The organism is Streptomyces sp. NPDC093568, from assembly GCF_044764945.1.
Taxonomy (GTDB): domain Bacteria; phylum Actinomycetota; class Actinomycetes; order Streptomycetales; family Streptomycetaceae; genus Streptomyces.
The window spans coordinates 296,707-412,049 of the sequence record NZ_JBIWJD010000004.1 but is presented as its reverse complement, the minus strand read 5'-3'; the positions used below and the strand labels follow the sequence as shown (position 1 = coordinate 412,049).

The 115,343-nt window shown below is 70.8% G+C and carries 97 protein-coding genes and 1 riboswitch (1 of these 98 running past the window's edge); of the genes, 39 read left to right on the top strand and 58 right to left on the bottom strand.

All coding sequences use genetic code 11. The annotated features are described in order from the left end of the window. The 6 genes from ACIRD7_RS19295 to ACIRD7_RS19270 all read right to left on the bottom strand — a co-directional run. Positions 1 to 913 carry the start of an AAA family ATPase gene (locus ACIRD7_RS19295; protein ID WP_403455101.1) on the bottom strand. 2,138 nt of this gene lie to the left of the window's left edge, so 913 of the gene's 3,051 nt are visible here — the first part of the coding sequence; it begins with the start codon at positions 911 to 913; its stop codon lies beyond the left edge, outside the window. 80 nt (positions 914 to 993) lie between these two features. Beyond that, positions 994 to 1,176, bottom strand: a complete 183-nt coding sequence (locus tag ACIRD7_RS19290; protein WP_403454541.1) for a hypothetical protein — start codon at positions 1,174 to 1,176, stop codon at positions 994 to 996. A 205-nt stretch (positions 1,177 to 1,381) separates the two neighbouring features. After that, positions 1,382 to 1,927: a hypothetical protein gene (locus ACIRD7_RS19285; protein WP_403454538.1), complete on the bottom strand. Its 546-nt coding sequence runs from the start codon at positions 1,925 to 1,927 to the stop codon at positions 1,382 to 1,384. Between the two features lie 35 nt (positions 1,928 to 1,962). Beyond that, positions 1,963 to 2,538, bottom strand: a complete 576-nt coding sequence (locus tag ACIRD7_RS19280; protein WP_403454536.1) for a GNAT family N-acetyltransferase — start codon at positions 2,536 to 2,538, stop codon at positions 1,963 to 1,965. Next, positions 2,516 to 4,744, bottom strand: a complete 2,229-nt coding sequence (locus ACIRD7_RS19275; protein WP_403454534.1) for an MMPL family transporter — start codon at positions 4,742 to 4,744, stop codon at positions 2,516 to 2,518. Before ACIRD7_RS19275 ends, ACIRD7_RS19280 begins: the two co-directional genes overlap by 23 nt. 210 nt (positions 4,745 to 4,954) lie before the next feature. Further along, positions 4,955 to 5,329, bottom strand: coding sequence for a hypothetical protein (locus tag ACIRD7_RS19270; protein WP_403454532.1), 375 nt, complete (start codon positions 5,327 to 5,329; stop codon positions 4,955 to 4,957). A 187-nt stretch (positions 5,330 to 5,516) separates the two neighbouring features. Between ACIRD7_RS19270 and ACIRD7_RS19265 the strand changes: the two genes are divergently transcribed. Beyond that, positions 5,517 to 6,329 (top strand): SAM-dependent methyltransferase, encoded by an 813-nt coding sequence (locus tag ACIRD7_RS19265; RefSeq protein WP_403454529.1) that lies wholly within the window; start codon positions 5,517 to 5,519, stop codon positions 6,327 to 6,329. A 59-nt stretch (positions 6,330 to 6,388) separates the two neighbouring features. Here ACIRD7_RS19265 and gatB read toward each other — a convergent pair whose 3' ends face one another. From gatB to ACIRD7_RS19235, 6 genes are all read right to left on the bottom strand, one after another. After that, entirely contained in the window at positions 6,389 to 7,903 is a 1,515-nt protein-coding gene (gatB, locus tag ACIRD7_RS19260) for an Asp-tRNA(Asn)/Glu-tRNA(Gln) amidotransferase subunit GatB (RefSeq protein ID WP_403454527.1), read from the bottom strand. 15 nt (positions 7,904 to 7,918) lie between these two features. Next, positions 7,919 to 8,158 carry a hypothetical protein gene (locus ACIRD7_RS19255; RefSeq protein WP_403454526.1) on the bottom strand — a complete coding sequence of 80 codons (240 nt, stop codon included), beginning with the start codon at positions 8,156 to 8,158 and terminating at the stop codon, positions 7,919 to 7,921. After that, the gene (gene gatA, locus ACIRD7_RS19250; protein WP_403454524.1) at positions 8,155 to 9,648 is read right to left on the bottom strand and encodes an Asp-tRNA(Asn)/Glu-tRNA(Gln) amidotransferase subunit GatA; all 1,494 of its coding nucleotides are present in this window, start codon (positions 9,646 to 9,648) and stop codon (positions 8,155 to 8,157) included. The genes ACIRD7_RS19255 and gatA overlap by 4 nt, the downstream gene beginning before the upstream one ends. A 5-nt stretch (positions 9,649 to 9,653) precedes the next feature. Next, positions 9,654 to 9,950, bottom strand: a complete 297-nt coding sequence (gene gatC / locus ACIRD7_RS19245; protein ID WP_007384860.1) for an Asp-tRNA(Asn)/Glu-tRNA(Gln) amidotransferase subunit GatC — start codon at positions 9,948 to 9,950, stop codon at positions 9,654 to 9,656. Between the two features lie 199 nt (positions 9,951 to 10,149). After that, positions 10,150 to 10,644 carry a cupin domain-containing protein gene (locus tag ACIRD7_RS19240; protein ID WP_403454522.1) on the bottom strand — a complete coding sequence of 165 codons (495 nt, stop codon included), beginning with the start codon at positions 10,642 to 10,644 and terminating at the stop codon, positions 10,150 to 10,152. A gap of 49 nt (positions 10,645 to 10,693) precedes the next feature. Beyond that, the gene (locus tag ACIRD7_RS19235; RefSeq protein ID WP_403454519.1) at positions 10,694 to 11,065 is read right to left on the bottom strand and encodes a DUF4267 domain-containing protein; all 372 of its coding nucleotides are present in this window, start codon (positions 11,063 to 11,065) and stop codon (positions 10,694 to 10,696) included. Between the two features lie 87 nt (positions 11,066 to 11,152). On the opposite strand from ACIRD7_RS19235, the gene ACIRD7_RS19230 reads away from it, so the two are divergent. Beyond that, positions 11,153 to 11,740: a TetR/AcrR family transcriptional regulator gene (locus ACIRD7_RS19230; RefSeq protein ID WP_403454516.1), complete on the top strand. Its 588-nt coding sequence runs from the start codon at positions 11,153 to 11,155 to the stop codon at positions 11,738 to 11,740. A 144-nt stretch (positions 11,741 to 11,884) separates the two neighbouring features. Here ACIRD7_RS19230 and ACIRD7_RS19225 read toward each other — a convergent pair whose 3' ends face one another. The 5 genes from ACIRD7_RS19225 to ACIRD7_RS19205 all read right to left on the bottom strand — a co-directional run bounded on the left by ACIRD7_RS19225 (position 11,885) and on the right by ACIRD7_RS19205 (position 18,916). Beyond that, entirely contained in the window at positions 11,885 to 14,119 is a 2,235-nt protein-coding gene (locus ACIRD7_RS19225; RefSeq protein WP_403454513.1) for a putative bifunctional diguanylate cyclase/phosphodiesterase, read from the bottom strand. A 273-nt stretch (positions 14,120 to 14,392) separates the two neighbouring features. After that, positions 14,393 to 16,588, bottom strand: a complete 2,196-nt coding sequence (gene ligA / locus ACIRD7_RS19220) for an NAD-dependent DNA ligase LigA (protein WP_403454511.1) — start codon at positions 16,586 to 16,588, stop codon at positions 14,393 to 14,395. Positions 16,589 to 16,602: 14 nt separating this feature from the next. Beyond that, positions 16,603 to 17,610: a methionine synthase gene (locus tag ACIRD7_RS19215; RefSeq protein WP_403454508.1), complete on the bottom strand. Its 1,008-nt coding sequence runs from the start codon at positions 17,608 to 17,610 to the stop codon at positions 16,603 to 16,605. Between the two features lie 49 nt (positions 17,611 to 17,659). Continuing rightward, positions 17,660 to 18,358, bottom strand: coding sequence for an SDR family oxidoreductase (locus tag ACIRD7_RS19210; RefSeq protein WP_403454505.1), 699 nt, complete (start codon positions 18,356 to 18,358; stop codon positions 17,660 to 17,662). Between the two features lie 18 nt (positions 18,359 to 18,376). Beyond that, positions 18,377 to 18,916: a TIGR00730 family Rossman fold protein gene (locus ACIRD7_RS19205; protein ID WP_403454502.1), complete on the bottom strand. Its 540-nt coding sequence runs from the start codon at positions 18,914 to 18,916 to the stop codon at positions 18,377 to 18,379. A gap of 51 nt (positions 18,917 to 18,967) precedes the next feature. Here ACIRD7_RS19205 and ACIRD7_RS19200 point away from each other — a divergent pair, with 51 nt between their 5' ends. After that, a complete protein-coding gene (locus ACIRD7_RS19200) occupies positions 18,968 to 19,291 on the top strand; it encodes a DUF427 domain-containing protein (protein WP_403454500.1) in 324 nt (107 codons plus the stop codon). 37 nt (positions 19,292 to 19,328) lie between these two features. After that, the gene (locus ACIRD7_RS19195; protein WP_403454498.1) at positions 19,329 to 20,108 is read left to right on the top strand and encodes an alpha/beta fold hydrolase; all 780 of its coding nucleotides are present in this window, start codon (positions 19,329 to 19,331) and stop codon (positions 20,106 to 20,108) included. Between the two features lie 47 nt (positions 20,109 to 20,155). Here ACIRD7_RS19195 and mnmA read toward each other — a convergent pair whose 3' ends face one another. Next, positions 20,156 to 21,286: a tRNA 2-thiouridine(34) synthase MnmA gene (gene mnmA, locus ACIRD7_RS19190; RefSeq protein ID WP_403454495.1), complete on the bottom strand. Its 1,131-nt coding sequence runs from the start codon at positions 21,284 to 21,286 to the stop codon at positions 20,156 to 20,158. Between the two features lie 60 nt (positions 21,287 to 21,346). Between mnmA and ACIRD7_RS19185 the strand changes: the two genes are divergently transcribed. Further along, on the top strand, positions 21,347 to 22,012 hold the full coding sequence (locus ACIRD7_RS19185; protein WP_403454493.1) for an N-acetylmuramoyl-L-alanine amidase: 666 nt from the start codon (positions 21,347 to 21,349) through the stop codon (positions 22,010 to 22,012). A gap of 115 nt (positions 22,013 to 22,127) precedes the next feature. Here ACIRD7_RS19185 and ACIRD7_RS19180 read toward each other — a convergent pair whose 3' ends face one another. From ACIRD7_RS19180 to ACIRD7_RS19170, 3 genes are all read right to left on the bottom strand, one after another. Then, positions 22,128 to 23,297, bottom strand: a complete 1,170-nt coding sequence (locus ACIRD7_RS19180) for a cysteine desulfurase family protein (RefSeq protein ID WP_403454491.1) — start codon at positions 23,295 to 23,297, stop codon at positions 22,128 to 22,130. Between the two features lie 124 nt (positions 23,298 to 23,421). Next, positions 23,422 to 23,700 carry a DUF4190 domain-containing protein gene (locus tag ACIRD7_RS19175; protein WP_403454490.1) on the bottom strand — a complete coding sequence of 93 codons (279 nt, stop codon included), beginning with the start codon at positions 23,698 to 23,700 and terminating at the stop codon, positions 23,422 to 23,424. A gap of 43 nt (positions 23,701 to 23,743) precedes the next feature. After that, positions 23,744 to 23,896, bottom strand: coding sequence for a hypothetical protein (locus ACIRD7_RS19170; protein ID WP_403454489.1), 153 nt, complete (start codon positions 23,894 to 23,896; stop codon positions 23,744 to 23,746). 218 nt (positions 23,897 to 24,114) lie between these two features. Between ACIRD7_RS19170 and ACIRD7_RS19165 the strand changes: the two genes are divergently transcribed. Then, complete coding sequence (locus tag ACIRD7_RS19165; RefSeq protein WP_403454488.1) at positions 24,115 to 24,741, top strand: TetR family transcriptional regulator; 627 nt, start codon at positions 24,115 to 24,117, stop codon at positions 24,739 to 24,741. A gap of 116 nt (positions 24,742 to 24,857) precedes the next feature. Here the strand turns inward: ACIRD7_RS19165 and ACIRD7_RS19160 are convergent, their stop codons facing one another. Together ACIRD7_RS19160 and ACIRD7_RS19155 are read right to left on the bottom strand one after the other, a co-directional pair. Further along, on the bottom strand, positions 24,858 to 25,274 hold the full coding sequence (locus ACIRD7_RS19160; protein WP_403454487.1) for a hypothetical protein: 417 nt from the start codon (positions 25,272 to 25,274) through the stop codon (positions 24,858 to 24,860). Positions 25,275 to 25,420: 146 nt separating this feature from the next. Beyond that, positions 25,421 to 26,284 (bottom strand): thioesterase family protein, encoded by an 864-nt coding sequence (locus tag ACIRD7_RS19155; protein ID WP_403454485.1) that lies wholly within the window; start codon positions 26,282 to 26,284, stop codon positions 25,421 to 25,423. Between the two features lie 176 nt (positions 26,285 to 26,460). On the opposite strand from ACIRD7_RS19155, the gene ACIRD7_RS19150 reads away from it, so the two are divergent. After that, positions 26,461 to 27,699 (top strand): alpha/beta hydrolase, encoded by a 1,239-nt coding sequence (locus tag ACIRD7_RS19150; protein ID WP_403454483.1) that lies wholly within the window; start codon positions 26,461 to 26,463, stop codon positions 27,697 to 27,699. Here ACIRD7_RS19150 and ACIRD7_RS19145 read toward each other — a convergent pair. From ACIRD7_RS19145 to ACIRD7_RS19105, 9 genes are all read right to left on the bottom strand, one after another. After that, positions 27,608 to 28,264: a trimeric intracellular cation channel family protein gene (locus ACIRD7_RS19145; protein ID WP_403455099.1), complete on the bottom strand. Its 657-nt coding sequence runs from the start codon at positions 28,262 to 28,264 to the stop codon at positions 27,608 to 27,610. The genes ACIRD7_RS19150 and ACIRD7_RS19145 overlap by 92 nt on opposite strands. Before the next feature lie 63 nt (positions 28,265 to 28,327). Continuing rightward, positions 28,328 to 29,566, bottom strand: coding sequence for an ABC transporter ATP-binding protein (locus tag ACIRD7_RS19140; protein WP_403454482.1), 1,239 nt, complete (start codon positions 29,564 to 29,566; stop codon positions 28,328 to 28,330). Beyond that, positions 29,563 to 30,660, bottom strand: a complete 1,098-nt coding sequence (locus tag ACIRD7_RS19135) for an ABC transporter ATP-binding protein (RefSeq protein WP_403454480.1) — start codon at positions 30,658 to 30,660, stop codon at positions 29,563 to 29,565. The genes ACIRD7_RS19140 and ACIRD7_RS19135 overlap by 4 nt, the downstream gene beginning before the upstream one ends. Continuing rightward, positions 30,657 to 31,664, bottom strand: a complete 1,008-nt coding sequence (locus ACIRD7_RS19130; RefSeq protein ID WP_403454478.1) for an ABC transporter permease — start codon at positions 31,662 to 31,664, stop codon at positions 30,657 to 30,659. Before ACIRD7_RS19130 ends, ACIRD7_RS19135 begins: the two co-directional genes overlap by 4 nt. Positions 31,665 to 31,733: 69 nt before the next feature. Beyond that, the gene (locus tag ACIRD7_RS19125; protein ID WP_403454476.1) at positions 31,734 to 33,506 is read right to left on the bottom strand and encodes an ABC transporter substrate-binding protein; all 1,773 of its coding nucleotides are present in this window, start codon (positions 33,504 to 33,506) and stop codon (positions 31,734 to 31,736) included. Positions 33,507 to 33,543: 37 nt separating this feature from the next. Continuing rightward, entirely contained in the window at positions 33,544 to 34,542 is a 999-nt protein-coding gene (locus ACIRD7_RS19120; protein ID WP_403454475.1) for an ABC transporter permease, read from the bottom strand. A 362-nt stretch (positions 34,543 to 34,904) separates the two neighbouring features. Next, positions 34,905 to 35,699, bottom strand: coding sequence for an enhanced serine sensitivity protein SseB C-terminal domain-containing protein (locus tag ACIRD7_RS19115; protein WP_403454473.1), 795 nt, complete (start codon positions 35,697 to 35,699; stop codon positions 34,905 to 34,907). A gap of 187 nt (positions 35,700 to 35,886) precedes the next feature. Continuing rightward, positions 35,887 to 36,675, bottom strand: coding sequence for an enhanced serine sensitivity protein SseB (locus ACIRD7_RS19110; protein ID WP_403454471.1), 789 nt, complete (start codon positions 36,673 to 36,675; stop codon positions 35,887 to 35,889). 100 nt (positions 36,676 to 36,775) lie between these two features. Further along, positions 36,776 to 37,450: an AAA family ATPase gene (locus ACIRD7_RS19105; protein ID WP_403454468.1), complete on the bottom strand. Its 675-nt coding sequence runs from the start codon at positions 37,448 to 37,450 to the stop codon at positions 36,776 to 36,778. Positions 37,451 to 37,620: 170 nt separating this feature from the next. After that, positions 37,621 to 37,719: riboswitch (glycine riboswitch) on the top strand. A gap of 187 nt (positions 37,720 to 37,906) precedes the next feature. Here ACIRD7_RS19105 and gcvT point away from each other — a divergent pair. From gcvT to ACIRD7_RS19080, 5 genes are all read left to right on the top strand, one after another. Beyond that, positions 37,907 to 39,034, top strand: coding sequence for a glycine cleavage system aminomethyltransferase GcvT (gene gcvT, locus ACIRD7_RS19100; protein ID WP_403454466.1), 1,128 nt, complete (start codon positions 37,907 to 37,909; stop codon positions 39,032 to 39,034). Positions 39,035 to 39,155: 121 nt separating this feature from the next. Continuing rightward, positions 39,156 to 39,533, top strand: a complete 378-nt coding sequence (gene gcvH / locus ACIRD7_RS19095) for a glycine cleavage system protein GcvH (RefSeq protein ID WP_403454464.1) — start codon at positions 39,156 to 39,158, stop codon at positions 39,531 to 39,533. Positions 39,534 to 39,560: 27 nt separating this feature from the next. After that, positions 39,561 to 40,835, top strand: coding sequence for a serine hydroxymethyltransferase (gene glyA, locus ACIRD7_RS19090; protein WP_403454461.1), 1,275 nt, complete (start codon positions 39,561 to 39,563; stop codon positions 40,833 to 40,835). Positions 40,836 to 40,931: 96 nt separating this feature from the next. Further along, on the top strand, positions 40,932 to 42,299 hold the full coding sequence (locus ACIRD7_RS19085) for an L-serine ammonia-lyase (RefSeq protein ID WP_403454458.1): 1,368 nt from the start codon (positions 40,932 to 40,934) through the stop codon (positions 42,297 to 42,299). Positions 42,300 to 42,410: 111 nt separating this feature from the next. Continuing rightward, positions 42,411 to 42,968, top strand: a complete 558-nt coding sequence (locus tag ACIRD7_RS19080; RefSeq protein ID WP_403454456.1) for a glycoside hydrolase family 25 protein — start codon at positions 42,411 to 42,413, stop codon at positions 42,966 to 42,968. A 4-nt stretch (positions 42,969 to 42,972) separates the two neighbouring features. On the opposite strand, the gene ACIRD7_RS19075 is transcribed toward ACIRD7_RS19080, so the two are convergent. Both ACIRD7_RS19075 and ACIRD7_RS19070 read right to left on the bottom strand, forming a co-directional pair. Beyond that, on the bottom strand, positions 42,973 to 43,422 hold the full coding sequence (locus ACIRD7_RS19075) for an endonuclease domain-containing protein (RefSeq protein ID WP_403454453.1): 450 nt from the start codon (positions 43,420 to 43,422) through the stop codon (positions 42,973 to 42,975). Positions 43,423 to 43,905: 483 nt separating this feature from the next. Next, the gene (locus ACIRD7_RS19070) at positions 43,906 to 44,124 is read right to left on the bottom strand and encodes an EF-hand domain-containing protein (protein WP_403454450.1); all 219 of its coding nucleotides are present in this window, start codon (positions 44,122 to 44,124) and stop codon (positions 43,906 to 43,908) included. A 117-nt stretch (positions 44,125 to 44,241) separates the two neighbouring features. Between ACIRD7_RS19070 and ACIRD7_RS19065 the strand changes: the two genes are divergently transcribed. After that, positions 44,242 to 44,889: a GNAT family N-acetyltransferase gene (locus tag ACIRD7_RS19065; RefSeq protein WP_403454447.1), complete on the top strand. Its 648-nt coding sequence runs from the start codon at positions 44,242 to 44,244 to the stop codon at positions 44,887 to 44,889. Positions 44,890 to 44,908: 19 nt separating this feature from the next. Here ACIRD7_RS19065 and ACIRD7_RS19060 read toward each other — a convergent pair whose 3' ends face one another. From ACIRD7_RS19060 to ACIRD7_RS19035, 6 genes are all read right to left on the bottom strand, one after another. Then, positions 44,909 to 45,547 carry an ADP-ribosyltransferase gene (locus ACIRD7_RS19060; protein WP_403454444.1) on the bottom strand — a complete coding sequence of 213 codons (639 nt, stop codon included), beginning with the start codon at positions 45,545 to 45,547 and terminating at the stop codon, positions 44,909 to 44,911. A gap of 90 nt (positions 45,548 to 45,637) precedes the next feature. Next, positions 45,638 to 46,819: a hypothetical protein gene (locus ACIRD7_RS19055; protein ID WP_403454443.1), complete on the bottom strand. Its 1,182-nt coding sequence runs from the start codon at positions 46,817 to 46,819 to the stop codon at positions 45,638 to 45,640. Positions 46,820 to 46,962: 143 nt separating this feature from the next. After that, complete coding sequence (locus tag ACIRD7_RS19050) at positions 46,963 to 47,466, bottom strand: ATP-binding protein (RefSeq protein WP_403454442.1); 504 nt, start codon at positions 47,464 to 47,466, stop codon at positions 46,963 to 46,965. A 309-nt stretch (positions 47,467 to 47,775) separates the two neighbouring features. Beyond that, positions 47,776 to 48,543, bottom strand: coding sequence for an enoyl-CoA hydratase/isomerase family protein (locus ACIRD7_RS19045; protein ID WP_403454439.1), 768 nt, complete (start codon positions 48,541 to 48,543; stop codon positions 47,776 to 47,778). A gap of 93 nt (positions 48,544 to 48,636) precedes the next feature. Beyond that, positions 48,637 to 49,875, bottom strand: a complete 1,239-nt coding sequence (locus ACIRD7_RS19040; RefSeq protein WP_403454437.1) for an Ig-like domain-containing protein — start codon at positions 49,873 to 49,875, stop codon at positions 48,637 to 48,639. Positions 49,876 to 50,055: 180 nt separating this feature from the next. Next, positions 50,056 to 51,294, bottom strand: a complete 1,239-nt coding sequence (locus ACIRD7_RS19035) for an Ig-like domain-containing protein (protein ID WP_403454434.1) — start codon at positions 51,292 to 51,294, stop codon at positions 50,056 to 50,058. 158 nt (positions 51,295 to 51,452) lie between these two features. On the opposite strand from ACIRD7_RS19035, the gene glgX reads away from it, so the two are divergent. Both glgX and ACIRD7_RS19025 read left to right on the top strand, forming a co-directional pair. Next, complete coding sequence (gene glgX, locus ACIRD7_RS19030; RefSeq protein WP_403454432.1) at positions 51,453 to 53,696, top strand: glycogen debranching protein GlgX; 2,244 nt, start codon at positions 51,453 to 51,455, stop codon at positions 53,694 to 53,696. Positions 53,697 to 53,770: 74 nt separating this feature from the next. Then, a complete protein-coding gene (locus tag ACIRD7_RS19025; protein WP_403454430.1) occupies positions 53,771 to 55,183 on the top strand; it encodes a sulfatase in 1,413 nt (470 codons plus the stop codon). On the opposite strand, the gene ACIRD7_RS19020 is transcribed toward ACIRD7_RS19025, so the two are convergent. The 4 genes from ACIRD7_RS19020 to ACIRD7_RS19005 are packed head-to-tail and all read right to left on the bottom strand — an operon-like array spanning position 55,184 to position 58,781. Continuing rightward, a complete protein-coding gene (locus ACIRD7_RS19020; protein ID WP_403454427.1) occupies positions 55,184 to 55,831 on the bottom strand; it encodes a response regulator in 648 nt (215 codons plus the stop codon). Further along, positions 55,824 to 57,077 (bottom strand): sensor histidine kinase, encoded by a 1,254-nt coding sequence (locus ACIRD7_RS19015; RefSeq protein WP_403454426.1) that lies wholly within the window; start codon positions 57,075 to 57,077, stop codon positions 55,824 to 55,826. The genes ACIRD7_RS19020 and ACIRD7_RS19015 overlap by 8 nt, the downstream gene beginning before the upstream one ends. A 25-nt stretch (positions 57,078 to 57,102) precedes the next feature. Next, on the bottom strand, positions 57,103 to 57,837 hold the full coding sequence (locus ACIRD7_RS19010; protein WP_403454423.1) for an ABC transporter permease: 735 nt from the start codon (positions 57,835 to 57,837) through the stop codon (positions 57,103 to 57,105). Beyond that, a complete protein-coding gene (locus ACIRD7_RS19005) occupies positions 57,834 to 58,781 on the bottom strand; it encodes an ATP-binding cassette domain-containing protein (protein ID WP_403454421.1) in 948 nt (315 codons plus the stop codon). The genes ACIRD7_RS19010 and ACIRD7_RS19005 overlap by 4 nt, the downstream gene beginning before the upstream one ends. Positions 58,782 to 58,990: 209 nt before the next feature. Here ACIRD7_RS19005 and ACIRD7_RS19000 point away from each other — a divergent pair, with 209 nt between their 5' ends. The 8 genes from ACIRD7_RS19000 (at position 58,991) to ACIRD7_RS18965 (ending at position 73,205) form a co-directional block, all read left to right on the top strand. Next, complete coding sequence (locus ACIRD7_RS19000; protein ID WP_403454419.1) at positions 58,991 to 60,859, top strand: ABC transporter ATP-binding protein; 1,869 nt, start codon at positions 58,991 to 58,993, stop codon at positions 60,857 to 60,859. Beyond that, on the top strand, positions 60,856 to 62,709 hold the full coding sequence (locus tag ACIRD7_RS18995; RefSeq protein WP_403454417.1) for an ABC transporter ATP-binding protein: 1,854 nt from the start codon (positions 60,856 to 60,858) through the stop codon (positions 62,707 to 62,709). Before ACIRD7_RS19000 ends, ACIRD7_RS18995 begins: the two co-directional genes overlap by 4 nt. A 37-nt stretch (positions 62,710 to 62,746) precedes the next feature. Continuing rightward, positions 62,747 to 64,459 (top strand): ABC transporter transmembrane domain-containing protein, encoded by a 1,713-nt coding sequence (locus tag ACIRD7_RS18990; protein ID WP_403454415.1) that lies wholly within the window; start codon positions 62,747 to 62,749, stop codon positions 64,457 to 64,459. A 113-nt stretch (positions 64,460 to 64,572) separates the two neighbouring features. Next, complete coding sequence (locus ACIRD7_RS18985) at positions 64,573 to 66,303, top strand: ABC transporter ATP-binding protein (RefSeq protein ID WP_403455097.1); 1,731 nt, start codon at positions 64,573 to 64,575, stop codon at positions 66,301 to 66,303. A 75-nt stretch (positions 66,304 to 66,378) separates the two neighbouring features. Then, on the top strand, positions 66,379 to 68,409 hold the full coding sequence (locus ACIRD7_RS18980; protein ID WP_403454414.1) for an NAD(+) synthase: 2,031 nt from the start codon (positions 66,379 to 66,381) through the stop codon (positions 68,407 to 68,409). Positions 68,410 to 68,702: 293 nt separating this feature from the next. Further along, a complete protein-coding gene (locus ACIRD7_RS18975; RefSeq protein WP_403454412.1) occupies positions 68,703 to 70,745 on the top strand; it encodes a M4 family metallopeptidase in 2,043 nt (680 codons plus the stop codon). A 211-nt stretch (positions 70,746 to 70,956) separates the two neighbouring features. Beyond that, positions 70,957 to 72,612: a M4 family metallopeptidase gene (locus tag ACIRD7_RS18970; RefSeq protein ID WP_403454410.1), complete on the top strand. Its 1,656-nt coding sequence runs from the start codon at positions 70,957 to 70,959 to the stop codon at positions 72,610 to 72,612. 68 nt (positions 72,613 to 72,680) lie between these two features. Further along, on the top strand, positions 72,681 to 73,205 hold the full coding sequence (locus ACIRD7_RS18965; protein WP_403454409.1) for a DUF1990 family protein: 525 nt from the start codon (positions 72,681 to 72,683) through the stop codon (positions 73,203 to 73,205). A gap of 42 nt (positions 73,206 to 73,247) precedes the next feature. Here the strand turns inward: ACIRD7_RS18965 and ACIRD7_RS18960 are convergent, their stop codons facing one another. Beyond that, positions 73,248 to 75,875 (bottom strand): glycosyltransferase family 1 protein, encoded by a 2,628-nt coding sequence (locus ACIRD7_RS18960; RefSeq protein WP_403454408.1) that lies wholly within the window; start codon positions 75,873 to 75,875, stop codon positions 73,248 to 73,250. Between the two features lie 341 nt (positions 75,876 to 76,216). Here ACIRD7_RS18960 and ACIRD7_RS18955 point away from each other — a divergent pair, with 341 nt between their 5' ends. The 5 genes from ACIRD7_RS18955 to glgB all read left to right on the top strand — a co-directional run bounded on the left by ACIRD7_RS18955 (position 76,217) and on the right by glgB (position 85,680). Then, positions 76,217 to 77,419 carry a S8 family peptidase gene (locus tag ACIRD7_RS18955; RefSeq protein ID WP_403454407.1) on the top strand — a complete coding sequence of 401 codons (1,203 nt, stop codon included), beginning with the start codon at positions 76,217 to 76,219 and terminating at the stop codon, positions 77,417 to 77,419. A gap of 238 nt (positions 77,420 to 77,657) precedes the next feature. Further along, positions 77,658 to 79,757, top strand: coding sequence for an alpha-1,4-glucan--maltose-1-phosphate maltosyltransferase (locus ACIRD7_RS18950; protein ID WP_403454405.1), 2,100 nt, complete (start codon positions 77,658 to 77,660; stop codon positions 79,755 to 79,757). After that, a complete protein-coding gene (gene treS / locus ACIRD7_RS18945) occupies positions 79,754 to 81,454 on the top strand; it encodes a maltose alpha-D-glucosyltransferase (protein ID WP_403454404.1) in 1,701 nt (566 codons plus the stop codon). Before ACIRD7_RS18950 ends, treS begins: the two co-directional genes overlap by 4 nt. An 84-nt stretch (positions 81,455 to 81,538) precedes the next feature. Then, positions 81,539 to 82,984, top strand: a complete 1,446-nt coding sequence (locus ACIRD7_RS18940; RefSeq protein ID WP_403454402.1) for a maltokinase — start codon at positions 81,539 to 81,541, stop codon at positions 82,982 to 82,984. Then, the gene (gene glgB / locus ACIRD7_RS18935; protein ID WP_403454400.1) at positions 82,981 to 85,680 is read left to right on the top strand and encodes a 1,4-alpha-glucan branching enzyme; all 2,700 of its coding nucleotides are present in this window, start codon (positions 82,981 to 82,983) and stop codon (positions 85,678 to 85,680) included. The genes ACIRD7_RS18940 and glgB overlap by 4 nt, the downstream gene beginning before the upstream one ends. 119 nt (positions 85,681 to 85,799) lie before the next feature. Here the strand turns inward: glgB and ACIRD7_RS18930 are convergent, their stop codons facing one another. From ACIRD7_RS18930 to ACIRD7_RS18915, 4 genes are all read right to left on the bottom strand, one after another. Further along, a complete protein-coding gene (locus ACIRD7_RS18930) occupies positions 85,800 to 88,016 on the bottom strand; it encodes a HelD family protein (RefSeq protein WP_403454399.1) in 2,217 nt (738 codons plus the stop codon). Between the two features lie 166 nt (positions 88,017 to 88,182). Then, positions 88,183 to 88,497 carry a thioredoxin family protein gene (locus ACIRD7_RS18925; protein ID WP_403454397.1) on the bottom strand — a complete coding sequence of 105 codons (315 nt, stop codon included), beginning with the start codon at positions 88,495 to 88,497 and terminating at the stop codon, positions 88,183 to 88,185. A 14-nt stretch (positions 88,498 to 88,511) separates the two neighbouring features. After that, positions 88,512 to 88,898 (bottom strand): MerR family transcriptional regulator, encoded by a 387-nt coding sequence (locus ACIRD7_RS18920; RefSeq protein ID WP_403455094.1) that lies wholly within the window; start codon positions 88,896 to 88,898, stop codon positions 88,512 to 88,514. A gap of 29 nt (positions 88,899 to 88,927) precedes the next feature. Then, positions 88,928 to 89,446, bottom strand: coding sequence for an Lrp/AsnC family transcriptional regulator (locus tag ACIRD7_RS18915; RefSeq protein ID WP_403454396.1), 519 nt, complete (start codon positions 89,444 to 89,446; stop codon positions 88,928 to 88,930). A gap of 45 nt (positions 89,447 to 89,491) precedes the next feature. On the opposite strand from ACIRD7_RS18915, the gene ACIRD7_RS18910 reads away from it, so the two are divergent. Continuing rightward, a complete protein-coding gene (locus tag ACIRD7_RS18910; protein ID WP_403454395.1) occupies positions 89,492 to 90,406 on the top strand; it encodes a reductase in 915 nt (304 codons plus the stop codon). A gap of 1 nt (position 90,407) precedes the next feature. Further along, entirely contained in the window at positions 90,408 to 91,334 is a 927-nt protein-coding gene (locus tag ACIRD7_RS18905; protein ID WP_403454394.1) for an aldo/keto reductase, read from the top strand. A gap of 15 nt (positions 91,335 to 91,349) precedes the next feature. Here the strand turns inward: ACIRD7_RS18905 and ACIRD7_RS18900 are convergent, their stop codons facing one another. The 4 genes from ACIRD7_RS18900 to ACIRD7_RS18885 form a co-directional block, all read right to left on the bottom strand. Then, positions 91,350 to 92,918: an AAA family ATPase gene (locus tag ACIRD7_RS18900; protein WP_403454392.1), complete on the bottom strand. Its 1,569-nt coding sequence runs from the start codon at positions 92,916 to 92,918 to the stop codon at positions 91,350 to 91,352. A gap of 60 nt (positions 92,919 to 92,978) precedes the next feature. Beyond that, positions 92,979 to 93,269: a hypothetical protein gene (locus tag ACIRD7_RS18895; RefSeq protein WP_403454390.1), complete on the bottom strand. Its 291-nt coding sequence runs from the start codon at positions 93,267 to 93,269 to the stop codon at positions 92,979 to 92,981. Between the two features lie 13 nt (positions 93,270 to 93,282). Next, positions 93,283 to 93,750 carry a hypothetical protein gene (locus ACIRD7_RS18890; protein WP_403454388.1) on the bottom strand — a complete coding sequence of 156 codons (468 nt, stop codon included), beginning with the start codon at positions 93,748 to 93,750 and terminating at the stop codon, positions 93,283 to 93,285. 365 nt (positions 93,751 to 94,115) lie between these two features. Next, positions 94,116 to 95,510, bottom strand: coding sequence for a cation:dicarboxylate symporter family transporter (locus ACIRD7_RS18885; protein ID WP_403454386.1), 1,395 nt, complete (start codon positions 95,508 to 95,510; stop codon positions 94,116 to 94,118). A gap of 197 nt (positions 95,511 to 95,707) precedes the next feature. On the opposite strand from ACIRD7_RS18885, the gene ACIRD7_RS18880 reads away from it, so the two are divergent. The 5 genes from ACIRD7_RS18880 (at position 95,708) to ACIRD7_RS18860 (ending at position 101,447) form a co-directional block, all read left to right on the top strand. Beyond that, positions 95,708 to 97,426 (top strand): ATP-binding protein, encoded by a 1,719-nt coding sequence (locus ACIRD7_RS18880; protein WP_403454384.1) that lies wholly within the window; start codon positions 95,708 to 95,710, stop codon positions 97,424 to 97,426. Beyond that, positions 97,423 to 98,127, top strand: a complete 705-nt coding sequence (locus tag ACIRD7_RS18875; protein WP_403454382.1) for a response regulator — start codon at positions 97,423 to 97,425, stop codon at positions 98,125 to 98,127. Before ACIRD7_RS18880 ends, ACIRD7_RS18875 begins: the two co-directional genes overlap by 4 nt. Positions 98,128 to 98,228: 101 nt before the next feature. After that, complete coding sequence (locus ACIRD7_RS18870) at positions 98,229 to 99,605, top strand: extracellular solute-binding protein (RefSeq protein WP_403454381.1); 1,377 nt, start codon at positions 98,229 to 98,231, stop codon at positions 99,603 to 99,605. A gap of 49 nt (positions 99,606 to 99,654) precedes the next feature. Further along, positions 99,655 to 100,602 (top strand): carbohydrate ABC transporter permease, encoded by a 948-nt coding sequence (locus ACIRD7_RS18865; RefSeq protein WP_403454380.1) that lies wholly within the window; start codon positions 99,655 to 99,657, stop codon positions 100,600 to 100,602. A 5-nt stretch (positions 100,603 to 100,607) separates the two neighbouring features. Then, the gene (locus tag ACIRD7_RS18860; protein ID WP_403454377.1) at positions 100,608 to 101,447 is read left to right on the top strand and encodes a carbohydrate ABC transporter permease; all 840 of its coding nucleotides are present in this window, start codon (positions 100,608 to 100,610) and stop codon (positions 101,445 to 101,447) included. Here the strand turns inward: ACIRD7_RS18860 and ACIRD7_RS18855 are convergent. Then, positions 101,437 to 101,883, bottom strand: a complete 447-nt coding sequence (locus ACIRD7_RS18855) for a PPOX class F420-dependent oxidoreductase (protein ID WP_403454375.1) — start codon at positions 101,881 to 101,883, stop codon at positions 101,437 to 101,439. The genes ACIRD7_RS18860 and ACIRD7_RS18855 overlap by 11 nt on opposite strands. Positions 101,884 to 102,061: 178 nt before the next feature. Between ACIRD7_RS18855 and ACIRD7_RS18850 the strand changes: the two genes are divergently transcribed. Next, positions 102,062 to 102,808, top strand: a complete 747-nt coding sequence (locus ACIRD7_RS18850; protein ID WP_403454374.1) for a helix-turn-helix domain-containing protein — start codon at positions 102,062 to 102,064, stop codon at positions 102,806 to 102,808. A 92-nt stretch (positions 102,809 to 102,900) separates the two neighbouring features. On the opposite strand, the gene ACIRD7_RS18845 is transcribed toward ACIRD7_RS18850, so the two are convergent. After that, on the bottom strand, positions 102,901 to 103,926 hold the full coding sequence (locus ACIRD7_RS18845; protein WP_403454373.1) for an ATP-dependent 6-phosphofructokinase: 1,026 nt from the start codon (positions 103,924 to 103,926) through the stop codon (positions 102,901 to 102,903). 206 nt (positions 103,927 to 104,132) lie between these two features. Here ACIRD7_RS18845 and pta point away from each other — a divergent pair, with 206 nt between their 5' ends. From pta to pyk, 3 genes are all read left to right on the top strand, one after another. Then, on the top strand, positions 104,133 to 106,223 hold the full coding sequence (pta, locus tag ACIRD7_RS18840; protein WP_403454372.1) for a phosphate acetyltransferase: 2,091 nt from the start codon (positions 104,133 to 104,135) through the stop codon (positions 106,221 to 106,223). Next, positions 106,220 to 107,428 carry an acetate kinase gene (locus ACIRD7_RS18835; protein ID WP_403454370.1) on the top strand — a complete coding sequence of 403 codons (1,209 nt, stop codon included), beginning with the start codon at positions 106,220 to 106,222 and terminating at the stop codon, positions 107,426 to 107,428. Before pta ends, ACIRD7_RS18835 begins: the two co-directional genes overlap by 4 nt. A 113-nt stretch (positions 107,429 to 107,541) precedes the next feature. Then, positions 107,542 to 108,972 (top strand): pyruvate kinase, encoded by a 1,431-nt coding sequence (gene pyk / locus ACIRD7_RS18830; RefSeq protein ID WP_403454368.1) that lies wholly within the window; start codon positions 107,542 to 107,544, stop codon positions 108,970 to 108,972. Positions 108,973 to 109,060: 88 nt separating this feature from the next. On the opposite strand, the gene ACIRD7_RS18825 is transcribed toward pyk, so the two are convergent. From ACIRD7_RS18825 to ACIRD7_RS18815, 3 genes are all read right to left on the bottom strand, one after another. Then, on the bottom strand, positions 109,061 to 109,609 hold the full coding sequence (locus ACIRD7_RS18825; RefSeq protein ID WP_403454366.1) for a hypothetical protein: 549 nt from the start codon (positions 109,607 to 109,609) through the stop codon (positions 109,061 to 109,063). After that, entirely contained in the window at positions 109,609 to 114,033 is a 4,425-nt protein-coding gene (locus ACIRD7_RS18820; RefSeq protein ID WP_403454364.1) for a polymorphic toxin-type HINT domain-containing protein, read from the bottom strand. Before ACIRD7_RS18820 ends, ACIRD7_RS18825 begins: the two co-directional genes overlap by 1 nt. A gap of 70 nt (positions 114,034 to 114,103) precedes the next feature. Next, positions 114,104 to 115,039 carry an FG-GAP repeat domain-containing protein gene (locus ACIRD7_RS18815; protein WP_403454363.1) on the bottom strand — a complete coding sequence of 312 codons (936 nt, stop codon included), beginning with the start codon at positions 115,037 to 115,039 and terminating at the stop codon, positions 114,104 to 114,106. Positions 115,040 to 115,343: the final 304 nt, after the last annotated feature.

The window sequence follows — 115,343 nt, the reverse complement described above, 5'->3', positions numbered from 1 at the left end:
AACCGCCCTCGGCGACGATCCGGGCGACCCGCTGGGCGCTCTCGGGCAGGCTCTCCACCCGGACCAGGAGCAGATCGCGCAGGGAGTCGGTGAGGCCGGTGCGGCTGCCCTCGTGGGCGGCGACGGCGAGTTCCTCGACGAAGAAGGCGTTGCCGTCGGAGCGTTCGAAGATCGCGTCGACCTGGGCGGGGTCGGGTTCGTGGGCGAGGATCCCGGCGATCTGGCGGCCGACCTCGGCGCGGTTGAACCGGCCGACCTCGATGCGGCGGACCGTGCGCAGCCGGTCGAGTTCGGCGAGGAGGGGGCGCAGCGGGTGGCGGCGGTGGATGTCGTCGGAGCGGTAGGTGGCGAGGAGGACGAGGCGGCCGGTGCGCAGGGTGCGGAAGAGGTAGGCGAGCAGATGGCGGGTGGAGGCGTCGGCCCAGTGCAGGTCCTCCAGGGCGACGACGACCGTACGGCCGGCCGCGACGCGTTCCAGGAGGCGGGCGGTGAGCTCGAAGAGGCGGGCCATGCCCTCCTCGTCGGAGCGGTCCGCTCCGCGGGCGGGCGCCGCTTCGCCCAACTCGGGCAGCAGCCGGGCCAGCTCCTCCTCCTGGCCGGCGGCCGCGGCGGCGAGTTCCCCGGGCAGTTCACGGCGCAGGGCGCGCAGCGCGGTGGAGAACGGGGCGAAGGGCAGCCCGTCGGCGCCGATCTCGACGCAGCCGCCGAGCACGACGACAGCGCCTTGGCGGGCGGCGGCTCCGGCGAACTCCTCGACGAGCCGGGTCTTGCCCACCCCCGCCTCGCCGCCGATCACCAACGCCTGCGGCTCGCCCGCGGATGCGCGGGCGAGCGCGTCGTTCAGCGTCTCCAACTCGGCTGTGCGGCCGACGAACACGGGACTGACGGACCTGCTCTCCACGGGCCTGAGCATGTCACGCGCCGCGGACGGCAGGGCAGCGGTTTTCGCCGCGCCGGGTGCCAGGGCCGCCGGGAGCCGACGGCCGGCGATCATCACGCGGCACGTGGGTGCCGGTGCCTGCGGAGGCGGGAGGTATGCGTCTCCGGCTCCGCGGCGCCTTCGCCGGCGTGCTTCGCGGCACGGCGGACGCGGAGCGCCTCGCGGACCAGACGGTCGTGCTCGGCCTGGCGGATCAGTTCGGCGGTGCGGAGGTTGTGGAGCTCGAACTCGAACATGACGGTTCCTCGTTTTCCCTGGTGAGAGGCGGTTTCAGCGTCGCTTTCCGCGATGCCTCCACCTTCCTCTCCCAGGGCGCTCCGCCACATCGGGAGAGTTCCGCATCTTCGGCCCGGTGCCGGGCCTTAGACGCGCCGAAGGGGCCTCAGTGCGCCGTCTAAGGTGCTTACGGCGGCTCTGAGGCCCCTTGGGAACTGCGGTGACTCAGCCCGCCGAGGGCAGGCCGAGCAGTGCGTCGGTGTACTTGAGCACGGCCAGCAGCAGGCCGATGACGCCGAGCGCGACGCCGCCCCAGGCGACCGACTTGATCCACGCGGTCTGCGGCCTGCCGGGCGTGCCGAACGCGGGACGGGCCAGCACGACGACGCCGACGATCAGCGCGGCCAGCGCGAACACGCCGGCCCACAGCGCGGAGGTCTGCCAGGCATCGCCGTAGACCTCCTTGATCTGCGTGGCGACGCCCGCGTTGGAAGCGGTCTCCAGCTGGCCGATGAGCGTCTCGCGCGCGGCGGCGACCGTGCCGATCCAGCCGCCGGTCAGCGAGACGAGGCCGAGCGCGGCGGAGACGACGGCTCCCGCGCCCTGGCCGACGTCGGAGGGTCCCGCTTCCGTTGCCTCGGCGGTCACCTCATCCTCGTGCTCGCCCCCGTCGGCGTCCGCGGCCTCGGCCTCGGTCGCCTTGGTGACGTCCACGTTCTCGTCGTCGGTCTTGGCCTCGGTCACGGTCTCGTCCACTGTCTTCGTTCCCATGTCTCGCACCGTACGGACGCTTCCTGAGAGGTGTCTTAATGATCGTTGTGTGCGGCACGCGCGCGTACTTCACGCCACTCCGGGGCGAGGATCGACCACACCTCCAGGTCATGCCGCACCCCACGATAGGGGTGGGCCTGCCGGCGTACGCCGTCGCGGGTCATGCCGAGGCGCCGGGCGACGTTCAGGCTGGGCGTGTTGCCGGAGGCGGCGACCCATTCGACGCGGTGGATGCCGCGTTCCTCGACGGCCCAGTCGATGAGCACCCGCATCGCCCGGGTGATGAGCCCGCGTCCGGTCGCGGCGGGCTCCAGCCAGCACCCGACCTCGCAGTTGCCTGCCGCGGCGTCGAAGTTCAGCGTGAGGACGCCGCCGACGAGTTTCCCGTCCAGCCAAATGCCGTGGTACGCGGCCGTGTCCGCCGCGCGCATGTCGGCGTACCGCTGGAGCGTCTCCCGCGCGGACGCCAGGTCGGTGGCGTTCGAGCCGAACGGGATGTACTGCCCGATGAACTCCCGGCCCCGCTCCAGGTTCGCGAGGAACTCCTCGGCGTGCCACGGCTCCAGGGGCCTCAGCTCGGCTCCGTCGTCACCCAGCGGTATCGCGTACATCGCCCCGTTGCTCCTTCTCCAGTTCCGCCACGACGTCGGTGAGCCTCTCATGCGCGGCCCTGGTCTCGGGCGGCTCGATGCTGATGCGGGGCATGCGCCGGTCGAGCCAGCGCGGCAGCCACCAGTTGGCGCCGCCGAGCATGTGCATGAGGGCGGGGACGAGGAGCGTACGCAGGACGAAGGCGTCCAGGGCGACGGCGGCGGCCAGGGCGATGCCGAACATGGCGATCACGCGGTCGCCGCTGAGGACGAAGGCGAGGAAGACGGAGATCATGATGACCGCGGCGGAGTTGATCACCCGGCTGGTCTCGGCGAGGCCGATCCGTACGGCCCGCCGGTTGTCGCCGGTCTCCAGCCACTCCTCGTACATCCGGCTGACCAGGAAGACCTGGTAGTCCATGGAGAGCCCGAACAGCACCGACACCATGATCACGGGGAGGAAGGGCTCGATCGGCCCGGCGCGGCCGAGCCCCAGCAGCTCGCTCCCCCAGCCCCACTGGAAGATCGCGACGACCACACCGAAGGCGGCGGCGACGGCGGCCACGTTCATCACGGCGGCCTTCAGGGGGATGCCGACCGACCGGAAGGCGAGCAGGAGCAGCAGGCAGCCCAGGCCGATGACGACCCCGACGAACAGCGGCAGCTTGCCGACGATGACGTCGGCGAAGTCGTCGTAGCCGGCCGTCATGCCGCCGACCTGCACATCGAGCGAGGTGCCGGTCTCGGCGCGGGGCAGCACCTCGGAGCGCAGCCGGTCCACGAGGTCGCTGGTCTGCCGCGACTGCGGGGAGGACTCCGGTACGACGGTGAGGTACGCGGTGTCGCCGCCGGCGTTGTACGTCACCGGGGTCACCGCCGCGACGCCCTCGGTGCCCCGCAGGGTGGCGTCGAGGTTGTCCAGGGCGAGCTTGTCGTCACCGCCGTCGACCTCGGTGACCAGGGTGAGCGGGCCGTTCACGCCGGGTCCGAAGCCGTCGGCGAGGAGGTCGTAGGCCTGGCGGGTGGTGGAGGTCTCGGGGTCGTTGCCCTGGTCGGAGGTGCCCAGGCGCAGGCCGAGGGTGGGCAGCGCGAGGACCGTGATGACGGCCAGGGCGATGGCGCCGAGCGCCTTGGGGTGGCGCTCCACGAACGCGGACCAGCGGGCGGCGAACCCGGTCGGCACTTCGGGCTCGGGCCCGTGCTCGGCCAGGCGACGCCGCTCGCGCCGGCTGAGGGCGCGCATGCCGATGAAGGACAGCAGGGCCGGCAGCAGGGTCACGGAGGCGGCGACGGTGAGGACCACGGTCAGCGAGGCGGCTATCGCGACGCCGTTGAGGAAGCTGAGCCGCAGGATCAGCATGCCGAGCAGGGCTATGCACACGGTCGCGCCCGCGAACACGACCGCCCGTCCGGTGGTCGCGACGGCGTTGCTGATCGACTCGGTGACGGGCAGCCCGCGTTTCAGCCCGCGCCGGTGCCGGGTGACGATGAACAGGGCATAGTCGATGCCGACGCCGAGTCCGATCAGCATGCCGAGCATGGGCGCGAAGTCCGCCACGGTCATCGCGTGCCCGAGGAGCGCTATCCCGGCGTACGCGGTGCCGACGCTGACCAGGGCGGTGGCGATGGGCAGCAGCGAGGCGGCGAGCGAGCCGAAGGCGAGGAACAGCACAACGGCGGCGACGGCCACTCCGACGACCTCGGCGACATGCCCGCCGGAGGACTCGGTGAGGGCGACGGCGCTGCCGCCCAGCTCCACCTGGAGCCCGTCCGCCTCGGCGTCCTTGGCCGTGTCCACGACGGCCCGCGCCTCGCCGCGGTCGAGGTTCTCGGCGCTGTCGTCGAAGGCGACGGTGGCGTACGCCGTCTTCCCGTCCTCGCTGACCTGGGCGGCGCCCTGCTTGTCGTACGGGCTGCCGACGGCAGCGACGCCGGGCAGTTCGGCGATCTCGTCCAGGGTGCGCGTCATGGTCTGTTCGACGTCGGCGGCCCGGACGGTGCCGGACGCGGTGTGCCAGACAACGGTGTCGCTGTCGCCGCCGAGGCCGGGGAAGCCGTCCTCCAGGAGCTGGGTGGCGCGGCCCGACTCGGTGCCGGGGACCTGGTAGTCGTTCGAGTACGCGGAGCCCGTCACCGCGGCGGCCGCGGTGACCCCGCCGAAGGCGAGCAACCAGAGCAGTACGGCGACGAGGCGACGTTGAACACACCAGCGTGCAAGAGCTGCCACGAACGTGCTCCCGGGGCGATTTGTGGATCTTTGGCCGGGATCAGTCGTTCATGAAGTGAACAGCCCGCAAAGAACGCATGAGCGATGTGAAGCAAACTCTCGCAGGCGCTGGAGATCGTTTGCCCCGTTCGTGGGTTTATTCACAGGAGTGGGAGGCAGATCACAGGACAGTAACGGTCACTCTGTCGTTCCCGCGTGACGTCATTCACATCAGTCGAACTGATCTCCCAGCGCCATCACCATCACGCCGGTGACCAGAAGCCAGAGCGCCCGGCGGGTGCGCCCCCGCGAGCCGAGGAACGCGGCCAGCGCGCAGACGGCGGCGCCGACGGCGTAGGCGGCCGGGACGAGGGCCGGGGCGGAGCCGTTCGCCCGCCCCACCGCCGCGGCCAGCCCGGCGAGGGCGAGGAGCACCCCGGTCACGACCGCCGTCCAGCGGGCCCGGCGCGCCACCTGCGCCGGATCCCCGGCGTCTTCGAGGTCTTCGTCGCGCTCGTCGTCGAAGTCTTCGTCGAGTACGCCTTCGGGCGCCTCGGACCGTTCCTCCCCCGTGTCGGCTATCTCGGAATCACCGCGTCCACTCATGGCGGGCGAGCGTAGCGCGTCGCGCGGGGAAACCAGATGCCGGACCGCCTGGCGGACTGCTAGCTTCCGAGGTTCGACCGTAGTGCGGCACACCGCCGCCGACCTGGGCAGGTGCATTGTTTGAGCGTCCGATCGAGCTCCTCCGTATCCCTTTCCGCTTCCCCGGACTCAAGGAGCCCGTTCACCGATGCCAGACACCATCCCGCCGACGATGGGGCCCTCGGATGAGGATCTCGCCAAGCGGCTGACCCACGCCCGCTACCCGCGCAGCAACAGCTACGACGCCCGCTGGGTCGTCGAGAACCAGATGGGCCCGAACGCACTCTGGCTGCTGGAGTGGCTGGCCCCCGCCCTCGGTCTGGACACCCTGCGCCCGTGCGCCCGCGTCCTCGACCTGGGCTGCGGCCGGGCGATGACCTCCGTCTTCCTGGCCAGGGAGTACGACGCCCAGGTCACCGCCGCCGATCTGTGGATCGAACCCGACGACAACGCCCGCCGTGTCACCGAGGCCGGCTTCGCCGACCGGGTGCTGCCGGTACGCGTGGAGGCGCACGACCTGCCGTTCGCCGAGGGCGGCTTCGACGCGATCGTGAGCGTCGACGCGTACCAGTACTTCGGCACCGACGATCTGTATCTGCCCACGCTCACCCGCCTGTTGAAGCCGGGCGGGCGGATCGGGGTCGTCGTACCGGCCCTGCGCGAGGAGCCGGCCGGCATCGAGCCGCCGGAGCATCTGAAGCCCTACTGGGAGCCCGACTACTGGTGCTTCCACTCCCCCGAGTGGTGGCGGCGGCACTGGACCCGCGGTGGCGCCGTCGAGGTCGAGACCGCCGACTGGCAGCCGGACGGCTGGCGGGACTGGCTGCTGTGGTGCGACGTCGTCGCCGAGGAGAGCCCGGAGGAGTTCCATCGCACGATGGCCCGCCGGGTCGGCGAGATGGTGCGCCGGGACGAGGGGCGCGCGCTGGGCTTCGTACGGCTCGTAGGGCGCCGTAAGTGAGCCCCTGAGCAGCACGACGGCCCCGGAGGACCTGCCTCCGGGGCCGTACTCACTGAGTCTCAGCCCTCGCTGACGCCCAGCTTCTCAAGGATCAGCTCCTTGACGCGGGCCGCGTCGGCCTGGCCCCGGGTCGCCTTCATGACCGCGCCGACCAGGGCGCCGGCCGCGGCGACCTTCCCGGAGCGGATCTTGTCGGCGATGCCCGGGTTGCCGGCGATGGCCTCGTCGACGGCGGCACCCAGGGCGCCCTCGTCGGAGACGACCTTCAGACCGCGCTTGTCGACGACCTCGTCCGGGGTGCCCTCGCCCGCGAGGACGCCCTCGATGACCTGGCGGGCCAGCTTGTCGTTCAGGTCGCCCTTCGAGACCAGCTCGGAGACGCGGGCGACCTCGACCGGCGTGATGGACAGCTCGTCCAGCGACTTGCCCGACTCGTTGGCGCTGCGCGCCAGTTCGCCCATCCACCACTTGCGGGCGGAGGCGGCGTCGGCACCGGCGTCGATCGTGGCGACGATCGGGTCCAGCGCGCCGGCGTTGAGGATCGCCTGCATGTCGAGGGCCGTGATGCCCCACTCCTCGAGGAGCCGGGTACGACGGGCCAGCGGCAGCTCGGGCAGGGCCGCCCGGATCTCCTCGACCCACTCACGGGTGGGGGCCACCGGCACCAGGTCCGGCTCGGGGAAGTACCGGTAGTCCTCGGCCTCTTCCTTCACGCGGCCCGAGGTCGTCGACCCCGTGTCCTCGTGGAAGTGACGGGTCTCCTGGACGATCGTCCCGCCGCCGCTGAGCACGGCCGCGTGCCGCTGGATCTCGAAGCGGGCCGCGCGCTCCACGGACCGCAGCGAGTTGACGTTCTTCGTCTCAGAACGCGTACCGAACTTCTCGGTGCCGTTCGGGCGCAGCGACAGGTTCACGTCGCAGCGCATCTGGCCCATCTCCATGCGGGCCTCGGAGACGCCGAGCGCCCGGATGACCTCGCGCAGCTCACGGACGTACGCCTTCGCCACCTCGGGAGCACGCTCGCCCGCGCCGACGATCGGCTTGGTGACGATCTCGATGAGCGGGATGCCGGCGCGGTTGTAGTCCAGCAGCGAGTGCGAGGCGCCGTGGATACGACCGGTGGCGCCACCGACGTGGGTGGACTTGCCGGTGTCCTCCTCCATGTGGGCGCGCTCGATCTCCACGCGGAAGGTCTCGCCGTCCTCCAGCTGCACGTCGAGGTAGCCGTTGAAGGCGATCGGCTCGTCGTACTGGGAGGTCTGGAAGTTCTTCGGCATGTCCGGATAGAAGTAGTTCTTCCGGGCGAAGCGGCACCACTCGGCGATCTCGCAGTTCAGCGCGAGACCGATCTTGATCGCGGACTCGACTCCGGTCGCGTTGACGACCGGGAGCGCGCCGGGCAGGCCGAGGCAGGTGGGGCAGGTCTGCGAGTTGGGGTCGGAACCCAGCTCCGTGGAGCACCCGCAGAACATCTTGGTCTTGGTGCCGAGTTCGACATGGACCTCGAGGCCCATGACGGGGTCGTACGACGCCAGCGCGTCCTCGTACGACACCAGGTCGGTCGTGGTGGTCACGGTGAAACTTCCCTCTCAGCCCAGCAGGACGTCGTCGTCGCCCAGCCGCTTCAGCTCGCGGTAGAGGATGGCGAGGCCGGTGACGATGGCGGCGGCGGACACGGCGGCGTCGATCAGGCGCAGCGTGTCGCTCTCCACGCGGGCCTTCTTGGCCTGCTTGGCGACGGTGACCGCACCGAACGCGGTGGTGGCCATGGACAGGTACAGACCGGACTTGGACTTCTTGAAGTCCTTCGCCTTGGACAGCTTGCTCACAGCGACGGTGCCTCCTCCAGGAGCGGGTGCCCCCACTTTTCCACGAAGGCCGCCTCGACGGCCGCCCCGACCTTGTAGAGACGGTCGTCCTTCATCGCCGGGGCGATGATCTGGAGGCCGACGGGGAGGTTGTCCTCCGGGGCCAGGCCGCAGGGCAGCGACATGGCGGCGTTGCCCGCGAGGTTGGTCGGGATGGTGCACAGGTCGGCGAGGTACATCGCCATCGGGTCGTCGGCGCGCTCGCCGATCGCGAAGGCGGTGGTCGGCGTCGTCGGGGAGACGATGACGTCGACCTGCTCGAAGGCCTTCTCGAAGTCGCGCGTGATGAGCGTGCGGACCTTCTGGGCGCTGCCGTAGTACGCGTCGTAGTAGCCGCTCGACAGGGCGTACGTGCCGAGCATGATGCGGCGCTTGACCTCGGGGCCGAAGCCCGCCTCGCGGGTGAGCGAGGTGACCTCCTCCGCGGAGTGCGTGCCGTCGTCGCCGGTCCGCAGGCCGTAGCGCAGGCCGTCGAAGCGGGCGAGGTTGGAGGAGCACTCGGAGGGCGCGATCAGGTAGTACGCCGACAGGGCGAGGTCGAAGGACGGGCAGTCCAGCTCGACGATCTCGGCGCCGAGCTCCTTCAGCAGCGCGACGGACTCGTCGAAGCGCTGGATGACGCCGGCCTGGTAGCCCTCGCCGCGGAACTGCTTGACGACGCCGACCCGCATGCCCTGCACACTGCCGTTGCGGGCGGCCTCGACGACCGGCGGGACCGGGGCGTCGATGGAGGTGGAGTCGAGCGGGTCGTGCCCGGCGATGACCTCGTGCAGCAGGGCCGCGTCCAGGACCGTACGGGCACAGGGGCCGCCCTGGTCGAGGGAGGACGAGAAGGCCACCATGCCGAAGCGGGAGACCGCGCCGTACGTCGGCTTCACGCCCACCGTGCCGGTGACGGCGGCCGGCTGGCGGATGGAGCCGCCGGTGTCGGTGCCGATGGCGAGGGGGGCCTGGAAGGAGGCGAGCGCGGCGGAGGAGCCGCCACCGGAGCCGCCGGGGATCTTGGTGAGGTCCCACGGGTTGCCGGTCGGCCCGTAGGCGCTGTTCTCCGTCGACGACCCCATGGCGAACTCGTCCATGTTGGTCTTGCCGAGGATGACCACGTCGGCGGCCTTGAGGCGCTTGGTGAGCGTCGCGTCGTACGGCGGGATCCAGCCCTCGAGGATCTTCGAACCGACGGTCGTCGGAATGCCCTCGGTGGTGAAGATGTCCTTCAGCGCGAGCGGGACGCCGGCCAGCGGGCCGAGCTTCTCGCCCTTGGCGCGCTTGTCGTCGACGGCACGGGCCTGGGCGAGCGCACCCTCGCGGTCGACGTGCAGGAAGGCGTGCACCTTCTCGTCGACGGCCTCGATGCGGGCGAGGTGGGCCTCGGTGACCTGCACGGCCGTGAGCTCGCCGGAGGCGATCTTCTCGGCGGTCTCGGCGGCCGTGAGCTTGATGATGTCCGTCATGGCGATTAGTCCTCCCCCAGGATCTGCGGCACCTTGAAACGCTGCTGCTCCTGGGCCGGGGCGCCGGAGAGCGCCTGCTCGGGGGTGAGCGACGGACGGACCTCGTCCGCCCGCATGACGTTCGTCAGCGGGAGCGGGTGCGAGGTCGGCGGTACGTCTTGGTCGGCGACCTCACTGACGCGTGCGACCGCGCCGATGATGTCGTCCAGCTGTCCCGCGAAGTGCTCGAGCTCTTCGGGCTTCAGCTCCAGACGCGCCAGCCGTGCGAGGTGGGCGACCTCCTCGCGCGTGATGCCAGGCATGCAGCGATCCTCTGGGGTGAGTGTGTGTGGTTTGGGGCTGGGGCTAGTCGTCCCGTTCCCGTCGTCCGCCCGGAGGGCGGGTCGCGCGGCGAGCGTGCGTGCCGGGCGTCGCGCGACAGACGGGAACGGGACGACTAGCCCCAATCCTATGGGGCGGGGAGTGGTGGCCGTGAAACGGTTTCCCCCGCCCCGCTCGTCGTCACCCGCGGCGGCGCTCCCAGACCTCGCTCTTCATGAAGTGGTTGTCGTACAGCTCCTGCACTTCCAGCAGGCTCTCCGCGGTGGCCTCGCCCAGGGCGATGCGCTGGAGGTGGCGGAAGTACTCGAAGCGTTCGACGCCCGGGGTGATGACGATGAGCAGGTCGGCGTCGGCGCCCGGTACGGCGGCGAAGGCGTGCGGTTTGCCGGGCGGCACGACGACCACGTCGCCGGGCCCGGCGGTGACGACTTCGTCGCCCGAGAGGATCTCGGCGGCGCCGTCGAGCAGGAGGAACATCTCGGCGGAGTTGTCGTGCCAGTGCGGTTTGGCGCCGTCGGCGCCGCCGGTGAGCGTGACGCGCTGAGTGGACAGCGCCCCGCCGGTCCGGCTGCTGTCGGCCAGCAGCCGGACGGTGGTGGGCGCCCGGCCGACCGTCTCGGCCTCGGCCGCACGGACGATCACGGTCTCGTCGAACTTCGGAACGAACATCGACATGTCTCGAACCTCCGGTGCGAGATCGGTGTGGTCGGTGGTGTCGAGGCACTCAGACGAGGAAGAGCAGGACGGCGCTGATGAGGACGACGACCGCCGTGGCGAAGTGAACGCCGAAGGCCACCGCCTTCGCTCCGCCGTGCCGCAGCACTATCAGTGTGTCGAAGAGCGGGATGAGTGCCACGGCGAGCATGAACCAGGCCTCGGCGCGGGCGCCGACGAAGAACAGCAGCGCCAGGCCCACCACGCCGAAGGTGCCGTCCCGCAGGCCCTTGACGGAGAGATAGGCGCCGGCGTCGCCCTCCGGCCGGGCCGGGACGCCGTAGCCGGTGGCGGCCGAGGCGGGCTGGAGCAGGAACCGGTAGCCGAGGAACAGGCAGAACAGGTTGAGCACGACGGCCAGGGTGTACGCGGTCACGGTCATGTCTTGACTCCTCGCTAGCACCGCTAGGGACAAGAGCGAAGCTAGCAGAGCATCGACAGTCACGCTAGCGCTGCTAGAATTTCTGGCATGTCGATTCAGACGCGCAAGGAGCGCGAACGAGCGGAACGCGAGCGGCTGATCGTCACGGCCGCACGGGAACTCGCGGAGACGGAGGGCTGGGACGCGGTGACGACCCGCCGGCTCGCGGCCGAGATCGAGTACAGCCAGCCCGTCCTCTACAGCCACTTCAAGGGCAAGGACGCGATCATGGCGGCGGTCGCGGTGCAGGGCTGCGCCGACCTGGCGGACGAACTGCACACGGCCCGTACGGCGGCGAAGGGCACCCGCGCGGCGCTGGCGGCGGTGGGCGAGACCTACACGGCGTTCGGCCGGCGGCGGCCAGCGCTCTACGACGCCATGTTCACCTACCGGGTGGACCTGCCGTTCGCCACGGACGAGGCCCCGGAGCCGCTGAAGCGGGCCTTCGGGGAGATCGCGGCGGCGGTGGAGCCGATCGCCGAGGAGGGCGAGGACCTCGGGGCGCTCACGGAGACGTACTGGGCGGGCCTGCACGGCCTGGTGACGCTGATGCGCAGCGGGCGGCTACCGGAGAGGGATCATGAGCGGAGGCTGGCGCTGCTGATCGGACACTTCACCGCGGGGGCGGATCGCTGAACCCGAATCGGCGCCGGCTTGCGGCTGGACACCGCCCTGAAGGGGGCGCGGGGCTAGACCGATGTGCGGCTCCGCCGCGTGGGCGCGACCGGCCACGGCGGCGCCGCAACCGCCGCACCACCCGTCGCGGCGCCCACAGGAGACCTACTCGGCGGCCGGCAGTGCCGCGCGCGGCCGCTGCCATCCTCGCGACCCTCGCGCCAGCAGCCACGCCGTCGTCTCCTCCGGCGGCATGGCCGCGGCCACCAGCCACCCCTGTACGGCGTCGCAGCCCAGGTCCCGAAGCCGCTCCCACGTCTCGTCGTCCTCGACGCCCTCGGCGACCACGAGCAGCCCCAGCGAGTGCGCCAGGTCCACGGTGCAGCGCACGATCTCGGCGTCCTCGTTGTCCACCGCGAGCCGGGCCACGAACGACCGGTCGATCTTCAGCTCGCTCACCGGCAGCCGTCTGAGGTGCACGAGCGACGAGTAGCCCGTGCCGAAGTCGTCCAGCGACATCTTGACGCCGTGGCCGGTCAGTCCGGCCAGCGTGTCCGCGGCGCGCTGCGGGTCCTCCAGCAGCACGTGTTCCGTTATCTCCAGTTGGAGCGCTCCCGCCGGGACCCCGTGCCGGGCGAGCCGGGCGGCGACGGAGCCAGCGAAGCCGGGTGTGTGCACGTCACGGGGTGAGACGTTGACCGCGACCGGCACATACAGCCCCTGGGCCCGCCAGCGGGCCACCTGCGCCAGCGCCGTCTCCAGCACGTACTCCGTCAGATGCGGCATCAGCCCCGACGACTCGGCGATCGCTATGAACTCGTCCGGCGGCACCTTGCCGCGTTCCGGGTGCACCCACCGGACCAGGGCCTCGAGCCCCGCGACCTGGCCGTCGAAGCGGACCTTGGGCTGGTAGTGCAGTTCGACCTCGTGCGCGTCGAGGGCTCGGCGCAGATCCCCCAGCAGGCCCAGCCGGTCGGGGGTGTTCGAGTCGCGCTTGGACTCGTAGACCTCCACGCCCGTGCGGTCGCGCTTCGCCTGGTACATCGCCACGTCCGCGCGCCGCAGCAGCCCCTCGGCGTCGAGGGCGTGGTCCGGGAAGACGGCGACGCCGGCGCTGGCCTCCAGGACCAGGGTGAGGCCGTCGAGGTCGAGCGGGGAGCTGAGGGCGGTGACCAGGCCGCGGGCGACGCGGGTCGCGGACGTCGTGGAGTCGGCGACCGGTAGTAAGACGGCGAACTCGTCACCGCCGAGCCGCGCGGCCTCCGCTCCGCGCGGCAGGGCGAGCCGCAACCGGTCCGCTATCTGCAACAGCAGCCGGTCACCGGCCAGATGACCGAGGGTGTCGTTCACCGACCGGAACCGGTCGAGGTCGATCAGCATCAGGGCGGACCGGGCGCCGATGCGCTCGGCGTCGTCGAGCGCCGTCCAGATGCGTTCCAGCAGCCACTGCCGGTTGGGCAGCCCGGTCAGCGGGTCGCGCAACTGCTCCTCCGCCCGGGCCCGGGCTATCCACAGCGTGGAGTCGAGGGCGACGAGCGGGATGGCGAACAGCGGCAGCAGCAGGGGCTTGGCGATGGCGACGACACACACCAGCGGCGCGATGCCGAGCAGCGCGACCGCGACCAGGCCCTGGCGCACCAGCGCGGTGCGCTCGACGGTGGGCAGGCCGCCGCGCGGGGCCTGGAGGTACCACAGCAGGACACGGGTGACCGCGAGGTAGGCGGCGGCGACGAGCACCACCCCGGGGGCGGTGTAGAGCGTCCAGGTGTCCGGGTTCCAGGGGGTCTCGACGGTGGGCACCCTGCCGAAGGCCGCCAGCACCAACGCTCCGGCGGCGATGCCGAGGATGTCCACCGCGCCGTGCAGCACACCCTGGCGCCAGCGGTTGCGCCGGGCGACGCCGACCAGGACGACGACGGTGAGGCTGACCATGCCGGCGGGCACCCAGCCGTAGAGCATCAGCACGGCGATGGTCAGGGCGGCGCCGGATCCGGTGCCGCCCCACCAGCGGGCCCGGCCGAGGGCTACCAGGTGGCCGACGATGATGCCGGTCAGCACGGCCAGCGACCAGCCGACGGTGCCGGACGGGAAGAGGGCGTGGTTGTCGGTGAACGCGCGGTAGAACCCGGCGCCCAGGACGAACCCGGCCGCCGCGACGACCGCCGCGGGCAGCGCCGGCCAGGACAGGTGCCGTTCGTGGTCGGAGTCCGGCAGCCCGGCGGTGTGCTCCACGCCGAGCGGCACGACGGTACGCCCGTCCACCACGCCGGGCGGCCCGGCGGCGCTCCCCGCGCCTCTTTCCGCGCGCGAACGCTCCGCGGTCCGCGCCGCCCACCCCCGCCATGCGCCGGCGATCCGGCGCAGCCGTGAGCGCGGGGCGGCGCTCTCGGTCGGTTCCATTCCCGTCCCTCTCACACCCGGCGGTGCCCACGCCACGCGGCCCCGATGCCCGACAACAACCTTCAACGGCACCGCGTTGGAAAACCCTTCCCCTCGCCCTTCAAAGCCCTTCAGAGCCAAGGAGATGCCCCAACCGCAGTTGGGCACGGCAGGCGCATATCTCAACAGTAGGCCGCAGAAGGCTCCTACGGGCAGCGGTCGTCGACGGTTGCCCGAATGCGCCCCAGCCACCCGTATGCATCTGGTATGCGCCGATCAGGGTGCCTTCAACCGCTACTGCTCGTTCGGGAGCGCAACTTCGGCCGCCGCCTCGGGGCCCTGCTCCAGCAGGACGTTGAAGCCGTCCTCGTTCAGAACAGGCACCTTGAGCTGCATGGCCTTGTCGTACTTGGACCCGGGGCTGTCACCCACGACAACGAAGGATGTCTTCTTCGAAACGGAACCGGTTACCTTCGCCCCGCGGCTCTGGAGCGCGTCCTTGGCCCCGTCGCGCGTGAAGTGCTCCAACGTGCCGGTGACGACGACCGTGAGCCCCTCCAGCGGGCGCGGGCCTTCGTCCTCGCCGGTCGACTGCTCCTCCAGCGGGACCCCGGCGGCTTTCCACTTGCGGACGATCTCGCGGTGCCAGTCCTCGGCGAACCACTCCTTGAGCGCGGCGGCGATGATGGGACCGACGCCGTCGGTGGCCGCCAGCTCCTCCTCGGTGGCCTGTTCGATGCGGTCGACCGAGCGGAACTCGCGCGCGAGGGCCTGCGCCGCCACCGGGCCGACATGGCGGATGGACAGGCCGTTGAGGAACCGGGCGAGCGGGCGCTGCTTGGCCGCCTCGATGTGCTCCAGCAGGGCCAGGGTGTTCTTCTTCGGCTCGCCCTTCTGGTTGGCGAAGACCGTGACGACCTTCTCCTCGCCCGTCTTGGGGTCCCGCTTGGGCAGACCGCTGTCCGGGTCGAGGACGTAGGCCTTGATGGGCAGCAGCTTCTCCACCGTCAGGTCGAACAGGTCGCCCTCGTCGACCAGCGGCGGGTCGGCCGGCTCCAGTGGGCGGGTGAGCGCCGCGGCGGCCACTCCGCCGAAGTGCTCGATGTCCAGGCACTCGCGGCCCGCGAGGTAGGAGACGCGCTCGCGCAACTGGGCCGGGCAGGTACGGGCGTTGGGACACCGCAGGTCGATGTCGCCCTCCTTCATGGGCCTGAGCGCGGTGCCGCACTCGGGGCACTCGCTCGGCATCACGAACTCCCGCTCGCTGCCGTCCCGCAGGTCGACGACCGGGCCGAGGATCTCCGGGATGACGTCGCCGGCCTTGCGGATGACCACGGTGTCGCCGATCAGGACGCCCTTGGCCTTGACGACCTCCTGGTTGTGCAGCGTCGCGAACTCGACCTCGCTGCCCGCGACCGTGACCGGCTCCACCTGGGCGTACGGGGTGACCCGGCCGGTGCGGCCGACGCCGACCTTGATGTCGACGAGCTTGGTGTTGACCTCTTCCGGCGCGTACTTGTACGCGATCGCCCAGCGCGGGGCCCGCGCGGTGGAGCCGAGGCGGCCCTGGAGGCGGATCTCGTCGAGCTTGACGACGACTCCGTCGATCTCGTGCTCCACGGAGTGGCGGTTCTCGCCGTAGTAGGCGATGAACTCCCGGACGCCGCCCAGGTCGTCGACGACCTTGTTGTGCACCGAGGTGGGCAGGCCCCAGGTCTTGAGGAGGTCGTAGGCCTGGGAGAGGCGGGTCATGCCGGTGAAGCCCTCCAGGGCGCCGATGCCGTGGACGACCATGTGCAGCGGGCGGGTGGCGGTGATCCGCGGGTCCTTCTGGCGCAGCGAACCGGCGGCGGCGTTGCGCGGGTTGGCGAAGGGCTTGTCGCCCGCGGCGACCAGTCGCTCGTTGAGGTCGAGGAACTTCTCCATCGGGAAGTAGACCTCGCCGCGGATCTCCACCAGGTCGGGGACCTTGTCGCCCCGCAGGCGGTCGGGGATCTCCGCGATCGTGCGGACGTTGGGGGTGATGTCCTCGCCGGTGCGGCCGTCGCCGCGGGTGGCCGCGCGGGTGAGGCGGCCGTGCTCGTAGGTGAGGTTGACGGCGAGGCCGTCGACCTTCAGCTCGCACAGGAAGTGGTACTCCTGCTCGCCCAGTTCACGCGCGATGCGGTCGACCCAGGTGGCCATTTCGTCGTCGTTGAAGGTGTTGTCCAGCGAGAGCATCCGCTCGCGGTGCTCGACCGCCGTGAACTCCGTCTCGTACGCCCCCGCGACCTTCTGCGTCGGCGAGTCCGGTGTGCGCAGCTCCGGATGCTTCTCCTCCAGCGCCTCCAGCGTCTTCAGCAGCTTGTCGAAGTCCGCGTCGCTGATGACCGGAGCGTCCTTCACGTAGTACCGGAAGCGGTGCTCCTCGACCTGCTCCGCCAGCTGCGCGTGCTCTTCGCGGGCCTCGGCGGGCACCGCCGTCGTCTCCGCCTGCTTGTCGCCGGCCACCGTGTGTCCTCCCGTTACTCTGGGTTGTCCGCGAGGGATCTCGCCGCCCGGACGCAGTGGGCGAGAGCCTTGCGCGCGTACTCGGGGGAAGCCCCCGCGAGTCCGCACGACGGCGTGAGCGTGACGGCCTCCGCGAGAAGCCCCGGTGACAGTCCCAGCCTGCGCCACAACGTCCTGACACCCATGACGCTACCGGCAGGGTCTGACAATCGGCCGTCCGTGCCCGGGACGACACCTGCGAAGAGCCGGGTGCCGCCTTCCACCGCCTCGCCGATGGCGTCGTCGTCACGCTCGGTGAGGAGCGAGAAGTCGAAGGAGATCGCCGCCGCGCCCGCCCGGCGCAGCAGGGCGAACGGGACGTCCGGTGCGCACGAGTGGACCACGACCGGGCCGCCGCCGTGAACCCCGACGACGTCGCGCAGGCCGGCCTCGACGATCTGCCGGTCCACCGCCCGGTGGGTCCGGTAGCCGCTGGCCGTCCTGACCTGGCCGCGGAGCACGGCGACGAGGGAGGGCTCGTCGAACTGCAGGACGACCTGGGCGCCGGGGACGCGGCGGCGGACCTCCGCGAGGTGCTGGCGCAGTCCCTCCGCGAGCGAGGCGGTGAGGTCGCGGCAGGCGCCGGCGTCGGAGAGGGCGGCCTCACCGTTCTTCAGCTCCAGCGCGGCCGCGAGCGTCCAGGGCCCCACGGCCTGGACCTTGAGCTGACCCTCGTATCCCTGGGTGAACTCCTCCAGGGCATCGAGGTCCTCCCCCAGCCAGGACCTGGCCCGCCTGGTGTCCCGGCCCGGCCGGTCCCCGATCCGCCATCCGCTGGGCTCCACGCGCGCGTACAGCTCGGCGAGCATCCCGGCGGTCCGGCCGATCATGTCCGCGCCGGGGCCGCGGGCGGGCAGTTCGGCGAGGAACGGGAAGTCCTCGAAGGACCCGGTGGCCGTCTTGGCGGCCTCACGGGCGTCGCCGCCGGGCAGGGAGCCGACGCCGGTGGCGGGGGCGAAGGTGAACTGGCTGTTGTCACTCACCTGGACAGCGTATGTAACCCTTCGGCCCGCGCCGCACCGGACGAGGGGGTCACCGCCCCGGGCGCACCGTCAGGTCGTTGATCTCGGCGTCCCTCGGCAGGTCCAGGGCCGTCAGGATCGTCGTCGCCACCGACTCGGGGTCGATCCACTTCGCGGCGTCGTACTCCTTGCCCTCCTGCTGGTGGACCTTGGCCTGCATGGGGCTGGCGGTGCGGCCCGGGTAGACGGAGGTCACGCGGACCCCGTTGCCGTGCTCCTCGTGGCGCAGGGAGTCCGCGAGGGCCTTCAGGCCGTGCTTGGAGGCGGCGTAGGCGGACCAGTCGGCGTGGGCGTTGAGGCCGGCGCCGGAGTTCACGAAGATCACGTGGCCGCGGGCGGCGCGGAGTTGGGGGAGGAAGTGACGGGTCAGCTCGGCCGGGGAGATCAGGTTGACGTTGAGCTGGTGACGCCAGGACTTCGGGGTCAGGTCGCCCACCGGGCCGAGGTCGACGACGCCGGCGATGTGCAGCAGGGAGTCCACCCGGTCCGGAAGTGACTGGTGCGAGAAGGCCCAGGACAGCTTGTCCGGGTCGGCCAGGTCGCCGACCAGCGTCTTCGCGCCGGGGAACGCCGCCGCCAGCTCCTTCGCGCGGCCCGCGTCGCGCGCGTGGAGGACGAGTTCGTCCCCGCGCGCGTGCAGGCGGCGGGCGACGGCCGCGCCGATGCCGGAACCGGCTCCGGTGATCACATGTGTAGCCATGCCCGCCATGCTCGCATCAACGGGAGGTCATTCGATCCCCCGGCTCTCCTCCAGGTACGCCAGCGCGCCCACCGGCTCCTCCGCGAAGAACACCAGGTCGGTCAGCGGGCGAGGCAGGAAGCCCTCGTCCTCCATGCGGCGGAACTGCTCCTTCAGGCCGTCGTAGAAGCCCGCGGTGTTGAGCAGGACCACCGGCTTGTCCGTGTGGCCGTGCTTCTTCAGCTCCAGGATCTCCGTGGCCTCGTCCAGGGTCCCCGTGCCGCCGACCATGATCACCACGGCGTCGGCCTTCTCCAGCAGCAGCATCTTGCGTTCCGCGAGGTCCCCGGCGATCACCATCTCGTCCGAGCCCTGACGCGCCTTGGCCGCCAGGAAGTCCACCGAGACCCCGCACAGCCGCCCTCCGGCCTCCTGCACGCCGTCGGCGACCACCTTCATCAGCCCGACGTCGGAGCCGCCCCACACGAGCGTGTGCCCGCCCTTGCCCAGCAGTTTCGCGAACTCACGCGCGGGGCGCGTGTAGCGGTCGTCGAGGTCGGCGGCGGAGAGGAAGACGCAGATTCGCATGAGGCCACCGTACGCGGGAAGAACCGGGCGCCCGCGAGCGCTTTCGCTGTCATGGCTGATGGACACACGATCACGATCGAGCAGGGCACGCGGCGCGTGCGGGTGGTGCACGGCGGCCAGGTCCTCGCGGAGAGCGACCGGCCTCTCGTCCTGCGGGAGACGGGCTGTCCCGTGCGCTACTACATCCCGCCCGAGGACGTACGGCTCGACCTGCTGAAGCCCTCCGAGACGCACACCTACTGCCCCTTCAAGGGAACCGCCTCCTACTGGTCGCTGCCGGACGCGGCGGACCTCGTCTGGGCCTATCCGGACCCGAAGCCGGACGTAGCGGAGATCAAGGACCACCTCTGCTTCTACGAAGTCGAAGTGTCGTGAGTGATTAGTTCCGTGCCGTACGGCAATCTCCACAGACATGGATATGAACACCATGTCGGCCGACGGCACCTCCCTCGCGTACGAGATCACCGGCGAGGGCCCGGCGGTGATCCTGATCAGCGGGGCGATGTCCACGGGGGGCACGGTGGCACCACTGGCCGTGCCCCTGTCGGACCGCTTCAAGGTCGTCGTGTACGACAGGCGCGGGCGCGGTGAGAGCGGTGACACGGCGCCGTACGCGGTGGAGCGCGAGGTCGAGGACCTCGCCGCGCTGATCGAGGCGGTGGGCGGGGAGGCCGCGCTGTACGGCACCTCTTCGGGCGGCGCGCTCGCGCTCGAAGCGGCGGCGAGCGGGCTGCCGGTGCGTCAGGTCGCGGTGTACGAGGTGCCGTTCGCGGTCTACGAGGGCGGCGCGAAGGAGCGGGCCGAGTACACCGAGCGCCTGACCGAGGCGCTCGACGAGGGGCGTCCCGGGGACGCGGTCGAGCTGTTCCTGCGGCTGGCCGGGATGGCCGAGCAGATGATCCAGGGCGCCCGCCAGTCCCCCCTGTGGCGCGGCATGGAGACGATCGCGCCGAGCCTGGCCTACGACAACGCCGTGATGGGCGACGGCCTGGTCCCCCGGGAACGGCTCGCGTCCATCACGGTCCCGGTGCTGTCCGTCGCCGGCGACGCGAGCCCCGCGTGGATGCGGGAGGCGGCACGCGTGATCGCCGAGACCGTGCCCGACGGCTCGTACCGGAGTCTTCCGGGACAGACGCACATGGTGGAGCCCGAGGTGCTGGGGCCGGTGCTGGTGGAGTTCTTCGGGGCGTGAGCGGGACCGGCCGCTGACCAGCCCCGTCTGCCCCGTCCTCCCGTCCCTCAGACGGCCGTCGGCGTGGCCCGTACCGTCGACGCGATCGTCGCCGACCCCACCACGCGCGTGCCGTCGTACAGGACGACCGCCTGGCCGGGGGCGACGCCGCGGACCGGCTCGCTGAACGTGACCTCCAGCTCGCCGTCGACGAGCTCCGCGGTCACCTCGGTCTCGCCGCCGTGGGCGCGCAGCTGGGCGGTGTAGGTGCCGGGGCCGGTCGGAGCGGCGCCGCACCAGCGGGGCTTGACGGCGGTGAGGGCGCTGACGTCCAGGGAGGCCGCCGGGCCCACCGTCACGGTGTTGTCGACGGGCGAGATGTCCAGGACGTAGCGCGGCTTGCCGTCCGGCGCCGGGGTGCCGATGCGCAGGCCCTTGCGCTGGCCGATCGTGAAGCCGTACGCGCCCTCGTGCGTGCCGAGCCGGGTGCCCGACTCGTCGACGATGTCGCCCTCCGCCTTGCCGAGGCGCTTCGCGAGGAAGCCCTGGGTGTCGCCGTCGGCGATGAAGCAGATGTCGTGCGAGTCGGGCTTCTTGGCGACCGCGAGGCCCCGGCGCTCGGCCTCCGCGCGGATCTCGTCCTTCGTCGTCACGGTGTCGCCGAGCGGGAACATCGCGTGCGCCAGCTGCCTGTCGTCCAGGACGCCGAGGACGTACGACTGGTCCTTGGCCATGTCGGAGGCGCGGTGCAGCTCGCGCGTGCCGTCCTCGCGCAGGACGACCTGCGCGTAGTGGCCCGTGCAGACCGCGTCGAAGCCGAGGGCGAGGGCCTTGTCGAGCAGAGCGGCGAACTTGATCTTCTCGTTGCAGCGCAGGCACGGGTTCGGGGTGCGGCCGGCCTCGTACTCGGCGACGAAGTCCTCGACGACGTCCTCGCGGAAGCGGTCGGCGAGGTCCCAGACGTAGAACGGGATGCCGATGACGTCGGCGGCGCGGCGGGCGTCGCGGGAGTCCTCGATGGTGCAACAGCCCCGCGCGCCCGTGCGGAAGGATTGCGGGTTCGCGGAGAGCGCGAGGTGGACGCCGGTGACGTCGTGGCCCGCTTCGGCGGCGCGGGCGGCGGCGACGGCGGAGTCGACCCCGCCGGACATGGCGGCGAGGACGCGGAGGGGGCGGGAGGGCTGCGCGGTGTCAGTCATAACCCTTCCAGGGTACGGGGAGGCGGGAACCAGGGCCCGCGAGTATCCGTTGACGATCACATGGGACAGCGGAAGGCTTCGAAGGACGGCGACCGGAAGGTCGGGCGCCGTGCGTTGCTCATCGGCGGGACGGCGGCCGCCGTGGGCACGGCCGTGCTGGCCCGCGACGAGCTGGCGCGCCTGTGGTGGCGGGTGCCGGGCGTGGAGAAGCCGCGCAAGGACGGCGAGGTCGACTTCGCCGGGGCGCGGTGGGTGGCGGCGTCGGACGCGAACTGGCGGCGGGCGGACCGGCCCGACGACTACGGCATAGACATGGTGATCATCCATGTCACCCAGGGCAGCTACGACAGCGCGGTGAAGGTCTTCCAGGACCCTGAACACGGTGCGGCGGCGCACTACATCGTCCGCAAGGACGGCCACGTCACGCAGATGATCCGCGAGCTGGACGTGGCGTACCACGCGGGCAACCGCGACTACAACGAACGCAGCGTCGGCATCGAGCACGAGGGCTTCGTGGACCGGCCGCAGGACCTCACGGACGAGATGTACGAGGCCTCGGCCCGCCTCACGGCCCGGATATGCGCGCGCTACGACATCCCCGTCGACCGCGAGCACATCATCGGGCACGTGGAGGTGCCGGGGACGGACCACACCGATCCCGGGGAGCACTGGGACTGGGACCGGTACATGAAGCTCGTACGGGCGGCGCGTACGGCTCCCGCGTGACGGCCCGGGTCGCGGGCACGGCCCAGGTCGCGGACACGACCCAGATCTCGGGCACGGCCCAGGTCCCGGGACAGCACACCTAGGTCGCGGACACGACCCCGGTCGCGGACACGGCCTAGGTGAGGCCCGCCGCCCGCGCCCGTTCCACCGCCGGTCCGATCGCCTTGGCGAGTGCCTCGACGTCGGCCTCCGTGGAGGTGTGGCCGAGGGAGAAGCGGAGGGTGCCGCGGGCCAGGTCGGGGTCGGTGCCGGTGGCCAGCAGGACGTGACTGGGCTGGGCCACGCCCGCGGTGCAGGCGGATCCGGTGGAGCACTCGATGCCCTGGGCGTCGAGGAGCAGCAGCAGGGAGTCGCCCTCGCAGCCCGGGAACGTGAAGTGGGCGTTGGCCGGGAGGCGGCCCTGCGGTGCCGGGTCGCCGCCGAGGATCGCGTCCGGGACCGCCGTACGGACCGCGTCGACCAGGGCGTCGCGCAGGGCGCCGATCTCCCGGGCGAACCACTCCTGCTGTTCGGCGGCGAGGCGGCCGGCGACCGCGAAGGAGGCGACGGCGGGGACGTCGAGGGTGCCGGAGCGGACGTGGCGCTCCTGGCCGCCGCCGTGCAGGACGGGGACGGGACTCTGGTCGCGGCCGAGGAGCAGGGCGCCGATGCCGTACGGGCCGCCGATCTTGTGACCGGAGACGGTCATCGCGGCGAGGCCGGAGGCGCCGAAGTCGACGGGGACCTGGCCGAAGGCCTGGACGGCGTCGGCGTGCAGGGGGACGCCGAACTCCTTGGCCACGTCGGCCAGTTCGCGGATCGGCATGATCGTGCCGATCTCGTTGTTGGCCCACATCACGGTGGCCAGGGCGACGTCGGCGGGATCGCGGGCGATGGCTTCGCGCAGGGCGTCCGGGTGGACCCGCCCGTGGGAGTCGACGGGGAGGTACTCGACGTCGGCGCCCTCGTGCTCGGCGAGCCAGTGGACGGCGTCGAGGACGGCGTGGTGTTCGACGGGGCTGGCCAGGACGCGGGTGCGGGCCGGGTCGGCGTCGCGGCGGGACCAGTACAGGCCCTTGACCGCGAGGTTGTCGGCCTCGGTGCCGCCGGAGGTGAGGACGACCTCGCTGGGGCGTGCGCCGAGGGCTTCCGCGAGGGTCTCGCGTGCCTCTTCGACAGTGCGCCTCGCGCGGCGGCCGGATGCGTGGAGGGAGGAGGCGTTGCCGGTGACGCCCAGCTGGGCGGTCAGAGCCTCTGCCGCCTCCGGGAGCATGGGGGTCGTCGCGGCGTGGTCGAGGTAAGCCATGGTGGCCACGATTCTAAAGGGCGCCGGTAAGAGGCCCGGTGTCAAGGCCGCCCGGCGATCGAGGCCGTACTGGGCAAGGCGTTGAGCGGCAGCCTCCCGGCGCCGCGGGCCGCGCCTCGGCCCGCTAGAAGCTCCAGGACACCGTGCTGTCCATCTGCACGAACGCCAGCAGGACCAGCAGGTCGGCGACGCCCAGGCCCATGCCCAGGTAGGCCCGGCCCTTGCGGCCGGTTCCCCGCCACAGGGACACGGCGGCCAGGACGATGGCGACGGGGCCGAGGAAGATGTTGAAGACCAGCAGGCCGAGGAGGCCGAGGATGAAGGACGCCACGGCCATGCCGTCCGCGTCACGGGTGCGCGGGCGGTTGCCGGGGCGGGCGGTGGCCGGTGCGGTGAGATGCATGACGGTCAGCTCCTGAGGTGTCGGTGCGGTCGGGTGGGCGAAGTCAGTTGCGGCGGGCGTGCCGCTCGCGGGCGGCGAAGACGCCAAGCCAGACGGCGATCACGGCGGCGGTGACGGCGGTGAAGGCGAGCGGCGCGTGGGCCACGGCGCCGAGCACCACGCCCAGCAGCAGGAGTGCGGCGACGAGGAACAGCATGGGTCGGATCCCCCTCCGAGGTCTGTCTGAGAAACCTCAGCCTTTGAGACCTCAGCCTTGAGACCTCACACTTCGAGATCTCTCACTGCGAGGTCTCTCGCTTCGATCTCTCTCGTTACAGTTCGGTGAACAGTTGTAGTAACACTTGTTCACTGACCACCAAGTCTAGCGCGCCCTACGACTTTTCAATTCCAGAGAACAGTTGTTAACTGCATGGCATGAGTCACACCCTCGGCATCCGGCAGGCCCAGAAGCAGAAGACCCGGCAGTCGCTCCTGGACGCGGCGTTGGGACTGCTGGAGGAGCAGAGCCTGAGCAGTCTGGGCCTGCGCGAGGTCACGCGCGCGGTCGGCGTCGCCCCGACGGCCTTCTACCGGCACTTCCGCTCCACCGCCGACCTCGGGGTCGCCCTCGTCGAGGAGGCGCTCGGCAGCCTGCACCCGATGATCCGCACGATCGTCTCCTCGGCCGGCGACAGCGACCAACGCATCGAGCGGGCCGTCGAGCTGATCGCCCGTCATGTCGAGTCGCATCCGGCCCACGTCCGCTTCATCGCCCGCGAGCGGCACGGCGGAGTGCAGTCGGTGCGCGAGGCGATACAGGACCAACTGGCCCGGTTCGCCGAGGAGGTGAAGGTCGCGCTCGCCAAGGACCCCGTCTCCGAGGGCTGGAACGACGACGACCTCCTCATGCTCGCCAACCTCTACGTCGACCAGATGCTGATGACGGCCTCGCTCTTCCTCGACGCCCTGGAGAAGCCGGAGGAGGAGCGGGGTGGGGTCGTCCAGGTCGCCACCCGTCAGATGCGGCTGATCAGCATCGGCCGCGCGCACTGGCTGGACTGAACACCGGCGCCCGCCGGCCCACTCGGGTGCCGGCGGTACGACGAGGGGCGGCACCCCCGGCGATCGGGAGTGCCGCCCCTGTCGTACTACACGCAAGGCGTCGTGCGACGTCCGCGTCAGCTCTTGGTCGCCGACGCCCGCACGCTCGGAAAGCCGCTCGGGGCGCCGCTCGGCGCGTCACTGGGAGCCGCCCCGCCCTGGCCACCACCCGGTCCGCCACAGCCGCCTCCCTGGCCTCCGGGACCGCCCTGACCGCCGACCTGCCCGCTGCCCTGGCCCCCGCCCGGGGCCCCACTGGGCGCACCGGACGCCCCGGCCGAAGGCGCCCCCGAGGGCACACCGCTCGGCAGACCCGAAGGCGCGCCGCTCGGCGCCCCGCTGGGCGCACCCGACGGCCGCTCACAGGAGGACGACCGCTGTCCCGGGTTGCCGCTGTTCGAGGTCGACGACGAGTCGCCGGACCCGCAGGCCACGAGGGCCAGGGGCGAGAGCGCCAGCAGGGCCGCGGCGGGGAGGAGACGCGCACGCTTCATGAGAGACAGCTCCATGGAGGATGAGGAAAGTCCTGGAGCGGGAACTCGACCAACACCGCTTGGGCCTTCCTTGAGGGCGCGCTGTCGGCGACCTGTGCGCCGGGCAAAGCACCCCTCAAGTCACCTCACCCACCTGCGCTCGGATCTCAGGCGAGCCGCACCCGCGCCAGCTGCCGCGACTGGGCGACCAGTCGGTCGGCGCTGTCCCAGACCTCCGCGTCCTCCTCCAGGAACCCGCCCGCGAGGTTGCGCGTGGTGATCGACACCCGCAGCGGGCCCGGCGCCGGGCGCGAGCGTATGTGCACGGTCAGTTCGACCGTCGGGACCCAGCCCGAGATCCCGATCTCGAAAGCGGTCGGCGGCAGCGCGTCCACCGCCAGCAGCAGCGAGAGCGGGTCGGCGTCGCGCCCGTCGGCCAGGCCGAACCACGCCCGCATCTCGCCCTTGCCGGAGGGCTGTCCGAGCGCCCAGCCAAGGGTGGACGGGTCGAGCTTGAGCATCAGGCGGTCGGCGATGGCCGAGCTGCCGTCGACGGGGGCGGGGCCGTCCTCGGGGCCGAAGCAGTGCTCCATGGGCGGGAACGCCGGCGCCTTGGCCGTCGTACGGACGTCGTCGGGGAGGGAGTCCAGGTCGCCGTAGGAGGCGAGGACGCGGATCCGCTCGACCTCGCGGCCCTGCTCGTCGTACTGGAAGAGCGAGGCCTGGCCGGTGGACAGGGTCCGGCCCGTGCGCACGACGTCCGTGCGGACGACCGCCGGGCCCGGCTGGGACGCGGTCAGGTAGTGCGCGGAGATCGTGAACGGGTCGGCGTGCGGCAGTGCGTCCGCGAGGGCGCGGCCGAGGACGGCCAGCAGATAGCCGCCGTTGACGGCGCTGATGATGGTCCAGCCGGCGGAGAGGTCGATGTCGTAGACGCCGGGCTCGCGTCGGGTGACCGCGGTGTCGCGGTCGAACTCGCTGTCGCCGATCGTGGCCCGGGGGGCCGTCGGGGCAGAGGCTGCTTCTGGCATGGCTGAACGGTACAACAGCTAACTACTAAGCGGTAGCTTTTCTCGACCCCGCCCCGTCTTTGAGGCAGTCCCGGCCCGTCTTTGGCCGTCTGTCAGCTCGACGAGATTCGGGCAACTTTTCGGTAAGTGTCCCGCTCGCCCGAAACCCGGGGCCCGATCTCCCCCTCTATCAGGACATGAGTCTCACCGGGACCCCGTTCCTCTACACGCTCGTCGTGCTGTGCGTCGTCGCCGTCCTGCTGCCGCTCGCCCTCTGGTCGCGGGTGCGCGGCCCCCAGGCGGTGCGGGCCGTCGCCCGGGTGCTGATGGTGCTGTTCGCGCAGGGCACCGCCGTCGCCCTGGTCTTCACGCTGGTCAACAACTCCAACCAGCTCTACGACAACTGGGGCGACCTGCTCGGCACCAGCGACCATGTGCACGAGGCCGCCGACCTCGGGGCGAACGGCACCGGCGGGATCTCCCTGGAGAAGCTCCCGAAGGTCCGCCAGACCTTCAGACCGGGCAAGGGGCCGGGCATGCGCTCGGAGGGCGGAGTGCTCGTCACGCAGCTCAAGGGCCGGGTGTCCGGGGTGCACGCCGAGGTCAACGTCTGGCTGCCGCCGCAGTACCACGAGCCCGCCTACCGCAACCACAGGTTCCCGGTCGTCGAGGTGCTGCCGGGCTATCCGGGCTCGTCGAAGGCCTGGTACGGCACCATGGACGCGCCCCAGCAGCTGGCCCCGCTGATGCGCGGCGGGCAGGTCGAGCCCTTCATCATCGTCTCGCCGCGCACCACCCTGCTGCCCGGCAAGGACACCGGCTGCGCGAACATCCCGGGCAAGGTCAACGCCGACAGCTGGCTCAGCATCGACGTGCCGAAGATGGTCATGGACAACTTCCGGGCCCAGGCGGCGCCGGACGGCTGGGCGGTCGCCGGGTACTCGGCGGGCGCGCACTGCGCGGCGAAGCTGGCGGTCGCCCACCCCGACCGCTACCGGGCCGCGGTCAGCATGTCCGGCTACAACGACCCGATCGCCGTACCCCAGTCGCTGGCCGGCAAGTCCCCCGCCCTGCGGGCCGCGAACAACCCGTACGTGATCCTCAAGGAGTCCCGGGTCCCGCCGCGCGTCGCGCTCTACCTGTCCGGTCAGCCGAAGGACGGCTACGAGGCGGCCATGGCTCTGAAGCGGATCGCGAAGGCGCCCACGACCGTGAACGTGGTGTTCGTCCCGAGCAGCGCCGGCGGGCACACCATGGCGCTGTGGAAGCCGCAGGTCGTCCCGGCGTTCCGCTGGCTGACCGAGGTGATGGGGGGACCGCAGCGCGCCGGTGCGGCGCCGGAGACTACTCCTCTCGCACCGTCGACCGCCGGTTCCAGGCACGCGGAGCTCGCCAGTGGAACCTCATCGCCAGCAACCGCAGCACGAAGGCCGTGACGGCCGCGAGGGTGCTGGTGAGCGGGTTCAGGGCGTCGTAGTGGATGCACAGGACGGTCATCGTGGCGCCGACGATCGCCGGGACCGCGTACAGGTCACGGTCCCAGCGCAGCAGTGACGGCACCTCGTTGGCGAGGACGTCACGCAGCACACCGCCGCCCACGGCGGTCGCGAGGCCCAGGGCGACGGAGGCGGTGAGGTTGAGGCCGTAGTCGTACGCCTTCGTCGTCCCGGCGACGCAGAACAGTCCGAGGCCCGCCGCGTCGAAGACGTTCACTCCGGTCTGGATGCGCTCCACGTGCGGGTGGAGGAAGAAGACGAGCAGCGCGGCGAGCAGCGGGGTGAGGAAGTACCCCAGGTCCGTGAAGGCGGCCGGCGGCACGGCGCCGATGACCACGTCCCGGAACAGCCCGCCGCCGAGGGCGGTGACCTCGGCGAGGACGGCGATGCCGAAGACGTCGAAGTTCTTGCGGACGGCCAGCAGGGCGCCGGAGATCGCGAAGACGAAGATGCCGATCAGGTCGAGCGTGTGCTGGACGGACGGGCTGAACAGTTGCTGGAGCACCCGTACATTCTTGCGCAGCACAAGGCCCCCGCCTTGCAAAGGAAGGCGGGGGCCAGGGCTGGGTTACTTCTTGTCGTCCGAAGTTTCTTCGGGCGTGTCACCGGAGGTTTCGTCGGCCTCCGCCTCGGGAGCCTTCTCGGCCACCGCGGGCTTTTCCGCGGGCTCCTGCTCGGGCTCCGCCGCGGACACCTCCGTGGGCACCAGCTCCGCCGCCTCCTTGGCCACGGACAGCAGGACCGTGTCCTGCGGCTGCTGGTCCTCGAAGTTCTCCGGGTGGTGGCAGGCCACCCGCTGACCGGGGCGCAGCTCGATCAGCGGCGGTTCCGTGGTCCGGCAGACCTCCGTCGCCTTCCAGCACCGGGTGTGGAAGCGGCAGCCGCTCGGCGGGGCGATCGGCGAGGGAACGTCACCGCGGAGCAGGATGCGCTCGCTCTTGGCTCCCCGGCGCTTGGGGTCCGGCACCGGCACGGCCGACATCAGGGCCTTGGTGTACGGGTGCATCGGCGCCTCGTACAGCGAGGTGCGGTCGGCGAGCTCGACGATCTTGCCGAGGTACATCACCGCGATCCGGTCCGAGACGTGCCGGACGACGGACAGGTCGTGCGCGATGATCACGTAGGTGAGGCCGAGCTCCTCCTGGAGGTCGTCCATCAGGTTCACGACCTGCGCCTGGATCGACACGTCCAGCGCGGACACCGGCTCGTCCGCCACGACCAGCTTCGGCTTCAGGGCGAGCGCCCGGGCGATGCCGATGCGCTGGCGCTGACCGCCGGAGAACTCGTGCGGGTAGCGGTTGTAGTGCTCGGGGCTCAGACCCACCAGCTCCAGGAGCCGCTGGACCTCCTTCTTCACCCCGCCCTCGGGCTCGACGCCCTGGAGCCGGAACGGCGCCGAGACGATGCCGCCGATGGTGTGCCGGGGGTTCAGGGAGCCGTACGGGTCCTGGAAGATCATCTGGATGTCCCGCCGCAGCGGGCGCATCCCGGCCGTGTTCAGCCGCGTGATGTCCTTGCCCTCGAAGTGGATCGAGCCGCCCGTCGGGTCCTGGAGCCGGGTGATGACCCGGCCCATGGTCGACTTGCCGCAGCCGGACTCGCCGACCACGCCGAGGGTCTCGCCCTTGCGCACCTCGAAGTCGATGCCGTCGACCGCCTTGACGGCGCCCACCTGGCGCTGGAGGACACCCTTGCGGATCGGGAAGTGCTTCTGCAGGCCCTCGACCTTGAGCAGCACCTCGCGCTCCGCGGCGGGAGCCGACGCCTGCGCCGGGACGGCCGCGTCCGATTTCTTCGTCTCACTCACAGCTTCGGCGCAATCTCTTCGGTCCAGATCCGCGTACGGTCCTCCGCCGAGAGGTGGCACGCGGAGAAGTGTCCGCTGCCGACCGGCTGGAGATCCGGGCGCACGGTACGGGTGACATCGCCCTTGGGGATGTCCGCGTACGGGCAGCGGGGGTGGAAGGCGCAGCCCGAGGGGACGTTGATGAGGCTCGGCGGCTGCCCCTTGACGGGGATGAGCCGGTCCGAGGTCTCCCGGTCGATGCGCGGCATCGAGCCCAGCAGGCCCCAGGTGTAGGGGTGCTGCGGCCGCTCGAAGACGTCGTCGACGGAGCCGCGCTCCACGCACCGGCCGCCGTACATCACCAGGACGTCGTCGGCGATCTCGGCGACCACGCCGAGGTCGTGGGTGATGAGGACGACCGCGGAGCCGAACTCCTTCTGCAGGTCGCGGATGAGGTCGAGGATCTGCGCCTGGACGGTCACGTCGAGGGCGGTCGTCGGCTCGTCCGCGATGAGCAGCTCGGGGTTGTTGACCAGCGCCATGGCGATCATCGCGCGCTGACGCATACCGCCGGAGAACTCGTGCGGGTAGCCGTCGACACGCTTGGCGGGCTCGGGGATACCGACCCGGTCGAGCATCTCGATGGCCCGCTTGCGCGCGACCTTCTTGCTGACGTCGTGGTGGACCCGGTACGCCTCCACGATCTGGTTGCCGATCGTGTAGTACGGGTGCATCGCGGACAGCGGGTCCTGGAAGATCATCGCCATCTCGCGGCCGCGCAGCCGGCGGACCTCGTCCGGCTCGGCGGAGATGAGCTCCTTGCCGCCGAGCCAGATCTCGCCGGACATCTGCACGTTCTTGCCGCGCGCCCCGAGCCGGTGCAGGCCCATGATCGCCAGCGAGGTGACGGACTTGCCGGAGCCCGACTCGCCCACGATGCAGAGGGTCTTGCCCTTCTCCACCTCGAAGCTGAGCCCGTCGACGGACTTGACCAGGCCGTCGTCGGTCGGGAAGTGCACCTTGAGGTCCCGGACCGAGAGGAAGGCGTCGGATCCGTTCGAGGGTGAGCTCGTGGGCTCGCCCACGGCGGCACCGGTCTTGGAGAGTTCGGTCACGAGAGCCTCACGCGCGGGTCGGCGGCGGCGTAGAGCAGGTCCACCAGGAGATTTGCGATCACGACGAAGAGGGCGGCCAGCAGGGTGACGCCGAGGATCGGGGGCAGGTCGTTGTCGGTGATGCCCTGCACCGCGTACTGGCCGATGCCGGGCAGGGAGAACACGGTCTCCGTGATCACGGCGCCGCCGAGCAGCAGGCCCAGGTCCATACCGAAGACGGTGATGATCGGGGTCAGTGCGGCCCGCAGCCCGTGCCGGGCCACGACGTTGCGCTCGCGCAGGCCCTTGGCGCGGGCCGTGCGGATGAAGTCCTCGTTCATCGTCTCCAGCATGCCCGAGCGGGTGAGCCGCGCGTAGATGGCGGAGTACAGCAGGGCGAGCGAACACCAGGCCGGGAAGAGCGTGTTGGCCCACTGCGCCGGATTCTCGGTGAACGGTACGTAGGTGCGGCCGAAGATCGGCCATTGGAAGGTGAAGAGCAGCAGCGCCAGGTTGCCCGTGAAGAACATGGGCAGCGAGACGCCGGCGAGCGCGACACCCATGAACGTGCGGTCGAAGAAGCTGCGGGGCTTGAGCGCGGAGATCACGCCGATGAGCACACCGGACACCAGCCACATCACGGCCGCGCCGGCCGCCAGCGAGAGGGTCACCGGAAGGCGCGAGGTGAGCTGCGGCCACACCTCGACGTGGTTCTTGAAGGAGTAGCCGAAGCACGGCGCGTTGCAATGCGCCGTGGTGGGGCCCAGGTCATAGGTGGCGCCGGCCACGATCCCCTTGATGAAGTGCCAGTACTGGACGTACAGGGGCTGGTCCAGACCGAGGTTCTGCTTGACCGCGGCGATGTCGGCCTTCGTCGGGCTCTTTCCGATGTACTGCTGCGCGAGCTGGTCGGCGGTCTGGCCGGCCATCCGTGGCAGCAGGAAGAAGATCGCGAAGGTGACCGCGGTGACGACCAGCAGCAGGATCACTGCCGCGAGCGTCCGACGGAGGATGTACGAGATCACGGGGACCGGCGCTGGTGCCCGCGGGCCGCTGAGCCCGCGGGCACCAATGCCTTCACCTGCCTTCCGGGGCTACTTCTTGGTCGTGCCGATGTTGAGGTAGTCGTACTGACCGCTGAAGGCCGCCGTGGACACCAGGTTGGTGAAGTTGGCGGGGCGGTAGAGCAGGACCTTGAAGTAGGTCAGCGGGACGAGCGCGGCCTGGTCCATCGCACGCTTGTCGATCTCCGCGTACAGGCTGTTGCGCTCGGTGTCGCTCTCCGTCGCGATGGCCTTCTCGAGCAGCTCGTTGATCTGCTTGTCATCGATGTAGGAGAGGTTGGTGTTGCCGGACGCACCGATCGCGTCACCGTGCAGGATCTGCTGCAGGAAGCCGTAGCCGGACGGCCAGTCGGCACCCCACTGCATCATGTGCAGACCGATGTTCTGCTTCTTGTCGAAGGTCGGCACACCCGCGTAGTCGGTGAAGTACTTGCCCGACGGGTACTGCTTGAGGGTGGCGTTGATGCCGGCCTTCTTCAGCGAGGCGATGATCGCGGTGGCCGCGTCGATCTCCTGCGGACGGTCGCTGCGCGCCGAGATGTTGGTGCTGATGGTCGACTTGCCGCAGGCCTTCAGCTGCTCCTTGGCCTTGGCGACGTCGCCCTTGTTGCCCTCCGTGGCGTAGACGTCCGCCTTCTGGTAGCCCGGGATGTCCGGCGGAAGGACGGTCGTGGCGATGTCACCGCGGATCGGGCCGCCCTCGGCGGTCTGCACGGAGACCTTGTCGATGGCGTACTGGACGGCCTTGCGGCACTCGACCTTGTCGAACGGCGCGACCTGGTTGTTGATCGCCAGGTAGACCAGACGGCCACCGTAGGTGTTGTCGGTGTTCGCCTTCAGGTCCGCGTTGTTGACGACCTTGGCCTGCGTCGCGGCCTGGACGCCACCGCCGCCGAGGTCGATCGCCGTACCGGCCTGGACGTCCTGGTCGATCGTCTCGGCGTTGACCTTGAGCTTGACGACGATCTTGTCCGGGTACTGCTTGCGCAGCGGGTCCGTCTTGGCGTCCCAGTTCTCGTTGCGGACGAGGACGGCCTGCTTGCCCTCGTCGTAGCTCTCGAACTTGTACGAGCCCGAGGAGACGATGCTCTTGACGTAGTCGATGCCCTTGTCCTTGGCCTGGGGCACCGGAGCCGTCTGCGGCGTCGCGACCAGGTAGTCGAACTCCTGGAAGGCACGGTTGAGCTTGAAGACGACCGTGGTGTCGTCCGGCGTCTCGATGGACTTCAGGCCCTCGGCGCTCTTGTCCTTGTAGGGACCCTTGTACTTGTCGCCGCCCTCGAGGAACTGCTGGAAGTAGTTCGGGCCGAGGGAGAGCACGTCACGCGCGAAGTTGGAGCGCTCGACGGCGTACTTGACGTCCTTCGAGGTGATCGGCGTGCCGTCCTCGTACTTCAGGCCCGAACGCAGCTTGTACGTCCAGGTCTTGCCGCCGTCGCTCGGCACGCCCTTGCTCGCCGCGAGGTCCGGGACGAGCTCGTTGCCCGCCTCGCCCGCCGCGGGCTTGAACGTCATCAGCGGGCGCGCGTAGAGCCGGCTGAGGTTGTACATGTACGCGTAGTACGTGTTGCCGGGGTCGAAGGAGTCAGGGACGTCGGAGTATTCGTACGTGACCGTCCCACCCTTCTGGGTGGAGGCGTTGACGACACCCTTGGTCGCTGCGTTGGCCCCAGCCGACTTGTTTCCGTTGTTGTCCGAGTTGTCATCGGCCTTGCTGCAAGCCGAAAGCAGCAGGCTCGCACTGCCGACTGCCGCGACCGCGGCCAGCACTGACCTTCGCATGATGGTGTGCTTCCCCTCCATTGTTGGAAATCTTTGGGACTCTCGCTGCGGCCGCGGATCAGCGGCTGCGCGGGTCGAGAGCGTCACGGAGACCGTCGCCGAGCAGGTTGAACGCCAGGACGGTCACGAAGATGGCGAGGCCCGGAACGATCATGAACTGTGGATCGACCTGGTAGTAGTCGACCGCCTGGTTGATCATTCCGCCCCAGGAGGCCTGCGGGGGCTGGATGCCGACGCCGAGGAAGCTCAAGGACGCCTCGAAGAGGATGTTGGTCGGGATGAGCAGCGTCGAGTAGACGATGATCGGGCCGACGAGGTTCGGCAGCAGCTCCCTGAAGAGGATGTACGGCCCCTTGGCTCCCATCCCCCGGGAGGCGTCGACGAACTCCCGCTCGCGCAGGGCCAGTGTCTGACCCCGGACGATGCGGCCCAGATAGGGCCAGTTGAAGAAGCCGATGACGAAGATCAGCACGCTGATGTGCAGGGGCAGCCCTTCCAGGCCGAAGGCACCGCCCTGCAGGGTGGCCGAGATCGCGATCGCGAACAGCAGGAGCGGGAACGCCAGGAAGGTGTCCATCAGCCTGCTGATGATCGTGTCGACGCGGCCGCCGTAGTAGCCGGCCACGACGCCCAGGATCGCGCCGATCGTGTTGGACAGCAGCGTGGCACCGAAGGCGACGACCAGCGAGACCCAGGAGCCCTCCAGGATGCGGGTGGCGATGTCCCGGCCGAACTTCGGCTCCACACCGAGCGGGTGGTCCCAGCTCATGCCGCCGAAGTCACCCTTGGGCAGCGAGGTGTTGGGGTCGATCAGATCCTGGTTCAGGGCGTTGGGGTCCAGGCCGAACAGCGCCTGGATGGGCCGGGAGAGGATCGCGAGCAGGATCAGCAGGATCACGATGATCCCGCCGGCGACAGCCACCTTGTCCTTCTTGAAGCGGGACCAGGCGATCTGCCCCAGGGAACGCCCCTCGATCTGACTCTTCTTGACGCCGGAGAGCACGGCCTCGGGCTGCGCTTCGGCCGCCGCTCCCGTTGTCTCGATCGGTGCGGTCACGGTGAGATTGACCCCTCTCGGCCGACGGTTGTCGACCCCCTGGCTGCCGCTGTAGCGGTCCGCTCGTTCTCGTACACAGGACCGACCGGCCCGTGTCTTGCGGGGAGTCTTCAACGCATCGGCGATCAGTTGCCAGAGTTGGCGGGGAAAGGATGCGCAACCGTGATGCTGTCTGGGGGGTTCCGTTATCCGAACAGCGGGTAACGGACGGCGGACGCGCGCCACTTGGGGCGTATGAGGGCGGACCGGGACCTTCCGATCGCATCTACGCGCGAAGATGTGCCTATGAAAACGCAGTCAGCGGGCGTGTGCACCTACGAAGTCGGGTTGCCGACTGAACGGTAGGTTAGCTGGCCGAATGATCAGTAACGGCCCTGTGCCGGTGGGTAACCGTAGCCGCCGGCGGGGGCCTGCGCGGGAGCCGCGTGCGCCTCGCGGTCGTAGAACGGGCGGGCGCTCGCGCGCATCCACATCGCGACCGGGTCGTCCTCGTCGGACATCGCCACGGTCGACACCGGCAGCCCGTCCGGAACCGCGCCGAGCGACTGCAGCATCATCGAGCGCACCGAGTCCACCGCGGGCGGGCTGGTGTCGTACACGTCGAGCCCGATGGCGAGATACGGCGCGCCGAGCGCCGGCTGCACCCAGGCGCGGCGCAGGGAGCGCACGGCGGGGGTGCGGTGGGCGTTCTGCGCGAGCAGGGCGTAGAACTGCGGGATCTCGATGCCGGGCTCCGTCAGCCGCAGCGGTCCGGCGGGCTGGCGGTCCAGGCCGGTGGCGATGCGGCGCAGGTCGAGCCAGGGGATGCCGACGCCGCCGCCCGGGGCGTGCGGGTTGAGCCAGAGGCCGTAGTGGTCCGGGTAGAGGGCGCGGGCCACGTCGACGCCGTCGACCACCTCGTAGCCGCGGTTCCAGCCGCTGGCCGACAGCTCCTGGGCGGAGGTGACGCAGGGGGCGTAGCCGTACCCTTCGACCTCCATGTTCCCGTACTGGGCGTCCGGGGAGCCTGCCTGGCCGTGCCACAGCAGCATCCAGATCCGGCCGGCGTCCGGGGTGGCGAGCGCGCGCAGGAGTGCCTCGTAGGCGTCATAGCGCCCGGGGGTCACCTGGCGCAGCATGTGCTCGACCTGACCGGTCGAGGTTGTGCCAGCGCTCACTTTCTACCGCCCCTCCGTACAACACCTTGCCCGCACTGTGCCCCTAGCTTAATCCCGCGCAAGAGCTCGGAACTTGCCGCCGCATCGCGGCTCGCGGGTCGTTCGTGGTCGCACGCGCCCACGCGCCGGGGCCGCACCTCGGCACCACCGCGCGCCCCGGTCGCGGGCGCGTCGCCCAGGCCCCTTGCTAGGCCCCTTGGTAGAAGGGCCGCACCTTCGCCCGCATCCACTCGATCACCGGATCCTGGGCCACGTCCAGCAGGACCAGGTTGACCGGCCACGGGACGGGGACCCGCCCCAGGGCGCGGGCCAGTGCGTCCATGGGGGCGGCGCGCAGGTCGCCCTCCCAGTGGGAGAGTTCGACGCCTATGAACATCACCGGGGCCGCCGTCTCGATCGCCGCCAGACAGCGCCGGGCCGTGGCGATAACGCCCGTCGCGGCGAACTCCGCCGACGCCGCCGCGAGGAAGTCGACCGGGTCGTCCTGCCAGTCGGGCTCGTAGAGCTTGACGCGGCCGCCGGAGTTGAGGCCCTCCAGCGGGGTCCGGCCGACCCGGCACAGCTCGGCGACCGCCGCGGGAGGCAGCGGGACGCCGACCACGCCGTCCGGGTTCAGGGCGATGCCCACATGCGGGGGCAGACCGCGGGCGAACTCCACGGCCGGGGCGATCGTGTACGACATGTGGGCGCCGACGACCTGGCGGAACTGTTCCTCGGAGCTGAAGACCGGGACGTATCCCTGGCCCGCGATCTCCACCGTGGGCAGGTCCAGCGGGCCGCTGTGCGGGCCGCCGCCGCTCGGCAGGGGCACCCAGACGAAGCTGCGGCCGAGCACCTCGATGATCCTCCCGCCCGCCGAGGGCAGGCCGAGGGAGGCCGAGAGCACCTCCTCCAGTTCGTTGCCCGGCCAGCCGCCGTGCGGGTGGAGGTGTGCCGGTGCCGGGAAGTCCGCGGGGAGATCCGCTGCGAAGTCCATCTGTCTGACCGCCTGCTGTGAACCACGTCTGAGGCCCAAAAGGCTAGCCGGTGTCCGGCGCGCGCAGGTCTACGGGCGGTCGTCCCGCGCATACGGCCGGTCAGCCGGCGAAGCCGATCCGGCGCAGGACGTCCGCCGCGTCCCGGTCGATCAGCACCGCCGAGCCGCAGCCCTGGGGCAGATCGCCGTCGGCCACCGAGCGCAGCAGGCGGGCGGCGGCCCTGCGGTGACGCAGGAAGGCGTAGCGCGAGACCCCCCGGCCGCGCTCGCGCTGGCCCTCCAGGGCGGTGCCGGGTGTCACGTCGAGCAGCAGCAGATGCAGGCTGCCGCCGCGCCGGCGGGCCTCGCGGGCCAGCCAGGCGCGCACCCAGGCCTGCGTACCGCAGTCGTGCACGACGACGCCCTTGCCGGTGCGCAGGGCCCGGCGCAGTCCGGCGTAGTGGGCGAGGCGGACCAGGGGGCGGTAGACGCCGTAGGGAAGGAAGCCGGGCATACGGGCGTCCCAGTGGTCCCGGGTGTCCTGGGAGTCGATGCGGATGCCCTTCACCGTGCGCCGCATCAGCGTGGACTTGCCGCTGCCGGGCAGGCCGGTGATGACGACGAGGTCCTTGGGGCCGAAGAGCAGTGCGTGCGGGCTGCGGCCGGAGCGCTCGCGCAGATCGCGGACCACGGGGGCGTGGCGCGTGGCGCGTGCCTCGGCGGCCGGGGCGGCGGGCTGCTTGGGCAGCGCGAGGCCCGAGGTCGTCGCGTACGCCGTGCTGCGGTTCACCGTCATCGTCCTCCTCCGGGGTCAGGATTCCCCCTGCCCACTGAGCGTAAAGAGAAGGTAATAGAGGATCTCTCGTATTTTCGTTCGCTTCCTGCCACAAGCCGGTTACAGAGACGACCCTGCCGCCGACGAGCCCGGCATGCAATGATGTCCGCGCCAACTGCATACCGGCCGTTTGAATCCGCGCGGGAGAGTCCCCGGCACTGCGTCGCCGGGGCGCCGAAGGAGCAAGTCCCTCCCTTGAATCTCTCAGGCCCCGTTACCGCGCGGGCGAGGCACATCTGAAAAGCGGGTCGTCGCGTGTGCGGCGGCTCCACCCAAGGTGCAAGCCGTGATCGTCCCCGTGGCGGTCGTGGCGAACCTCTCAGGTTCCGATGACAGATGGGGAGGAACGACCTCGCCCTCCCCCACGCCCGAATGCGCTCGCGCGGGGGCCCCATCGCCTTGGGAGACAACCGACCGATGAGCAGCACCGAATCCCCCGACCAGCGGCGCACCGCGCTCGATGCCCTGCATCGCTCGCTGGGCGCGACGATGACCGACTTCGCCGGCTGGGACATGCCCCTGCGGTACGCCTCCGAGCGCGACGAGCACAACGCCGTCCGCACCAAGGCCGGCCTGTTCGACCTCTCGCACATGGGTGAGATCACCGTGGCGGGCCCGGACGCTGCCGCGCTGCTGAACCACGCCCTGGTCGGCAACATCGCCTCCGTCGGCGTCGGCCGCGCCCGCTACACCATGATCTGCCAGGCCGACGGCGGCATCCTCGACGACCTGATCGTCTACCGCCTGGCCGAGACCGAGTACATGGTCGTCGCCAACGCCTCCAACGCCCAGGTCGTGCTGGACGCGCTGGTGGAGCGTTCCGTCGGCTTCGACGCCGAGGTGCGCGACGACCGGGACGCGTACGCGCTGATCGCCGTCCAGGGCCCCGAGTCCCCCGGCATCCTGAAGTCGCTCACCGACGCCGACCTCGACGGCCTGAAGTACTACGCCGGCCTGCCCGGCACCGTCGCCGGCGTGCCCGCGCTCATCGCCCGCACGGGCTACACCGGCGAGGACGGCTTCGAGCTGTTCGTGAAGCCGGAGCACGCCGTGGAGCTGTGGCAGGCGCTGACCAAGGCCGGCGAGGGCGTCGGCCTGGTCCCCTGCGGGCTGTCCTGCCGCGACACCCTGCGCCTGGAAGCGGGCATGCCGCTGTACGGCCATGAGCTGACCACCTCCCTCACCCCCTTCGACGCCGGGCTCGGCCGGGTGGTGAAGTTCGAGAAGGAGGGCGACTTCGTCGGGCGCGAGGCGCTGGCCGAGGCTGCCGAGCGCGCCGCGCAGAACCCGCCGCGCGTCCTGGTCGGCCTGGTCGCCGAGGGGCGTCGCGTCCCGCGCGCCGGGTACCCGGTCGTCGCCGGCGGCGAGGTCATCGGCGAGGTCACCTCCGGCGCGCCCTCCCCCACCCTGGGCAAGCCCATCGCCATGGCGTACGTCGACGCCGCGCACGCGGCGCCGGGCACGTCCGGCGTCGGCGTGGACATCCGCGGCAGCCACGAGCCCTACGAGGTCGTGGCGCTGCCGTTCTACAAGCGGCAGAAGTAACGCCAGACGTAGAGACTGACAGCGGCGAGCGCGTGACCCTGCGCACATTTCCGCTGCTCAGCCACGTTTCTCCCAGTCCCCCATTCACCACCACTCCCGCGCTTACAGGAGAATTCAGGCCATGAGCAACCCCCAGCAGCTGCGCTACAGCAAGGAGCACGAGTGGCTGTCGGCCGCCGAGGACGGCGTCTCGACGGTCGGCATCACCGAGTTCGCGGCCAACGCGCTCGGCGATGTCGTCTACGCCCAGCTCCCCGAGGTCGGCTCGACCGTCACCGCGGGTGAGACCTGCGGTGAGCTGGAGTCGACCAAGTCGGTCTCCGACCTGTACTCCCCGGTCACCGGCGAGGTGACCGAGACCAACGAGGACGTGGTGAACGACCCCTCCCTCGTGAACTCCGCCCCCTTCGAGGGCGGCTGGCTGTTCAAGGTACGGATCACGGACGAGCCCGCCGACCTGCTCTCCGCCGACGAGTACGCCGCCCACACCGCCGGCTGAGGAGTCGTATCTCTTATGTCTGCCCCCATGCCTGACAAGTCGCTTCTGAACACGCCCCTGCACGAGCTGGACCCGGCGATCGCCGCCGCGCTCGACGCCGAGCTGGAGCGTCAGCAGTCCACCCTGGAGATGATCGCCTCCGAGAACTTCGCGCCGGTCGCGGTGATGGAGGCCCAGGGCTCGGTCGCCACCAACAAGTACGCCGAGGGCTACCCCGGCCGCCGCTACTACGGCGGCTGCGAGCACGTCGACGTCGCCGAGCAGATCGCCATCGACCGGGTCAAGGAGCTGTTCGGCGCCGAGTACGCCAACGTGCAGCCCCACTCCGGCGCCTCCGCCAACCAGGCCGCGCTGTTCGCCCTGGCCCAGCCCGGTGACACCATCCTCGGCCTGGACCTGGCGCACGGCGGCCACCTGACGCACGGGATGCGGCTGAACTTCTCCGGCAAGCAGTTCAAGGTCGTCCCGTACCACGTGGACGCCCGGACCGGCCTGGTCGACATGGCCGAGGTCGAGAAGCTCGCCAAGGAGCACAAGCCCAAGGTGATCATCGCCGGCTGGTCGGCGTACCCGCGGCAGCTGGACTTCGCCGAGTTCCGCCGGATCGCCGACGAGGTCGAGGCGTACCTGTGGGTCGACATGGCCCACTTCGCCGGACTGGTCGCGGCGGGCCTGCACCCGAACCCGGTCCCGCACGCGGACGTGGTCACCTCCACCACCCACAAGACGCTGGGCGGCCCGCGCGGCGGCATCATCCTGGCCAAGAAGGACTTCGCGAAGAAGCTGAACTCCTCCGTCTTCCCGGGCTTCCAGGGCGGCCCCCTGGAGCACGTGATCGCGGCGAAGGCGGTGTCGTTCAAGGTCGCGGCGTCGGAGGAGTTCAAGGAGCGCCAGCGCCGCACGGTGGACGGCGCCCGTATCCTCGCCGAGCGGCTCACCGCCGCCGACGCCCGCGAGGCCGGCGTGAACGTGCTGTCCGGCGGCACGGACGTGCACCTGATCCTCGTCGACCTGCGCGAGTCGGAGCTGGACGGCCAGCAGGCCGAGGACCGCCTCCACGAGGTCGGCATCACGGTCAACCGCAACGCCGTCCCGAACGACCCGCGCCCGCCGATGGTGACGTCGGGCCTGCGCATCGGTACCCCGGCCCTGGCCACCCGAGGCTTCACGGCCGAGGACTTCACCGAGGTCGCGGACGTCATCGCCGAGACGCTCAAGCCGTCGTACGACGTCGACGCGCTCAAGGCCCGGGTGAAGGCGCTCGCCGACAAGCACCCGCTGTACCCCGGTCTGAACAAGTAGTTCCTTTTTGCGGGGTGCCCCGCCCACACTGGTCAGTGCGCGGGCGGGGCACCCCGCGGAAACCTTTTCGCACCACCCCGTATTGAGGAGTCCCCCGTGGCCATCTCGGTCTTCGACCTGTTCTCGATCGGCATCGGCCCGTCCAGCTCCCACACGGTCGGCCCGATGCGCGCGGCACGCATGTTCGCGCACCGCCTGCGCAACGAGGGCGTGCTGCCCTCGGTGGCGTCCATACGCTCCGAGCTGTACGGCTCACTCGGCGCGACCGGCCACGGCCACGGCACCCCGAAGGCCGTACTGCTCGGCCTGGAGGGCGCCTCGCCGCGCACGGTGGACGTCGAGACGGCGGACGAGCGGGTGGAGAGGATCAAGTCGGGGCGCACCCTCAGGCTCCTCGACGAGCACGAGATCCCCTTCGACTTCGACAAGGACCTCGTGCTGCACCGCCGCAAGGCACTGCCGTACCACGCGAACGGCATGACGCTCTGGGCGTTCGACGAGTCCGGCGACGAGCTCATGTCCAGGACGTACTACTCGGTGGGCGGCGGCTTCGTCGTCGACGAGGAAGCCGTCGGCGCGGACCGCATCAAGCTCGACGACACCGTCCTGAAGTACCCCTTCCGCACGGGCGACGAGCTGCTGCGCCTGACCCAGGAGACGGGCCTGTCGATCTCCTCTCTGATGCTGGAGAACGAGCGGGCCTGGCGCACCGAGGACGAGATCCGCGAGGGCCTGCTGGAGATCTGGCGGGTGATGCGGGAGTGCGTGTCGCGCGGCATGGCGCGCGAGGGCATCCTGCCGGGCGGCCTGAAGGTCCGCCGCCGGGCCGCGAACACGGCCCGCAAGCTGCGCTCCGAGGGCGACCCGAAGGCGCTCGCCATGGAGTGGATCACGCTCTACGCGATGGCCGTGAACGAGGAGAACGCCGCCGGCGGCCGCGTCGTGACGGCCCCCACGAACGGCGCCGCGGGCATCATCCCGGCGGTGCTGCACTACTACATCAACTTCGTGCCGGGCGCGGACGAGGACGGCGTCGTCCGCTTCCTGCTCGCCGCGGGTGCGATCGGCATGCTCTTCAAGGAGAACGCGTCCATCTCGGGCGCCGAGGTCGGCTGCCAGGGCGAGGTCGGCTCGGCCTGCTCGATGGCCGCGGGAGCCCTGGCCGAGGTCCTCGGCGGCAGTCCGGAGCAGGTGGAGAACGCCGCCGAGATCGGCATGGAGCACAACCTCGGCCTCACCTGCGACCCCGTCGGCGGCCTGGTCCAGATCCCCTGCATCGAGCGCAACGGCATGGCCGCGGTCAAGGCCGTCACGGCGGCCCGCATGGCGATGCGCGGAGACGGCTCGCACAAGGTGTCCCTGGACAAGGTCATCAAGACCATGAAGGACACCGGCGCCGACATGTCGGTCAAGTACAAGGAGACGGCGCGCGGAGGGCTGGCGGTCAACATCATCGAATGCTGACCCGAGTGGAATGTTGACAATTCCACGTCAGGTCCGCGTCAGCCGTGGCACGGTGGGGCATACACCCAGTCCAACTCCTCTCCCCCCACCGGCACTTCCGGGAGTCCCCCCATGATCCGCGGCATCGACGTGAGCGCGTACCAGTCCTCCACCTACGACACCGACGGCCTCTCCTTCGTCTTCGTCAAGGCGACGGAGGGCCGCTCCTACGTCAACCCCAAACTCACCGCCCAGACCAAACGCGCCCGCGACGCCGGGCTGGTCGTCGGCTTCTACCACTTCCTGTGGCCCGGCAACCTCTCCGCCCAGGCCGACTACTTCGTCAGCAAGGCCCCGGAGAAGGCGGGCGACATCCTCGCCGTGGACTGGGAGACGACGAGCGAGGGGACGCACGCGAGCAACGCGGAGAAGGACCTGTTCATCCGGAAGGTGAAGGAGAAGCGGCCGAACAATCCGGTCATTCTCTACGCAAACCGCCACTATTGGCTCAATGTCGACACCACCTCCTACGCCGGTGACGGCCTGTGGATCGCCGACTACGTGACGGCAGGCAAGCCCCGCATCCAGGCCAAGTGGCGCTTCCACCAGTACACGGACGACCCGCTGGACAGGAACGTGGCGAACTTCTCCAGCAAGGCGGCGTTGCGGGAGTGGGCCGAGAACGCCTGACGATCTATCCGGCGTTGTCGCCCGCCACGGCAACTTCCGCCCTGAGCCGCTTCGCGGGCGGATCAGCGAGATAGTCATTGAGCAGGCCGTAGGTACGAAGCTCACGCGGCAGAGCTTCGTACCAGGCGAGTCCGAGGAGGTTGCAGTTGGCGCACACGAGCCCGCGCACACAGTCGCCGCAACTTCCCTGAAGGCAGCACGAGTGATCATGATCCAGGTGCAGGGCTTTCCCGCCTGTATGGACACTGCGGCATACGGCACACCGACTCCGCTGAAAACGCAGCAGCATATCGACGAACTCCTTGGTCACCTTGTAGTGCTGCAGGCGAACGCGCTCCGCGTTGCACGGCTTGCAGTACGGCCGCGGCGCGCCCGATGCGTTGAGTGACGAGAACTCCGAGAGCGGCTTACGCCGACCGCACCCCAGACATTCAGCGACTCCGCGCTGGGCCATCTCTCGCACAGTGCCGTTGGGCCTCTTCTTCCGCAGAGGTGAGAGCGGCTGGCCCTTGGTCCTCTGTTGGTAGTGAGCAGCACAGAGACCTCTCGCAGAAACCGCCCTGCCGCATCCGCCGAACTCACACAGCCGACCCTCCGCGACAGCACGGCCCATGTCGATAGGGGCCATGCCCCTGCCCCGGCGGTTCTGCATGTAGTGCGTCTTACACAGCCCCTTCGTCAGCGGATATCTGTCGGATGATCGGTCGCACGCCCATCCGTCCCCACCCGCTTGGCACAGCTTCACTCATCCCCCAGCACCGAGCCTGCCCTATTGACCCACCATTCGATCAACGAATGAGCCGAACATCAGTCACGGATCCGCGCGCAAAGGCGACCCTTGAGGCGATGAAGGGTCGCGCAACACCCGCACCCAAAGCTGTGGTCGCATGACGAAGGGGCGCCCTTCCCCGCAAGGAGAGGCGCCCCTTCGTAGGCGTCACTTGCTCAGGTAGGCCCAGAACTCGTCGAACGACAGGACCTTGTCGCCGTTGAGGTCGCGGCTCTTGATGATCGCCTCCGCGACGGACTCGGTCACGTTCCAGTCGCCACCCTGAGCCAGGGCGGACTTGAACTCGGCGGCGGTGATGGTGCCGTCACCGTCCGCATCGATGCGCTCGAACTGCTTGCGTGCTTCCTCGATGTCGATCTGCGCCACCGATCCGCCCCTTTTCGTCGTACCTTGTTGCCTTGCTGACGGAGGTCAGATTATCCGCCCCCATGAGCCTCCGGTGCGGCGACCACCCAGGTGAACTCCTACTCGGGGAGCGTGAGGATGACGGCCGTGGCGGAGCGGAGTCTGCGCGACATTCTGGACGGGGTCGCGCGGGGTGTCTTCCCGCCCGCGGACGGCCGTACGACGGTCGTGCCCCAGCCCTCGCCCCGCACCGCGGGCGTCCTCGCCTTCACCGCGCACTCCGTCGTCGTCACCGACGAGGATCAGGCGTGGGTGTACGACACCCTGCGCGAGACCGACTGCGACGCGCTGGCCGCGCCGATGAACCCGCGCTTCCTCGCGGCCCTCATGGAACGGACGGGGCGTACGGCCGAGACGGTCGACGCGGTCCTGGTCGGCACCCCGCTGCCCGGCGAGCCGCCGCTCGCGCTGACCGAGGTCGAGGGCGCCGGCCACCCCCGGATCGGCTACGCCCGCGGCCGGCGTGACGAGGTGCGCGCCTGGGTGGCGGACGGCGGGGTCCTGGTCATGGGGCGCGGGGTCGCGGGGAGGCTGGAGGTGTCGGTCGAGGTGGCCGAGGCGGTACGGCACCGGGGGCTGGGGCGGGTGCTGGTGTCGGCGGCCCGGCAGCTCGTCACGGAGCCGCTGTGGGCGCAGGTGGCGCCGGGGAACGCCCGCAGCATGCGGGCGTTCCTGGAGGCCGGGTACCGGCCGGTGGGCGCGGAGGCGCTGCTGCACCCCCGGTAGGCGCCGAGCGGGTGGACCGTCAGTGCCAGGCCTCGAAGTGCGGGTTGCTCCGGCAGCCGCTCATGATCTCGACCTTGGTGGTCCTGTCCACCGGGCAGACGCCGATGACGTAACTCCGGTCGATACCGCCGGGGAAGGCCACCTCGACCTGGTCGGCCCACTTGTGGGTGTCGCCGATGGTCTTGTTCACGTCGATACCGCCGGGGGCGTCGATGTAGTAGTTCCAGCCGGACTTCCACCACTTCTTGTACAGGTCGTGGTCGTAGGTCGTGGAGACGTACGGGGAGGGCTGGTTGACCAGGACGTACTGCTCCAGATCGTACTGGCCGTTCTCGACGTCCCGGGGCTGGAAGCCCTCCTGGAACACGATCTCCGGGCCACGGCCGTCGGCCCGGTAGAGCGTGCCGCAGCTGGTGCGCCAGGCGGGGTCGGGGGTGATGCGGCCGACGTCGACGCGGCGGTCGGCGGCGGCCTTGACCGGGTCGTCGAACCGGACGGGACAGGCGGCCGGGCCGGGTGCGGCCTTGGCGTCGGCCGCGCGAGCCGGGGTGACGGAGGCGGCGGGCGTCGCGGGAGCCGTGGCGGCCGTGGTGGCGAGGACGGCCGAGAGGGACAGGGCGGCGGCAACGGCCCGCCGGCGCAGGCGAGTTGTGATCATGGGGCCACGATGGCGTGCCCTGGGCGGGCGGCCGGGGATCTTCACTCGTTCGGCGGCGTGTCCGCCGACCGCGGGGCAACCGGCCGCCGGTCAGCGGAAGATGCCGGTGTGACCGAGGGAGTAGCGGCCGGGCTGCGGGTAGACGGCCAGGCCGTGCGGGCCCGCGCCGACCGGGATGCGGGCGAGTTCGGCCCCGGTGCGGGTGTCGATGGCGTACACCTCGGAGTCGTAGCGTCCCGACAACCACAGCACCTTGCCGTCGGCGGAGACGCCGCCCATGTCGGGGCTGCCGCCGTCGGGGAGGTGCCACTTCTTGGTGACCCGGTTCCGCGTGAAGTCGAAGACGGAGACGGTGCCCTCGCCCCGGTTGGAGACGTACATCTCGCGGGAGTCGCGGGCGACGTAGAGGCCATGGCAGCCCTTGCCGGTGGGCAGGAGGGTGGGCTCGGTGAACTTGTCGCCGTCCAGGACCCACATGCCGTGGGCCATCATGTCGGCGATGTAGAACCGCTTGCCGTCCGGCGAGATCTTGACGTCCTGGGGCATGGCGCCGTCGAAGGGGAGCTTCTGCTGCCCGACGACCTTCATCTTCTCGGTGTCGACCTTCAGCAGTTCGCCGCTGAACTCGCAGGAGACGATGAAGTACCGGCCGTCGAGGGAGAAGTCGGCGTGGTTGACGCCGTAGCAGCTGACCGGTTCGGTCTTGACCGGCTCCATGGTGTGGGGGTCGCGGAAGACGAGTTCGCGGTCGAGGGAGGCCATGACGACGGCGTACTTGCCGTTGGGGGTGAAGTAGAGGTTGTAGGGGTCGTGGACCTCGACCTCCGCGCCCGCCTTGCCGGTCCTCGGGTCGATCGGGGTGAGGGTGTGGCCGCGGTTGTTGTTGACCCAGAGGGTCTTCAGGTCCCAGGACGGGACGACGTGCTGGGGCTGGCGGCCCACGGGGATGGTCTCGATGACCTCGTACGTCTTCGGGTCGATGACGGAGACGGTGTCCGACTCGCTGTTCGGGACGTACACGCGGGAGGGGAAGTCCCTGACGACCGGGGAGAGCCTGTTGGGGCGGTCGGCGGCGTAGACGTCCTTGGGGTCGAGGACGGGGGGCATGCCGGCGAGGCCCTTGACGGTCTCCTCCTTCACCGGGGCGGGGACGGCGGCCCGGGTTTCGTGGGGCGCTGCGGCGCGATCCTGGCCCCCGCCGGGTTCGGTGCCGCAGGCGGCGAGCGCGAGGAGGGCCAGGGCGGTGAGGAGGGCGCGGTGCGTGAGGTTCATCGGCGGTTCTTCCGGTGGGCGGGGTGGCGTGGCGGTTGCCAATGATCACGCACCATTTAAAGAGGATTACCCCGAAAATCACGCGATTTACCCGATTGGCGGCCCATACGGGTCGCCGTGCCCCGACCGCACCAAGGCGGGCGTCAGCGGTCCGACACCCTCATCTCGAACCAGGTCGTCTTGCCACGCGGCAGCAGGTCCACGCCCCAGCGGTCGGAGAGTTTGTCGACCAGGAACAGGCCCCGGCCGCTGATGTCCATCTCCTGAACCGGCATCAGACAGGGCAGACCGCGGGACGGGTCACGGACCTCGATGCGGATCCAGCCGCGGCGGCGGCGCATACGGAGGCCGAAGACGCGGGCGCCGGTGTGGCGGACGGCGTTGCCCACGAGTTCCGAGACGAGCAGGACCGCGTCCTCCGTCATCTTCGGCGTCAGGCCCCACTGCCGGAGCACCACCACCTGGGCCAGTCGCCGGGCGGTCGCGGCGGATTCCGGGCGGGACGGGAGCGGAACTTCGGCCTCCGTGGGATTGCCGAACAGTTCCAGCGCCTTCGAGGCAGCTTCGTCCTCGACGGCCGGCGACCAGCGCGCCGCAGCCGCACGGCCGTTTCCCCGCGGGTGTTCGACACCCTCCAGCCCCGCCATGCCCCCATCATGGCCGCCCGCGGCGCCCGCCGGGGCCGTTCCTGAGGAAAACACCCCCCGGAAGCCCTCATTCCGCCCCGCCCGGTTGGCATATGACAGCGGCAGTTCGGCGCCTTCCACAGCCTGCCTGGCCTGCGGCGACGGGTCTGCTGGAGGCAATCGACGGGCTCCCTCGACAAGGCACGCTTAAGGTTGGCTTAAGGCTGCCATAAACCGCCCCATCGAGGGACCCGGAATCAGACACCCCGTCAATTGCAAGTGCTTCGACGGAGTTCCAGGGGTGACATTCGGCTCCGGTGGTGACCGCCGTCAGAGGAACTTCGCCTTGCCCGGCCCCTCCTCCACGAAGCTCCGCATGCCCCGCTCGCGGTCCTCCGTGGCGAACAGACCGGCGAACCAGCCCCGTTCGACCGCCAGGCCCGTCTCGATGTCCGTCTCCAGGCCCGTGTCGATCGACTCCTTCGCCGCGCGCAGCGCGATCGCCGGGCCCTGAGCCAGCTTGGCCGCCCAGGCGTGCGCCTCGGCGTGGACCTGGTCCGGCGCCACGACGCGGTCCACCAGGCCCAGTTCGCGTGCTTCGTCGGCCTTGACCATACGGCCCGTGAAGATCAGGTCCTTCGCCTTGGACGGGCCGATCAGTCGGGCCAGCCGCTGAGTGCCGCCCGCGCCCGGGATCAGGCCGAGCAGGATCTCCGGCTGGCCCAGCTTGGCGTTGTCCGCGACGATCCGGAAGTCGGCGCACAGCGCCAACTCGCAGCCACCGCCGAGCGCGTAGCCCGTCACCGCCGCCACCACCGGCTTGGGGATCCGGGCCACCGCCGTGAACGACTCCTGCAGGGCGCGGGCGCGCAGGACCATCGCGGTGTGGTCCATGGCCTGCATCTCCTTGATGTCCGCGCCCGCCGCGAACACCTTCTCCCCGCCGTAGATCACCACGGCCCGTACGTCGTCGCGCCGGCTCGCCTCCTCGGCGAGCTCCTTGAGCCGGTCCTGGGTGGCGACGTCCAGCGCGTTCATGGGCGGTCGGTCGAGGCGGAGGGTTCCGACACCTTCGGCGACTTCGAGATTCACGGTCATGCGAGCAGGTTAACGTCGACTAACGCACCCGGCCCCGGTGCCGTACCTCACATCGAGGTCCTGCGCCGGGGCCGGGTGTCCGTCACGCCGGAGTTATGCCTTCCACTTCTCCCAGGACATGTTCCAGCCGTTGAGGCCGTTCTCCGGGGCCACCGTGCCGTCCGCGGAGTTCTTCACGACCACCACGTCGCCGATGATCGAGTGGTTGTAGAACCACGCGGCCGGGGTGTCCTTGCTCCACGCGCCCTTGACGTCGCGCAGGCCGACGCAGCCGTGACTGGCGTTGGTGTTGCCGAAGGCGCCGCCGGCCCAGTAGTTGCCGTGGATGAAGGTGCCGGAATCGGTCAGGCGGATGGCGTGCGGCACGTCCTTGATGTCGTACTCGCCGTCGTAGCCGACCGTGTCGCCGTTCATCCGGGTCTGCACGAACTTCTCGGTCATGACCATCTGGCCGTTCCAGGTCTCGTACCCGGGAGCGCCGGTGGTGACGGGGATGGTCTTGACGACCTTGCCGTCCTGCATGACCTTCATCTTCTTGGCCTTGGCGTCGACGACCGACACCTGGTTGCGGCCGATGGTGAAGGAGACCTTCTTGTCCTGCTCGCCGTAGACGCCGTCGCGGCCCTCGACGCCGTCGAGGTTGAGCTCGACGGTGACCTTGGTGCCGGCCTTCCAGTACTTCTCGGGACGGAAGTCGAGGCGGTCGTTGCCGAACCAGTGGCCCGCGACCTCGACGGCCGGCTCGGTCTTGACGGTGATCGCCTTCTCGACGTCGTCGGGGTTGGTGATGCCCCGGTCGAAGCGCAGCGAGAACGGCATTCCGACGCCGACCTTGGAACCGTCCTCCGGCGTGAACCGGCCGATGAAGGTGTTCTTCGGCGTCAGGGTGGTGAAGTCGGCCTCCTTGGCGGCCTCCAGGCCGTCGGCGTCCTTGGCGACCGCGTGCACCGTGTACTTCGTCGCGGCGGCCAGGTGCGTGGCCGGGGTCCATGTGCCGCCGTCGCCGGATATCTTCCCGGCTATCGCGTTGCCCTTGGCGTCCTTGACCTCGACATCCGTCAGCTTGCCCTTGGCCGCGGTCACCTTCAGCGCACCGCTGGTGTCGACGGACTTGGCGCCGTCGCCCGGGGCTATCGTCACGACGGCCTGCGACTTCCTGGACTCCGCCGTACTGGAGTCGCCGCCCTTGCCCTCCCCGGTACCCGGGTCCGCCCCGCCGCCGCCGGCGCACGCGGTCACGGTCAGCAGCAGCACACCCGCGATCGCGGTCAGCCCCCCGCGCCTGCGCCCGCGTCCGTCAACCGACGCCCCCGATATCGGCCGCACGTTCAAAGTCGTTCTCCCCTCCCCGGGCCTGGTCCGACCCGCTCCCCCGCGCGTCAGCCGCGCGCATCGGCGCATATTAACCACAAGGCCAGGCGCGTCGGCGCCGCGCGATTGTCACCGTTCCGTTCCAACATCGGCCGAGAGCCGGTCGGTCGAGCGGGCCGCCCAACTCACCCCCCTGTCGGGTTACTTCACCGCACTACCCGCCTTCCACTCCTTCCAGCCCATATTCCACCCTCCGAGGCCATTGTCGGGAGCGACCTTTTTGTCATTGCTATGGACCACTTCGACGACGTCCCCGATCAGGCTCCGGTCGAAGAACCAGCCCGCCGGGGTGTCGGTGCCGCCGCCCTTGACGTCCCTGAGCCCCACACAGCCGTGACTGACGTTGCCGTGCCCGAAGACCGAGGCGTCCGCCCAGTAGTTGCCGTGCAGGAAGGTGCCGGAGTCGGTCAGGCGCATGGCGTGCGGGACGTCCGGGATGTCGTACTCGCCCTTGCCGTTCTTCTTCTTGAAGCCGACCGTGGCGCCGTTCATCCGGGTCAGTTCGAGCATCTCGGTGACCACCATCTTGCCGTTGTAGGTGGTCATCCTGGGCGCGCCCGCCGTGATGGGGACGGTGGCGAGGAGCTCGTCGTCGCGGCGGACCTCCATGGTGTGCTCGGCCGCGTCGACTAGGGAGACCTGGTGGCGGCCGACGGTGAAGGAGAAGGTCTTGTGCTGGAGCCCGTACACCCCGCGCGCCCCTTCGACGTCCCGCAGCCGCAGGGCGACGGTGACCCGGGTGCCGGGCTTCCAGTAGTCCCGGGGGCGGAAGTCGAGGCGGGCCGTGCCGAACCAGTGCGGGCGGATCTCCACGGCCGGCTCGGCGGTGACCTCGACGGCGCGTTCGACGGCGGCCCGGTTCTCGATCGCCCGGTTGAACTCCAGGGAGACGATCATTCCGGTGCCGACGGTCGAGCGGTCCTCCGGGGCGACGTATCCGATGAACCGTTCGTCGGGGACGTGCGTGGCGAAGGTCGTGTGCCGCGCGCTGCGCCGGCCCTGGCCGTCGACGGCCACGGCGTCGATCGTGTACCGGGCGGCCAGCGCGAGCCTGGCGTCCGCGGGCTCCCAGCGCCGGCCGTCCTTGGAGATGCGCCCGGGCACCGGGGTCTCCTGGGCGTCCTGGGACTTGACGACCCGGACCGACTCCAGGCGACCGCCGGGCACACGGACGAGCAGCCGGTCCTCGGGGCGTACGTCCTTGGAGTCGTCCTCGGGCATGACCCGGATGACGTCCTCGGGTGCCGGCGGTTTGTCCAGCACCTCGTCGAAGCCGCCGTCCGTGGTGCAGCCGGCCGCCCCGGCCAGCAGCCCTGCCCATGTCAGTACGGCGGCCAACGCGGCCCCCGCGCGCCGCGCGCGCCCTTGTACGTGCCTCACGAAGACCCCAACGACGGGGGCGGCCCTGGGGAAACGTGAGTGCGAGCCATGCGGTGGGCAGAACATGTGGGAGGACAACGCGACGGGGAGCCGCGGCCAGGGACGACCGCGTGCTCTCCTTCCACATCGTGTGGTCCGTGAGCCGTGGGAGGCCACAGGTGTCGAGCGCAGCCGAGCAGGAGGCGGTGGCCGGGGCGGCCGTCGCCGAGGAGGGGCGCCCGGCCGCCGTCGTGAACGGCGTGCGGCACAAGGCCCCCGCGGTGCCCGTGTGGCCGGGCACGCCCGTGCCGCTCGGCGCCCGCTTCCGGGTCGGCCCGGACGGGGTGGCGGGCACCAACTTCGCGTTGTGGGCGGGCGGGGCGGAGGCGGTGGAGCTCTGTCTGTTCGATGAACAGGGCAGGGAGACCCGGGCCCGGCTGACCGAACTGACGCACGAGATCTGGCACGGGTTCGTGCCCGGGGTGATGCCCGGCCAGCGGTACGGCTACCGGGTGCACGGCCGCTGGGATCCGTGGACGGGTGCCCGCTGGAACCCGGCGAAGCTGCTGCTGGACCCGTACGCCCGCGCCGTGGACGGCGACTTCAGCCTGCCGCCGGAGGTGTACGGGCATGTCCGCGACTGGCCCCAGCAGCATGTCGCGGACACCGTGCGCGACGAGCGGGACTCGGCGCCGTACGTCCCCAAGGGCGTCGTCGTCCACGATGACGACGACTGGGCGGACGACCGGCGGCCGAAGACGCCGTGGGCCGACTCGGTGATCTACGAGGTGCACGTCCGGGGCTTCACGAAGCTGCACCCCGGGATCCCGGAGGAACTGCGGGGCACCTACGCCGGTCTCGCGCATCCCGCGGCGATCGAGCACCTCGTCAAGCTGGGCGTGACGGCCGTCGAACTGCTGCCGGTGCACCAGTTCGCGCACGAGGACCATCTGCTGCGCAAGGGCCTGCGCAACTACTGGGGCTACAACTCCGTGGGCTACTTCGCCCCGCACGCCGCGTACGCCGCGTCCGGTACGACCGGTCAGCAGGTCGGCGAGTTCAAGCGCATGGTCCGCGCGCTGCACGCGGCCGGGATCGAGGTGATCCTCGACGTCGTCTACAACCACACGGCGGAGGCGGGCGAGCTGGGCCCGACGCTGTCGCTGAAGGGCATCGACAACCGGGGGTACTACCGGTTGCAGTCGGACGCGCGCCGGTACGCGGACTACACGGGCTGCGGCAACACGCTGCACGTCGTACAGCCGCACGTGCTCCGCCTCATCACCGACTCCCTGCGTTACTGGGTGACCGAGATGGGCGTGGACGGCTTCCGCTTCGACCTGGCCGCGGCGCTGGCCCGCTCGATGCACGACGTCGACATGCTGTCGCCGTTCCTGGCCGTCATCGCGCAGGATCCGGTGCTGCGGCGCGTGAAGCTGATCGCCGAACCGTGGGACGTCGGCTCGGGCGGCTACCAGGTGGGAGCCTTCCCGCCACTGTGGACGGAGTGGAACGACCGCTACCGGGGCGCCGTACGGGACTTCTGGCGGGGCGCGCTGCCGGACGTACGGGACCTGGGGTACCGGCTGTCGGGGTCGAGCGACCTGTACGCGTGGGGCGGGCGCCGCCCGTACGCCTCCGTCAACTTCGTGACCGCGCACGACGGTTTCACGCTGCGGGACCTGGTGTCCTACGAGCGCAAGCACAACGAGGCCAACGGCGAGGGCAACCGGGACGGCTCGGACGACAACCGGTCCTGGAACTGCGGCGCCGAGGGCGAGACGGACGACGAGCGGGTACGGGCGCTACGGCGCCGGCAGCTGCGGAACCTGCTGACGACCCTGCTGCTGTCGACGGGTGTGCCGATGCTGGTCGCGGGCGACGAGCTGGGGCGCACGCAGCGCGGCAACAACAACGCCTACTGCCAGGACAACGAGATCAGCTGGCTGGACTGGGGGCTGCTGGAACAGCCGGGCTGGAAGGCGCTGTTCGACCTGACGTCCCGGCTGATCGAGCTGCGGCACCGGCACCCGGTGCTGCGCCGCCGGGCCTTCTTCTCCGGGCGCGCGCACTCGGCGGACGGGCTGCGGGACCTGGCCTGGTTCACCGCGCGGGGCACGGAGATGACGGAACGGGACTGGTACGCGCCCGCCGCCACGCTGGGCATGTATCTGTCGGGGCGGGACATCCCGGGCCGGGACGAGCGCGGGGCGCCGATAGTGGACGACAGCTTCCTGGCCGTCCTGCACGCCGGGGACCGCCCGACGAGCTTCACCCTGCCGGGCCCGCCGTGGGCCGAGCGGTACGAGGTCGTCGTCGACACCTCGCGGGAGGAGCAGGGGGAGGCGCCGGGGGTGGAGCACCCGGCGGGCGCGGTGATCCGTGTGCCGGGGCGGGCGGTGCTGTTGCTGCGGGTCGATTGAGGCAGCGTTTCAAGGTCGTGAAATGCGCGCCCGTTTCCTGGTCCTGAGATCGGCGCGCTGATCGACTGACGCACATGCCCGAGATATCCCGCCGTGCCTTCGGTGGCCTCGTCGGCGGCGGTGCCGTGACCGCCGTCGCCGGTACGACCACCGCCGCCGATGCCGCCGCAGCAGCCCCCGCCGAGCGCCCCTTCAAGGCCCGTCCCGCCGCGTCCGGCAGGCGCCCCAACCTCCTCGTCATCCTCGGTGACGACCTCGGCTGGGCCGACCTCTCCTCGTACGGCGCGCCGCACATCAGGACCCCGAACCTGGACCGGCTGGCCCGCCAGGGGGTGCGGTTCACCAACGCCTACTCCGGCTCGGCGACGTGCTCCCCGACCCGCTTCAGCCTCTACACCGGGCGCTATCCGGGGCGTACGCCGGGCGGTCTCGCCGAGCCCATCGCCAACAAGGCGCAGGGGCTGGACCCGAACCATCCCACCCTGGCCTCCCTGCTGAAGAGGGCGGGCTACGCCACAGCGCTCATCGGCAAGTGGCACTGCGGCTGGCTGCCCGATCACAGCCCCACCAAGTCCGGCTGGGACGAGTTCTTCGGCAACTTCGGCGGCGTCCTGGAGTACTACTCCAAGCTCGGCCAGCTGGGTGCCTACGACCTCTACGAGGGCGACGCCGAGTACAAGGACCTGCGCTACTACACGACCGTGCTGACCGAGCGGGCCGTCGAGTACGTGAGCCGGGACCACGACAGGCCCTGGCTGCTGAACCTCAACTTCACGACCCCGCACTGGCCCTGGCTCGCCGAGGGCGACGAGGAGACCGGCGCCGAGATCGAGGCGAAGATCCGGGCCGCGAAGAGCCAGGCCGAGGTCAGCAGGGCGCTCAACCACTACGACGGCGGCTCGGTCGAGAAGTACACGCAGATGGTGGAGAGCCTGGACGCGGCCGTCGGCGAGGTGCTCGACGCCCTGCGCCGGTCGGGGCAGGAGGACGACACCCTCGTGCTCTTCGCCAGCGACAACGGCGGCGAGCGCTACTCCTACAACTGGCCGCTCAGCGGCGAGAAGTTCGTACTGCTGGAGGGCGGCATCCGGGTCCCGTCGATCCTGCGCTGGCCCGCCCGCGTCGACGGCCGGCAGGTCAGCCACGAGCCGGTCTTCTCGCCCGACTGGACGGCCACCCTGCTGGAGCTGGGCGGAGCACGGCCCGACCCGGCGTACCCCCTGGACGGCACCAGCCTCGCCGGCTACCTCCTGCGCGGCAGGGAACTGCCGGAGCGCGACCTGTTCTGGCGGGTGCGGGCCAATCGGGCGCTCAGGCGCGGTGACTGGAAGTACTACCGGGACGAGAAGGGCACCGACCACCTCTACGACCTCGGCGCCGACCAGCGCGAGCAGGCGGACCTGGCACCCGACCGTCCGGAGCTGCTCGCGGAACTCAGGACGTCCTGGGAGCGGATCGCCTCCGGGCTCCTCCCCTACCCCGGCTAGCTAGCCGAGGATCCCCCGCTCGTACGCCGTGGCGACCGCCGCCGCCCGGTCGTTGACGCCCAGCTTGGCGTACAGGTGGGTGAGGTGGGTCTTCACGGTCGCCTCGCTGATGAAGAGTTCGCGGGCGATCTCGCGGTTGGACGTGCCCTTGGCGACCAGGGCCAGCACCTCGCGCTCGCGGGCGGAGAGGGGCTCGTTGCCGGGGGTTCTCGGGGTGCGTACGGCGGAGACCAGGCGGGAGGCCACCGCCGGGGAGAGGACCGTGCGGCCCTCCGCGGCGGCGCGGACCGCGGTGAAGAGCTCGTCGCGCGGGGCGTCCTTGAGGAGGTAGCCCGTCGCGCCGGCCTCGATGGCGGGGAGGGTGTCGGAGTCGGTGTCGTACGTGGTCAGTACGAGGACCTTGGCGCGGGCGCCGGTGCGGGTGAGGTGGGCGATCGCCGCGACCCCGCCGCCGCCCGGCATGCGCAGGTCCATCAGGATCACGTCGGGGTCGAGGGCGGCGGCCCGCTCCAGGGCCTCCTCGCCGCTCGCCGCCTCGCCGAGCACGACGAAGCCGGGCGCGGACTCGAACATGCCGCGCAGACCGTCCCGTACGACGGGGTGGTCGTCGACGATCAGTAGGGAGATGGACGACTCGTCGCTACTCATGGCGTACCAAAGGTACGCGAGCCGACAGGGCCGTTCCGCGCCCCGGTTCGGACTCGACGGTGAGGCAGCCGGCCATGCGCTCGGCGCGGGCGCGCATGCCGGCCAGGCCGAAGCCGCCGGTGTGGCTGCGCTCGGGGAGGACGAGCGGGTCGAAGCCCTCGCCGTCGTCGCGGATGTCGAGGATCACCTCGTCGCCGAGGAAGGACAGGGTGACGCCCACGCGGGTCGCGCGGGCGTGGCGGGCGGCGTTGGAGAGGGCTTCCTGGGCGATCCGCAGGAGGGTCGCCGAGATCTCGTCGTGGAGGTGTTCCGCGGTGCCGGTGACCGTGAAGTCGGCGCGCACGCCGGTGCGTTCGGCCCATTCGGCGACGGTTCCCTTGAGGGCCTGCGGCAGTCCGTCGTTCTCCAGGGCCACGGGGGCGAGGTTGTGCACCGAGCGCCGGGCCTCGCCGAGGCTGTGGCGGGCGAGGGCGGAGGCACGGTCGAGGTGGGAGCGGGCGGTGGGCAGGTCGGGGGCGCCCGCGACGACCTGGAGCTGGGCGATGATGCCGGTCAGGCCCTGGGCGATGGTGTCGTGGATCTCGGCGGCGAGCCGGCGGCGCTCGTCGGCGACGCCGGCCTCCCGCGCCTGGACGAGGAGTTGGGCGTGAAGGGCCGCGTTCTCGTCCAGGGCCTGCTGCAACGCCGCGTTGGTGCGTTCGAGTTCGGCGATGGTCTCGGCGCGGGCGCGGGAGCGTTCCTCCTGCTGGCTGGTGAGGTGGCCGACCACTGTCAGGATCACGTTGTTGACGACCAGGAGTCCGGCGAACACCGCCCACTGCACGGGCTCGTGGAAGGGCAGCCCTCCGGCCTGCGACCCGGAGACCGCGACCGAGCAGGCGAACGGGCCGAGCCACCGCAGCCGCCGGCCGGGGATCAGCTCGTCGGAGTCGAAGTAGCCGGTGACGGCGTAGAACGCGAAGAACGGGTTCAGCCAGGTCAACACGAACCCGAGCGCCCAGCGCAGCCCGTAGTAGACCGTGCCCGCGGTGGACGGGCCCGGGCGGGTGCGGCTCGCCCGGCCCCACCACAACTGGAGGGCGAACCCGGCGGCGACCAGCACCGCGACCGCGATCCGCTCCGCCGTGCCCGGCATCAGCTCGGCGGTGGCGACCGACAGCAGGGTGCCGACCGCGAGCAGCCCGTAGGGCCCCTTGCTGCGGATGAGCTCCCAGCGCCGCTCGATGTCGGTGTCCGCCGCGGTCATGCCTCCAGTCTGCACGGCAGGCCGCCTACTCCCAGCGGAACCAGCGCGCGGCCGCCGCCGACAGCGCGACCGTCCAGGCCGCCATGACGCCGAGGTGGCCCCAGCCTGGCCAGTCGCCCGCCGTGGCCTGGCTCAGGGCCTGGGCGGCGGCGCCGAACGGCGTGAACCCCACGATGTCCGCCATCAGTTCGGGCATGGCCTGCACCGGCAGCCACACGCCCGCGCAGAACAGCATCGGGAAGAACACCGCCGTCCCGACGGCACCCGCGATCTTCACCGTGGCGGACACCGCCGAGATCACCGACCCCAGCGCCAGCGCGACGAGCACGGCGAGGACCAGCGCGAGCAGATAGCCGTACGGCTGTCCGGGCAGTCGTACGTCGTAGACGAGCCGTCCGACCGCGAGCGCCAGCAGCGCCGACAGCACCGCGGCCAGGGCGTGCACCAGCATCTGCGCGGACAGCAGCGCCGAGGGCCGCACCGGGGTGGTGGACATCCGGCGCAGGATGCCCTGTTCCCGGTAGCCGGTCAGGCCGACCGGCATCGACTGCACTCCGGCGACGATCATGCCGACGAGGACGGTCACCGGTACGTAGGTGTCGACGACGCGCAGGCCGCCGAGGCCGTCCTGGGGTTCGCGGAAGGCCGGGACGGCGCCGAGGATCGCCAGCAGCACGGGCGGGAAGACCAGGATCCAGAAGAGGCTGCCGGGTTCGCGGGTGAGCAGGCGGGCCTCGGTGCGCAGCACGGCGGTGTTCATGGCGCGCTCTCCGTCATGTTCGTCTCCGTCATGTGCGTCTCCGACATGTTCGACTCCGTCAGGTCCAGGAACGCGTCGTCCAGCGTGGCGTCGCTGACCCGCAGTTGGTGGGCGGTGATGCGGTGGCGTGCGAGGAGGGTGATCACGGCGTTGACCGTCTCGTCGCTGCCGGACAGGGTGATCCGGCCGTCCTTGTGCTCGACGGAGGCGAGCGCGGGCAGCGCGTTCAGCTCGCCGTCGTCCAGCGGTTCGGACGGCGTGAAGGTGATCACCGTGGCGCGGGCGGAGCGACGGATCAGACCGGCCGGGGTGTCCAGGGCGGCGATGCGGCCCTTGTCGATCACGGCGATCCGGTCGCAGAGGCGCTGCGCCTCCTCCATGAAGTGGGTGACGAGCAGGACGGTTACGCCGTTCGCGCGAATGTCCTCGATGAGTTCCCAGGTGTCCCGGCGGGCCCGGGGGTCGAGGCCGGTGGTCAGCTCGTCCAGGACGACGATCCGTGGGTCCCCGACCAGGGCGAGCGCGATGAACAGGCGCTGCTTCTGGCCGCCGGAGAGCTTGCCGAACCGGGTGCCGAGCCGCTCGGCCAGGCCCAGGCGTTCGGCGAGCGGGCGCCAGTCGGCGGGGCTGGGGTAGAAGGAGGCGTACAGCTGGAGTGCCTCGCGGACGGTGAGTTTCTCCTGGAGGCGGCCCTCCTGGAGCTGGGCGCCGAGGGCCCGGGAGACCCGGTCGTGGTCGGCGACGGGGTCGAGGCCGGTGACCCGGACGCGGCCCGCGTCGGGGACGCGCAGGCCCTCGACGCACTCGACGGTGGTGGTCTTGCCGGCGCCGTTCGGGCCGAGGATGCCGAAGATCTCGCCCTCGTCGACGCTGAAGGAGACCCCGTCCACGACGGTGCGGCCGCCGTAGGACTTGCGCAGGTCGGTGACTTCGATGACGGACATGGCATCAGGGTCGCGGCGCGGCGGGGCCCGCCACATCGGCCGTCGCGCTCGAAGGGACATCCGCCGATCGGTTGATGCCGGACGTACGACCGACCGGCCGCCGCAGCTGTACGACCCCCCGAACACGCAGGTCGTAGGACCATCGACCGAATCCGGACCGGCCAAAACTCGGTGGGCAGTGTCAGTGGCGATCCGTAGGCTCACTGCTGATGGTGACGACACGTGCAACCGCCGAGGCCAGGTCCGAACGTTCCGCCGTGCGTACGCTGCTGCGCCTGTGGCCGTATGTGCGGCCGGTGCGGGTGCGGTTGTTCACCGCCGCGTTCGTGGCGATCGTCGCGTCGTGTCTGTCGCTCGTCATCCCGCTCGTCCTGAAGTGGATGGTGGACGGCCCCGTCGCCGACCGGGATCCGGCCGGGGTGTGGCTCGGGGCGCTGTATCTGCTGCTGCTCGGCCTCGCGGAGGCGCTGCTGTTCGGGCTGCGGCGCTGGCTGGTGGCGCGGCCGCTGGCCGGCGTCGAGGCGGGGATGCGGGCGGATCTGTACCGGCGGCTGCAGCGGCTGCCGGTGGCCTTCCACGACCGGTGGGCGTCGGGACAGCTGCTGTCGCGGGGCACCACGGATCTGATGCTGCTGCGCATGTTCCTCGCCTTTCCGCTGACGTTCTTGCTGGTCAACGGCGTGACCATCCTGGTCGGCGTGATCATCATGCTGCTGCAGGACTGGACGCTGGGGCTGGTGATCCTGATCCCGGCGGTGCCGGTGATGGTCACCTGCGTGATCTTCGAGAAGCGGTACGCCGAGGTGGCGCGCCGTGCGCAGGACCAGGTCGGCGACCTGACGACGGTCGTCGAGGAGAGCGTGCTCGGCATCCGGATCATCAAGGGGTTCGGGCGGCACCGCAGTCAGGCGCGGGCGTTCCGCGAGCTGTCGGGGACGCTACGCGGCACGGAGCTGCGCAAGGCGCGGCTGCTGGCGACGATCTGGGGCGTCATCGTGACGCTGCCGGAGGTGGCGATCGGGGCGGCGCTGGTGCTGGGCGCGGTGCAGGTGGCGGACGGGGAGCTGTCGGCGGGCACGCTGGTGGCGTTCCTGTCGACGGCGCTGGCGCTGCGGTGGCCGGTGGACTCGATCGGGTTCCTGCTGGCGATGAGCCAGGAGGCGGCGACGGCGACGGAGCGGTACTTCGAGGTCATGGACGAGCGGCCGGAGGACCACACGGTCTCGACGGTGCGGGAGGACCGTAAGGACCTCGGACTGCGCTTCCACGACGTGCGGTTCCGCTATCCCGACGCCGCCGCGGACTCACCGCCCGTCCTCGACCGCATCGACCTGCACATCCGCCCCGGCGAGTCCATGGCCCTGGTCGGCGCGACGGGCAGCGGCAAGACGACGCTGACCGCCCTCGTCCCGCGTCTGCACGAGGTGACGTCCGGGCGGATCACCCTCGACGGGCAGGACATCACCGCCATGACCCGCGAGGAGCTGCGCTCCCTCGTCGCCGTCGCCTTCGAGGAGCCCACGCTCTTCTCGGCCAGCGTCGCGGACAACGTTCTCATGGGGGCCGGGGAGGACGCGGGACAGCCCGAGCTGGAGCGGGCGCTCGCGGTCGCGCAGGCCGCCTTCGCGCACGACCTGCCGCACGGCACCGGGACGCAGGTCGGCGAGCAGGGGCTCAGCCTCTCCGGCGGTCAGCGGCAGCGGCTGGCGCTCGCGCGAGCGGTGGTCGGCCGGCCCCGCTTCCTCGTCCTCGACGACCCGCTGTCCGCCCTGGACGTCCACACGGAGGCCGCGGTGGAGGCGGCCCTGCGCGACGTCCTCGCGGAGACTACCGCCCTCATCGTGGCCCACCGCCCCTCCACCGTGCTTCTCGCGGACCGCGTCGCCCTGCTCTCCGACGGCCGGATCACCGCGGTCGGCACGCACCACGAACTGCTGCGGGCCAACGCGGAGTACGCCCATCTGATGGCCGGCGCGCAGGAGGCGGACGGAGCGGGCCCGGCGGATGACCCAGGCCCGGCGGACGAAGTCGGCCCGCTGGACGGAGTGACCGGCGCACCCGAGGAGGCCCATCGATGACCGCCACCGCCGCCGCGCCCGCCAAGGGCCGCCCCGACGGTCAGCCCGACGACGCGGCCCTGGACCCCTTCGACCGCGATGTCCTGCCCACTCCCCCGGGCGCCACGGCCGCCCTCCTGCGCTCGCTGCTCGCCCCGATGAAGGCGCGGGTCGCGCTCACCACCCTTCTGCTGCTGCTCCAGCAGGCGGCGGTGCAGGCAGGGCCGTTGCTGGTGGCGTACGCGATCGACTCGGCGGTGCCGGCGTTCCGGCGGGACGATCTCGGGCCGCTGATCGTGGTCGCGGTCGGGTACCTGCTGTGCGCGCTGGTCTCCGGCGGGCTCCAGTACGCGTTCATCCTGGTCTCGGCCCGCGTGAACCAGGACGTGCTGCTCGACCTGCGCGGCCGGATCTTCCGCCATGCCCAGGCGCTGAGCGTCGACTTCCACGAGCGCTACACCTCGGGCCGGCTCATCTCCCGCTCCACCACGGACGTGGAGTCCCTGCGCGAGCTCCTGAACGAGGGCCTTCAGGAGCTCGTCACCGTCATCCTGTCCTTCGTCTACATCTCGGCGATGCTGCTGTGGCTGGACCTGGGACTGGGCGCGGTCGCCGTGGCCTCGTTCGTGCCGCTGTACCTCCTCGTCCGGATGTACCGGCGGCGCGCGGCGCGGGTGTACCGGCTGCGCTCCACCGCCATCGCGGCGGTGATCGTCAAGTTCGTGGAGACCATGAACGGCATCCGCCCGGTGCGCGCCTTCCGCCGCGAGGCCGCCAACGACGCCGACTTCCAGGTCCTCAACGCCCGGCACGAGCGGACGAACGGCGACGCCCTGCTGGAGATGGCCCGCTACGTCGTCGGCTCCCGGATCGTCGCCAACACGGCGGTCGCGGGCATCGTGCTGTGGGGCGCCTACCGGGTCGCGGGCGGCACGCTGGCCCTCGGTGTGCTGGCGGCGGCCGTGCTGTACCTGCGGCGGCTGTACGACCCGATCGACCGGCTCGGCATGTTCCTCAACTCCTACCAGTCGGCGGCCGCCTCCCTGGAGAAGATCGCCGGGCTGCTCGCCCAGACGCCGTCCGTGCCCGAGCCGTCGACACCCCGGCAGCTCCCGGCGCTGCGGTCCGAGCACCCCGGCCGCGAGGTCGTCTTCGACGGCGTCCGCTTCGGCTACCGCACCGGCGGCGAGGTGCTGCCCCGCTTCGACCTCACCCTCCCGGCCGGGCAGACGGTCGCGGTCGTCGGCTCCACCGGCGCCGGCAAGTCGACGCTGGCCAAGCTGCTCGCCCGCTTCTACGACCCGTCCGACGGCCGGGTCCTGCTGGACGGCGTGGACCTGCGCGAGCTGTCCGTGCCCGAACTGCGGCGCGGGGTGGTGATGGTGACGCAGGAGGCGTTCCTGTTCTCCGGCACCGTCGCCGAGAACATCGCCATCGGCCGCCCCGACGCCACCCGCGAGGAGATCGAGCGGGCCGCGAAGGCCATCGGCGCGCACGACTTCATCAGCTCCCTGCCCGACGGCTACGACACCGACGTACGCAAGCGGGGCGGCCGTATCTCCGCCGGACAGCGTCAACTCGTCGCGTTCGCACGGGCGTTGCTCGCCGATCCAGCCGTGCTGATCCTCGACGAGGCGACCAGCTCCCTCGACATCCCCGGCGAACGGGCGGTGCAGCGCGCGATGGCGACGGTGCTGCACGGGCGTACGGCGGTCGTCATCGCGCACCGGCTGTCCACCGTCGAGATCGCCGACCGGGTCCTGGTGATGGAGCACGGCCGGATCGTCGAGGACGGCACCCCGGCCGAACTGATCGCCGGGACGGGCAGGTTCGCGGATCTGCACCGGGCATGGCGGGACAGCCTGGCATAGCGGGACGGCACGACGGAGGAACGGGGAACGGGGAACGATGATCGACGCGTACGAGGATCCGGGCGAGCCCGACCGCCGTGGCGGCGCGCGCTATCTGTGGTGGCTGGTCACCCAGCAGGCAGGACGGTCGGCGCTCGGGTCCCTGATCTCCGCCGTGTGGATGGTGCTGCTGGCGGCGACGCCGTACCTGCTCTCGCGTGCCGTGGACGAGGGGCTGACGCCCGGTGACTACGCGGCGCTGGCCGGGTGGACCGGCGTGCTGGCCGCGGTGCACGTCTTCAACGCCTGGCTGAGCGTCATGCGGCACCGCACGATGACCCGGGTGCGGATGGACGCCATGTTCCGCACGATCAAGGTCCTGGTCGGCCAGTCGGTCCGGCTGGGCGCCGCGCTGCCGCGCCGGATCGGGGCCGGGGAGGTCGTCACGATCGGCGTCGGCGACGTCCAGACCATCAGCAACTCCCTGACCGTCATCGGGCCGGGATTCGGCGCGGTCGTCGCCTACCTGGCGGTCGCGGTGATGCTGGTGTCCGTGTCCGTGCCGATCGCGGTGGTGGTGCTGCTCGGCATGCCGGCGATAGCGGTGCTCGTCGGCCCGCTGCTCGGGCGGTTGCAGGGCACGGAGACGGAGTACCGGGAGCGGCAGAGCGTCCTGACCGCCCGCATCGCCGACCTCGCGGGCGGGCTGCGCGTCCTCAACGGTCTCGGCGGCAAGGACCTGGTCGCCGACGCCTTCCACCGTGACTCGCAGCGGCTGCGCGCGCAGGGCTACCGGGTCGGGGCGGTGACCAGCTGGGTGCAGGCGCTCGGGGTGGGCCTGCCGACGCTCTTCCTGGCCGTGGTGACCTGGCTGGCGGCCCGCCTGGCCGCCCAGGGCGCCATCACCGTGGGCGAGTTGGTGTCGGTCTACGGCTATGTCGCGGTCCTCATCCGCCCGGTGGCGTTTTTCGTGGAGTTCGTCTACCAGGTGTCCCGCGGGGTGGTGGCGGCCCGTCGGGTCGTACGGTTCCTGCGGCTGGAGCCGATGGCCGACACCGGCACCCGTGACGCGCCCGCGGAGCCGGCGGCGCTGCACGACCCCGAGTCGGGGGTTCGGGTGCCGCCCGGCCGTGTGACCGCGCTGGCCGCCTCGGCTCCGGCGGACGCCGAGGCCGTCGTCGACCGCCTCGGCCGCTACACCTCGTCGGCGGCGACCTGGGGCGGCGTACCCCTGACCGAGATCGCGTTGCCGCAGATCAGACAGCGCATCCTGGTCGCCGACCACGAGGCCGACCTGTTCGCGGACCCGCTGCGCGAGCTGATCTCCGGCCGCGCGGACCGGGACGAGACGGCGATCGCGCGAGCGGTGCGCGCCGCGGTCGCCGAGGACATCGTCCAAGGTCTCCCCGACGGCCTGGACACCCCGATCGACGCCCAGGGCCGCAACCTGTCCGGCGGCCAGCGCCAGCGCGTGCGCCTGGTCCGCGCCCTGCTGGCCGATCCCGAGGTACTCCTGGCGGTGGAACCGACGTCGGCCCTGGACGCCCACACGGAGGCACGGGTCGCCGAACGCCTGCACGAGGCACGCCGGGGCCGCACGACGCTGGTGACGACGACGTCCCCGCTGGTCCTGGACCGCGCGGACACCGTCCACTTCCTGGTCGACGGCAAGGTCACGGCGACGGGCACCCACCGCGAACTGCTGGACGGGGAGCCGGGATACCGGGCGCTGGTGGCCCGGGACGAGAACGCCGAGGAGGTCATGAGTTGACGGCACGGCAACGCCGCTCTTCAGGGGCGCGGGGAACCGCGCGACAAGCCACACCGAACCCGCACCCGGCGAACGACTTAAAGCCCCGAGCTCTTCCCCGCACATCCCTCCCCATCGCGGAACCCAAGGACGTCCGCCGAGCCACCACCCGTCTGATCCGAGCGGACGCCCGCGCCTTCACCGCCGTACTCGCCCTGAACTCCCTCGCCGCGATCGCCGGCCTCGCCGCCCCCTGGCTGGTCGGCCGCATCATCGACGAGGTCCGCGCCGGCCACGGCGTGGCGGCCGTGGACAGACTGGCCCTGGCGATCCTGATCGCGGCGGCGGCCCAGCTGCTGCTGGCCCGCTGGGCCCGCTACGTCGGCCACCGCTTCGGCGAACGCACGCTCGCCCGGGTCCGGGAGGACTTCGTCGACCGTACCCTCGCCCTGCCCGCGAACGTGGTGGAGCGGGCCGGTGCCGGCGACCTCACCGCACGGGGCACCGCGGACGTCGCCGTGGTCGGCACCACCCTGCGCGACGTCGGACCCGAGCTGCTCATCTGCGCCGTACAGGCCCTGTTCCTGCTGGTCGCCGTGGTCACCCTGGACCCGCTCCTCGGCCTGTGCGGGGTCCTCGGCTTCGGCGGCATCCGGTGGGCGCTGCGCTGGTATCTGCGCCGGGCGCGGGACGGCTACCTCGCCGAGGGCGCGGCCACCTCCGACGTCGCGGAGATCCTCGCGGCGACCGCGACCGGCGCCCGCACGGTCGAGGCGCTGCGCCTCGAGGAGCGGCGGATCGCGGCGAGCCGCGACGCGCTGGAGGCGTCCCGGCGCACCCGCTTCCACACGCTGTTCCTGCGCAGCGTCTTCTTCCCGGCCGTCGAGGTGTCCTACGTCGTCCCGGTCGTCACGGTCCTGCTGCTCGGCGGTGTCCTGCTGGAGCGCGGCGCGCTGAGCCTCGGCTCGGTCGTCGCGGCCGCCCTGTATCTGCAGCAGCTGAGCGAGCCGCTGGACGAGATCCTGATGCGGATCGAGCAACTCCAGAGCAGCGGCGCCTCCTTCGCCCGCGTGGAAGGCCTGGCGGGAGCACCGCGGACCGCGGCAGGCGACGCGCCGACGCCCGCGGACGACCGGATCGACGTGAGGGGCGTGCGCTACGCCTACGACCGCGGCCGCGAGGTCCTCGGCGGTGTCGACCTGACCGTGCGGCCGGGGGAACGGCTGGCGGTGGTCGGCCCGTCCGGCGCCGGCAAGACCACCCTGAGCCGGCTGCTCGCGGGCGTGGACGCGCCGAGTGCCGGCTCGGTCACGGTCGGCGGTGTGCCGGTCGTCGCGCTCGGTCCGCAGGAGCTGCGCCGGCAGGTCGTCCTGGTCACCCAGGAGCATCACGTCTTCCTCGGCACGGTCCGCGACAACCTGCGGATCGCCGAGCCGTCCGCCACGGACGACGCCCTGTGGGCCGCGCTGACCGCGGTCGGCGCCGACGTCTGGGTACGGCGGCTGCCCGCCGGCCTCGACACGGCGCTCGGCGACGGCGGCAGCCCCACCGACGGCTCTCAGGCCCAGCAGCTCGCCCTCGCCCGCGTGGTGCTGGCTGACCCGCACACCCTGATCCTCGACGAGGCCACGGCCCTGCTCGACCCGACGACTGCCCGCCACACCGAGCGCGCCCTGGCCGCCGTACTGCGGGGCCGTACGGTCATCGCCATCGCGCACCGCCTGCACACCGCGCACGACGCCGACCGCGTGGCCGTGATGGAGAACGGCCTGCTCACCGAGCTCGGCACCCACGAGGAGCTGGTCGCGGCGGGCGGGGCGTACGCGTCGCTGTGGCGGTCCTGGCACGGGGAGCGGCGCGCCTGAACAGGCGATCTATGCTCGTTGCCGTAGGAGATCCCTGACACGCCGAAGAACGCCCCAGCAGAAAGCCGCGGTCCATTGAACTTCTGGTCGATCTACCAGCACGGCTTCGCGCGGGTCGCCGCCTGTACGGGCCACACCGTCATCGCCGACCCGCACGCCAACGCGCAGACCGTGCTGCGGCAGGCGCGCGGGTGCGCCGAGGAGGGCGTCGCGGTCGCGGTCTTCCCCGAGCTGGGCCTGACCGGCTACTCGATCGAGGACCTGCTGCTCCAGGACGCCGTGCTCGACGACGTCGAGCAGGCGCTCGGCACGGTCGTGGCCGGGTCGGCGGAGCTGCTGCCGGTCCTGGTGGTCGGCGCCCCGCTGCGGCACCGCCACCGGATCTACAACTGCGCGGTGATCGTGCACCGCGGGCGGATCCTCGGCGTGGCGCCGAAGTCGTACCCGCCGAACTACCGCGAGTTCTACGAGCGGCGGCAGATCGCGTCCGGCGACGACGAGCGCGGCGGGACGATCCGGGTCGGCGGCGAGGAGGTCCCGTTCGGCGTGGACCTGCTCTTCGAGGCCCAGGACGTCCCCGGCCTGGTGCTGCACGCGGAGATCTGCGAGGACATGTGGGTGCCGGTGCCGCCGAGCGCCGAGGCGGCGCTGGCCGGCGCGACGGTGCTCGCCAACCTCTCGGGCAGCCCGATCACGGTGGGCCGGGCCGAGGACCGGCGGCTGCTGTGCCGCTCGGCGTCCTCGCGCTGCCTCGCGGCGTACGTCTACTCCGCGGCGGGGCTGGGTGAGTCGACCACGGACCTGTCGTGGGACGGCCAGACCATGGTCTACGAGAACGGCGTCCTGCTGGCCGAGACGGACCGCTTCTCCCCCGACGACCAGTTCGCGGTGGCCGACGTCGATCTCGATCTGCTCCGGCAGGAGCGGCAGCGGATGGGCACGTTCGACGACAACCGCCGTACGCACGCCGGGCGGACCGGGGACTTCCGCCGGGTGCCGTTCCGGCTCGGCCCGCCGACAAGCGACCTGGGGCTGAGGCGGCGGGTCGAGCGCTTCCCGTTCGTGCCGGCCGACGCCGAGCGGCTCGCGCTGGACTGCTACGAGGCGTACAACATCCAGGTGGCGGGCCTGCAGCAGCGGCTCGCGGCGATCGGCGGCCCGAAGGTCGTCATCGGGGTGTCGGGCGGGCTGGACTCCACGCACGCGCTGATCGTCGCCGCCCGGGCGATGGACCGCGCCGACCGTCCGCGCAGCGACATCCTGGCGTTCACCCTGCCGGGCTTCGCCACCAGCGACCACACCAAGGGCAACGCCCACAAGCTGATGAACTCGCTGGGCGTGACCGCGGCCGAGCTGGACATCACGCCGACCGCGCGGCTGATGCTGAAGGAGATGGGCCACCCGTTCGCGTCCGGTGAGCCGGTGTACGACGTCACCTTCGAGAACGTGCAGGCGGGCCTGCGCACCGACTACCTGTTCCGGCTCGCCAACCAGCGCGGTGGCATCGTGCTCGGCACCGGTGACCTCTCGGAGCTGGCGCTGGGCTGGTCCACGTACGGCGTCGGCGACCAGATGAGCCACTACAACGTCAACGGCGGGGTGCCGAAGACGCTGATCCAGCATCTGATCCGCTGGGTCATCGGCAGCGAGCAGTTCGACGAGGAGACCGGCCGGACGCTGGCCGCGATCCTCGACACGGAGATCAGCCCGGAGCTGGTGCCGGGCGAGGAACTGCAGTCGACCGAGTCGAAGATCGGGCCCTACGCGCTGCACGACTTCACGCTCTTCCACGTCCTGCGGTACGGCTTCCGGCCGTCGAAGATCGCCTTCCTGGCCTGGCACGCGTGGCACGAGGCGGACGCCGGCGCCTGGCCGCCCGGCTTCCCCGAGGCGAAGCGGGTGGCGTACGACCTGGCCGAGATCAAGCGCTGGCTGGAGGTCTTCTGCCGCCGCTTCTTCGCGTTCGCACAGTTCAAGCGCTCGGCGATGCCGAACGGGCCGAAGGTGTCGGCCGGTGGTTCGCTCTCGCCGCGCGGTGACTGGCGCGCGCCGTCGGACGGCAACGCGGCGGCGTGGCTGCGCGATCTCGCGCGCCTCGACGCTTGAGACATCCGGTCCGTTTATCGAACGTGAACTCCCGGACAACGGACGATTTCCGGCCAACTTCCTGACGCGGTCCTGACAGAAACCGCAACCACCTGCCACTCTTCCCACGGCCGCGGCACAGCAACCCCACAGCACCGCCCCACGGCGGCGCACGCGGCCGAACTCCCGCACGCGCACGTCCAGTTCCCGCACGCGCTCGTCGTTCTGCGTACCACCCGATCTGCCCGGACGGCCCACCCGCCGGCCGGTCTCCCCTGGCCGCGTGATCCGCGGCCGCGCAGAAGGAGTCAGTGTTGAGAGACAGTTCCTCCCACAGACGCACCCCCCACACGACGTCCCGGAGGGCCGCCGCCGTCGCCCTTGTCGGCGTCTCCGCCCTGATCGCCGCGGCCGTCCAGTCGGGCGCCGCCACCGCAGCCCCGGAGAAGGCACCGTCGGCCGCGGGCAAGGTCATACCGGGCGCCGAGTCCGTCAAGCTGTCCCCCGCCCAGCGCGCCGAGCTGATACGCGAGGCCAACGCCGCCAAGGCGGACACCGCCAAGGACCTGGGCCTCGGCGCCAAGGAGAAGCTGGTCGTCCGTGACGTCGTCAAGGACGGCAACGGCACGGTCCACACCCGCTACGAGCGGACCTACGACGGTCTGCCCGTCCTCGGCGGCGACCTGGTCGTCGAGACCACGAAGTCCGGCGCCACCAAGGACGTCGTGAAGGCGACCCGCGCCGCCATCAAGCCGGCCACCACGACCGCCGCCGTCCCCGCCGCCAAGGCCGAGAAGCAGGCGCTGGCCGCGGCGAAGGCCGAGGACGCCAAGAGCCCGGACGTCAACAAGGCGCCGCGCAAGGTGATCTGGGCCGCGAACGGCAAGCCGACCCTCGCCTACGAGACCGTCGTCGGCGGCCTCCAGGAGGACGGCACCCCGAACGAGCTGCACGTCATCACGGACGCCGCGACCGGCGCCAAGCTGTACGAGTACCAGGCCATCGAGACCGGTACCGGCAACACGATGTACAGCGGCACGGTGACGCTGGGCACCACGCAGTCGGGGTCGACGTACAACCTGACCGACGGCGCGCGCGGCAACCACAAGACGTACAACCTCAACCGCGGCACCTCCGGCACCGGCACCCTCTTCTCGGGTCCCGACGACGTGTGGGGCAACGGCGCCGCGTCCAACCTGGAGACCGCGGGCGCCGACGCGCACTACGGTGCCGCGCTGACGTGGGACTACTACAAGAACGTGCACGGCCGCAGCGGCATCAAGGGCGACGGCGTCGGCGCCTACTCCCGCGTCCACTACGGCAACAACTACGTGAACGCGTTCTGGTCCGACAGCTGCTTCTGCATGACGTACGGCGACGGTTCGGGCAACGCCAACCCGCTGACCTCGATCGACGTGGCCGGCCACGAGATGACGCACGGCGTCACGTCCAACACCGCGGGCCTCGTCTACAGCGGCGAGTCCGGCGGTCTGAACGAGGCGACCTCCGACATCTTCGGCTCGACCGTCGAGTTCTACGCCAACAACTCCTCCGACGTCGGTGACTACCTCATCGGCGAGGAGATCAACATCAACGGCGACGGCACCCCGCTGCGCTACATGGACAAGCCGAGCAAGGACGGCGCGTCCAAGGACGCCTGGTACTCGGGCATCGGCTCGATCGACGTGCACTACTCGTCGGGCCCGGCGAACCACTTCTTCTACCTGCTGAGCGAGGGCAGCGGCACCAAGAGCATCAACGGTGTCACCTACAACTCGCCCACCTCGGACGGCCTTCCGGTCACCGGCATCGGCCGCGACAAGGCGGAGAAGATCTGGTTCCGCTCGCTGACCACCAAGTTCACCTCGAACACCAACTACGCGGCCGCCCGCACCGGCACCCTCGCGGCCACCGGTGAGCTGTACGGCACCACGAGCCCCGAGTACAAGGCCGTGCAGGACGCCTGGGCCGGCGTCGCCGTGGGCACCCGCCCCGGGGGCGGCGGCGGTACGTCGTTCGAGAGCGGCACCGACGTGTCGATCCCGGACAACGGGGCGGCGGTCACCTCGCCGATCACGGTGTCCGGCCGGACCGGCAACGCGCCGTCCAACCTCCAGGTCGCCGTGGACATCGTGCACACCTACGTCGGTGACCTCAAGGTGGATCTGCTCGCCCCCGACGGCACGGTGTACACGCTGAAGGGCTACGGCACCGGCGGCAGTTCGGACAACCTCAACACGACGTACACGGTGAACGCCTCCTCCGAGGTGGCCAACGGCGTCTGGACGCTGCGCGTCCAGGACAACGCGGCCATCGACACCGGTTACATCAACAGCTGGAAGCTCACCTTCCCGTAGGCCCGTTCGCGGTCTGCCTCTGACAGGGCGTCGTCTCGGTGGGTTCAACTCCCGCCGGGACGGCGCCCGTTCACGTTTCTGAAACATTCACCCTTCAGTCAAGTTTTGGCCAACATCACCGAGCAGTCCTGACATGTACGCGTCCCAGGTGTCACGCTTCCCCCACCCGCCGCACCAGCACCAATGCACCTCCCCCACAAAAGGAGCTCGTGTGACCCCCCTCTACGCGCGTCGCAAGCGCACCACCCTGGCCATAGCCACCACCGTGGCGGCCGGGGCCCTCCTCACCACCGCGCTGACCTCCGGTGGTTCGGCCGCCGCGGCCGCCGGCACCAAGGCCACCCCACTGGCGGTCCCGGTCGCGCTCGCCCCCGCGGCCCGCACCACCCTCATCAAGGACCAGCAGGCCAAGGCCGCCGAGACCGCCGACGAGATAGGCCTCGGCGCCCAGGAGAAGCTGGTCGTCAAGGACGTCGTCAAGGACGCCGACGGCAGCGTCCACACCCGCTACGAGCGCACCTACGCGGGCCTGCCGGTCCTCGGCGGCGACCTGGTCGTCCACGAGTCGGCGTCCGGCGCGAGAAAGGGCGTGACCAAGGCGACGAAGGCCACCATCAAGGTCGCCTCGCTCAAGCCGGCCATCACGGCGGACAAGGCCGAGGGCCAGGCCGTGAAGCTGGCCAAGGCGGCGGGCTCGGCGAAGACCGAGGCGAACCAGGCGCCCCGCAAGGTGATCTGGGCCGCGGACGGCAAGCCGACCCTCGCCTACGAGACCGTCGTCGGCGGCCTCCAGGACGACGGCACCCCGAACGAGCTGCACGTCATCACCGACGCGGCCACCGGCAAGAAGCTCTTCGAGTACCAGGGCATCGAGACCGGCAGCGGCAAGAGCCTGTACTCGGGCACGGTCACCCTCGGCACGACCAAGTCGGGTTCGACGTACCAGCTGTACGACACCACGCGCGGCGGCCACAAGACGTACAACAAGGCCCGCAGCACCAGTTCCTCCGCCGGCACGCTGTTCACGGACGCGGACGACGCCTGGGGCACCGGCACCGCCTCCAGCTCCTCCTCCGACCAGACGGCCGCCGTCGACGCGGCCTACGGCGCGCAGGAGACCTGGGACTTCTACAAGGAGACCTTCGGCCGCAGCGGCATCAAGAACGACGGCAAGGCCGCCTACTCGCGTGTCCACTACGGCAACGCCTACGTCAACGCGTTCTGGTCCGACAGCTGCTTCTGCATGACGTACGGCGACGGCGAGGGCAACACCAACCCGCTGACCTCGCTGGACGTGGCCGGCCACGAGATGACCCACGGCGTCACCTCCAACACCGCGGGCCTGAACTACTCCGGCGAGTCCGGCGGTCTGAACGAGGCGACCTCCGACATCTTCGGCACGGCGGTGGAGTTCTACGCCAACAACTCCTCCGACGTCGGTGACTACCTCATCGGCGAGGAGATCGACATCAACGGCGACGGCACCCCGCTGCGCTACATGGACAAGCCGAGCAAGGACGGCGCGTCCAAGGACAGCTGGTCCTCGTCGCTGGGCGGCCTGGACGTGCACTACTCCTCGGGCCCCGCGAACCACTTCTTCTACCTGCTGTCGGAGGGCAGCGGCAAGAAGACGATCAACGGGGTCAGCTACGACTCCCCGACGTCCAACGGCTCGACGGTCACCGGGATCGGCCGCGCCAAGGCCGCCGCGATCTGGTACAAGGCCCTGACCGAGTACATGACCTCGACCACCAACTACAAGGCCGCCCGCACGGCGACGCTGAGCGCGGCGTCCGCCTTGTACGGCTCCACCAGCACCGAGTACAAGACGGTGGCGGCGGCATGGTCCGCCATCAACGTGAGCTGACGCGCGGGCAGTGATGGGCGGCCCCCGGGACGAAGGCATCCCCGGGGGCCGCCCTACTCTTGGTGACTATGTCTTTGGGGCCTTTCACGTACGACGACGTCGGCGCGACCCGGGAGAACGGCTTCTGCCCGCCCGGCTTCCACTCCCTGCACGTACGCACCCGCATCGGCGAGGGCGAGGACGTCTTCCGCAGAGCCGCCGAGGCGGTCATGGCCTGGGAGATGCACCGCGCGCTGGGCGTCGGCATAGAGGCCTCGGCCGACCGCGCGGCTCCCGACGTCAACGTCACCGTCACCCTCGCCGGCGTCATCAAGGCCCCCTGCCGCGTCGTGTGGACGGTCGAGGAGTACCGCCGCGTCGGCTGGGCGTACGGCACCCTCTCCGGCCACCCCGAGAGCGGCGAGGAGGCCTTCGTCGTCGAACGCACCGGCGACGGCACGGTCTGGCTGACCGTCCGCGCCTTCAGCCGCGCGGCCAAGTGGTACACCCGAGCGGGCGGAGCGGCCGCGCGCGGCCTGCAGCAGGCCTACGCGCGGCGGTGCGGGGCGGTGTTGCGGCAGCTCTGCGAGCGGGAGTTCAAGGAGGAGTACTGACGGACGGCCGCGTCCCCGAAGACATCCCGGCCCGCCGGAGCGTCACCGCAGCAACACCCCCGCCCCCTCCCCCACGTCCTCGGCGGGCACCGCCACCAACCCCAGCTCCGCGCTCGACGCCAGCAGTCGGTGCGCCGGAAGGATCCGGACCGTGTAGCCGTACGGCCCCGTCCGGTCCAGCGACAGCGGGCCCTCGTACGTCCAGCGGCCCTCCGTGTCCGGGCCCCCGGTCGGCTTCAGCGGGACCGTGGAGGCGTCCGCGATGCGGTCCTCCGAGTCGACGCGGCCCGAGACGGCCTGGACCTCCACGTCGTCGGGGGCGAGGTCGCCGAGGCCGACGCGGACGTGGAGGGTGAGGGTGCTGCCGAGTTCCGCCGTGGCCGTCACCGTCGCCACCGACGTCGCCACGTGGTCGACGCTCACGTCGTGCCACGCCGAGCGGACCCGTGACTTCCAGCCCGCCAGCTCGCGCGCCGCGTCCGGCGTCATCGCCCGGTGGGCATGGGCCGCGGGCGTGTAGAGGCGCTCCACGTACTCGCGCACCATCCTGCCCGCGAGGACCTTCGGGCCGAGCAGGGTGAGGGTCTGGCGGACCATCTCGATCCAGCGGTCGGGCAGACCGGCCGGGCCGTGCTCGTAGAAGCGGGGGGTCACCCGCTGCTCCAGCAGGTCGTACAGCGCCGCCGCCTCTATGTCGTCCCGGCGGTCGGGGTCCGTGCCCGTGCCGTCCGCCGTGGGGATCGCCCAGCCGAAGTCGGGCTGGAACCACTCGTCCCACCAGCCGTCCAGGACGGAGAGGTTGAGGCAGCCGTTCAGCGCCGCCTTCATGCCCGAGGTGCCGCACGCCTCCAGCGGCCTGAGCGGGTTGTTCAGCCAGATGTCGCAGCCGGGGTAGAGCTTCTGGGCCATCGCCATGCCGTAGTCCGGCAGGAACACGATGCGGTGGCGCACCCGCGGGTCGTCCGCGAACCTCACCAGCTCCTGGACCAGACGCTTGCCGCCGTCGTCGGCCGGGTGCGCCTTGCCCGCGACCACGATCTGGATCGGCCGCTCCGGGTGCAGGAGCAGGTCCATCAGCCGGTCGCGGTCGCGGAGCATGAGGGTCAGGCGCTTGTACGACGGGACCCTGCGCGCGAATCCGATCGTCAGGACGTCGGGGTCCAGGACGCCGTCGATCCAGCCCAGCTCGGCCGTACCGGCGCCCCGTTGACGCCAGGACGCGCGCAGCCGCTCCCGCACCTCCAGCACCAGCTGCTCGCGCAGCACCCGCCGCAGCTCCCAGACGTCCTGGTCGGGGATCTCCCCCACCGCGTCCCAGCGGTCCGAGCCGCCGACGGTCATCGCGTCCTCGGTGCGCTGGGCGCCGATCTGGCGGGCGCCCAGGCGGAACACCTCGGGGGCCACCCAGGTCGGCGCGTGCACGCCGTTGGTGACCGAGGTGATCGGCACCTCGTCGGGGTCGAAGCCCGGCCACAGGCCGGAGAACATCTCACGGCTGACGTTGCCGTGCAGCAGCGAGACCCCGTTCGCCCGCTGCCCCAGGCGCAGGCCCATCACCGCCATGTTGAAAAGGTTCGGCTCGCCGCCGGGGTACGTCTCCATGCCGAGCTGGAGGACGCGTTCGACGTCGATGCCCGGGAGTTCGGCGGCGGGGCCGAAGTGGTGGGCGACCAGCTCACGGTCGAAGCGGTCGATGCCGGCCGGGACCGGCGTGTGGGTGGTGAAGACCGTGCCGGCCCGCACCGCCTCCAGGGCGGCGTCGAAGTCCAGCCCCTCGCCCTCGCACAGCTCCGCGATGCGCTCCAGGCCGAGGAAGCCCGCATGGCCCTCGTTGGTGTGGAAGACCTCGGGGTCGGGGTGGCCGGTCAGACGGCAGTACGTCCGCACCGCCCGCACCCCTCCTATGCCCAGGAGCATCTCCTGGAGCAGCCGGTGCTCACTGCCGCCGCCGTAGAGCCGGTCGGTCACCCCGCGTTCGCCGAGGTCGTTCTCCTCGACGTCGGAGTCGAGCATCAGCAGCGGCACCCGGCCGACCTGGGCGAGCCAGACGCGGGCGTGCAGCGACCTGCCGCCGGGCAGGGCGAGCGAGACCTGGGCGGGGGTGCCGTCCGGCTCCTTCAGGAGGGCCAGCGGCAGCTCGTTGGGGTCCAGGACCGGGTAGTGCTCCTGCTGCCAGCCGTCCCGGGACAGGGTCTGCCGGAAGTACCCGTGCCGGTACAGCAGGCCCACGCCGATCAGCGGGACACCGAGGTCGCTGGCCGCCTTGAGATGGTCGCCGGCCAGGATGCCGAGGCCGCCGGAGTACTGGGGCAGGGCGGCGGTGATGCCGAACTCGGGCGAGAAGTAGGCGACGGCGGCCGGGAGTTCGGCGGACTGCTCCTGATACCAGCGGTCGCCGGTGACGTAGTCGTTGAGGTCGTCGGCGACAGCCGTCAGCCGGCGCAGGAAGCGGCGGTCCTCGGCCAGCTCCGCGAGGCGTGCGGGCGACACACTGCCCAGCAGCCGTACGGGGTCGTTGCCCGACGCGGCCCAGCGCTCGGGGTCCACGGACTGGAAGAGGTCACGGGTCTCCGTATGCCACGACCAGCGCAGGTTGCGCGCCAGGTCGCCGATGGGCCGGAGGGGTTCGGGGAGGACAGGTCGGACGGTGAATCGACGGATCGCCTTCACGGTTCACCTCGGGCAGCGCGTGGCAGGGGGCCCACGGCGGTGTGGGTCCCGTCATCGCCCCCGACGGTATCGGTATGGGGGCTTCGTAACCACAGTGCGTCGTTTCGGCCGTCACCGGCGGTCACTGGTTGTCAAGCGGCAGGGAAGGGAGCACGTACGTCCGGAAAGTGCCGCAACCTTTACAGATCCCCCATGGACGATATGGCCGATTCCGCCCCCGTAGGCGTCCTTGTGGCGACTTCTCACATCACGAGAGGGTGACTGAGGGCGTACCGGCCACGCCGGGTGCACCCGGCGATCGACGGCCGCCGTGCGCCGAGTTGAGGAGGGGAACTCACACCATGGCACGGACGCGCACACGGCGTCTGCGCCGGGCAGGCGGGCTGACCGCGGTGACCTGTGTCGCCGCGCTTTCGGCCACCGCCCTGCCCGCGCACGCCGCACCGGAGGGGCAGATACTCGGCGCCGGGGACCCCGGCTCCGTCAGCGGCAGTTACCTGGTGACACTCAAGGGGGGAACGAAGGCTCCGTCGGGGGCCGGAAAGAGCCTCGCCGAAAAGTACGGGGCGAAAATAAGCCACACCTACGGCACGGTCCTCAACGGCTACGCCGTGCGGGCCGACGAGAGACAGGCCAGGCGGCTCGCGGCGGACCCACGGGTCGCCTCCGTCGTCCAGGACACCCGCGTGACCCTGGAGCACACCCAGAAGAACCCGCCGTCCTGGGGCCTGGACCGCATCGATCAGGCCAATCTTCCGCTGAACAAGAGCTACACCTGGCCCGAGTCCGCGGGCACCGGGGTGACGGTCTACGTCATCGACACCGGCATCCGCATCTCGCACAAGGACTTCGGCGGCCGGGCGAGCTACGGGTGGGACTTCGTCGGCGGCGACCGCGGCGCCGGTGACGGCAACGGCCACGGCACCCATGTCGCCGGCACGATCGCGGGCAAACAGTACGGCGTGGCGAAGAACGCCAAGGTCGTAGCGGTACGCGTGCTCGACAACTCCGGCGGCGGCAGCACGGCCGACGTCATCGCCGGCATCGACTGGGTGACCCGGCACGCGAAGAAGCCGGCGGTCGCCAACGTCAGCCTCGGCGGCTACCGCAACACCCAGCTGGACACCGCCGTACGCAACTCCGTCGCCTCCGGCGTCACCTACACGGTGGCGGCGGGCAACGACGGACTGCCGGCCGGCCTCTACTCCCCGGCGGCGGTGAAGGAGGCCATCACCGTCGGCGCCACCGACCAGCGGGACGCGAGGGCGGGCTTCTCCAACTTCGGCCCCGCTCTCGACCTGTTCGCCCCGGGCGTCGGGATCACCTCGGCGTCGTACGCGAGCGACCGGGGCAGGGCGACCTTCTCCGGTACGTCGATGGCGTCGCCGCACGTCGCGGGCGTGGCCGCGCTCTACCTGGCCGGTCATCGCAAGGCGAGGCCGGCACAGGTTTCCAAGGCCCTCGTGGCACAGGCCGTTTCCGGAAAGGTCTCCGGCCGAGGGCTCGGCTCACCGAACAAACTCGTGCAGGTACCGGGCTCATAGCGGCCTCTTCACGGCGAGTTGCGGACACCGGCCCCGTTCTTGCCGAACGGGGCCGGTCTTGTGCGTAGACATACGCGTGAGTAGTTAACAAAGTGCCGGATTGCCCACCCGAATAGGGTGGGAAGGCTCCTCCGGTACACCCCACCCGTGCGCCCCCGGGGCGCACGGCGCACCACCACGCAGGACCCACCTCCCCACAGCCATCCGCCCACCCAAGTTGACGCGGACAGGAGCGGTCATGCCCGCCATGCACCACCAGCCGTCCTCACCCCCGACGCCGCGCACCGAAGCGCCCCCAGTCCCCCGCGCCACCACCGCCGCCCCCGGACCGCCGGCTCCGGAGCGACCCTCCGCGACCGACATGGCCGGCGGCGTGGGGCGCATACCGGTTCTCGACGTCCGCCCGATCGTCCAGCACGGGCGCAGGCCCGCGAAGGCGGTGACGGGCGAGACCTTCGAGATCTCGGCCACCGTGTTCCGCGAGGGGCACGACGCCGTGGCCGCCAATGTCGTCCTGACCGACCCGGACGGCCGTCCGGGTCCCTGGACCCCGATGCGTGAACTCGCCCCCGGCACCGACCGCTGGGGCGCCGACGTCACCGCCGGCGAGCCGGGCCACTGGACCTACCGGGTCGAGGCCTGGGGCGACCCGGTCACCACCTGGCGGCACCACGCCCAGATCAAGATCCCGGCCGGGATGGACACGGACCTGGTGCTGGAGGAGGGCGCGCGGCTGTACGAGCGCGCCGCCGCCGGCGTACCCGGGCGCGAGGGCCGGACGGTGATCACCGCGGCGGTCGAGGCGCTGCGGGACGAAACCCGCCCGGCCGCCTGGCGGTTGGCGGCCGCGCTGACGCCCGAGGTGGACGCGGTGCTGGGCCGGTATCCGCTGCGGGACCTGGTCACCGCATCCGATCCGCTGCCCCTGCTGGTCGAGCGCGAACGCGCCCTGTACGGCTCCTGGTACGAGTTCTTCCCCCGCTCCGAGGGCACGCCCGAGCGTCCGCACGGCACGTTCGAGACGGCCGCGGGCCGGTTGCCGGGGATCGCGGCGATGGGCTTCGACGTCGTCTACCTCCCGCCGATCCACCCCATCGGGACGACCTTCCGCAAGGGCCCCAACAACACGCTCTCCGCCGGCCCCGACGACGTGGGCGTGCCGTGGGCCATCGGCTCCCCCGAGGGCGGCCACGACGCGGTCCACCCGGACCTGGGCACGATCGAGGACTTCGACCGGTTCGTGACGCGCGCCGGGGAGCTGGGTCTGGAGGTCGCTCTCGACTTCGCCCTGCAGTGCTCGCCGGACCACCCGTGGGTGGACAAGCACCCCGAGTGGTTCCACCACCGCCCGGACGGCACGATCGCGTACGCGGAGAACCCGCCGAAGAAGTACCAGGACATCTACCCCATCGCCTTCGACGCCGACCTGGACGGTCTGATCGCCGAGACGCTTCGCGTGCTGCGGCACTGGATGGACCACGGAGTGCGGATCTTCCGGGTCGACAACCCGCACACCAAGCCGGTGGTGTTCTGGCAGAGGGTGATCGCGGACATCAACCGCACCGACCCCGACGTCATCTTCCTCGCCGAGGCCTTCACCCGGCCGGCCATGATGCACACCCTGGCCCAGATCGGCTTCCAGCAGTCGTACACGTACTTCACCTGGCGCAACACCAAGCAGGAACTGACGGAGTACCTCACCGAGCTGTCCGGGGAGGCGGCCGCCTACATGCGGCCGAACTTCTTCGCCAACACCCCCGACATCCTGCACGCCTACCTCCAGGAAGGCGGCCGCCCCGCCTTCGAGGTCCGCGCCGTCCTGGCCGCCACCCTCTCCCCCACCTGGGGCATCTACAGCGGCTACGAACTGTGCGAGAACACCCCCCTGCGGCCGGGCAGCGAGGAGTACCTCGACTCCGAGAAGTACCAGCTGCGCCCCCGCGACTGGGACACCGCCGACACGATCGCCCCGCTGATCACCCGGCTCAACACGATCCGCCGCGAGAATCCGGCCCTGCGACAGCTCCGCGACCTCCACTTCCACCACGCGGACCAGGAGGCGGTGATCGCGTACTCCAAACGGCAGGGCTCGAACACGGTTCTGGTGGTCGCCAACCTCGACCCTCACCACACCCAGGAGGCCACGGTCTCGTTGGACATGCCGCAACTCGGCCTGGAATGGCACGAGTCGGTGCCGGTGCGCGACGAGCTCACCGGCGAGACCTATCACTGGGGCAGGGCCAACTATGTGCGCCTCGAGCCGGGCCGCGCGCCCGCGCACATCTTTCGTGTTCTGCGACCGTCCACCCCGCAGATCGGAGGGTCACCCACAAAATGATCGTCAACGAGCCCGTTCAGGACACCTTCGAGGACACTCCTGCCAAGGATCGTGATCCCGACTGGTTCAAACGCGCCGTCTTCTACGAGGTCCTGGTCCGCTCCTTCCAGGACAGCAACGGCGACGGCGTCGGCGACCTCAAAGGCCTGACCGCCAAACTCGACTACCTGCAATGGCTCGGCGTCGACTGCCTGTGGCTGCCGCCCTTCTTCAAGTCACCACTGCGCGACGGCGGCTACGACGTCTCCGACTACACCTCGGTCCTCCCCGAATTCGGCGACCTCGCCGACTTCGTGGAATTCGTCGACGCCGCCCACCAGCGCGGCATGCGCGTCATCATCGACTTCGTCATGAACCACACCAGCGACCAGCACCCGTGGTTCCAGGAGTCGAGAAAGGACCCGGACGGGCCCTACGGCGACTACTACATGTGGGCCGACGACGACAAGGCCTATTCCGACGCCCGCATCATCTTCGTCGACACCGAAGCCTCCAACTGGACCTTCGACCCGGTCCGCAAGCAGTACTTCTTCCACCGGTTCTTCTCCCACCAGCCGGATCTCAACTACGAGAACCCGGCCGTGCAGGAGGAGATCCTCTCGGCGCTGAAGTTCTGGCTGGACCTGGGAATCGACGGCTTCCGGCTGGACGCCGTGCCCTATCTGTACGCGGAGGAGGGCACGAACTGCGAGAACCTCCCCGCCACCCACGAGTTCCTCAAGCGGGTACGGAAAGAGATCGACGCCCAGTACCCGGACACGGTGCTGCTGGCGGAAGCCAACCAGTGGCCCGAAGACGTGGTCGACTACTTCGGCGACTACTCCAGCGGTGGCGACGAGTGCCACATGGCCTTCCACTTCCCGGTCATGCCGCGCATCTTCATGGCCGTGCGCCGGGAATCCCGCTACCCCGTCTCGGAAATCCTCGCCAAGACACCGGCCATTCCCTCCGGCTGCCAGTGGGGCATCTTCCTGCGCAACCACGACGAGCTGACCCTCGAAATGGTCACCGACGAGGAACGCGACTACATGTGGGCGGAATACGCCAAGGACCCCCGCATGCGCGCCAACATCGGCATCCGACGGCGCCTCGCCCCGCTCCTCGACAACGACCGCAACCAGATCGAGCTGTTCACCGCTCTGCTGCTGTCGCTCCCCGGCTCGCCGATTCTCTACTACGGCGACGAGATCGGCATGGGCGACAACATCTGGCTCGGCGACCGCGACGCCGTGCGCACACCGATGCAGTGGACCCCGGACCGCAACGCGGGCTTCTCGTCGAGCGACCCGGGACGGCTTTACCTGCCGACCATCATGGACCCGGTCTACGGTTACCAGGTGACGAATGTCGAGGCGTCGATGTCCTCGCCGTCCTCTCTCCTGCACTGGACCCGGCGCATGATCGAGATCCGCAAACAGAACCCGGCGTTCGGACTGGGCTCGTACACCGAACTCCAGTCGTCGAATCCGGCCGTGATCGCGTTCCTGCGCGAATACGAGGACGATCTCGTCCTGTGCGTGAACAACTTCTCGCGGTTCGCGCAGCCGACGGAACTCGATCTGCGCAGGTTCAACGGCCGACATCCCGTGGAGCTGTTCGGCGGGGTGCGATTCCCGGCCGTCGGTGAGCTCCCGTACTTGCTGACCCTCGGGGGCCACGGCTTCTACTGGTTCCGGTTGCGCAAGGACGCCGCCTGAGAGCCCGGGCGGGGCGGTTTCCACCGCCCTGCCCGGGGCACGCAGAAGTAACACCCCGACCGCCCGGGGAAAGGACGCGACGCCATGTCGGAAGCCGTCACCCGTACCGTCACCACCCAGCCCGGCCTCCTTGCGTCGCTGGATCCACTGCTACGGGAGTGGCTGCCGCGACAGCGGTGGTTCGCCGGCAAGGGGCGTCCGGTCAGCGGGCTCTCGCTGGTCGCGGCCACGGAGTTGCTGCCCCCCGGTGGCAAACTGGGCCTCTACCACCTACTGGTGCGCGCGCATCAACCGGTCTCCTTGGTGCCGGGCGCGCCCGAGCAGCCCGCCGACTGCTACCAGCTCGTCATAGGCGAGCGCGAGGCGCTGCCACCCCGGCTGGCGCCCGCGCTGATCGGACATGTGGCCGAGGGCCCGCTCGCCGGACGCACGGTGTACGACGCCCTGTCCGACGCCCGCCCCGCCGACCTGCTTCTCGAAGCCCTGCGCACCGAGGCCCGCGTCGGCGCGCTGCGCTTCGAACGGGACGCCGGCCAGGAGATCCGGTCGGCTCTGGTGCCCCGCCTGGTCACGTCCGAGCAGTCGAACTCGTCGGTCGTCTATGGCGATACGTTCATCTTGAAGCTGCTGCGCAGGGTCGTGCCGGGCGTCAATCCCGACCTGGAACTGCCGCTCGCGCTGGCCGGCGAGGGCTGCGACCGGGTGCCGGCGCCGACGGCGTGGTTCCGGGCGGAGCTGGCCGGCGAGACGTATGTGCTGGGCGTGCTCCAGCCGTTCGTGCAGGGCGCGGCGGACGGCTGGGAGCTGGCGCTGCGCGAGCTGGCCAAGGGCGAGGACTTCGCCGCCGAGGCGCGCGCGCTCGGCCGCGCGACCGCCGAGGTGCACACGGCGCTGGCGCGTACGCTGCCGACCGTGAGCCTGGGCCGTACGCAGGTGCAGCAGCTGGTCGACGGCATGGTCGAGCGGCTCGACACGGCCGCCCAGGCGGTGCCCGCGCTGCGGCCGTACGCGCCCGGCCTGCGCTCCGCGTTCGAGGCGCTGGCCGAACTCGCCGCCGAGGGCTGCACCTGGACCGCCCAGCGCATCCACGGCGATCTGCACCTCGGGCAGTGCCTGCGCTCACCCGGCGGCCGGTGGTGGCTGATCGACTTCGAGGGCGAGCCGTCGAAGCCGCTGGCCGAGCGGCGGATGCCGCAGCCGCCGGTGCGGGACGTCGCCGGGATGCTGCGCTCCTTCGACTACGCCGCCCACTCGGCCGAGATGCCGGTACCGGGCTGGGCCGACACCTGCCGGGCCGCGTACTGCTCCGGGTACGCCCAGGTCAGCGGCACCGACCCGCGGACCGATCCGGTGCTGCTGCGCGCGTACGAGACCGACAAGGCGATCTACGAGGTCGTCTACGAGGCCCGCCACCGCCCCGACTGGCTCCCGGTGCCGATGTCCGCGATACGCCGTCTCGCCGCGGACGCCGGCAGCCCGTCCCCCTCCACTCCCCCCTTCCCACCTTCGCCTAGGAGGCCCCGCCCGTGACCCCCCGCACCACTCCCTCCAGCGGTTCGGAACCCCAGAACACGGCCGAGCAGTCGGTCGAGAAGACGAGCGTCGCCAAACGGGCGACGACCAAGGCCGCGGAGGCCGCGGAGGCCGTGAAGAAGGGGACGGCGAAGAAGGCGAAGAAGGCCACCGAGAAAGCCGTCGGACAGAAGGCCGGACAGAAAAAGGCGGCGGCGAAGAAAACGACCGCCAAGAAAGCCGCGGCGAAGAAGGCCGTGACGAAGAAGGCGACCGCGGCCAAGACGACAGTGGCCAAGACCACGGCGGCCAAAGCCACGGCGGCGAAGAGCTCCGCATCCAAGAGCTCGGCCTCCAAGTCCTCGGCTTCGAAGAGCACCGCGACCAAGAAGGCCACCGCCAAGAAGCCCACCGCCAAGAAGATCCCGGCACAGAAGGCGGCGGCGCAGAAGAAGATCCCGGCGCAGAAGGCGGTCGCGAAGCCGGTCGAGCCCGCGGGGGTCTCCGCGGTCCCGGAGGTCGCCGTCTCGCCCGCGCTGGACGCCGGCGACCGTGACCGGCTCCTGGCCGGCACCCACCACGACCCGCACTCCGTCCTCGGCGCCCATCCGCTCCCGGGCGGTGTGGCCTTCCGCGCCTTCCGGCCGTTCGCCCTGTCGGTGACCGTCGTCGCGGGGAGCCTGCGGGCCGAACTGCACGACGACGGGGACGGGTTCTTCTCGGGGCTGCTGCCGCTGCGGGAGGTGCCGGCGGGATACCGGCTGCTCGTGGCGTACGAGGGGTCGGTCCAGGAGACCGAGGACGCCTACCGTTTCCTGCCCGCGCTGGGCGAGCTCGACCTGCATCTGATCGGCGAGGGGCGGCACGAGGAGCTGTGGCGGGCGCTCGGCGCCGAGCCGATGACGCACCAGGGCGTGACCGGCACCCGGTTCACGGTGTGGGCGCCCAACGCGCGGGGCGTGTCCCTGGCCGGCACCTTCAACTTCTGGGACGGCACCGGGTATCCGATGCGCTCCCTCGGCGGCACCGGCGTCTGGGAGCTGTTCGTCCCCGAGATCGGTGAGGGCGAGCTGTACAAGTTCGAGATCACGCGGCCGGACGGTTCGAAGTCGCTGCGCGCGGACCCGCTGGCCCGCCGCACCGAGGCCCCGCCGAACACGTCGTCGATCGTGCACGCCTCGCACCACGAGTGGGGCGACGCCGAGTGGCTGGAGCGGCGGGGATCGGTGCCGACGCATGAGGCGCCGTTCTCGGTCTACGAGGTCCATCTGGCCTCCTGGCGCCCCGGACTGACGTACCGCCAACTGGCCGAACAGCTCCCCGCTTACGTGAAGGACCTGGGCTTCACCCACGTCGAGCTGATGCCGGTCGCCGAGCATCCCTTCGGCGGCTCGTGGGGCTACCAGGTCACCGGCTTCTACGCGCCCACGGCCCGGCTTGGCACGCCGGACGACTTCAAGTACCTGGTGGACCGGCTCCACCATGCCGGCGTCGGCGTACTGATGGACTGGGTGCCGGCGCACTTCCCGCGCGACGACTGGGCGCTGGCCGAGTTCGACGGGCGCCCGCTGTACGAGCACGAGGATCCGCTCAAGTCCGCGCACCCCGACTGGGGCACGCTGGAGTTCGACTTCGGCCGGCGCGAGGTGCGCAACTTCCTGGTGGCCAACGCCCTTTACTGGTGCGAGGAGTTCCACATCGACGGGCTCCGGGTGGACGCGGTGGCGTCGATGCTCTACCTGGACTACTCGCGCGAGCCGGGCCAGTGGGTGCCGAACGAGCACGGCGGCCGGGAGAACCTGGACGCGGTGGCGTTCCTCCAGGAGATGAACGCGACGGTGTACCGGCGGGTGCCGGGGGTCGTGACGATCGCGGAGGAGTCGACGGCCTGGGACGGCGTGACGCGTCCGACGCATGTGCCGGGCCCCGGCGGGTTCGGGGGGCTGGGTTTCGGCCTGAAGTGGAACATGGGCTGGATGCACGACTCGCTGGAGTACATGGCGAAGGAGCCGGTGCACCGCAAGTACCACCACAACGAGATGACGTTCTCGATGGTGTACGCGTACAGCGAGAACTACGTCCTGCCCATCTCCCACGACGAGGTGGTGCACGGCAAGCGGTCGCTGGTGTCGAAGATGCCGGGCGACTGGTGGCAGCAGCGCGCCAACCACCGGGCCTACCTGGGCTTCATGTGGGCACACCCCGGCAAGCAACTGCTCTTCATGGGGCAGGAGTTCGCTCAGGGCGCCGAATGGTCGGAGGCGCACGGTCCGGACTGGTGGCTGCTGGATCCGGCGTACGGGGCGGAGCCCGATCACCGGGGTGTGCGGGACCTGGTCCGGGACCTGAACACGGTCTACCTCCACACGCCGGCCCTGTGGCAGCGGGACACCGATCCGTCCGGTTTCCAGTGGGTGGTGGGTGACGCGGCCGACGACAACGTGCTGGCGTTCCTTCGCTACGACGCCGAGGGTGCTCCGCTGCTGGCGGTGTCGAATCTGTCGCCGGTGGTCCGGCACGACTACCGGCTCGGGGTGCCGGAGGACGTGCCCGCCTGGTACGAGGCGCTGAACACGGACGCGGCGCGGTACGGGGGCGGGGACGTCACGAACCCGGACGCGATCAAGCCGGAGCCACAAGGGTGGCACGGGCGCCCGGCCAGCGTGCGGCTGACGCTGCCGCCGCTGGCGACGGTGTGGCTGCGGCCGGCATAGTTTTTCGCCCCCGCCGCCCCTACCCGTCCCATCCTTCTGGGGCTCCGCCCCAGACCCCGCTCCTCAAACGCCGGAGGGGCTGGATTTCCAGCCCCTCCGGCGTTTGGGGCGAAACCGGTTCAGGCGGTGGCCAGACCCCTCGGCAACCGCCCCGTGTGCAAAACCCCCAACCGCTGCGTGGCCCGAGTCAGCGCCACGTACAGATCACTAGTGCCGTACAGCCCCGGCTCCACCACCAGCACCGAGTCGAACTCCAGCCCCTTCGCCTGACGCGGGTCGAGGAGTACGACGGTCCGCGTCAGGTCGGGCTCGGCGCCCGCCGTCACCCCGTCCAGCCGCTCCGCCAGCTTGCGGTGCAGATGCCGCGGTGCGATGACCGCGAGGCGCCCCTCGGCCGGGGTCAGCTCCCCGACCGCCTTCGCCACCGCGCCGGGCAGGTCGTCGGTGGCGCGTACCCAGGGCCGTACGCCCGTCGTGCGCACCGAACTCGGCGGCTCGAAGCCGGGGTCCTCCGCCCGCACCACGGCCGCCGCCAGCTCCATGATCTCGACCGGCGTGCGGTAGTTGACGCCGAGGCGGGTGTGCTCCCAGCGGTCCTCGACGTACGGCTGGAGGATCTCGCGCCACGAGCCGACGCCCGCCGCCTCCGCCGTCTGGGCCGGATCGCCCACCAGCGTCATCGAACGGGTCGGGCTGCGCCGCATGAGCAGCCGCCAGGCCATCGGCGACAGCTCCTGAGCCTCGTCGACGATGATGTGCCCGAACGCCCAGGTCCGGTCGGCCGCCGCCCGCTCGGCCGCGCTGCGGTGGTCGTCCTCCTCCTGGCGCTCGGCGAAACGCTCCGCGTCGATGATGTCGTGCGCGGAGAGGACCTCGGAGTCCTCCTCGTCCTTGTCCTCGAACTCGTAGGTGCGCGAGGCGTACGAGACGTCCAGCACGCCCTGCGCGTAGGCGACCTGCGTCTCGCGCTCGCGTTCGGCGAGAGCCCGCCGCAGCCGGTCGTCCTCGCCGAGCAGTTCCGCCGCCTCGTCCAGCAGCGGCACGTCCGCGACGGTCCACTGCCGTGTCACGGGCCGGCGGATGGCGGCCGCGTCCTCGTCGGGGAGGTAGCCCACGGGGTCGGCGAGGAAGTCGGCGAGCAGGCGCTGCGGGGTCAGGCGCGGCCACAACTGGTCGATGGCCGCCCAGATCTCGGGGTTCTCGGCGATCTCGTCGCGGATCTGGGTGACGTCGCTCGCGTCCAGGAGGCTGCTGCCGTCGTAGGGGTCGGTGCCGACCCGCTCGGCGTACAGCTCGGTGAGCGTGTTGAGGATGTGCCCCTCGAAGTGCTCGCGCGCCGCGTTGTGCTGGAGCTTCGCCGCCCGGGTGCGCTCGCGGGCGACCCGCACCAGGTCGTCGTCGAGCATCAGGATCTCGCGGTCGTGCTCGATCGCGATCACCGGATCGGGCAGCGCCTGCCAGTCGCGTACGACTTCGGCGAGCACGTCGGCCATGTCGGCCCGGCCCTTCACGGCGGCCGCCGCCCGCGTGTCGGTCGCCGTCGCCCGCACCCCGGGGAACAGTTCGCCGACCGTCGCCAGCAGGACGCCGGTCTCGCCGAGCGAGGGCAGGACCTCGCCGATGTAGCCGAGGAAGGCGGGGTTGGGGCCGACGATCAGGACCGCGCGCCGGGCGAGCAGTTCGCGGTGTTCGTACAGGAGATAGGCGGCCCGGTGCAGGGCGACCGCCGTCTTGCCGGTGCCGGGACCGCCCTCCACCACCAGCACCCCGCGGTGCGGGGCCCGGATGATCTCGTCCTGCTCGGCCTGGATGGTCTGCACGATGTCGTTCATCCGGCCCGTGCGCGCGGAGTTCAGCGCGGCGAGCAGCACGGCGTCGCCGGTCGGGTCCTCGTGGCCGGTGCGCTCCTCGTCCCCGAGGTCGAGGATCTCGTCGTGCAGGGCGGTGACCGCACGGCCGCTGGTGGTGATGTGCCGCCTGCGCCGCAGCCCCATCGGGGTGTGGCCGGTGGCCAGGTAGAAGGGGCGGGCGACGTCGGCGCGCCAGTCGATCAGGAGGGGCGTGCGGTCGGCGTCGTCGGTGCGCAGGCCGATCCGGCCGATGTGGTGGCTGACGCCGGAGGAGAGGTCGATCCGGCCGAAGCACAGCGAGCCGTCCACGGCGTTCAGCGCGGCGAGGAGCCCCGAGCGTTCGGCGACGAGGATGTCCCGCTCCAGCCGGGCCTGCATGGGCGTGTTGCCCTGGGCGAGCGCGTCCGTGACGGAGGACTCGGTGTCACCGCGCAACGCGTCCACGCGCGCGTACAGGCCGTCGATGAATTCCTGTTCGCGTCGCATTTCACCGTCTTGAAATTCGGTGTTTGACAATTCTGCTCCCGCCCGGATATACTGTGCTCACTGGACTTCACCGCGACTAATTACACGGAAGTCGCGAACCATTGAATATACGCAGAGAAATCCCCCGAGCGCAATTGCTCGGGGGATTTCTTTGTGGGGCGTCGGATCAGAGCACGTCGGCGAGCTCCTCCAGCAGCCGCCGCTTGGGCCGCGCCCCCATCATCGACTTCACGGGCTCACCGCCCCGGAAGACCATGAAGGTCGGCATCGACAGCACCCGGTAGGCGTTCGTGGTCAGCGGGTTGGTGTCCACGTCGAGCTGGACCACCTTCAGGCGGTCGCTCGTCTCGTCGGCCAGGGCGGTGAGCACCGGTCCCATCTGCCGGCACGGCGGGCACCAGTCCGCGGTGAATTCCACCAGCACCGGCAGGTCGGCCCCGATCACCTCCGTCTCGAAGTCCGCGTCCGTCACCTCGGTCACGCCCGCCGCCTTGATCACAGCCCCTGCCCTCCCAGTTCGCACAACGGTGGTTCGCCCTCGGCCGTCGCAAGACGCAGGCCGATCTTGGCCCGTACGGCCTGCAACTCGCCGATCAGCGCGTCGAGCTCGTCCAGCTTGCGCCGGTAGACCGCGAGCGAGGCGGGACAGGTGTCGCCCTCGGGGTGCCCGGCCCGCAGGCACTCCACGAAGGGCCGGGTCTCCTCCAGGTCGAACCCGAAGTCCTGCAGCGTCCTGATCTGCCGCAGCAGCTTCAGGTCGTCCTCGTCATAGGTCCGGTACCCGTTGCCGCTGCGCCGCGCGGGCAGCAGCCCACGCGACTCGTAGTAGCGCAACGTGCGCGTCGTGGTCCCGGCCCGCGCGGCCAGCTCGCCGATTCGCATGTCCACGAACGTAAGCCTTGACGCCGACGTCAGGGCAACCGCGGCAGCAGGGGTTTGGTGCGCACCGGGGAGGACAGCACGATCGACGTCGTGGTGCGGCCGAGCGCCGAGGTAGCTTCGAGGATCTCCTCCAGGTGGGCCGTGTCCTCGACGGCGACCTTGAGGATCCAGCAGTCCTCGCCGACGACGTGATGGACCTCGACGATCTCCGGGCGGTCGATCAGCTCCAGGGTGCGGGGGTGGCGGAGGGTGTATCCGCCGTGCGGGTTGACCCGGATGAAGGCCTGGATGCCGTAGCCGAGCCGGGCGGGCAGGACCTGGGCGCCGTATCCCGTGATCACGCCCGCCGACTCCAGCCGCCGGACCCGCTCGGTGACCGCGGCGGGGCTGAGCCGCACCCGTCGGCCCAGCTCGCTCAGCTTGATCCGGCCGTCGGTCTGGAGGAGCTCCAGGATCTGCCGGTCCAGGGCGTCGAAGGCCACCGATGTTTCGGCGGTGGCTGGGCGCAGATGCCGTGGTTCTTTCGGCGCGGTGCCCGGATCTCCCATGTCTTCCCCTTCAGAGCGCGGTGCTGGGCCAGGAGAATTATGGTCATGCGCAAGGGACGAGAGGTACTGGTCATCGGCGGGAACCGCTATTTCGGCAAGCGGTTGATCGCGCGGCTGCTGGCCGCCGGGGACCGGGTGACGGTTCTCAATCGGGGGTCGGCCGCCCCGCCGCCGGGCGCGGTCCATCTGGTCGCCGACCGCGACGACGAGAACTCCCTGACGGCGGCGCTGGGACCGCGGACGTTCGACGTGGTGGTCGACCAGGTCTGCTACACGCCGCGCCAGGCGGAGATCGCCCGCCGGGTCTTCACCGGCCGCACGCGGCGGTACGTGCTCACGTCGACGGTCGAGGTGTACGAGTACGAGGACTCGATCGCCCCCGTACGCGAGGCGGACGTGGATCCGCTGGGCGTGCCGGTGGATCTCGAACTTCCCTGGGACGACGCGGAGTTCCTCGAAACCCACTACGGCGAGGGCAAGCGGCAGGCGGAGGCGGTGTTCGCGGCCGGCCCGGACTTCCCGTACACGGCGGTGCGCGTCGCGCATGTGCTGGGCGGGGACGACGACTTCACGGGCCGTATGGCCCACTACGCGAGCCGTATCCGGGCCGGTGAGCCGATCGCCGTTCCGGTCGTGAACCACCCGGCGACGTACATCCATGTCGAGGAGATCGCCGACTTCCTGTTCTGGGCGGCGGGCGAGGACTTCACGGGCCCGGTCAACGCCGCCTCCCACGGCCTGCTGACCACGGAGGAGCTGTGCGACGCGATCGCCGCGCACCTGCCGGACGGCCGGACCGTGCTGCGGCCCGTCGAGGTCGGCGAGGTCTCCCCGTTCGCCTTCACCCGCGCCTACGGCATGGACAACTCCCGTGCCACACGACTCGGTTTCCGCTTCACCCGCGCCCGGGAGTGGCTGCCGAAGGCCGTCGCCGAGACCCTCGGAAAGGACCAGGACTGACATGCGCCACCGCACTCTCGGCCCGCACCGCGTGAGCGCCGTCGGCCTCGGCCTGATGCCGCTGTCCCTCGAGGGCCGCCCCGACGAGCGGCGCGCCCTGGCCACCGTGCACGCCGCCCTGGACGCGGGGGTCACGCTGCTGGACACGGCGGACTCCTACCACCTGCCGGGCGCCGAGCCCGGTCACAACGAACTCCTCGTCGCCCGCGCCCTGGCCGCGTACGGCGGCGACACCGACGGCGTGCTGGTGGCCACCAAGGGCGGCCGGGGCAGACTGTCCCCCAGTGCCCCAAGGCCTGGGGGGACCCCCATCGGCAGCTGGACGGTGAACGGCGACCCTGGCCACCTCAAGGCGGCCGCCGAGGCCTCGCTGCGGCGGCTCGGGGTCGAGGCGATCGGGCTCTACCAGCTGCACAAGCCGGATCCGGGCGTCCCGTTCGAGGACTCGGTCGGCGCGCTGCGCGACCTCCTCGACGAGGGCAAGATCCGGCTGGCCGGCGTCTCCAACACGGACGTGCACCAGATCCGCGCGGCCCGCCGGATCCTCGGCGACCGGCTGGTGTCGGTGCAGAACCAGTACTCGCCGGCGGTACGCGACAGCGAGGCCGAGCTGCGGCTGTGCGCGGAGCTGGGACTGGTGTTCCTGCCGTGGAGCCCCCTGGGCGGTATCGCGCGCAGCTCGCTGGACGGGCCGTCGCGGACGGAGGGCGAGGAACGCTTCGGCGCCTTCCACGAGGTGGCCGCCGCCCGTGGCGTCAGCCCTCAGCGGGTGTGTCTGGCGTGGCTGCTGGCGCGGTCCCCGGCCGTGATCCCGATTCCGGGGGCGAGCCGTCCCGAGTCGATACGGGACTCGGCGGCCGCGGCCGACCTGGTGCTCGACGCGCGGGAGCTGGCGCGGCTGAACGGCGCGGTGGCGCCGGTCGGTTGAGGCGCGGGGCTCGGTTCAGTCGGTCGGGGCGAGGCCCGGGTGAGGGGGACCGGGGACAGCGGACGCATCCGCCGGAGGCGTCCACTCCCCCTCGCCGTCCGTGTCCGCCCCCTGGACGCCGAGCAGGCGTCGGGTGAGGTGGTCCTGGTCGGAGAGGAGTTCGTCGAGGGCGGCACGGACGTCGTCCGGCTCGGTGCCGGAGGACTCGCGCTCGGCCGCGATCAGGACGGAGCGCCGCACCAGCTCCTTGGTGAAGGACGCGGTCGTGCCCTCGGTGCGGGCCACCACCTCGTCCGCGATCTCCTTGCCGAGGCCGAGTCCGGCGCCGTAGAGGCCGAGGAGGCGGGCGCGGCCCTCGGCGTCGGGCAGCGGGATCTCCAGGGCGAGGTCGATGCGGCCGGGGCGCTGGATCAGGGCCGGCTCCAGCAGGTCGGCGCGGTTGGTGGTGAGGAGGAAGGCGACGTCGGCGTCGTCGCCGAGGCCGTCCATCTCGTTCAGGACCTGGAAGAGCAGGGGCTGGTCGCCGGCGCCGTAGTCGCGGGCCTCGGCGATCAGGTCGCAGTCCTCCAGGACGACGAGCGCCGGCTGGAGCATCCGGGCCAGGGCGCAGGCCGGGCCGATCGCGGAGATGCTGGTGCCGGACAGGATCACCACCGTGAACTGCGGGAGGTGGGAGAGCAGATAGCGGATCGTGTGGGTCTTGCCGGTGCCGGGCGGGCCGTACAGCAGCAGTCCGCGGCGCAGGTGCTGCCCGGCCGCGCGCAGCTGGTCGCGCCGCCGGGCGACGCCCACGACCTGGCGTTCCAGGCGTTCGAGGAGGCCGGTGGGCAGCACGATGTCGTCGCGGGTGAGGTCGGGGCGGCGGTGGAAGCGGAAGGGGCCGAGGCCCCGCCCGAACTCCGAGCCCTCGAAGGAGAGGACCTGGCCGCGGAAGACGTTGTGTTCGTGTACGAGGGTGTCGAGCTCGGCGAGCAGGCGGTCGGCGAACTCCTTGTCCCCGGCGAGGACCTCGACCTCGACCTTGTTGCGCCCGTACTCGTCCTGCGGTCCGCGCAGCAGCACCGCGAAGCGTTCGTCGCCGTCCCGGCCGAGGTAGAACCCGCTGGAGACGCAGGCCAGTTCGGTGTCGGGGGCGACGGGGAGATGGGCGTAGTCGACGGCGCCGATCACGAAGCGGTCGTAGCGGTCGGCCGCGTCGAGGATGTCGCCGAGGGTGAGATCGCCGTGGTGCTGGGCGCCGCGCAGGCCGACGAGCTCGTAGGAGCGGGCGGGGTCGACGGCGAACCAGCGCTCCAGGGCGAGGTGGACGTTGGGCAGGTCGTAGGGCGCGTAGGCCGCCTTGACCACGGGGCGGTCGGCGGGGGTGGAGCCGAGGTGGGCCATCAGCCGGGTGCTGAGGTTGCGGCCGCTCTCCTGGTCCTTGCGCGAGGCGCGGGCGACCGCTTCGAGGAACTCGTAGAACAGGTCGTTCACCTGGTCCAGTGAGAGGGGTGCCGCCTCTTCCGCCATGCCCGCCTCCGAACGTCCGCGCCGGTAGGTCCACGTCGAGGGCACCAGCGTGAGCCGAACGGGCTGACGGGTCAAAGGATTTAGGGTGCGGGGCCGGGCAGGGGCCTCCTGCCCGGCCCCTGCCCGGCCCCGGTGTCAGCGCGGCATCCGGCCGGCCGGCTCGCCACCACCCGGTACCGGCGTACCGAGGCGACGTACACCCCCGTCGGCGGCCTTCACCAGCGCGGGCGTGACCAGAGCCACCGCCACCTTCCACACCGGGCCCTGCACCAGTGCCACGGCGGCTCCCACCGCGAGCAGGGGCCCGGCCACCCGGGCGACGCGGGCAGCCGTACCCGGTCGCGTGGCCGACTGTGCGTCGAGGTATCCGCCGGTCAGTACCGCCAGTTCGGCGACGACCAGCACGAGGGCCACGGTGATGTCCACGGGGCGGCTGCGCTCAGTCGCCGGCGGAGCTGCAGTCCCAGTGCCCCGACGCCTTGTCCGCGGCGACGCGCGGCGCGACGTCCGTGCCGCCGCCGGGCGGGTTGGCGACCCACTTGCAGCCGAAGTCCTTCATGAAGTGCTCGAAGGTGTAGCCGTGGTATTTCGCCTGGATCTTCTTGAGGCGCGCGATGCCCGCCGGGGTGGCGTTGAACGCCCTGCTGTACTCCTTGGTGTCCTTCACCAGGCAGCCGGCCGAGACGATCGCTCCCACCCAGCCCGCGCCCTTCGACGCGATGGTCTTCCCCAGCGAGCCGACACTGACGCCGGTCGCCAGCAGCGAACCGCAGACGCCGCTGATGCTCTTGTAGTCGCGCCCCGCGGTCGGCCCGCCCGCCATGGCCGCCTGGGCCGGAGCCACGCCCGCGGTGAGGAACACCGCACCGGCGGCCGTGCCGATCAACGTCTTACGCAATGTGTCCATGGGTTCCCCCGGACTTCCTCGTGCTCGACGGGAACCCGCACCCGGTCTCGGTACGGGCCCGGTCCCCCCAACCTGGCGGCGGGACCGGCGGCGTCTGCCGCCCTGCCCGTGGAGAGGCGGGGAAGATCCACCGGGTTGGGCAAGGACGAGTAACGGAACCTAATAATCCGGTAATGCCGTCAGGCGTACGGCGGTTGCCGTACACCTGAGTCGGGCGGGGGGGGTGGGGCCGGGCGGCTGAGCGACGGGGGAGCATCCCAGCCGCCCGGAGCATGTGTGGCCGGACGCCCGGCCCCGGTTCAGGCGGGGCCGGGCGTCCGGAGCAGGTGGGTCCCGGAGCGGGTGCTTGTGCGGCGGGCCGGGGGTCAGGCCTTGGCGAGTTCCTTCTCGCCGCCCTGTTCCGGAACCTCCGCGCCCGGGGCGGCGCCGTGGCCGTCCTCGTCCAGGAGGGTCTTCTCGTCGAACGGGAGCTGTCCGGCGAGCACCTGGTCGACCTTGTCCCGGTCGATCTCCTTGGTCCAGGTGCCGATCAGGACCGTGGCGACGGCGTTGCCCGCGAAGTTCGTCAGGGCGCGGGCCTCGCTCATGAAGCGGTCGATGCCGACGATGAGGCCGATGCCGTCCACCAGGGCGGGCTTGTGCGACGCCAGACCGCCGGCCAGCGTGGCCAGACCCGCACCGGTGACGCCGGCGGCACCCTTGGAGGCGACCAGCAGGAAGAGCAGCAGCGGGATCTGCTCACCGATGGCCATCGGCGTACCCATGGCGTCGGCGATGAACAGGGACGCCATGGTCATGTAGATCATGGTGCCGTCGAGGTTGAAGGAGTAGCCGGTCGGCACGGTGATGCCCACCACCGGCTTGCTGACGCCCAGGTGCTCCATCTTCGCGATGAGGCGCGGCAGCGCCGACTCGGAGGAGGAGGTGGACAGGATCAGCAGGAACTCACGGCCCAGGTACTTGAAGAGCGTGAAGATGTTGAGGCCGGCGACCACCCGCAGCAGCACGCCCAGCACGATGAAGACGAAGAGGAAGCAGGTGACGTAGAAGCCGAGCATCAGGATGGCGAGCTTCTTGAGGGCGTCGACACCGGCGGACCCGGTGACGGCGGCGATGGCACCGAAGGCGCCGATCGGCGCGGCCCACATCACCATGGCGAGGACGCGGAAGACGAGCTTCTGGAGGTGCTGCACACCGCGCAGGATCGGCTCCCCGGCGGAGCCCATGCCCTGCAGCGCGAAGCCGACGAGGAGGGCGACGAGCAGCGTCTGGAGGACCTCTTGGACGGTGAAGGCGGAGATCAGCGTGGTCGGGATGATGCCGAGCAGGAACTCGGTGGTGTCCTTGGCCTCGGCGTCGACCTGCGCCTGACCGGCGTCCTTGACGGCGTCGGTGATGGCGAGCCCCGTGCCCGGCTCCAGGATGTTGCCGACGATCAGGCCGATACCGAGCGCGACCAGTGACATCACGAGGAAGTAGACCAGCGCGATACCGCCGACCTTGCCGACCTTGGCGGCCTTGCGTACCGAGCCGATGCCCAGCACGATCGTGCAGAAGATGATCGGCGAGATCATCATCTTGATCAGGTTCACGAAGCCCGTGCCGATGGGCTTCAGCTCGACCGCGAAGTCGGGGGCGATGAGACCCACGGCGATGCCGAGGGCGACCGCGATGATCACCGCGATGTAGAGGTAGTGCGTGCGGTCCCGCTTGGCAACGGGTGCGGCAGGTGCCGTATCGGGGGAACTGGCGGCGGCCACGGCTGCCCTCCTTGACGTCTTCGTCGGTTGTCACCGGCGTGCGGCTCACGTCCGGGGTGGGGGGTCGCTGATCGGCTGCCGAGCCCCGGGGGAGCGGGGTCGTAATTCAGCGATGCGGTGACTATCTCCCGCGGTGTGAGGGCGGTCACCCTTCCGTTCATTTAGTTCACAATCAGCCATGGAGGCAGACTGACGACATGCGCATCCCCGTCCCGAGACCCCGCAGCCTGGCCGGCCAGCTCTTCGCGATGCAGGCCGTGCTGATAGCGGTGCTCGTCGCCGGATACGCGGTGTTCACCTACGTCAGCGACACCGGCCAGGCCGAGGACGCCGCCGGGCGTCAGGCCAAGGCGGTGGCGCAGTCGATCGCCGACGCGCCGTCCGTACGGGAGGCGATCCGCACCGCCGATCCCACGGCCGAGCTCCAGCCGTACGCGCTGCGTGTCCAGCGCGACGCCGAGGTCGACTTCGTCACGATCATGAACCCCAAGGGGATCCGCTGGACGCATCCCGACGAGGAGCAGATCGGCCAGCACTTCCGCGGCCACACCGAGCGCGCGCTGCGCGGGGAGCCCTTCACCGAGACGTACACCGGCACGCTCGGGCCGTCGGTCCGGGCGGTCGTGCCGATCTACGACGGCGGTACGGATCCGGCGCACATCGTCGGGCTGGTCAGCGCGGGCATCCGGGTCGAGGCGATCAGCAAGCGGGTGCAGGACCAGCTGACCGCGCTGATCGGGGTGGCGGCGGGCGCGCTGACGCTGGGCGCGATCGGCACGTACGTCATCAACGCGCGGCTGCGCCGGCACACGCACGGGATGAACGCGGCCGAGCTGAGCCGGATGCACGACTACCACCAGGCCGCGTTGCACGCGGTGCGTGAGGGGCTGCTGATGCTGGACGGGCAGTTCCGGGTGGCGCTGATCAACGACGGCGGGCGCGAGCTGCTCGGGGTGGCCGGTGACGTGGTGGGGCGGTCGGTCGCGGAGCTCGGTCTGCCGGCCCCGCTGACCGGGGCGCTGCTGGCGTCCGGGCCGAGGGTGGACGAGGTGTATCTGACGGCGCAGCGGGTGCTGGTGGTGAACACCTCCCCGGTCTCCGGCGGTGAGCGGCGCGGCACGGTGGTGACCCTGCGGGATGTCACCGAACTCCAGTCGCTGATGGGCGAGTTGGACTCCGAGCGGGGCTTCACGCAGGCGCTGCGCTCGCAGGCGCACGAGGCGGCGAACCGGCTGCACACGGTCGTGTCGCTCATCGAGCTCGGGCGGGCCGAGGAGGCGGTGGAGTTCGCGACGGCCGAGCTGGAACTGGCCCAGGCGCTCACCGACCAGGTCGTGGCGGCGGTGAGCGAGCCGGTGCTGGCGGCGCTGCTGCTCGGGAAGACCGCGCAGGCGAACGAGCGGGGCGTGGAGCTGGTGGTGTCGGAGGACAGCCGCCTGGACGACAGCCTGCTGCCGGACACCCTGCCCGCCCGGGACCTGGTGACGATACTGGGCAACCTGATCGACAACGCCGTCGACGCGGCGCAGGGAAGTGTGGGTGCGCGGGTGACGGTGACGGCGTACGCCGAACGGGGCGAGCTGGTACTGCGGGTCTCCGACACCGGCACCGGGGTGGCCCCCGCGCTCACCGAGACGGTCTTCCAGCGCGGCTTCTCCACGAAGCCGGCCGGGCCGGGGGGCCGTGGACTGGGGCTGGCCCTGGTCCGCCAGGCCGCGATCCGGCACCACGGGCGGCTGTCGGTGGCGGAGGCCGAGGGGGGTGGGGCGGTGTTCGAGGTGCGGCTGCCGTTGGCGGAGGCCACTGTTTCCACGCGAAAGCCCGGGGCGGCGAGGGCTTCAGGGGCCGCCGAGGGGTCCGTCCCGGCGGAGGGGTCCACTTCCGGTGGCGCGGTGGTTTCGAGAGGTGACGTATGACGGCTCAGCCCGAGCAGGCGATTCGCGTGCTCGTCGTGGAGGACGACCCGGTGGCCGCGGACGCGCACATGATGTACGTCGGGCGGGTGCCCGGGTTCGTCGCGGTCGGAAAGGCGCACACGGGGGCGGAGGCGCGGCGCGCGCTGGAGCGGACGGCGGTGGATCTGCTGCTGCTGGATCTGCATCTGCCCGATGTGCACGGGCTGCAACTGGCCCGGTCGCTCAGGGCCGCCGGGCACCACGCGGACGTGATCGCGGTGACGTCGGCGCGGGATCTGACCGTGGTGCGGGAGGGGGTGTCGCTGGGGGTCGTGCAGTACGTGCTGAAGCCCTTCACCTTCGCGACCCTGCGGGACCGGCTGGTGCGCTACGCCGAGTTCCACGCGGCGGCGGGCGAGGCGAGCGGTCAGGACGACGTGGACCGGGCGCTGGCGACACTGCGGGCGCCCTCGCCCGCGGCGCTGCCGAAGGGCCTGAGCGCGCCGACGCTGGAACGGGTGACCGGGGCGCTGCGGGACGCCAAGGAGGGGCTCACGGCGGCCGGCGTCGCCGAGACCGTGGGGATCTCGCGGATCACGGCCCGGCGCTATCTGGAGCATCTGGTGGAGGCCGGGAGAGCCGAGCGCGCCCCGGTCTACGGGCAGGTCGGGAGGCCGGAGTTGGTGTACCGGTGGGTGCCGGGGACAGGGACGGGCCGGTAGAAAGCCCAATCCCCGCACACGCATTGACCTGACTAGACCACTCCTCTTAGGTTCACCGGGCAGACAACCCCAGGCCACAACGACGTAGGCCCCAGGAGGTCATGCCCGTGCGCCCCACCGCCGCCCTCCCCACCGTCCTCGCCCTCACCCTCGCCGCCGCCGGCACGCTCACCGCCTGTGGCGGCGGCTCCGGCAGCGACCCGGACACCGTGAAGGTCTCCTTCAAGCAGTCCACGGACAACTCCATCAAGGTGATGGACACCTATCTCGCGGACATCAAGAGGCAGTTCGAGAAGGCGAACCCCGGCAAGAAGGTCGAGTTCGTCCCGATCAAGGCCCCGGACTCGGAGTACTACACCAAGCTCCAGCAGATGCTCCGCTCCCCCAAGACCGCCCCGGACCTGGTCTACGAGGACACCTTCCTCATCAACTCCGACATCACCAGCGGCTACTTGAAGCCCCTCGACCCGTATCTCGCCAAGTGGCAGGACTGGAACCAGTTCATGGACACGGCGAAGGCCGCGGCCAAGGGCGAGGACGGCAAGACGTACGGCGTGCCGGACGGGACGGACACCCGGGGGCTGTGGTTCAGCAAGGACATCTTCGGCAAGGCGGGTCTCCCGGCCGACTGGCAGCCGAGGACCTGGGACGACGTCCTCGACGCCGCACGCACCATCAAGGACAAGGTGCCCGGGGTCATCCCCCTCAACGTCTACACGGGCAAGCCGGTCGGCGAGGCCGCCACCATGCAGACATTCGAGATGCTGCTCTACGGCACGAACGACGGCGCGACCGACCCGCTCTACGACAAGTCCGCCAAGAAGTGGATCGCCGGCGGCGAGGGGTTCAAGGACTCCCTCTCCTTCGTCGAGACGGTCTACAAGGAGAAGCTCGGCCCGGACGTCTCCGACGCGCTCGACCCGAACGTGATGACCCGGGTGCGCGGCGAGTGGCTCCCGCAGGGCAAGCTCGGCATCGCCCTCGACGGCTCCTGGCTCCCGCAGGACTGGCTGGCGGGCAGCGGCCACGAGTGGCCCGAGTGGTCCGAGGAGCTCGGCCTCGCCGCGATGCCCACGCAGAACGGCCAGGCGCCCGGCAAGGTGAGCATGTCCGGCGGCTGGACCTGGTCGATCCCGGCCAAGGCGGGCAACCCCGACCTGGCCTTCGAGTTCATCAAGACGATGCAGACCAAGGCCAACGCCCAGAAGTGGTACATCGCGAACTCCGGCATCGCCGTGCGCAAGGACGTCGCGGACGACCCGTCGTACACGGACGCCCAGCCCGGCATCAAGTTCTTCACGGACCTCGTGGCCAGCACGCACTACCGGCCCGCCTTCCCGGCGTACCCGAAGGTCTCCACCGCCGTGCAGGAGGCGATGGAGGGCGTGACGACGGGCGACATGTCGGTGGACGAGGCGGCCAAGGGCTACGACGAGGAGCTGAAGTCCGCTACGGACGACCAGGTGATCCAGAAGTGACGGACGGCGAGAACCATCGAGAGGTGAACGACGGCGAGGACCGCCGCCCATGACCGCCGAAGCACCGCACACGGCGACGGGCCCGACGACGCGCAAGTCCCCGTCGGGCCCAGCGACTCCGGGCCCACAGCCCGCCCCGCTGCACCGCAGCCTCGCCCGGGCCCTGCCCGTCTCCCCCGCCGTCGTCCTGCTGCTCCTCTTCCTCGCCGGTCCCATCGCCTACTGCGCCTTCATCGCGTTCACCGACCTCCAGCTCACCGGCCAGGCGGAGGAGTCGTTCGTCGGGTTCGACAACTTCCGTACGGCCTTCGGTGACGAGGCGTTCCTCAACGCGGTCTGGATGACTCTCGTCTTCACCGTCATCTCGGCCCTGGTCGGCCAGAACACCCTGGGCCTGGCTCTGGCCGCGCTGATGCAGCGCGCGTCGAAGCCGGTCCGCACCCTGGTGGGCGGCATCGTCGTCACGGCGTGGGTGCTGCCGGAAGTCGTCGCCGGGTTCCTGCTGTACGCCTTCTTCCGCCGCGAGGGCACCCTGAACGCCATCCTGGAGTGGCTCCGACTGCCCACCCAGAACTGGCTGTTCACACTGCCGATCCTGGCGGTGTCCTTCGCGAACGTATGGCGGGGCACGGCGTTCTCGATGCTGGTCTACTCCGCCGCCCTGAACGAGATCCCGAAGGAGATCACCGAGGCGGCGCAGGTCGACGGCGCCGGCGGCTGGCGCCGGATGTGGCACATCACGCTCCCGATGATCCGCCGCTCCATCGGCACCAACCTGATGCTCATCACCCTTCAGACACTGTCCGTCTTCGGGCTCATCTGGGTGATGACGAGGGGCGGCCCGGGCGGCAAGAGCCAGACCCTGCCGCTGTTCATGTACGAGGAGGCGTTCCAGAAGAGCATGATCGGCTACGGCACCGCGGTCGCCCTGCTGCTCCTGGTGGTGGGCTCGCTGTTCTCGGTGGTCTACCTGCGTCTGCTGCGGACGGAGGTCTGACGCGCATGGCCCGTTCCCTCGCATCCCGCCGGAGCACGCACCGACTGGCCGCCGACGCCGGTCTGCTGGTGGTGGCCGCGGCGTTCGTGCTGCCGCTCGTGTGGGTGGTGCTGTCATCCCTGGACACCGGCGCCGACCTCCGGGTGAAGGTCCCCGACGGCCTCACCCTGGACAACTTCGACGCGGTCCTGACGCCGGAGATCACCTTCACGCCGCTGCTCAACAGCCTGCTGCTGTGCGGCGGCGGGACGGCCCTGACGGTCGTGTGCGCGGCGCTCGCCGCCTACCCGCTGTCCCGCTTCCGCTCGCGCTTGAACCGGCCGTTCCTGCTCACGGTCCTGTTCGCGACCAGCCTGCCGATCACCGCGATCATGGTGCCGGTGTACGCGCTGTTCGTGCGCGTGAACCTGATCGACACCATGCAGGGCACGATCTTGTTCTTCGCCGCCTCCCAACTGCCGTTCGCCATCTGGCTGATGAAGAACTTCATGGACGGGGTGCCCAAGGAGCTGGAGGAGGCCGCCTGGACGGACGGGGCGTCCTCGCTCCAGTCGCTGGTGCGGATCGTGCTGCCCCTCATGGGTCCCGGAGTCGCCGTCGTCACGGTCTTCTCCTTCGTCATGATGTGGGGCAACTTCTTCGTGCCGTTCATGCTCCTGCTCACCCCGGACCAGATGCCGGCGTCGGTGAGCATCAACGACTTCTTCGGCAACCGCGGGATGGTGGCCTACGGCCAGCTGGCGGCGTTCTCCATCGTGTACTCGACGCCGGTGATCCTGCTGTACGTGCTGATCTCCCGGCGGCTCGGAGGGGGGTTCGCGCTGGGCGGGGCCGTCAAGGGGTGACGTCCGGCAGCACACCCTCGCGGAAGGCCTCCACGCCCACGACCCTGCGCACCCGCACGGGCTCGATCAAGAGCATCACCCGGCGCTCCCCCGGCAGCAGCCACGGGTAGCGCTCCTCCCCGATGTACTTCTGCGCGAGCCGGTCCATCGCGCGCTCCGCCGTCTCCCCCTCGACGAACCGGACGACCCGCCCCCGGATCTCGGCACGGTCGTACGGGTTCTCCGGGTCGTGGTGGGACAGCGAAACGTTGGGATTGAGCCGCAGGTTGTCCACCTTCACGCGTCCCATGGACGTGTTGACCATGACGTACTCGTCTTCGATGTCCGCCCACATGGGCGAAACCTGCGGCATCCCGTCCGGGCCCACCGTCGCCAGATGCCAGAAGTTCGGCGCGAGGAGGCGCTCGCGAATATGCCCGTTGAGCTTGCCGTTCACCGTCGGTCACCACCTTCCGGGGCCGCCGCGGTGACGCCCCGGCGCCATCCTGACCGGCACCCCGCCCGGGTCGACAGACGATCTTCGGCCAGCGCCGAACCCGTCAGTAGCCGTACTTTCCTACAATCCGTGATCCTGGCCGAACAGACCGTAGTCACCGCACTCCCCCGGGCCTACGTTGTGGCCCGTGCGCCGACCCCCAGCTCAACCGAACCAGCCGCCCAACCGCTCCAGCCGCCGCAACCCGCCCACTCCCCCGTTCAACGCCCCCGCCGCGCGCAGACTGCGCGCCGCGCTCAACATGGGGCCCGAACACGTCGCCCACGGCATGCGGACCTCGTACGGACTCCCCTACGTGACCGAGGACCTCGTCATCGCCTGGGAACGCGAACTCACCTCACCCAGCAGCGCCGAGCTCACCGCCCTCGCGGGCGTGCTGTGGTGCTCGCCGGGTGAACTGCTCGGCAAGCCGAGGACGCTGCGGGAGCACCGCATCGCCCGCGGCCTGGCACCCGAGGACGTGGCCCGTGCCGTCGGGCACGACGTCCCCGGGTATCTGCGCATGGAGGAGAACGACGACTGGCGCGGCACCGACCGCCAGTGCGCCGCACTCGCCGACATCCTGGGCCTGACGCTGCCCGACTTCATCACCGTCACGGGCCGCGAGGTCCGGCTCGCCGAGCTGCTGCGCAGCGCAGTGACGACGCGCTGGCAGGCGTATGTGCGCCCGGTCGGCAAGATCGCGCCCCTGGACCGGCGGCTGCTGGAGACCGCCCTGCAGGAGCTGCACGCCAGCTACCAGGGACAGATGACCGCGACGCTCAGCTGGGGCGGTGGCGGCGGGGACTCCAGCGCGGCCGGCCGCGAGTTCCTGGACCGGATCGTGGATCATTTCTGGCAGACCGTCCAGAAGGGCACTGCCTGAGCTCTCGGACGATCCCGCAGTCCCGCAGTCCCGCAGTCCCTCAGTGATCGACGACCGCGCCGGGGAGATGCCGGGGGCCGGCCCTGGAAGCCCTAGAAGACCGACTCCGCCTCGTCCATCCGGTCCTTCGGCACCGTCTTCAGTTCGGTCACCGCCTCGGCCAGCGGCACCATCACGACGTCGGTGCCGCGCAGCGCGGTCATCTTGCCGAACTCGCCCTGGTGCGCGGCCTCCACCGCGTGCCAGCCGAAGCGGGTGGCGAGGACGCGGTCGTACGCGGTCGGCGTGCCGCCGCGCTGGACGTGGCCGAGAATGACCGGCTTGGCCTCCTTGCCGAGGCGTCGCTCCAGCTCGAAGGCGAGTGCCGTGCCGATGCCCTGGAAGCGCTCGTGGCCGAACTGGTCGATCTCGCCCTTGCCGTAGTCCATGGTGCCGTCGGCGGGGTGGGCGCCCTCGGCGACGCAGATCACCGCGAACTTCTTGCCGCGCGAGAAGCGCTCCTCGACCATCTTCACGAGGTCCGCGGGGTCGAAGGGGCGCTCCGGGAGGCAGATGCCGTGCGCGCCGGCGGCCATGCCGGACTCCAGCGCGATCCAGCCCGCGTGGCGGCCCATGACCTCGACCACCATCACGCGCTGGTGGGACTCCGCGGTCGTCTTGAGCCGGTCCATGGCCTCGGTGGCGACGCCGACCGCCGTGTCGAAGCCGAAGGTGCGGTCCGTGGAGGAGATGTCGTTGTCGATCGTCTTCGGCACGCCGACGACCGGCAGACCGGCGTCGGACAGCATCCGGGCCGCGGTGAGCGTGCCCTCGCCGCCGATCGGGATAAGCGCGTCGATGCCGAAGTCACGGGCGATGTCGGGGGCGCTCTCGCAGGCCTCGCGCAGCCGGTTGCGCTCCAGCCGGGACGAGCCGAGGATCGTGCCGCCGCGGGCCAGGATGCCGCCGACCGCCTCCAGGTCGAGGCTGCGGTAGCGGCCGTCGAGCAGGCCCGCGAATCCGTCCTCGAAGCCGATCACCTCGTCGCCGTACTGCGCGACGGCTCGGTGTACGACCGACCGGATCACGGCGTTCAGGCCGGGGCAGTCGCCGCCTGCGGTGAGAACTCCGATACGCATCGTGCTGTGTCTCCTGCTCGCTGTTGACACCGGTGAGCCAGTCCGATTGTTTCACGTCGCTGAGGGCGGTGTCGCTCTCGTACTGACGGGCGCCTTATCCAGCGCCAAGGGTATTGTCAAGAGGGTTTCGCTCACCTCACTGGGCGATTTTGCGACCCCGACGATGCCACGACAGACGAACACGACAGACGAAACGGAGACGACGCGTGACGCGCAGCGTGTACGTGACCGGGATCGACCGCGGAGACGGCCGCCAGGTCGTCGAACTGGGGGTCATGGAGCTTCTGACCCGCCAGGTCGACCGGGTGGGGGTGTTCCGGCCGCTGGTGCATCACTCTCCCGACCGCCTGTTCGAGCTGCTGCGGGCCCGCTACCGCCTCTCCCAGGACCCGGCGACGGTCTACGGCATGGACTACCACGAGGCGTCCGCGCTCCAGGCCGAGCGCGGCACGGACGAGCTGGTGTCCACGCTCGTCGACCGCTTCCACGCCGTCGCCCGCGACTACGACGTCGTCCTCGTCCTCGGCACGGACTTCGCCGCCACCCAGCTCCCGGACGAGCTGTCCCTCAACGCCCGGCTCGCCAACGAGTTCGGCGCGTCCGTCATACCCGTCGTGGGCGGACGGGGGCAGGCCGCCGAGTCCGTGCTCGCCGAGACGCGCAACGCCTACCGGGCGTACGAGAACCTGGGCTGCGACGTGCTCGCGATGGTCACCAACCGGGTCGCCAGGGACGACCGGGACGAGATCGCCGAGCGGCTCGACTCGCGGCTGCCGGTGCCCTGTTACGTCGTTCCGGACGAGCCCGCCCTGTCCGCGCCGACGGTCTGGCAGATCGCCCAGTCCCTCGACGCCAAGGTCCTGCTGGGGGACGACTCCGGGCTCTCGCGTGACGCCCTCGGCTTCGTGTTCGGCGGCGCGATGCTGCCGAACTTCCTGACCGCCCTGACCCCGGGCTGCCTGGTCGTCACCCCGGGCGACCGCGCCGACCTGGTCGTCGGCTCGCTGGCCGCGCACAGCGCGGGCACCCCGCCGATCGCCGGTGTGCTGCTCACGCTGGACGAGCGGCCCGGCGACGAGATCCTCACCCTGGCCGCCCGCCTGGCCCCGGGCACCCCGGTGCTGTCGGTGCCCGGCTACAGCTTCCCCACCGCCGAGCAGCTCTTCTCCCTGGAGGGGAAGCTGAACGCGGCGACCCCGCGCAAGGCGGAGACCGCGCTCGGTCTGTTCGAGCGCTATGTCGACACCGGCGACCTGCTGAAGCGGGTCTCGGCGCCAAGCAGCGACCGGGTCACGCCGATGATGTTCGAGCACAAGCTGCTGGAGCAGGCCCGCTCGAACATGCGCCGCATCGTGCTGCCCGAGGGCACCGAGCCGCGCGTCCTGCACGCCGCCGAGGTGCTGCTGCGGCGGAACGTCTGCGACCTGACGCTGCTGGGCCCGGTCGACCGGATCCGCAAGCAGGCCGCCGACCTCGGCATCGACCTGGGCGACTCGCAGCTGATCGACCCGGCGACCAGCGAGCTGCGCGACGCGTTCGCCGAGAAGTACGCCCAGCTCCGGGCCCACAAGGGGGTCACCGTCGAGCTGGCGTACGACGTCGTCAGCGATGTGAACTACTTCGGGACGCTGATGGTGCAGGAGGGTCTGGCCGACGGCATGGTGTCCGGGTCCGTCCACTCGACGGCCGCCACGATCCGCCCCGCCTTCGAGATCATCAAGACGAGGCCGGACGCCGGCATCGTCTCCTCGGTCTTCTTCATGTGCCTGGCCGACAAGGTCCTCGTCTACGGCGACTGCGCGGTGAACCCGGACCCGAACGCCGAGCAGCTGGCCGACATCGCCATCCAGTCGGCGGCCACCGCCGAGCAGTTCGGCGTGGAGCCGCGGATCGCGATGCTGTCGTACTCCACGGGCACGTCCGGTTCGGGCGCCGATGTCGACAAGGTGCGCGAGGCGACGGAGCTGGTGCGGCAGCGGCGGCCCGATCTGAAGATCGAGGGGCCGATCCAGTACGACGCCGCCGTCGAGCCGTCCGTCGCCGAGACCAAGCTGCCGGGGTCGGAAGTGGCCGGGCAGGCGTCGGTGCTGATCTTCCCGGACCTCAACACGGGCAACAACACCTACAAGGCCGTGCAGCGCTCGGCCGGCGCCATCGCGGTCGGCCCGGTGCTCCAGGGCCTGCGCAAGCCGGTCAACGACCTGTCCCGGGGCGCCCTCGTCTCGGACATCGTCAACACCGTCGCCATCACGGCGATCCAGTCCCAGACTCCCACCGAGAAGGCCGTCGCCCAGTGAGTTCCACCCGCGTCCTCGTCCTCAACTCCGGCTCCTCGTCGGTGAAGTACCAGCTGCTCGACATGCGCGACAGCAGCCGGCTGGCCGTGGGCCTCGTCGAGCGGATCGGCGAGCAGGTCTCCCGGCTCAAGCACACCCCGCTGGCGGCCGGCGGCGACAGCCGCGAGCGGACCGAGCCGATCGCCGACCACGACGCCGCCCTGAAGGCGGTGGCGGCGGAGCTCGCCCAGGACGGCCTCGGGCTCGACTCCCCCGAGCTGGCCGCGATCGGGCACCGGGTGGTGCACGGCGGCAAGCACTTCACCGAGCCGACCGTCGTCGACGACGCCGTCCTCGCCGAGATCGAGCGGCTGATACCGGTGGCCCCGCTGCACAACCCGGCCAACCTCACCGGCATCCGCACCGCCCGGGCGCTGCGCCCGGACCTGCCCCAGGTCGCCGTGTTCGACACCGCGTTCCACACGACGATGCCGGAGTCGGCCGCCCGCTACGCGATCGACGTGGAGACCGCGGACCGGCACCGGATCCGCCGGTACGGCTTCCACGGCACCTCGCACGCGTACGTCTCCCGGGCCACCGCCGAGCTGCTGGGCAAGGCCCCCGAGGACGTGAACGTCATCGTGCTGCACCTCGGCAACGGCGCGTCGGCGTCCGCCGTACAGGGCGGCAAGTGCGTGGACACCTCCATGGGGCTGACGCCCTTGGAGGGGCTCGTGATGGGTACGCGATCGGGTGACATGGATCCCGCCGTCATCTTCCATTTGGCACGTGTTGGCGAAATGTCCATCGCGGAAATCGACACTCTTCTCAACAAGAAGAGCGGATTGATCGGCCTGTGCGGCGACAACGACATGCGGGAGATCCGCCGCCGGATCGACGAAGGTGATGAGCGGGCCCAATTGGCCTTCGACATCTACATTCACCGACTGAAGAAGTACATCGGCGCCTATTACGCCGTGCTCGGCCGGGTGGACGCCGTCGCGTTCACCGCCGGGGTCGGCGAGAACGCGGCGCCGGTGCGGGAGGCTGCCGTGGCGGGCCTGGAACAGCTGGGCCTCGCGGTGGACCCCGGGCTGAACGCCGTACGCGGTGACGAGCCGCGGCTGATCTCGCCGCCGGGGTCGCGGGTGGCGGTCGCGGTGGTGCCGACGGATGAGGAACTGGAGATCGCGACGCAGACCTACGCACTGGTCGGACGGTATTGATATGCGGCTCCGCCATGTGACGCCCGAGTAACACGGCTGAGCCACGCACAGCTCATTTGTATCTTCCGCCAGACGGAATATTCCGTAGCGAAACAAACCGATAGGATCGTCCCATGCGCCGTTCGAAAATCGTCTGTACTCTCGGCCCCGCGGTCGACTCCCACGAACAGCTTGTCGGGCTGATCGAGGCGGGCATGAATGTGGCCCGCTTCAACTTCAGCCATGGCACGCACGAAGACCACCAGGGGCGGTACGAGCGCCTGAGGGCCGCCGCCGAGGAGACCGGGCGGGCCATCGGAGTGCTCGCCGACCTCCAGGGCCCGAAGATCCGCCTGGAGACCTTCGCCGAGGGTCCGGTCGAGCTCGAGCGCGGTGACGAGTTCGTCATCACGACCGAGGACGTCCCCGGCGACAAGCAGATCTGCGGGACGACCTACAAGGGCCTGCCGGGCGATGTCGCCAAGGGCGACCAGATCCTCATCAACGACGGCAACGTCGAGCTGAAGGTCACCGAGGTCGAGGGCCCCCGGGTGAAGACGATCGTCATCGAGGGCGGCGTCGTCTCCGACCACAAGGGCATCAACCTGCCCGGCGCGGCCGTGAACGTGCCGGCGCTGAGCGAGAAGGACGTCGAGGACCTCCGCTTCGCCCTCCGCATGGGCTGCGACCTGGTCGCCCTGTCCTTCGTGCGGGACGCGGCCGACGTGAGGGACGTGCACAAGGTCATGGACGAGGTCGGCCGCCGCGTCCCGGTCATCGCCAAGGTGGAGAAGCCGCAGGCGGTGGCGAACATGGAGGACGTCGTGCTGGCGTTCGACGGTGTGATGGTCGCGCGTGGCGACCTGGCCGTCGAGTACCCGCTCGAGAAGGTCCCGATGGTGCAGAAGCGGCTCATCGAGCTGTGCCGCCGCAACGCCAAGCCGGTGATCGTGGCGACCCAGATGATGGAGTCGATGATCACCAACTCCCGCCCGACCCGCGCCGAGGCCTCCGACGTGGCCAACGCGATCCTGGACGGCGCGGACGCGGTCATGCTGTCGGCGGAGTCCTCGGTCGGCGCGTTCCCCCTCGAGACCGTCCGGACGATGTCGAAGATCGTCACCGCGGCCGAGCAGGAGCTCCTCGCCAAGGGCCTGCAGCCCCTGGTCCCCGGCAAGAAGCCGCGCACCCAGGGCGGTTCGGTCGCCCGTGCGGCCTGCGAGATCGCCGACTTCCTCGGCGGCAAGGGCCTGGTGGCCTTCACCCAGTCCGGCGACACGGCCCGCCGCCTGAGCCGCTACCGCGCGGCCCAGCAGATCATCGCCTTCACCACGGACGAGTCCACCCGCAACCAGATGACCCTGAGCTGGGGCGTCGAACCCCACGTCGTCCCCTTCGTGAACAGCACCGACGAGATGGTCGACCTGGTCGACCAGGAGATCGTCAAGCTGGGCCTGTTCAACGAGGGCGACATCGTGGTGATCACGGCGGGGTCGCCGCCTGGGGTGCCGGGGACGACGAACATGGTTCGGGTGCATCACCTGGGGGGCGGGGCTCGGGACTGACCGCCACGCCGCCGTAAGGCTCTTGTACAGCGCTGAGGGCGCCTCCTGGGACAGGGGGCGCCCTCAACGCTTCCATGTGGGGCGACGACTAAGGCAGCTCGCCGGCCAACTGCTCCCAGGCCTCGGCCTCACCCCACCGCGGGTGCTCGGCGAGCAGGAAGGCCAGCGGCCGCACCGGGGCGAGCAGTCGGCGGATCGTGCGCAACGACAGGATCCGCGGCCGGTCCAGCTCCCGCCAGCGAGGCGCGAGCGAGGCGGCCTCCTCCGGGCTCATCGGCATCGCGTCGAGCGCACGGACGAGCACCTGCCCCGGATCGAGCAGCGGAACGTCCTCGCGCGGGCCGAGCCGTTGAAGCAGCCACGACCGAAGCCACAGGTCGCGCAGCAGCCACTCATTTCCCTGCGACCCGCTCGCCCGCTCGGCCGCCGCGAGCAGCGCGGGCCACGCCTGCGCGATCGCCCGCACCCGCTCGTCGGTCAAGCGCTCCGGGTCCTGCTGGATACGGGCGGCGAACTGCTGAGCGGCGGCGATCCAGGCGTTGACCGAGCCGTCGGCCTCGTCCAGATCGCGCGCCGACCAGCGACGGACGTGCCCGTCAAGGTCCAGACTGCCGAGGTCGTCGAAGACGCCGGCCATCAGAAGACCACCCCGGCCGCCTCGAACATCTCCCTGCCCAGTTGTTCGGACCCGCCGCCCGGTGCCCAGAACGAGTCACCCTCCTTGAAGAAGTGACCGCTGTGACTATTGATGTTCAACCCGAAGTACTGGCCGTTGCTGCCCGCGATCTCGGCCTCGCCGGCGGCCCTGACCGGGGCACCACCGCTCAGCACGGGATGGGAGAGCTCTCGGCCCTGCACCACCTTCGGCATGATGACCAGCCCCCCGTCCTCCAGCACGGCCCACTTGACCGGTTCGCCGTCACTGTCGATGTACTTGTCCCAATTCGGGGTTCCCGGCCTGGCCGGCCGGATGCCCAGCCGCTGCGCCAGCGCGAGTTCGTCGGCGAGCGAGGCGGACATGTTGTTCGGCCAGATCCGGCAGGCATTGTGCACCAGGACCTTGGTCCGGCCGACGAAGTAGGTGTGGTCACCTTCGACCTCGAAGTTGAACACCTGGGTCCGGACCGCGTTCTTCTTGACCGACTCGACCCGGGCGCCCTTGCCGTCCAGGGTCCGCAGCCGGTCGCCACGGTGCAGCGCCTCGGCGCTCGTCCAGCCCTTGCCGTTCACCCAGAAGGGGTGCTCGGGGGTGGCCCGGACCGTCTCCTCGCCCATGTCCACGGAGACCAGCGCGTCCGTGGTGCGCTGCATCACCCCGGCGACCGTGCGCAGCCGGCGTTCTCCCGTCTCCGGGTCCTGCGCCCAGACCCGGTCGCCGGCCTTGATCTCCTCGATCGGCTTGGTTCCGTGCTCGGTGGCGACCTTCGTCCCGGCCGGGAAGCACATGGAGCTCAGCGCCTGCCTGCCGAGGCGTTCCAGGTTGGCCGCCGCCGACGCGGAGAGCCCGGTGCCACGCAGGCCCCAGATGGCACGGCCGATCCCGGTGCCCTGGCGCACGGCCAGGTGCACCGCGAACGCGGCCTCTGCGGCCTTCATCAGCAGCCCCGGCAGGATGATGCTGCCGGCCAGCCACAGGCAGCTGCTGATCTTGCCCTTCCAGCACCCGACGATGTCGGCGACGGCTCCCGTGGCGACGGCCTTCAGGACCGACGCCGTGAGCTGCAGGCCGTCGATGTGGACGTCGTCCTCGCGGAAGCGGACGTCCAGCGGCGAACTGGTGAGGTAGGTGCGCTTGATGGCCTTGCCGCACTTGGAGCGCTCGACCCCGGGCGTCGGGCAGGTCTCCAGGTAGAAGTCCATCTCCCCGTAGAAGTGGAACTCGAGGTCGATCTCGCAGCCGATGTCCTTGCCGCTGCCGGAGCCCACGCAGTCGCTCAAGGGGTTGACGTCGACCCTCGTGTCGGCGCTGGGCTTCATCACGACCCCGTCGACACCGGTTCCGCCGCCGTCGGGGCTGCGCTGCTGCTCCTGCCGGTCCTCGAACTCCACCTGCTGCGTACGGATGGCCGCCTGGGCCGCCTCCACCGCGAGGTTGCGGGCGTTGGCCGCCGCGGTCTCCGCCGTGGTGGCGTCCTTCTCGGCCTGGTCCGCGACGGAACGGGCGGTGGACGCGTCGGTCTCGGCGGCGTCGGCGGCACGACGGGCGCTTGCCGCGTCCCGCTCCGCCTCGTCGGCCTCGGCGTCGGCCTGGGTGGCGTACCCGTCGGCCGAGGTGGCCGCCTTCTGGGCCGCCTCGGCGTCCTCGACGGCCTTCTCGTGGTACGCGACGGTGTTGGCCTCGGCCTTCTTCGCCGCCTTCGCGGAGGCGGCCGCCGCCTCGGACGAGGCCTGTGCCTCGGCCGCGGACTTGGCGGCGTCCGCCGCGTACTCGGCCGCGTTGGCGGCGGCTTCGGCCGCCGCCTTCGCGTCGGCGTCCGCCCTGGCCGCCAGCGCCTTGGCCGCGGCCGCCGCCTTGGCCGCCTCGGCCGCCTTCGCGTTGGCCACGGCGACCTGCTGCTGGGCGGCCGTCTTGGACGCCTGCCCGGTCAGCACGGCGAGGCCCGCCGAGGAGTCGGTCTCCGCGTAGGGGGAGCCGAGTTCGATGGCGTCATTGGCCGGCTTGACGACCTGGGCCGCCGAGTCACGGGCAGCCGAGGCGGCCCGCGCGGTGGAGTAGGCGTGGCCCGCGGTGCGGATGGCGTCGGCCCCCGCGAGGTTGGCCTCGGAGCGCGCCACGACGGCGTCGCCCTTGGCCTTGGCTGCCGACTTCTGCGCGGTCTCCGCCTCCGCCTTGGCGGCGATGGCGTTCCACTTGGCCGCCTGCGACGCGGCGATGGCGTCGGCGGCGGCCGCATGGGCCTTCGTCACCGCGGCCCCGGTGATGGCGACGTCCCGCTTCGCCGCGTCCGCGGCCGCCTGGGCGCGCTTGGCCGCGCCCTCGGCCCGGGTCGCCGCCTCGCGGGCGTTGGTGGCCGCCTCGGTCGCCTCGTCGGCGGCCTTGCGCGCCTCGGTGGCCGCCGTCGTGGCCTCGTTGGCGGCGGTACGTGCCTTGGTCGCCGCCTGCCGTGCCTCGAGGGCGTCCGCGGTGCCGTCCACCGCGGCGAGCAGCGCTTCCGCGGCCTCGGCCTTCGCCACCAGACTGTCCCGGCGTTCCTCGGCTGCCAGCGCACCGTTCCGGGCCGTCCTGGCCCTGCGCTCGGCGGCCAGCGCGCCGTCCTTCTTCTCGGTCGCGGTCCTGCCCGCCGCAGTTGCCTCGGAGAGCTTGTCCGCCGCCACGGTGCGCTGGGTCTGGGCCCGGCCCTCCGCTTCGTGCGCCTTCTTGCGCTCGGCCGCGGCCAGTTCCTTCTGCGACTTGGCGTAGTCGCGCTCCGCCTCGGCCTTCTTGCGCTTGGCCGCGGCATCGGCGGCCGCGTCCTTGGCCGTCTTCTCGGCGGCCTCGGCCCTGTTCTCGGCCGCCTTGGCCTTGGCGGCGTTCTTCGCCGCCTCCTCGGCCTGCTTGGCGGCGCCCTCCGCGGCAGACTTCGCCTGGGCCTCGGCCTCCTGGGCGGCCTTGCGCCGGAACTCGGCCTTCGCCGCGTGCGCCTGGGTGTTGGCCAGGGAGTTCAGCGTCTTGCTGTCGGCGGCCGAGGCGCGGGTGGCGTTGAACGCCGTCTCCGTGGCCTTCGCCGCCGCCTGCGCGGCAGCGGCGGACGCCTTGGTGACCTGAGCGGCCTGCTGGCCGTACAACAGGCCCCGGCCGCGCGGCAGTCCGGCCTGGTCGGCGATGGCGTACGCCTCGGTCTGGGCCTTGGTGACCTGCGCCGCCTGGTTCTTGGCGGACAGCGCGGCGCGGGAGGCCACGAAGAGGCGCCCCGAGGCTCGGCCCTGGGCGTTCGCGATCCACTTCTTGACCTGGTTGAACTCGGCCGTGGTCGGATAGAAGAGCGGGTGGTCGTCCGGTTTCTGCTTGGTCCAGTACGCCTGCCAGACGGTGAGCCGACTGGCGATCAGCGACTGCGCGAGCGCCTCCCCGAGCGCCTGGGAGGCCGTCGCCAGATCGGCGTTGGCCTGCTTCTCGGCCCGGATGATGGTGTCCCGCTGGGTCTTCTGACCGGCGAGTTCGTTCTGCCACTCGGTGGCGGCCACGGCCAGCTCGGTGGTGAGCACCATGTGCGGGTCCTGCGGGTTGCTGTACGCGCAGGACGCGAACCGCGCCTTGAGGTTCTCGACGTCGATCCGGAACTCCATGGAGTCCGGGTCGGGTGCTGCGGTCGGGAATCCGCCGTACTGGAGGAACAGCCGCGCGTCGTCGGCGTACATGCCATGCATGAACTGCAGGGACTTCCAGGCCTGACGGTCCTCGTAGTCCGCGTGGTCGTTCTCGTCGTAGCGAGCGTTGTAGACGGCGGTGGCGGCGTCGACGGACTCTTTGCTCGCCAGGGGATGAGGGTCGGTGTAGAGGTCCGACTCCTGCTTCCAGAACTGGGCGGCGACCCAGTTGCCCAGACTGATGGTGTGGAAGGGGTTGGCCTCGTCCTCCACCCACTCGAAGCCGGTGACCGTGTAGCCCGGTGGCGTGGTCTGGTCCGGGATCGCGAGGGACTGCTCCCACACCTTTCGGCGGCCGTTGAGCTCATCCAGCTTGGTGTCGGCCGCCGCCCGGTCGTTCTCGAACGCCTTGGCGAGCGGTGTGTCGGTCCAGTAATCCGGATTGGCAGCCGTGTGCAGCTGCTCCTCCGTGCCGATGAGCCCCGCTCGCGCGACTTCCTTGGTCGCCGGTCCGCCCTTGCGCAGGGCGTCGTTGAGCAGGCACTGCTCCTCGCGGATCCGAGCGGCGCCTTCGAGGTCGAAGGGCGTCGTGGGGGTGGATTCGTCGGCAGTGGTCGCGGTCTGGTGCGGCGCCGGGTTGGGAAGTTGACCGCTGGTCATCGCGACAGCGGTCGCGGTGGCAAGGGCCGTGGTGGTCAGAAACCGGGTCCAGCCGCCCGGTCTGCGGAAGATGGTCCGGCGGCCATGGGCGGCCGGACGTGCGTCTGTACGCATGCGGAAGTGTCAGCCGTTCTGCTGAGAAGACTCTGGTGAGGAATCGGAGGAAGCCGAACGAACGGGCGGCTCAGAAGAGCAGGTTGTACGCCGTCCAGCCGCTGGTACCGATCTGCGTGCGCGCGGCGAACGGGGCCGAGGCCTTGCCCGTGCCCTTGAACAGCCACAGCGCGCCCGCGCCGTCCACGCCGAGCAGGTCGGGCTTGCCGTCACCGTCGTTGTCGCCCGTCGAGACGAGCACGGTGTAGTCCTTCCAAGCCGATCCCGTGGGCGCCGGCACGGTGTGCCGGGTGTCGGCCAGCACGGCCTCGGCGGTGGCGTTGCCGGTGCCCGGGTAGACGTAGAGAACCCCGGCCGTGGAGCGGGCCACGACATCGGCCTTGCCGTCGCCGGTGTAGTCGCCGCGGCCGGTGACCTCGTTCATGCCGTTCCAGCCGGAGGTGCGGACGGCGACCCGGCCGGCGAGGGTGCCGTCGGCCTTCCCCTGGTACAGCCAGAGCGTGCCGTCCTTGCCGCGGGCGAGGAGGTCGGGGTGGGCGCTGCCGCCCATGTTGCCCACGGAGACGAGCAGGTTGTACTGGTCCCAGCCGGTGCCGAGGACCTTGGTGTCGCCGCCGCGCTCGGCGGTGTAGTAGAGCGTGCCGTCGATGACGGCGTACAGGTCGGTGCCGGTCTGGCTGCGGGAGATGTTGGCCTGGGCGAGGGCGGTCGCGTCGGAGTAACCGCCGCCCAGGTCGAACTTGGCGGCGAAGCCGCCGGTGCCCTTGGGTTCGTAGTCGAGGATGCGGCCGTTCTTGTCCCGTGCGAGCAGCGGGAAGAGGCCTGCGCCGTCGGCGGCCGTCTGCTGGAGCAAGGGCGCCCGGTCGGTGTGGGCCGCCTGTGCGGGTTCCGGTGCGGAGGGCGAGGCTGGTGCGTCCTTCGCCGTCGTCGCCAGTACGGCGGCCGCCGCGAGCGCGGACGCGACTGCCAGCGCCCGGCGCAGCGGACGGTTGACGAAACTGAACATGGAGTGCGAGGTCCCCCTCGATGAGGTCAGCGGGGACACGCACGCACACGCCGATGGCTCGCGCCATCGCCGTGATTCCCCGGTGCCGCCCCCGCGCCGTGGCTGGTCATGCTCACGGCAATAGCACCGTATGGGGCCTGTGTGAATTATGTAAAGAGATTTTCAGCAATCTGTGAACGAGTCGTGGGGGGGGGGGGGGGGGGGGGGGGGGGGGGGGCGGGGGGGGGGGGGGGGGGGGATGTTTTTCGCCCCCGCCGCCCCTACCCGTCCCATCCTTCTGGGGCTCCGCCCCAGACCCCGCTCC

Coding starts and splice junctions, on each gene's coding strand:
- ACIRD7_RS19290 (WP_403454541.1), bottom strand. CDS start 1,176: ATGTTCGAGTTCGAGCTCCACAACCTCCGCACCGCCGAACTGATCCGC.
- ACIRD7_RS19285 (WP_403454538.1), bottom strand. CDS start 1,927: ATGGGAACGAAGACAGTGGACGAGACCGTGACCGAGGCCAAGACCGAC.
- ACIRD7_RS19280 (WP_403454536.1), bottom strand. CDS start 2,538: ATGTACGCGATACCGCTGGGTGACGACGGAGCCGAGCTGAGGCCCCTG.
- ACIRD7_RS19270 (WP_403454532.1), bottom strand. CDS start 5,329: ATGAGTGGACGCGGTGATTCCGAGATAGCCGACACGGGGGAGGAACGG.
- ACIRD7_RS19265 (WP_403454529.1), top strand. CDS start 5,517: ATGCCAGACACCATCCCGCCGACGATGGGGCCCTCGGATGAGGATCTC.
- gatA (WP_403454524.1), bottom strand. CDS start 9,648: ATGACGGACATCATCAAGCTCACGGCCGCCGAGACCGCCGAGAAGATC.
- gatC (WP_007384860.1), bottom strand. CDS start 9,950: ATGCCTGGCATCACGCGCGAGGAGGTCGCCCACCTCGCACGGCTGGCG.
- ACIRD7_RS19240 (WP_403454522.1), bottom strand. CDS start 10,644: ATGTCGATGTTCGTTCCGAAGTTCGACGAGACCGTGATCGTCCGTGCG.
- ACIRD7_RS19235 (WP_403454519.1), bottom strand. CDS start 11,065: ATGACCGTGACCGCGTACACCCTGGCCGTCGTGCTCAACCTGTTCTGC.
- ACIRD7_RS19230 (WP_403454516.1), top strand. CDS start 11,153: ATGTCGATTCAGACGCGCAAGGAGCGCGAACGAGCGGAACGCGAGCGG.
- ACIRD7_RS19225 (WP_403454513.1), bottom strand. CDS start 14,119: ATGGAACCGACCGAGAGCGCCGCCCCGCGCTCACGGCTGCGCCGGATC.
- ACIRD7_RS19210 (WP_403454505.1), bottom strand. CDS start 18,358: ATGGCGGGCATGGCTACACATGTGATCACCGGAGCCGGTTCCGGCATC.
- ACIRD7_RS19205 (WP_403454502.1), bottom strand. CDS start 18,916: ATGCGAATCTGCGTCTTCCTCTCCGCCGCCGACCTCGACGACCGCTAC.
- ACIRD7_RS19200 (WP_403454500.1), top strand. CDS start 18,968: ATGGCTGATGGACACACGATCACGATCGAGCAGGGCACGCGGCGCGTG.
- ACIRD7_RS19195 (WP_403454498.1), top strand. CDS start 19,329: ATGGATATGAACACCATGTCGGCCGACGGCACCTCCCTCGCGTACGAG.
- mnmA (WP_403454495.1), bottom strand. CDS start 21,286: ATGACTGACACCGCGCAGCCCTCCCGCCCCCTCCGCGTCCTCGCCGCC.
- ACIRD7_RS19185 (WP_403454493.1), top strand. CDS start 21,347: ATGGGACAGCGGAAGGCTTCGAAGGACGGCGACCGGAAGGTCGGGCGC.
- ACIRD7_RS19180 (WP_403454491.1), bottom strand. CDS start 23,297: ATGGCTTACCTCGACCACGCCGCGACGACCCCCATGCTCCCGGAGGCG.
- ACIRD7_RS19175 (WP_403454490.1), bottom strand. CDS start 23,700: ATGCATCTCACCGCACCGGCCACCGCCCGCCCCGGCAACCGCCCGCGC.
- ACIRD7_RS19170 (WP_403454489.1), bottom strand. CDS start 23,896: ATGCTGTTCCTCGTCGCCGCACTCCTGCTGCTGGGCGTGGTGCTCGGC.
- ACIRD7_RS19165 (WP_403454488.1), top strand. CDS start 24,115: ATGAGTCACACCCTCGGCATCCGGCAGGCCCAGAAGCAGAAGACCCGG.
- ACIRD7_RS19160 (WP_403454487.1), bottom strand. CDS start 25,274: ATGAAGCGTGCGCGTCTCCTCCCCGCCGCGGCCCTGCTGGCGCTCTCG.
- ACIRD7_RS19155 (WP_403454485.1), bottom strand. CDS start 26,284: ATGCCAGAAGCAGCCTCTGCCCCGACGGCCCCCCGGGCCACGATCGGC.
- ACIRD7_RS19150 (WP_403454483.1), top strand. CDS start 26,461: ATGAGTCTCACCGGGACCCCGTTCCTCTACACGCTCGTCGTGCTGTGC.
- ACIRD7_RS19125 (WP_403454476.1), bottom strand. CDS start 33,506: ATGGAGGGGAAGCACACCATCATGCGAAGGTCAGTGCTGGCCGCGGTC.
- ACIRD7_RS19110 (WP_403454471.1), bottom strand. CDS start 36,675: ATGGACTTCGCAGCGGATCTCCCCGCGGACTTCCCGGCACCGGCACAC.
- ACIRD7_RS19105 (WP_403454468.1), bottom strand. CDS start 37,450: ATGACGGTGAACCGCAGCACGGCGTACGCGACGACCTCGGGCCTCGCG.
- gcvT (WP_403454466.1), top strand. CDS start 37,907: ATGAGCAGCACCGAATCCCCCGACCAGCGGCGCACCGCGCTCGATGCC.
- gcvH (WP_403454464.1), top strand. CDS start 39,156: ATGAGCAACCCCCAGCAGCTGCGCTACAGCAAGGAGCACGAGTGGCTG.
- glyA (WP_403454461.1), top strand. CDS start 39,561: ATGCCTGACAAGTCGCTTCTGAACACGCCCCTGCACGAGCTGGACCCG.
- ACIRD7_RS19080 (WP_403454456.1), top strand. CDS start 42,411: ATGATCCGCGGCATCGACGTGAGCGCGTACCAGTCCTCCACCTACGAC.
- ACIRD7_RS19075 (WP_403454453.1), bottom strand. CDS start 43,422: ATGGCCCAGCGCGGAGTCGCTGAATGTCTGGGGTGCGGTCGGCGTAAG.
- ACIRD7_RS19065 (WP_403454447.1), top strand. CDS start 44,242: ATGACGGCCGTGGCGGAGCGGAGTCTGCGCGACATTCTGGACGGGGTC.
- ACIRD7_RS19060 (WP_403454444.1), bottom strand. CDS start 45,547: ATGATCACAACTCGCCTGCGCCGGCGGGCCGTTGCCGCCGCCCTGTCC.
- ACIRD7_RS19055 (WP_403454443.1), bottom strand. CDS start 46,819: ATGAACCTCACGCACCGCGCCCTCCTCACCGCCCTGGCCCTCCTCGCG.
- ACIRD7_RS19050 (WP_403454442.1), bottom strand. CDS start 47,466: ATGGCGGGGCTGGAGGGTGTCGAACACCCGCGGGGAAACGGCCGTGCG.
- ACIRD7_RS19045 (WP_403454439.1), bottom strand. CDS start 48,543: ATGACCGTGAATCTCGAAGTCGCCGAAGGTGTCGGAACCCTCCGCCTC.
- ACIRD7_RS19025 (WP_403454430.1), top strand. CDS start 53,771: ATGCCCGAGATATCCCGCCGTGCCTTCGGTGGCCTCGTCGGCGGCGGT.
- ACIRD7_RS19020 (WP_403454427.1), bottom strand. CDS start 55,831: ATGAGTAGCGACGAGTCGTCCATCTCCCTACTGATCGTCGACGACCAC.
- ACIRD7_RS19015 (WP_403454426.1), bottom strand. CDS start 57,077: ATGACCGCGGCGGACACCGACATCGAGCGGCGCTGGGAGCTCATCCGC.
- ACIRD7_RS19010 (WP_403454423.1), bottom strand. CDS start 57,837: ATGAACACCGCCGTGCTGCGCACCGAGGCCCGCCTGCTCACCCGCGAA.
- ACIRD7_RS19005 (WP_403454421.1), bottom strand. CDS start 58,781: ATGTCCGTCATCGAAGTCACCGACCTGCGCAAGTCCTACGGCGGCCGC.
- ACIRD7_RS19000 (WP_403454419.1), top strand. CDS start 58,991: ATGGTGACGACACGTGCAACCGCCGAGGCCAGGTCCGAACGTTCCGCC.
- ACIRD7_RS18995 (WP_403454417.1), top strand. CDS start 60,856: ATGACCGCCACCGCCGCCGCGCCCGCCAAGGGCCGCCCCGACGGTCAG.
- ACIRD7_RS18990 (WP_403454415.1), top strand. CDS start 62,747: ATGATCGACGCGTACGAGGATCCGGGCGAGCCCGACCGCCGTGGCGGC.
- ACIRD7_RS18965 (WP_403454409.1), top strand. CDS start 72,681: ATGTCTTTGGGGCCTTTCACGTACGACGACGTCGGCGCGACCCGGGAG.
- ACIRD7_RS18955 (WP_403454407.1), top strand. CDS start 76,217: ATGGCACGGACGCGCACACGGCGTCTGCGCCGGGCAGGCGGGCTGACC.
- ACIRD7_RS18950 (WP_403454405.1), top strand. CDS start 77,658: ATGCCCGCCATGCACCACCAGCCGTCCTCACCCCCGACGCCGCGCACC.
- treS (WP_403454404.1), top strand. CDS start 79,754: ATGATCGTCAACGAGCCCGTTCAGGACACCTTCGAGGACACTCCTGCC.
- ACIRD7_RS18940 (WP_403454402.1), top strand. CDS start 81,539: ATGTCGGAAGCCGTCACCCGTACCGTCACCACCCAGCCCGGCCTCCTT.
- ACIRD7_RS18930 (WP_403454399.1), bottom strand. CDS start 88,016: ATGCGACGCGAACAGGAATTCATCGACGGCCTGTACGCGCGCGTGGAC.
- ACIRD7_RS18920 (WP_403455094.1), bottom strand. CDS start 88,898: ATGCGAATCGGCGAGCTGGCCGCGCGGGCCGGGACCACGACGCGCACG.
- ACIRD7_RS18915 (WP_403454396.1), bottom strand. CDS start 89,446: ATGGGAGATCCGGGCACCGCGCCGAAAGAACCACGGCATCTGCGCCCA.
- ACIRD7_RS18910 (WP_403454395.1), top strand. CDS start 89,492: ATGCGCAAGGGACGAGAGGTACTGGTCATCGGCGGGAACCGCTATTTC.
- ACIRD7_RS18905 (WP_403454394.1), top strand. CDS start 90,408: ATGCGCCACCGCACTCTCGGCCCGCACCGCGTGAGCGCCGTCGGCCTC.
- ACIRD7_RS18890 (WP_403454388.1), bottom strand. CDS start 93,750: ATGGACACATTGCGTAAGACGTTGATCGGCACGGCCGCCGGTGCGGTG.
- ACIRD7_RS18880 (WP_403454384.1), top strand. CDS start 95,708: ATGCGCATCCCCGTCCCGAGACCCCGCAGCCTGGCCGGCCAGCTCTTC.
- ACIRD7_RS18875 (WP_403454382.1), top strand. CDS start 97,423: ATGACGGCTCAGCCCGAGCAGGCGATTCGCGTGCTCGTCGTGGAGGAC.
- ACIRD7_RS18870 (WP_403454381.1), top strand. CDS start 98,229: ATGCCCGTGCGCCCCACCGCCGCCCTCCCCACCGTCCTCGCCCTCACC.
- ACIRD7_RS18865 (WP_403454380.1), top strand. CDS start 99,655: ATGACCGCCGAAGCACCGCACACGGCGACGGGCCCGACGACGCGCAAG.
- ACIRD7_RS18860 (WP_403454377.1), top strand. CDS start 100,608: ATGGCCCGTTCCCTCGCATCCCGCCGGAGCACGCACCGACTGGCCGCC.
- ACIRD7_RS18845 (WP_403454373.1), bottom strand. CDS start 103,926: ATGCGTATCGGAGTTCTCACCGCAGGCGGCGACTGCCCCGGCCTGAAC.
- pyk (WP_403454368.1), top strand. CDS start 107,542: ATGCGCCGTTCGAAAATCGTCTGTACTCTCGGCCCCGCGGTCGACTCC.
- ACIRD7_RS18825 (WP_403454366.1), bottom strand. CDS start 109,609: ATGGCCGGCGTCTTCGACGACCTCGGCAGTCTGGACCTTGACGGGCAC.
- ACIRD7_RS18820 (WP_403454364.1), bottom strand. CDS start 114,033: ATGCGTACAGACGCACGTCCGGCCGCCCATGGCCGCCGGACCATCTTC.
- ACIRD7_RS18815 (WP_403454363.1), bottom strand. CDS start 115,039: ATGTTCAGTTTCGTCAACCGTCCGCTGCGCCGGGCGCTGGCAGTCGCG.